The following is a 113,179-nucleotide window of genomic DNA, read 5'->3' on the forward strand; positions in this document are numbered from 1 at the left end:
TAAGATTCTGGGCTTGCAGGTCCTCAATGAACTTGCCCGTGTAGCTGATGAGGGAAAATGGCGTGTCCATGAGATCCTTGTTGCCCAGCAACCCCAGCCGACCGCCGGAGGCCACCTGCCCGCCAGCATAAGGAGCCGTCGGCCCGCCCGCTTTCCCGGTGACCGTGACGGTGTCCAGGACGACCGGTCCGTCATCCTTGCCCGCTTGCGACGCCGGAGGCGCCGCCATGGCGGCAGTGCCCAGCGTCAGCCCGAACAGGACGGCGGGAAGATGTTTCAACGGAAAGGCCGGGGTGGAGCGAGCGGTTTGCTGCGCCGGGCTCATGAAGTGATTGTGATGGCGGTATTTGGGCATGTCAGGAACCTTTTTGTTGGGATAGGCCACGGGTGTCGATCCGCGGTGAAGACCGGCATTCGAGCAAATAACGAATGGGAATCATTTACTTTTTTATTTAAAAAACGGGGTTGCCATTTTCCGAAGGAATCAGCGCCGGTAGCCCTTGATCACATCGTCGATGATGAGCTTCACGGAGTTCACGCTGGCGGCCGTGATGTACCAGGCCTCCGGATCGGCAAAGACGACACGGCCGTTTTTCCAGGCATTGGTTTGACGCAGCAGCGGATTGCCCAGGGTCTCGGCGTTCAAGGCGGGACGGTGTTCCATGACCGCCGTGCGGTCCACGAGATAAATGATGTCGGGGTTGGCCTGCTGGATGAATTCGCTGGAAACCGGCTGGCCATGCAAACCTGTCTCGAGCGTCGGGCTGACCGGTTTCACTCCCAGGGCATCGAAGATGAAACCGTAGCGCGACCGGACACCAAACGAACTGAAGGCACCGTTGTTATGCAGCACGATCAGGGCCTTTTCCGGACGCCCCCGGGTGATGCGCCTGGCCTCTTCGACCTTGGCGTCGAGCTCGGCGATTCTTTGACGGGCGAGCGCTTCTTTGCGGAAAACCCGTCCCAGCGTCATGAGATGATCCTTGATGATCTCGATGTGTTGGGCCCGGCTGTCCCGATAGTCCACGTCGAAGTGAATCGTCGGAGCGATTTCGCTCAGCTCCCGGTAGTGCCGCGCCTGCAGCGAAGTCATCAGGATCAGATCCGGTTTGGCCGCATGCACCCGCTCCAGATTCGGCTGAACAATGGCCCCCATGTCAGTAACCTCCCCGGCATCCCGGTATTTGGCGAGATAGCGCGGCACGAAATCCTTGGGCATGCCTGCGATAGGCACCCCCAGCTGATCAAGAAAATCCACTTCGTTCATGTCGAGGGCAACCACGCGCCGCGGCGGTTTACCGATCTCGGTCACGCCCAGCTTGTGATGCACCGTGATGCGTTGGGAGGCGGCATCCGGCGAGCGGTGGTCGGCGGCCGCTGCCCGTGCCGACTCGCCGGCTTGCAGATCGCATCCTTGCAGCGCGGCCGTCGCGACGATCAGCAGCGCCAGAGCGGCGTGCCGGCGCGGGTGAGTGCGTGTCATGTCATTTCTCCTTGTGGGTTGAAGTAATTGCACAGCCATCCACGTTCGCCGTGGGTGATCTCGAAATCCAGTCCGTACAGCTCACGCAGCCGGCTCTCGGTCACGACCTCCCGTACCGCGCCGGCGCAATGGACGCCACCGCCCTTCATCGCAACGATGTGATCCGAGTAGTGGGAAGCAAAGTTGATGTCGTGCACCACCAGGATCACGGTGCGGCCGAACTCGTCGCACAGGCGGCGCAGCGCGCGCATGATGTGCACCGCGTGCCGGATGTCGAGGTTGTTCAACGGCTCGTCGAGCAGCAGACAGTCCGTCTGCTGGGCGATGGTCATGGCCAAAAACGCCATCTGGCGCTGCCCGCCGCTTAGCTCGTCCAGGTAAGCGTCGCGGAGCGGTTGCAGCGACAGGAAGGCAATGGCTTCGTCGATGGCGAGGCGATCCTCGGCGGTCAGCGCGCCGCGGCTGTAGGGAAAGCGCCCGAAGGCGACCAGCTCGCCGACCGTCAGGCGCAAGTTGAAGCCTGGCGACTGGCGCAAGGTGGCGACACGCCGGGCATAGTCGCCCATGCGGATCTCCGAGACACGGCGGCCGTCGATCAGTATTTCCCCCCCGGAGGGCTCCAGCAGGCGGGCCATCATCATCAGCAGCGTCGACTTGCCCGCGCCGTTCGGACCGATCAGAGAGGTCAGTCGCCGCGCAGGAAACCTTGCGCTGACATTGGAAAGCACGGCTTTGGCGCCGTAGGTTTTGCAGAGGCTGTTGACTGTGATCATGTTGAACCCCGCGTACGCACCATCAGCGCAAGAAACCAGGCGCCGCAGACCAGGTTGACGAGGATGCCGACGGTGGTTCGGTAATTGAAGACGTGCTCGACCGCGAGCTGGGCGAGGAGGAAGAGGCTGATGGCGGTGCCGCAGCCCACGGGCAACGTGATCCGGTGCCGGAAAGTGCCGGCCAGCGCATAAGTGATGTTGGCCACGAAGATACCCATGAAGGCCGTGGGCCCGACAAGGCTGGTCGACACCGCCACCAGCGCGGCGATCAGCGCGAGGTGCCGCCGAACCGTTCGCCGGTAGTCCACGCCCAGGGACATGGCCTGTTCGCGCCCCAGCGAAAGCACGTCGAGCGCTGGCAACGTCCTGAGGCCGGCAAGAACGAGCAGCGCCACGATAATGGCCGAGCCGAGCAACTGCCCGGGCTCCGTTCTGTTGAAGGACGCCTGGCTGAAGCCCTGCAGCACGGAAAACTCTCCCGGACTGATCCTCAACTGCACAAACTGCGTGATGGCGCCGATCACCATCGTCAGGACCAGGCCCAGCAGCAAAAGGAAATACACATTGTTTGCGCCATCGCGGAACACGCCGCGATGGAGGCACGCCGAATAGCCGAGCATCAGCGGCACCGACAGCGCGAAGTGGCCGCCGGCGCCGGGCAGGACCACGCTCTGGGTGCCCATGATCAGGATCAGCAAGGCTTGCAGCAGCAAATAGACCGCCTCGTACCCCATGATCGCCGGTGTCAGTATGCGGTTGCCGGTGAGGGTCTGGAAGACGATCGAGGACCAGGCGATGCAGACGCCGCCGATAAGCATGGCGGTCAGCCTGGCCAGCCGCCCGGGGATGACGTAGTCGACGTCGAAGCCGGAGTTCACCAGCAGGAAGGTCAGAGCCAGCGCTGTCGCCACGATCCATGGGGCATATCCGGGAACGGCGCGTCTCATCGGTTCCCCCTGATAATCAGCAAGAGGAACAGCCCTCCTCCCACGGCGCCCGCCGTCAGGCCGATCGGCACCTCGAACGGGTAGATGAGCAGCCGCCCGAGGATGTCGCAGACCAGCAGCAGGGAGGCGCCCCCCAGGGCCACGATGGGCAAAGTGCGGCTCAGGTTGTCGCCGTAACGCAGCGCGACCAGATTCGGAATGACCAGCCCCACGAAGGGGATCGCTCCGACGGTGATGACCGTGACGGATACGGTGACGGACACCAGCATCAGCCCCAGCGCCACCGTGGCCGGGTAGTTCAACCCGAGGCTCGCGGCCATTCCCTCCCCCATGGCGAGTACCGTAAAGCGATGGGCGTAGAGGTAGGTGAGCGCGACGATCGGCATGATCAGATAAATGACTTCGTAGTTTCCCTCGACGATTCTGGAAAAGTCGCCCAAGAGCCAACCTTGCATGCTCTGCAGAAAATTGTGACGGTAGGCGTAGAACTCGGCGACGGCGCCAAGAACGCCTCCGTACATCAAGCCGACGACAGGCACGATGACCGTATTCCCGAACCGGATGCGGCGGAGGATCCCGACAAGCATCAGGTTGGCGACGAAGCAGAAGAACAGCGCGCACACCATCCGCTCCACCGCGCTGGCGGCGGGAATCAGGGTGAGCGACACCAGGATGCCGAGCCTGGCCGCATCCAGCCCGCCGGAGGTGGCCGGTTCGATGAACTTGTTGCGGACAATGTGCTGAAGGATCGTCCCGCAGACGGACAGGCCCACGCCGGTCAATATCAGCGCCGCCAGCCGCGGCAGCCGGCTGGCGGTCAAGGTCAGCCAAAGATCGCCGGACGGGGAAAATCCCTGCGACCATGTCATTTGCCGCGCACCGACCAGCAACGATGCGCCGCACAGCACGACAAACACACCCAACAGTCCCGCGCGCATCAACCCCGCTCTCCTGTCGAAGCCGCGGGCGCGATGCGCCAGCCTTTGGCGGCGCGGCGCTGGCGGAGGAATTGCGCGTACCTTCCACCGCTGTCGCGCAAGTGCGCGGGCGAGCCCTGTTCCACGATTCGTCCTCCTTCAAGCACCACGATATGGTCGGCCATCGCCACGGTGGAGAGCTGGTGCGCGATCACCAGCAGCGTTCGCTGGTGGCGCAGGCGCGCCAGTGTCTCGGCGATGATGGCCTGGTTCTCGGTGTCCAGCGCCGCCGTGGCTTCGTCCACCAGCAAAATGGGCGCGTCCTTGATCAGTGCGCGGGCGATGGCGATACGCTGCCGCTCGCCACCGGACAGACGCGCCCCGCCCTCTCCGACCCGCGTGGCAAGACCCTCGGGCAAACGTTCGGCGATCCCGGTCACCCCCGCCTGGCGCGCGGCATTCATGATCCGCTCATCGTCCGCCGCCGGGTTGCCGACACGGAGGTTGTCGGCGATGCTGCCCGCGAACAGATAGCTGTCCTGAAAGATCTGGCTGATCAGGCCGGCCAATGGCTCGTCGGCCATGTCGCGCACGTCGACGCCGCCGACGAGCACGCTGCCCCGGTTCACATCGAAGAAACGCGGAATGAGCCGCATCAGCGTCGTCTTGCCCGAACCGGACTCGCCGATCAGGGCGACCATGCTGCCCGGCTCGATGCGCAGGCTCACACCGCTCAATACTTCGGGCTCGCCGGCCGCATAACGAAAATGCACGTCGCGCAGTTCGACGGACGCATCGCGCGGCGCGCGGGGAGCCTCCGGTTGTGGAAGGGGTTTGACGGCGAACAGTTCGCGAATCGCCTCGAGCTGGCCGCGTGCGCCGCGCAGCACCTCGCCATAACCGACGACTTCCAGGAGCGCGTTGACGAAGAGCCCCGCCAGCAGCAGGGAAACGATGGAGGCCATGACGTCGTCGACGGACAAGCTCCCGCTCATCCCGAACGCCACCGCGAACAGCAAGGCCGCAAAGACGGTTTGCACAAACCAGACATTGAGCACGGACGCCCCCGCCGACAGCCAGATCAGCCGCGAACCCGATCGGTGTTGCCGCTCGAAGGTCTGTTCAAGCCAGCGCGTACTGCCGCCCTCGCTGTTAAAGGCGCGCAGCACGGACTGTGCCCGGGCGAACTCCACCACGCGCTGGCTGGACTCGGCGAAGCGCCGCTGGAAGGCTTCGTCGGCACGGCGCGAAAGCCTGGCCGTGAGCGCGAGGATGGCCGTCATCAGCGGCAGGGCGATCAGCGCGACCCATCCCGCGGCTCCATGCAGCACAAACAGCGCGACAACGAGGACCGCCGCCGTCACCGCGCTGGCGATGACCGGAGTGAACACGTGAGCGGGAAGCTGGGCGATGGCCATCATGCCCTGTGTGACCACATGCCCCAGACGAGCCGTGTTCTGCGGCAGGAACCAGCCCACGGGCAGTTGCGCCACATGGTTGCCCAGCCGGTGGCGCGCGCCTTGCAGGATGGCGACGCCCACACGTACGCCGGCGTGCTCCACCCGGCGCCGCCAACCCCAGGAAACAGCGACTCCTGCCAGCAGAGCGGCCAGCCACGGCGCGGCGTTGCCCGTGTCGCCCGCCAGCAGATGGACAAGAGCCGGCGCCAGCGCCGTGACGCTCAGCCCGCAGAGCACGCCGTAGGCCACCGCCATCGCGACATAGCGCCGGAAAATGGGCGCATCCTCGCCCAGCAGTTGAAGAAAGGTCTTCAGCATGACGACGCCTCCGGAACCATGGCCGTTTCGTAACCGCCCCGGGCCCAGAGCCTCGCATAGCGACCCTCCTGCGCCAAGAGCTGCGAATGCGTTCCCTGTTCGGTGATTTCTCCGTTTTCAAGTACGAGGATGCGGTCTGCATGCATCACCGTGTCGAGCCGGTGCGCGATGACCAGCACCGTTCGGCCCCGAGCGAAGTTCGACAGCGCATCCTGGATCGCCGCTTCGTTGCCGGCATCGGCGGCGGCGGTGGCCTCATCGAGCACCAGCACCGGCGGATCAAGAAGCACCGCTCGCGCGATACTGACCCGCTGGCGCTCGCCGCCGGATAATTGCGCATCCTCGCCGACCACTGAGTCGTAGCCGCGCGGCAGGGCCAGAATGCGTTCGTGGATAGCGGCGGCGCGCGCGGCGTCCTCGATCTCGCGCTGGCTGGCCGCAGGCCGGCCCAGCGCAATGTTGTCGCGCACGCTGGCGTGGATCAGCTGCACCTCCTGCAACACGAAACCGATGCTCCGGTAAAGCTGCGAAGTTTCGATGCGCCGCAAGTCCGCGCCCCCGAGCGTGATACGTCCCTGCGCCGGATCGAAAAAGCGCAGCAGCAGCCGAGCCAGCGTCGACTTGCCCGCGCCGGACGGGCCGACAATGGCCGTGACCGTACCGGCTTCCAGAGTGAAGCTGACGTTCACCAATGCCTGGTGACCTTCCCCATAGGTATAAGCGACGTTTTCAAAGCGGACTTCGTGCCCGGCGGGACATTGGCGCTCGCTTGGGCCGACCGGTTCGAGCACGGGGGTCTCGAGCAGCGCCAGCACGCGCTGCGCCGCGCCCGTGGCGTTTCCCAGGTCGTGCAGCAACGTATGCAGCAACAGCAGCGGCGCGCAGATGCCCGGGCCGACCAGGGCGAACGGCAGGATGCCGGCGGGAGCGATCATGTCCAGATGGGCAAACAGAGTGCCAACCATCAGCACCACCCCCAGCACCGTGACAGGGGCGATCATGGCATGGGCATGAGCCATCGAGGCCACCAGTGGACGGGTGAAACCGGCGAATGACTCGGCGAAGGCATCGATGGCCTCCCGGTAACCGCGGTGCATCCGGTCCGCGCCACCAAACGCCTTGACCACCGGAATGCCGTTGACGAACTCGACGGTCGCGCTGTTGATGCGCCCCAGTCCGGCGACGAATTCCCGCATGTTCGCGCCGCTGGCCTTCAGCGCACGGCGCAGGAACAAAAAGAAACCGGTGAACGGCAGCAGTGACACGATGGCCATTCGCCAATCCTGCGCGAACAGGTAGATGACCGAGACCAGTATCGCGCCCACGGCCTGACCCGCGGCCGTAAAGAAGTGCGCGGTCAGGCTGTGCAATGTGGCGATATCGTCCTGCATCGCCTGCTTGACCTCCCCCGATGCCCGGCTGGTGAACCAGCCCAGCGGCACCCGGGCCAGGCGCTGCGCCGCCGCCTGTCGCAGGTGGTGGGTAATGCGGTTGTCGGCCAGGTGGGCGATCAGTCCGCCGGCGCAGGCCAGCGCCATGCCGGCGAACATGCACGTCGCGCTGACGATGACCGTCGGCCAGATTGCGTTCTTTGCCAAGGTTGGCGCATCCGCGCCAGCCCCGGAGCCTTCGAGAACGACCTGCGCAATGTGCGCGATGCCGGCCAACGGCGCCAGTGTGAGCATGGCGCCCGCCGAGGCCAGTATGGCGGCGGCGATCAGGCGTCCGCGTATGGGGCTCAATACCCGGCCGATCGGTCCTGGCGCTTGGGACTCGCCTGCGGCGGCATCATGTAGGCTCATGAAAAACTCCATCAATACAAATACATACCCAGTCATTTCACCGCGCTCGGCGGAGGTGGCGAAGACGACTCCCGACCCATGCTCGCGGCGATCGGCCGCCCGTTTTCCGGAGGATTGCTTCGGCTGGCGCGCAGTTCGCTCACACATGAGCATGAGAATTATTTGCATCACTATAAACCAAATCTCGATTTAGTTGAATCGAATAAACTAAATCTGTCGAAGCCGGTTAAAATGAGGGGAGTCACCGCCAATCAGAAGGAATAGCCATGAAGCCGCCAGAGAGTCCCGCCGTGCGTGGACGCCCGCGCACCATCTCGCGCGAACGGATTGCCGACGCGGGCATCGGAATCGGCCTGCCGAACATCACCTTCATCGGGGTCGCCGCCGCGCTGGGCGTCAGCCATACCGCGCTTTACAAACATGTTCCCGGTCTCGAGGAGCTCAAGTGTCTGGTCGCGGAGGAGATCTTCCACCGCTGGCAGATTCCCCGGGCTCGCCATGACGGACGGGGAGAATTAAAGGACTACCTGATCGGATTTGCCGAATCCGTGCGGGAGTTTGTCAAGGCGCACCCGGGACTGACCCCTTACGTGATTCGCCGGCTGGCCGCCACGGAGTCCATGATCGCCAAGATTGACGAACACCAGCGCCATATTGCCCGGGCTTTCGGAATCACAGAGGAGCAGGCGCGGTGGCTGCTGGCGACCGTGGCATTTCATGGCCTGGCCGTGGCCGACACCGTGTATTCGGTAGCTGGCCGGGAACCTGCCGTGAATGCGGATCACCGCGACGAGGAAAACGAGATGGAATCCGAACTCGCCCGGGGGATGCACGCGCTCATCGTCGGAGCGCTAGTCATGCTCGAAGAAGGCATCCCGCTCGAACAGAATGCGTCAGGGCAGGATGGGCGGCGCCCATGAGCGCTCCGCTTTTGGCCGGTCACAGTGAACGGTTCGCGGCAACCGGGGCCATCCGGCTCTCGACAAAGCCGCGACCCGCTTAGCGCGCCTTGTCCAGGGCGCGCGCCAGCGCCTCGAAAACCCGGTTGTCGGTGGATTGAGCCACATTGAAACGCGCAAAGCTCCCCGCGCTCAGCGATTGACTGAACGCATTGCCCGGCGCCAGCACCACGTCTTCTTTCAGACAGGCCCGCGCGATGGCGGCGGCATCGACGCCATCGGGCAAACGGCACCAGAGAAACATCCCGGCCTGCGGAACCCGCCATGGCGTGATGCCGAGCGGTTCGAGCCGGGCGAGCGTGTTGTCCATTTCCCGGGCCAGCCGCACGCGCACCGCCTCCATGTGACGGCGGTAGCCGCTGTCGGTCAATGCCGCCAGCACCATTTCGGACGCCAAACGCCCGCCGCCGAAGCCCGTGGCGATTTTCAGGTCGATGAGGCTGTCGATCCAGTCGGGCCGGGCCGCAATGTAGCCGCAACGCAGCGAGGCGGAGACGGTTTTGGAAAAGCTGCCGATATGGATGACCCGCGACAGACCGTCGAACGCCGCCAGCCGCGGCGCGGGATGGACCTCGAAGTCGGCGAAGATATCGTCCTCGACGATCACCAGATCCGAACTGTCGGCCAGCGACAGCAGGCGATGCGCCGTGACGGGCGAGAGCACCGCTCCGGTGGGATTGTGGATGGCCGAGTTCGTGATGTAGAGCCGCGGCGAATGCGCCTGCAACGCGGCGCCGAACATCGCCACATCCGGTCCGTTAGGCGTAACGGGCACCCCCACGACCCGCACGCGGTGCGCCTTGAGCAAAGCATGAAAATTGAAGTAGCACGGATCGTCGACGAGGACGGTATCGCCCGGTTCGAGCAAAAACCGGCAAATCAGGTCGATCGCCTGCGTTCCCGATTCGGTGAGCATGATCTGCTCGGGCGATGCCTCGACGCCCGTGGCCAGCAGGCGCCGGGAAAGAAATTGCCGCAATGCCGACAGGCCGGGCGGCGTGGCGTATTCGGTCAGCGCCGCCGTATCGGCCCGCGCCAGCGAGCGCAGGGCGCGTCGCATTCCTTTCTCATACATCCACTCGGAGGGCAACCAGCCGCACCCCGGCCTGAGCACGCCGGCATCCGCTTCCAGCGCCTGCCGCGAAATCCACAACGGATCGACTTCCCGGTCAAGCTTCGGACCGATCTTTGTCAACGCCAGTGGACAAAGGGGACCGCTCACATAAAACCCCGAGCCGCGGCGCGAGGTAATGGCCCCCTCCGCGGCCAACCGTTCATAGGCTTCCAGAACCGTCGACACCGAAAGCCGCATGGCCCGGGCCTGGGCGCGCACGGAGGGCAGGCGCATCCCCGGCAGGTAACGGCGGGAGGTGATCGCCGACCGGATTTCCGCCATGACGGCACTGATCCGGGTACCGTTTTTCATTCTTTCCCCCTGATCCGTTGTAGGTTTTTATACATAACAGTTCTTTTTAATTGTATTGGACTGTCGCTGGCGCGGCCAGCCGTGCCGTTATCTACTGAGAGCCGTCAACAAAGGAGGGGTCGTATGGATAAAACACGCCGCGGCTGGATCAACGGGTTCATCGGCGTCGCCATCTTTGCCGGATCGTTGCCGGCGACACGGATCGCCGTGGCGGACTTCAGCCCGACGTTTCTGACCGGCGCGCGCGCCAGCATCGCGGCCACGCTGGGGCTGGCCCTGCTGCATCTCTTGCGGCAACCCCGACCGACCCTCGCCGATGTGCCGTCGTTGGCCATCACCGCCGCCGGCGTGGTGGTGGGATTTCCTTTGCTGACCGCCCTGGCACTGCAACACGTGACGTCCGCGCATTCGATCGTGTTTCTCGGATTGCTGCCGCTTAGCACGGCGCTCTTCGCCGTACTGCGTGCCGGAGAACGACCGAGGCCCGCCTTCTGGTTGTTCTCGGGGCTTGGCAGCGCCTTCGTCGCAGGCTATGCGGCGCAAGGAGGCATCGAGGCATCGCTGCGGGGTGATGCCCTGATGCTGGCCGCCATCCTCGCGTGCGGACTGGGTTACGCGGAAGGTGCGCGGCTGTCCCGCACCCTGGGCGGCTGGCAGGTCATCAGTTGGGCGTTAACGCTGTCGCTGCCCGTCATGCTGTCGCTCGCACTTTTGACCATGCCGGCCTCCTTTGACCATGTCCGCGGCCCAGCGTGGCTCGGCCTGGCGTATGTGTCGTTGTTCAGCATGCTGATCGGATTCATGTTCTGGTACCGCGGACTGGCGCAAGGCGGCATCGCCGCGGTCGGGCAGCTTCAGTTGCTCCAGCCCTTCATGGGGCTAGGCCTGGCCGCGCTGCTGCTTCACGAGAACGTGAGCTGGGCAATGCTGATGGTGACATTCGGTGCGGTGATCTGCGTGGCCGGAGCCAAGAAATACGCCAAATAAAAATCCATGGGGACACGATGGCGTCGTCCGGGGCGGGCGGCGCCAGGCGCTTTTTCCATGGGGAACCTTCCCGACACCCATAAAAAAATGTAAGCCTTTGAAAAGATAAACAATAATACATTGATGCTTAAGTTGATTTCCATGGGGGTCCCCCTTCCCCCGGACTCTCCCGGCAACGGCGGCGGTGGGCGCCGCCGTTATCCCAGGTGGAACGAGATTGCCTCCGCGATGGCGACAAGAGAAACGAAAGGAGCCGGGATGAAGGCTGGAACACTTTTCCTGGCAGGGCTGTTCGCCCTGCTCTTTCAGGCCGGCACGCATGCGGCCTGCGACCGGCCCTGGCGCGTGGGTGTCTATGACCATCTGCCCTTCCAGGGCTTCACCGCCCGGGGCGAGCCGACCGGCATCGAGGTCGATCTGGTGAAACTCGCCGCGGCCAGGTCCGGCTGCCAGGTCCGCTTTGAAAGTATTCCCTGGAAGCGGCAGCTCAGTTACGCGGAACGAGGGGCCGTCGATTTCGTCATGGGCGCGGGCAAACGCAAGGACAGGGAAGCGTACCTATATTATTTCGAGCCTTACATCTATGAGCCATCCGTGTTCATTCAACTGGAAAAAGCGGCCCGCCTGCACCCGCTGACGTCCCTGCAAGGTATCACCCGAGAAAAGGAAAGCTTCATGGTTGCTGCCCTGAACGGAGCTTCCTACAGCCAAAGCTACGACGAACTGCTCAAGAATCCGGACTTCGTCCGCCACCTGAGCTACACGCCCAGCAATGAGATCAGCGTCCGGCTTCTTCTGGCCGGGCGGGTGGATATTGCGCTGTTCGCGGATCTGCACGAACCGGACGAGATTTTCCGGCGGTTGGGGATCAGGGAAAAGATCCGTATCTATCCGGTGGACGAAAGCAGCCGGGAGGATGAATACGCGTATTTCGCCTTCAGCAAGAAAGCGCTCGATGACGTCAGGGCCGGCGAGATCAATGCCGCGATCATCGCCATCACCCGCAGCCCGGCGTTCGAAGCCATGCTGCTCAAGTATTTCACCGATAGTGAAATCCGTGTGCTTACCCGCAACGCGGACAAGCGTTAAGCCGCGCCGCGCAAGGCCTTGGGTCCGCCGAACCGGCGCAAGCGCCGAGACATGCCTGGTGTTACGCTCAGTCCGGTTTCACTCATCATGCGCGCCGTTCGCCGGCCAAGGTTTCAGCGGCCTCCCGGACGATCGGCAAACTTCCTTCGGTCACTTCAATACCATTCCCATTTCTGCCAGAAGCCATGCGGACTCTTTGCCGCCAGCATGGGAAGATTGGCGCTGGAGAACGTCAGCAGCGAGCCTGGCATCGACATGTTGCGCCACTGACCCTCGGTTTCCTGCCAGAGCGCGACTGGCTCCGTCGCACCGCCTTCATCCGGACGCCTCAGCGCGAGCCGGGCATCGCCGCCGCCGTGCGTGGACTCACGCACCAGGTAGTGCCCGGTCGCCGTGGCCAGCAGGCCGCCGTCGGAGTGCTCCCACAGTTGCAGGACATTGTCCGGATCGCACGACGCGATATGGACATTCATGTCCATGCTCATCATGTCGAAATATTGGGGCATTGCCGATTTCGAGCGCTTGTCGCGCCTTGGCCGCGCTTCAAGACACATGGTCTTGTCGTGACTGGAAACGATCTGGCGGACCCGGTGCCGGTAGCTCGGGCTCACATCGACGGACAGATGCGCCAGCACCGGCGTGCCCTCGAATGTGAAAAACTCCACATGCAAGGAAAACAGCCCTTTTGACACGCTGTTCGGCAATGCCTCCACCTCCAGCTCGAACACATTGCCCGGCCGCTGGGTCACCATGACGTTCAAACGATTGTTGTCGTCGCGCCGCAACTCATAGGAGCGCACCGTCACATGCGGGGGCAAGGCCAGGCGGACTGTCCGGCGAGCCCCCGGAACGAGATTCAGGATGCGCTTGCTGACGTCGACGGACAGACCGTTGAATCCGAACGGTCGGCAGGCCTCGCGCCGCGAGTTTACCGGGTAAATGCGTCGCACCCCCGCTATGTCGCCCGCCGACAAGGTATCCCGCTCCGTAACGCGCAGCGGTCTTGCGGGATCCCGCGGAGGAAACAAGGACGGTTCGCCATGCGTGACGGAGTCGAAATCGTAGGCGCCGATCGCGAGGGCATGGCGCCGGATCGAATCATTGGGATCCTGGCCGTCATCGTTCACCACTACCTTTACATTGCGGTCGCGGTCCGAACGCTGATGCTCGTGCAAAAATCCCAGCGCATGCATCAGCTCATGCAGGGCGATATGGCCCTCCGAACCTTCATTGAGCTCCAGCATCTGCGGACCGCCGATCATGCCGACGTTGGATGTGCTGGCGACCTTGCCGGGAATGTTAACCACATAAAGATAGTCGGACTCATAGGTTCGCTCGACAAAACACACCCCGGTCGAGTCGGATAGATGCCGCGCCGCCCGCAAAAAAGCGTGCCGTGTACGATGGTCGGTGCTGCCGAGCGCATAAGGGATCGGCATCGGCCAGCGTTTTGCCGTCGTGGACACGACCGCGCGCGGCGAACGCCGCGGCGCGGAAGTCTCGTCCTCCCCGGGCAGGGTCAAGGACAAAGCCGATCCGGGAGCGACCAGAAGCGCGGCAATGGAAGCGGCCGCCACGGGAGGGAAAATACTGCGGGAGTTTCTTGCCATTTCTGTTACTCCTTTTCAGTTATTTGCAATCACCTCCTCCACCAAGTTTTTGTTTAAAATCGTAATGCGCCATATGTTTCGCAGTAAAGAACCGGCGGCGACAACGCGGCGCGGCAGGATCAACGCGCAAGCCGGTCGCTCGGGGTGCCGACTTCGAACTTCATCCATACGCGGCGCAAGGCTCTGGCCGAACCGAAGCCCGCACCATCGGCGGCGCGTTCCACCGACATCCCCTGCGACAGCAGGATTCGCGCGAGCGCGATGCGCAGCCTTTGCTGGTATTCGACAATGCCGATGCCCGCCTCCTCCCGGAAAAGCCGCGTCAGGTGCCGGCCGCTGACATGCGCCGTCCGGGCCAGATCGGACACGGACCAGTGCCGGTCTGGCGCTTTCGCGATGGCATCCTGGGCGCGGTGGACGGCGGGATGCAGATGATTGCGAAAGGCGAGCCAGGGCGAGCGCTGGGGATCATCTCCGGCGCGCCTGACGTAGAGCACCATGCGGCGCGCCACCCGAGCCGCGACGTCCGGACCGGCATGGCGTTCGATCAGGGCCAGGGCAAGATCGATGCCGGTGCTGATACCCGCCGATGTGCATACCGGCCCGTCCTCGACGAAAATCCGGTTTTCCAGGACACGCGCCAGTGGCGCCATGCGCCGCAACTCGTCGACGTGGGCATGGTGCGTCGTGCATGCGCGGCCATCGAGCAAACCCGCCATTCCGGCGAGCAGCGCGCCGGAGCAAACCGTGGCGATGCGCGCCCCGTCACGGGCCAGTCGCGTCATCCACGCCATCGCCGTTTGCGCCGCGCCGGTCCGTAAATCCGCCACCTCAAGGGTTCCGCACACGATCAGCAGGGCGTCCGGCCCCAGATCATCGGGGAGCGGATCAATGCGCGACACCATGCCCAGCGAGTTCGGGCAATCGGGAACGGGACCGGCCATGCGCAAACGGAACGGCGCCCCCTCCTGCGCCGCCATGCGGAATGCTTCGGCGGGTCCGACAAAGTCCAGAGCGATATAATTGGGCAACAACAGAAAACAGACGTTGATCATCGAACCTCGCGATCGGTGAAGCTTGCGAAATGAGGCGATGGGCAATAACCGGTACACTCGCATGAGCGCCGGACCTTTGCGTCGCCATCCCGGTCAGGCTGCCCGAATCGCCCGCGCGGGGCAACAGGACCGCGCCATGTTATGAAAGCCCCTCATGCCCAACGATACCCTCGCGGAGCGCGCGCAACTGGATGCTCTGCCCGGCCCCTTGCTCGTCGAGTTCGGCGCCACCTGGTGCCCGCATTGCCAGGCCGCCGCGCCGCTGATCGAACGCGCCCTGGACACGGTCTCCGGCATCCGCCACATCAAGATCGAGGACGGGCCGGGCCAGCCCCTGGGCCGCTCGTTCAGGGTAAGGCTCTGGCCCACCCTGATTTTTCTGGTGGAAGGCCGGGAGATCGCCCGGCTTGTCCGCCCGGACGACGAACGCGCCATCGCCGATGAACTGGCCAGGCTGGCCGCGTCAATTCCCGGGCGCGAGTGACGCCAGCACTTCGTCGATCGTCGACACCGTCGCAAAGCGCCCCGCCAGAACGGTCTCGGTACGCTCGACCAGATCCGTCGCGGTCAGCACCCGCCCGGTTCCGGGATGCGTCATGTCGAAGGTCAGCGTCGCCTCCGATACGAAATCCACCCGGTAGCCCAGATCGGAAGCGACACGGGCGGTGGTTTCGCAGCACTGCTCGGTGCGGATGCCGGAAACGATCAGATGGTCGATGCCCCGCGTGCGCAGCCAACGGTCAAGACCGGTGTCCGTGAAGGCATTGTGCACATGCTTGACGAACGTCGCGTCCGGGCCGGCCGGCAACCAGTCCATCGGCCGCACCAGACCGGAGCGGGGCGAAAACGCTTCGTCGCCGTCCTCGTGCAGGATATGGACAATCGGCACGCCAAGCGCCCGGCAACCGCCGATCAGCGCAAGCAGCCTGTCGCGCAGAGCCGGCAGCGCCGCTTCGTTCCAGTACGGACGGTGACGGAAAGATTCCTGGACATCGATGACGACAAGAGCGGAAGCGGGCATGAGCCTCTCCTTTTCTGTGGGTTGACTCCCGCTATTCTGACCGGCTCCCCCGACCCGAAACAGACCGTTCCCCGACACTGACAGGACCGATCGCGCCATATCCGGATCAGGACGGGAAGCGCTGTGTCCTCAGCAGGCGCGGCATCAGGGCCAGCGGCGGGAATACCGGCATGGCGGGCGCCGGCTCCAGTCCCAGGGTCGTCAGCGTGGCTTCGCGGATGAACGCTTTCCAGCGCGGGGCATCAGCGCCGTCGGCGAACTGGATCAGTCCGACCTGGCGTCCCAGGCTCACGCAACGGAACAGGTACTCGAACCGGAACACCGCGGCCCGTCGGCCCTCCCACTGCGTCAACACGGTTTCGGCCGCGCCACCCGGGCATGATGAATCGAAGCGGTGCGCGGTTGCTCGCGGGCTTGTGGAAACATCACGGGACGGCCATCGACATGCGCCCGGCACGCATCAACGGGATGACAGGGCGGCTGTTTCTCGACAGAACGACGGGACGCATCGCGATGAGCCTCGCGCTCGGCATCGGTCCCGACGGCCTGATCCACGGACTCTGCGCCATGCGCAATCCGGACAAACTTCCCTCCTCTTCGCCGGCTTGCGTCTGAGCGGCAAAACCGTCCTGCCACCCGGCCAGGATTGCCCCGACTAACCAGTTCCGTCGTACCTCGCCGGCATCGCACCTCCCCGCCTTCGGCATGCGGTCATAGGCCGCACCATTCACGACAATAACATTTTTGCAACACCGCATCCTCACCCGGGTTCCCAACCAGGGAAAGGCGTGATAGTTTAAATGTGCTTTTTACGCAAATTTATTAAAGAAACAGCCAAACAAACAAAGGACATTATCATGCTTGAAGTGACCGCCATCATCATCACCACCTGCTTGCTGACCATGATCGTCAACACACTGCGCGACGCCCGCCAGGTGACCAACAATGGAGTCTGACAAATCTGAAAAATCCGATAAACGTATAACACCTTATAAATCAACAGGCTGAATCAAAACGATTCAGCCTGTTTTCATTCCAGACTTCGCTCTCCTTCTCAGTGTCGTCAGGCGACAGTCCGGCGCGACGCCGGCAAAACGCAAATATAAGAAAATCATTCAATACGCGAAAAAATGTTTTTCAAAACATGGCGTCAATGAAAAACATCATCACCTTTGCAGCCGCGGCCTCCGTCCGTTGTACACCGACCAGCGCCCCAACAGCCCGGGACCGAACACGTTCACCACCAGCCCGCCCAGCAGCAAGCCCGCTCCCGCCCATTGCCAGCCGCTCAGACGCTCACCGAGAAAAACCCACGCGCTAAGCACGCCGAACAGGGGAACGAGAAGGCTGTAGGGCGCCACGATATTGGCCGGATGGCGGCTCAACAACCGCGCCCACTGACCGTACCCGAACAAGGAGGCGACCACCGCCAGATAGCCCACCGCGAACAGGCTCTTGAACTGCAAGAGCGCGGCCAAATGAATCTGCTCGCGCTCGAGTCCCCAGGAAAACAGCCCGAACGGCACAACGAGAAACGGGCTGCACCAGACCACCACACCCAGCATGGCCGGCGTATGACCCCGGCGAATGAAGGCCCGGATCACCACATTGGAAAACGCCCAGGAAGCGGCCGCGCAAAGCGTCAGCCCGAACCCCAGCCAGGAAACCGTCGTGGAGCCGGTGGCATAGGCCAGGCACCACAGGCCGGCAAAACCGATGACCAGCCCCAGCACCTGGAGCGGACTGAACGATTCTTTCAACCAGAGAAAAGCGATGATCAGCGTCAGGAATGCCTGGCTTTGCAGCACGATGGAAGCGATCCCCGCCGGCATGCCCAGCTTGATGGCCAGAAACAGACAGGAAAACTGTCCGAACCCCATCGCCAGGCCGTACAGCGCCAGCCATCCCGCGGGCAGACGCGGTCGCGGCACAATCAGCATGCCGATCAGCGAGACGGCCAGAAAACGCAGGCCCCCGAGCAGAAACGGCGGCACTCCGGCCAATCCCCACTTGATGACCACGAAATTGAATCCCCAGACGGCGACAATCCCCAGAGCGATAAATCGGTCGAACCACGGCATCATGATCTCCTGTTGCGTCAGGACATCATCATTACACGTCGCAAGGAAGGACGATACCTCATCTACTTCGTAGAATTGCAAAGGATATTTATTTGAAATAATTCTTTCAAGAAAAGCCGCTAACATTGCGCCTTGTCCTTAACAATTCGGCACACCCAATCATGCGCCCCACCCCGCTCTCCGCCGGCGATCTGCTGCAGGTCGCTCCGAGCGTCGAACCTGACTGCACCAACCGCGAAGTGCTGGAACTGTTTGGCCGGCACAAGGCGTTGCCCTGCCTGCCAGTGATCGAGAGGGGCATCCCGATCGGCATGATCAACCGCAATCTGTTCGTCAGTCAGATGGCCAAGCCATTTCACCGGGAGGTTTTCGGGCGTAAGAGTTGCATCGCGTTCATGGACAAGAATCCGCTGGTCGTGGATGCGGACACATCGCTGACCGACCTGTCGTATCTGGCCGTCGAGAGCGGAGAGAAAGCGCTCAACGACGGCTTCATCGTCACGCGCGACACGCAATACTGCGGGATCGGCAGCGCCACGGATCTGATGCGCGCCATCACCGACCAGACCACCAGCAAGAACCGCCAGATGATGGAGTCCATCCATTACGCCAGCGTGATCCAGACCTCGTTCCTGCGCCAGTCCGCCCGGGAAATGCGGGCCGCGCTCGACGATCACGTGATGATCTGGGAGCCGCGCGATGTGGTGGGCGGCGATTACTATTACTTCCGGCGCCAGGAAAACGGTTTTTTCGCGGCGGTGATCGATTGCACCGGACATGGCGTGCCCGGCGCCTTCATGACGCTGATCATGGCCTCGGCGCTCGATCAGGTGCTCACCTCGTCAAGGCTGGACGATCCGGCCGCCCTGCTGTCCCGCGTCAACCGGCAAGTCAAGCAATCGCTCGGGCAATACGCGCCGGCCGACCGCTCGGTCATCCGGGGGGCCGGCTCGGACGATGGCATGGACGCGGCGTTCATGCATGTCGACCTGGCCGCCCGGCGGCTGACCTTCGCCGGGGCCAATACCCCGCTTTTCCTGCACCACCCCGGCGACGAGGCGATTCTCACCCTGGCCGGCAACCGCATGGGCGTCGCCTATGTCGATACCCCGGAAGACTACCGCTGGGACAACCACAGCGTGGCTCTCGCCCCGGGCAGCAGCGTGTGGGCCAGCAGCGACGGCATCATCGACCAGATCGGCTCGGAGCGGGGCATCGCCTTCGGCAAACGGCGCATGAAAGAGGTGCTGCTCGACCATATCGACGCCCCGCTGGAAGAACAGGGACGCCAGCTCATGCACAGCCTCTCGCGCTGGCAGGCCGCCGGCAACCAGCGCCGGCGCGACGATGTCAGCTTCATGGGCTTTCGCCTGCCTCGCGCCACCCCACCGGAACACTAGACCATGCTCGACCATTACCGCCGGTTCCGCGAACTGGCCGACAGCCACAAGGTGATTTTCTTTTACACCGGCACCTTTTCCCAGGCGGTGATTTCCGCCATGGCCGAAACACTGCGGACCCGGCTGACCGCCCAGGGACTCGCCGGCGTGAAGCAGCGCCGGCTGTATTCGAGCTTCATCGAAATGGCGCAGAACATCGTCCACTACTCGGCGGACACCATCACCGACGAGCGCGCCGACGATCACGAACTGCGCAATGGGCAGATCCTCATCGGCGAGGAGAACGGCACCCACTTCATCGTCTGCGGCAACCGCATCGCGGAGCGGGACATGCCGCGGCTGGCGCGCAAGCTCGATGTGCTGCGCGCGATGAGCCGCGAGGATATCAAGGCGCTCTACCGGGATACCCTGCGCGCCGACAACGAGGCGGCCAGCAAGGGCGCGGGATTGGGTTTCATCACGCTGGCGCGGGATGCCAGCGAACCGATCGAGTACCACTTCGAACCTTCAGGACAAGAACCGGCTTTCGTGATGTTCTACCTGAAAGCCATCATCTGATACGACGGAACCTCACCATGCAAAACATCCACCTTGCCGCGACGTCGATGACGCCGGCCATCGAATTCGACTTCGCCCGGCACCACCTGTCGCTGCGCGGCGAATCCTATCCCGAGAACGCGCAGGCGTTCTACCAGCCGCTGATCGCGAGCCTTTCCGATTATTGCCAGACATTGCGCAATGCCACCGTCACCGTCGAAGTCGCGCTGGCCTACTTCAACAGCGCCAGCACCAAGTCGCTGTTCACCCTGTTTTCCGTGCTGAATCAGGCGGCGGCGCGCGGCAACCACATCGTGCTCGACTGGCTGCACGACCCCGAGGACGACACGATCCTGGAATTCGGCCAGGAACTGGCAGACGATTTCGTCGCGCTGGAAGTGCGGTGCCTGGAGCGCATCTGATTCAGGCGCTTTTCAGGTCGCTTTGCATGCCGCCTTCGGCGAGGACCTCCTGAGCCCAAACCAGGGCATCGAACCACAGCCGGCAAACTTCCCGGGGCTCGAACCCCAGGTTGCGGGTCAGCGCCAGCGTGCGTTCGCTGGCGGCATGTTCCATTCGTACGGAGAGTTCCAGCCAGGGCGCGTGTACGCCCTTGCCCTCGCACAGCGCCTCTGAGACCTGCGCGGGCAGGTTCAACTGGCCCACCGCCTCGCGCAGCGGCAGGTTAAGCAGCCGGTCCAGCAGGGAAAATATTCCGGTCAGGAACATCTCCTCCCTATCGCGCGGCGACATCTGGACACTGGTGGCCGTTTCCATGAAACGCGCCCGCACCAGGGAGCGTTCGAGCAGGGAGATGTTATAGCCGTCATCCCGGTGCGAGTTGTACAGCAGCATGGATAGCCACTTGAACAGGGGCTCCCGCCCCAGCAACAGCAGCGACTCGCCAACGGTCTGCACTTTGCGCCCCAGTCCGTTGATCGGCGAATTGATGAAGCGCAGCAACTTGAAGAGCAAAATGGTATCCAGCTTGAACTGATGGTCGATTTCCTGGATATCGGCATTGGAGCGCAGGAGGCGCATGATGTGCATCACGCGCGTTTGCCCCGGATCGACCTGCATGGCGTGGGGAGAACGGGGCCGGCCCATGAAGTTGCCGTGAAACAGCATCGGTTTGGCCGACAGTGTCGACGACCGGCAATGGTCGAACATGTCCGGTGTCGCGATGTGCCGCACATACCAGCGGCGTCCGGAGAACTGACGCCCCAGCGACAGCATCATCCCGGACGAAAGATCGGCTCCCGCGGCATTGAGCACCAGCCATTCGGCGCGCGCCAGCACAAGATCGGTCAGAGGGTGTGCCGGCAACTGTTCGAGCCACGTCAAGGGTTCGATGGCGAAGCGGACGCCTTGCCGGCAAAACTCCTCGACGACGCTCTCCGCATCGGGCGCGATGGCTTGCGCGGCGCCCGGCATCAGGTGCAGCACCACTCCCGGACACGCGAGCTCGCCCAGGCAGTCAGCAGACAGCGCCTCGACGGACAGCGGCGCGATCAGCCGGCGATGGGCAAGCAACCGCCCCGCGCCGAGCCCGGCCAGCGCGTGCGCAAGATTGTCGCCGGCAGCCCCGGGCAACATCTCGTAGGCCATGACCCGCTGATGTTGATCGGCCACCGGTTGCCAGGCGAAAGAAAAATCGGGAGATAAGCGAACGTTGCTGTCGTTCATGCGGCGTCCTGTCCTATATCTTTCTTTTCATACTAGACCAGCCGCATGCAACTCACCGAATCCGGCCGGGTATCCTTGGCGTCTCCACCCGCACATCGGCACATTGCGCGCGATGCCGCAAGGCGTGATCCATCAGCACCAGCGCCAGCATCGCTTCCGCGATCGGGGTCGCGCGGATACCGACGCACGGATCGTGCCGCCCATGCGTCTCCATCGTCACTTCATTGCCGGCGGCATCGATGGAGCGCCGGGGAGTGGCGATGCTGGGGGTCGGCTTGATGGCGATCGACACTTCGATCGGCTGTCCCGTGGAGATCCCGCCGGTGACGCCTCCGGCATGGTTGCTCGCGAATCCGGCCAGCGTCAGCTCGTCGCCGTGCACACTGCCGCGCTGCGCGACGGCATCGAAACCCGCGCCGATCTCCACGCCTTTTACCGCGTTGATGCTCATCATGGCGTAAGCGATGTCGGCATCGAGCCGGTCGTACACCGGCTCCCCCCAGCCGACCGGCACATTGTCCGCGACGACGCGGATCCGCGCGCCGACCGAGTCGAGGCTTTTACGGATCGTGTCGACATACGCCTCCAGCTCCGGAACCGCATCCCGGTCCGCCGCGAAAAAGGGATTTTCCGGGACGGCGTCCCAATCGGTGAACGGGATGCGCTTCTCGCCCAACTGGGTCATGTGTCCGCGGATGACGATGCCGTAGCGCTCCTTGAGCCATTTTTTGGCGATGGCGCCGGCCGCCACGCGGACCGCGGTCTCGCGCGCCGAGGCGCGGCCGCCGCCACGCGGGTCGCGCACGCCGTATTTGTGCCAGTAGGCGTAATCGGCATGGCCGGGACGGAACACGTCGGCGATTTTGCTGTAATCACGGGAGCGCTGGTCGGTATTGCGGATCAGCAAAGCGATGGGAGTGCCGGTGGTGCGCCCCTCATAAACGCCGGAAAGGATTTCCACGGCGTCCGGTTCGCGGCGCTGGGTGACAAAGCGGCTGGTGCCGGGTTTCCTGCGATCGAGCTCGGCCTGGATGTCGGCCGCATCAAGAAGCAGCCCGGGCGGACAGCCGTCGACCACGCAGCCGATCGCCGGCCCGTGGCTTTCGCCGAAAGACGTGACGGTAAACAGGAGTCCCAACGTGTTGCCGGCCATGCTGCAATCCCTTTGTCTTTGATAGTCGGATTGATTCTAGCATGGCGGCACACGCCCGCCGCTACCAGGGAAGGGATTCGTTTCGGCGGCGGAACCAGCCCGTCACGGACAGGCGGGGACACCTCGCGGGCAGCACCTCGTGCCAGAAACGGCCGGAAAGGAACAGGGCCAGCGTCCCGGCCTCGGGCTCGATGTCCCGGTAGTCGGTGCAGTCCTCGTCAAGATAGAGGCGCATCTGGCCACCGTTTTCCGGTTGCCACGCCTCGTTCAGATAGAGCACGGCGGTCAGCGTGCGGGCATCGTCGTCGCGGAAGCGGTCAAGATGCTTCTTGTAAAACGTGCCCTCCGGAAACACCGCGAAATGGGCCTCCAGGTCGTGAAGCCCCAGAAACAGCTGCCGGTTCACGGCAACGCGGATCTCGTCCAGAATGGCGAAATACCGGCTCAGCGCGGGGCTGGGGCGGGCTTCGTCCAGCCACAGCACGGAGTCGGAACGGATTTCGGCGCGCCGCCGCTGTCCTTCCGCCCGTCCCGTGGCGGCTTCGTGGAACTTTCCATCGCGCCACTCCGCTTCGCAGGCGACGCGCAGCGCGGCGACGTCTTCGCGCGAGAACAGGGTGGTGTCCACCACCCAGCCCCGCTCGAGCAGCGCATCGGTCAGATGCGCCGTCATGGCGCGCTCCGGCCGGCGCCGAAACGTTCGACCCTGAGTTCGGGATGCGCGCCGGATGCCGGATCGACGCTCTCCTGCTTCATCAACCGAAGCTGGCCGCCGCCGAACACTTCGGCCACGATCTGATAACTGCCGCCGGGTTTCGCCGCGGCCTTGTCGTACACCAGGGAAAAGGCCACAGGCGCCGATTTAGGATGCTCGATGATCGACTCGGCCAATAGCGATGCCGGCGCGTCGGCACGGCTGACATCGAGCAGACGCACGTGGACGCTGCCCACTCCGGCCACCTCGGCGCCCGCGGGCAGGACAACGCTGCCATCGAGCGCCGCCGGTTCCCAGGCGTGGCAGACGATCGGCAAGAGCCATCCGCCGATCAGGGCGAACGCGCCCCGCCTCATGCGGCGGGCTCCAGCCGGGCGCCGTCAAGCTTCACGCGGCGGCCGCCGGACGGAACCCACTCGCCCTGTCGACGCCAGGTCTTGGCGGGATCCTCGAGCAGCACGTACCAGTGGCGGGCCGGATGGGTGATCGGAGCCAGCACGCCCTGGTAGACATTGCCGTCGACGCGCGTCAGCACGCTGATGATGTCGTAATCGTCCTGGGTCGGATGCACCAGGGACAGCGACAGGGTATCCGGCAAGGGTTTCTCCGCGGAGACTTCCACCCGGACAGAGCGCATGTCGGCGGAGAACTCCGCGTGACCGGCGATTTTCAGGCTGTCGGCCATATGGTCGCGCTTGAGCTCCATATTGATTTCCTTGCCGCGCTTATAGTAGTCGTCCACCACCAGGCCATCGTCGGTCACGATGGCGGCGCGCAAAAACGCCGCGCCGACGGCGATCGAGGCCAAGGGGCCGATCATCAGCAGCCAGGGCCAGCGATGCCGGTACCACGGCTTGATCGTCTGCTGCTCTTGCATCACTTATTCTCCAATGAAGCTGGATTTTTCTTCCAGTCGCAAGGATGGATTATCCACGGATTCGATCACGAAATGAATCTCGTGGCTACCCTTGGTCGCATATTGCGGATCGGCCTGAACCCGCACGCCCACCGTTTCGTTGGCGGTCGGTTTGACCTCGACCACCTTCTGATCCATGGTCAGGCGGATATCCGGCATTCCCTTGACACTGATGCGGAAGCGCTGCGTGCCTTCGGACACGTTCATGATCTTCAGGCTGTAGCTGTTCTCCAGCCAGCCATCGTCGGTCTCGCGCACCAGCGACGCCCGGTCGCGCAGCACATCGACCTTGAACGGCTTTTTCAGGATCAGGCCGGTGACCGCCGCCGCGAACACGATGCCGACCACAAGACAGTACAGCACCACGCGCGGGCGCTTCAGGCGGGAGACGATCTGGCTTTCCGGGTACTTGCCCTCCAGCGCGTTTTCCGTGGTGTAGCGAATCAGGCCGCGCGGAGAGCCGACCTTGTCCATGACTTCGTCGCAGGCGTCGATACAGGCGGCACAGCCGATGCACTCGTACTGCAGGCCATTGCGGATGTCGATGCCCACCGGGCATACCTGCACGCAGATGCTGCAGTTGACGCAATCGCCGAGATTGGCGTTCTCGGCGCCCTTCTTGCGGGCACCGCGCGGTTCGCCGCGTTTTTCGTCATAGGAGATGATCAGGGTATCGGCATCGAACATCACGCTCTGGAAACGGGCGTACGGACACATGTACTTGCACACCTGCTCGCGCATGAATCCGGCGAAGAGGTAAGTGAAGCCCGAATAGAAGAACATCCAGAAGATTTCCCAGGTGCCGTAGCTGAACGTCGGCGCGGCCTCCACCAGACTGCGGATCGGCGTGAAGTAGCCGACCAGGGTAAAGCCCGTCAGCAGGGAAAACGCGATCATCAACGCATGCTTGGTGAACTTCAGGCGGAATTTGCGCAGACTCATCGGCGACTTGTCGAGTTTCATGCGCTTGGCGCGGTCGCCTTCCACCCAGTGCTCGATCCACAACATGATTTCGGTGTAGACCGTCTGCGGGCAGGAGTAGCCGCACCACAGGCGTCCGGCGATGGTCGTCCAGGCGAACAGGCCGAACGCGCAGCACATCAGGAGCGCGGACAGAAAAATGAAATCCTGCGGCCAGAAGGTCATGCCGAACAGGAAGAACTTGCGCTCGACCATATCGAAGAGCACGGCCTGGCGTCCGTTCCAGCTCAGCCAGGGCAGACCGAGATACACCAGTTGCGTCGCCAGCACGACAAAAACACGCCAGTTGTTGAAGACTCCCCGAACACTGCGCGGGTAGATTTTCTTGGCGGCCTCGTAAAGCGAGATTTCGGTGGCGTCGCCCTCCGGGGGCACGTGTTCTACCTTGACGGGAATATCCTTGAGCGAATCAGACATGAGGCTTTTCCTGAAAGAGGATTTCGCAAAGTTCACTCCATGAACTTTACGCAATCCACTGGGTTTGCGCTGTTACTTTACAAAAACATATAACAAAACGGGGATACAACACTGCCCGCTTTCGCGGGCAGTGTCACTGGCCGGATTACTTGGCCGCTTGCGGATTGTTGGAGAGACTCCAGACATACGCCGCGAGCACATGCACCTTGCCCTCGCCCAGGAAGTCCTTCCAGGCCGGCATCTGGTTGTTGCGACCGTTGGTGATGGTCTCGATGATGGTCTTTTCCGTACCGCCGTACAGCCAGTTGCCGCTCGGGTGCGTCAGGTTCGGCGCGCCAAGGGCCTGATTGCCCTTGCCGTCGACGCCGTGACACGTGAAGCAGATGGCCTTGAAGGTTTCCGAACCGCGCGCCGCGCGCTCGGCGTCATGCTTCTTGTTGGACAGCGACAATACGTAGTTGGCGACGTCCTTCACCTTCTCTTCGCCGAACTGCGCACCGAACGCCGGCATCTGGCCATGGCGACCGCCCATGATGGTGGTCTTGATGGTTTCCGGCGCGCCGCCGTACAGCCAGTCATGATTCACCAGGTTCGGGAAGCCCTTCGCGCCGCGCGCATCGGAGCCGTGGCACTGCACGCAGTAGGTCTGGAACAGGCGCTTGCCCATCTCCTGCGCCTTCGGATCGGCGGCGACAGCCTTCAGATCCTGCTTCAGGTACTGGTCGTACAGGGGTTTGTACTTGGCTTCCGCCTGGGCACGCTCCTCCTTGTACTGACCGACCGACGTCCAGTGGCGCAGACCGGGGAACGCGCCAAGGCCGGGGTACAGGGCCAGGTAGACCACGCCGAAGGCCAGGGTGATGTAGAACATCAGCATCCACCACAGCGGCAGCGGGTTGTTGTACTCCTCCAGGTCGCCGTCCCAGACGTGACCGAGCGTTTGAACCTGCTCACCCGGCTTGACCGTAGTCTTGGACTGGGTGAACAGAAGTACGGTGAGACCCACGAAACCGCCAACGACGATGGCGATAATCCAGATCCCCCAGAAGTCACTCACGAAATCACTCATTGCTTTACTCCGTTTGTGGGCTCCTCGCCCTTGCTGCCCTCGGGACGGTCGTCGTCCTCGATCACCATAGCGGCCACTTCGTCGTAACGTTTCCTCGACGATTTGCTATAAGCGATCCAGACGACGAGCGCGAAGGTCCCGACGCACAGCAGGGTGAAGAGCTCGCGCCCGAGATTGGTCAGGTCCATGGCTTAGCGCACGTTCTTCAGCGCAAGGCCCAGGCTCTGCAGATACGCGATCACTGCGTCGAGCTCGGACTTGCCTTCGACTTCCGCCTTGCCTTCCGCGATTTCCTTGTCGGTATACGGCACACCGACAATACGCAGCGCTTTCATCTTGGCGGCGACGCCATCGGCGTCGGCCAGATTCTTCGCCAGCCACGGGAACGCGGGCATGTTGGACTCGGGAACCACGTCGCGCGGGTTGGTCAGGTGCACGCGGTGCCATTCATCCGAATAGCGGCCGCCGACACGGGCCAGGTCCGGACCGGTACGCTTGGAGCCCCACTGGAACGGATGGTCGTACACCGACTCGCCCGCCACGGAGTAGTGGCCATAGCGCTCGGTCTCGGCGCGGAACGGACGGATCATCTGCGAGTGGCAGGTGTAGCAGCCTTCGCGGATGAAGATGTCGCGGCCGGTCAGTTGCAGCGCGGTATACGGCTTCACGCCGGCAACCGGTTCGGTCGTCGACTTCTGGAAGGCCAGCGGAACGATTTCCGCGAGGCCGGCAATGCTGATGACGATCAGCGTGAACACGATCAGAAAACCGACGTGCTCTTCAACAAGTTTCTGAATCTTATCCATTTGCTTCACCTTTCCCGGATCAAGCGTGACCGTGCGCGGCGGCGATAGCCGGAATCTTGCCGTCAACGGCCTTGCCCACACTGATGGTGCGGAAGACGTTGTAAGCCATCATCACCATGCCGACCAGGTAGAGCAAGCCACCCAGGACACGTACGGTATGGTACGGGTAGGTCGCCTTGACCGCTTCGATGAAGGCGTAGGTCAGCGTGCCGTCCGGGTTCAGGGCGCGCCACATCAGACCCTGGGTCACACCGGCGATCCACATCGAGGCGATGTAGAGCACCACGCCCACGGTCGCCACCCAGAAGTGGGCCTCGATCAGCTTGATGCTGTACATCTGCTCACGGCCCCACAGACGCGGGATCAGGTAGTAGATCGAACCGATGGTGATGAAGCCGACCCAGCCCAGAGCGCCGGAGTGCACGTGGCCGATACCCCAGTCGGTGTAGTGGGACAGCGCATTGACGGTCTTGATCGACATCATCGGACCTTCGAAGGTCGACATGCCGTAGAAGGACAGCGATACGATCAGGAACTTCAGGATCGGATCGGTGCGCAGTTTGTGCCAGGCGCCCGACAGGGTCATGATGCCGTTGATCATGCCGCCCCAGCTAGGCGCCAGCAGGATCAGGGAGAACACCATGCCGACGGACTGGGTCCAGTCAGGCAGGGCGGTGTAGTGCAGGTGGTGCGGACCGGCCCACATATAGGTGAAGATCAGCGCCCAGAAGTGCACCACGGACAGGCGGTACGAGTAGATCGGACGGCCGGCCTGCTTGGGCACGAAGTAATACATCATGCCAAGGAACGCGGCGGTCAGGAAGAAGCCCACGGCGTTGTGGCCGTACCACCATTGCACCATGGCGTCGACGGCGCCGGAGTAGACCGCGTAGGACTTGGTCAGGCTCACCGGGATGAAGGCGCTGTTGACGACGTGCAGCAGGGCAACGGCCAGGATGAAGGCGCCGTAGAACCAGTTCGCGACATAGATGTGCTTGACCTTGCGGATCGCGATGGTCCCGAAGAACACAATGGCATACACAACCCAGATGATGGTGATCAGTACCTTGATCGGCCATTCAAGCTCGGCGTACTCCTTGCCGAACGTGTACCCCAGCGGGAACGTGACGGCGGCGAGCACGATGACCAGTTGCCATCCCCAGAAGGTGAAGGCGGCCAGTTTGTCGGAGATGAGTCGGACGTTACAGGTCCGTTGCACCACATAGTACGACGTGGCGAACAGACCGCAACCGCCAAAGGCGAAGATCACTGCGTTCGTGTGCAGCGGGCGCAAGCGGCCAAAGTGGAACCAGGGCCCGAAATTGAGCTCGGGCCACACCAGCTGGGCCGCAATAATGACGCCCACCAGCATGCCGACGATGCCCCAAACCACGGTCATCACGGCAAACTGGCGCACCACCTTATAGTTATAAGTGGATTGCGTTTCCATTTAAGGTTTTCTCCAAGGTTGCAAACTCAGAACGATAAAACCGAGCAGCTTGAAAACCGCCTTTTTCACCCCATTTGCACGGAAAGGAAAGAGGAGGCAGCCACCAGCATTACGAACTTGAGATAAATCAAGCGTTTGAGCCCTGAACACGTCGCATGGCGATCTTGTGTCGCCTTGGCCGTGCTCCCGACGTCGCGCTATTACCCCGTATATTCAACGCCGTATTCTAAATCAATTACCCAGTGCAGGCCACTGCATAAGCGGTCTTGCGGGCTGTCGGCTAAAGCGTCCGGAGCGAATCAGAGCGGATGCCGTCGAAATAAACGACCGCACCACCTGTGTGGATTATATTGTCATGTCCGACCCGACCCTTGACGTGGATCAACTCGCCATATCTCTCTACCGTCATTCACAACAGATGCTAGAATCATAGCTTTTATGCGCAATCAGGTAAGCCCGACATGAATGTTCCTGTTCATTATCGTATCCACCCGGTGTCGCCCGAAGCCCACCTGTACGAAATTACCCTAACGGTCAGGGAACCGGCCAAAAAGGGCCAGGTGTTTCAGCTTCCCGCGTGGATTCCCGGCAGCTACATGATTCGCGAGTTCTCGCGCCATATCGTGAAACTGGCCGCGCGTTCCGGCGGCAAACCCGTCGCGCTGGAAAAACTCGACAAGCACACCTGGCAAGCGGCGCCGGTGAAGGGCCCCCTGGTGCTGACCTACCAGGTCTACGCCTTCGATCTGTCCGTGCGCGGCGCCTGGCTTGACGCGCAACGCGGCTTTTTCAACGGCACCAGCGTCTTCCTGATGGCAGAGGGCTACGAGAACAGCCCCTGCGAGGTCGAGATTCAACCGCCCGAGGGCGAGGACTACGCCGACTGGCGCGTGGCGACCGCTCTGCCCGCCGTCGACGTCAAAAAGAAAACCGCCTTCGGCCGCTACCGCGCCGCCAACTATGACGAGCTGATCGACCATCCGGTGGAAATGGGTCTTTTCGAACGCGTCACCTTCAAGGCCTGCGGCGTTCCGCACGAGTTCGTCGTGTCCGGCCGCTTCTCGGCCGACCTCAAGCGGCTGGCGCGCGATGTCAAGAAAATCTGTGAATGGCAGATCCGTTTCTTCGGCGAACCGGCCCCCTTCGACCGTTACGTATTCATGCTGTTCGCCGGCAAGGATCTCTATGGCGGACTGGAGCACCGGGCCTCGACGGCGCTGTTCGCGCACCGCGACGACCTGCCGGCGCACGGCGCGAAAGACATCTCCGACGGCTACCTGAAACTGCTCGGCCTGATCAGCCACGAGTATTTCCACAGCTGGAACGTCAAGCGCATGAAGCCGGCGGCGTTCGTGCCCTACGACCTGACACGCGAAGCCCACACCACCCTGCTGTGGGCCTTCGAGGGCATCACCTCCTACTACGACGACCTCGCGCTGGTGCGCGCCGGCCTGATCGACGAGAAACGCTATCTGGGCCTGTTGGCCCGCACCATCACCGGGGTGCGGCGCGGCGCCGGACGTCTGAAGCAGACGCTCGCCGATTCGAGCTTCGACGCCTGGACCAAGTACTACCGCCAGGACGAGAACAGCCCCAACAGCATCGTCAGTTATTACACCAAGGGCTCCCTCGCCGCGCTGGCGCTGGATCTGACCCTGCGCCGCGAAACACGGGACGCGCGCAGCCTCGACGACGTGATGAAGGCACTGTGGGCCAAGTGGCTCGCCGACGGCAAGGGCCTCGCCGAAGGCGAATGGGAAGCCGTCGCCTCGGAGGTCGCCGGATTCGATCTCGCGCCGTTCTTCGATGCGGCGCTGCGCTCGACGCGCGAGCTGCCGCTCGAGGAACTTCTCGCCAGCCAGGGCGTCACCCTGCACTGGGATCATGCCGGGTCGGCATCGGACACCGGATCGGTGGAGGACCGCTTCGCCGCGACCCCCGCGAGCCTGACGCTCGGCGTGAAAACCGCCGCGGACCCCGCCGGCGTGAAGCTGACTCACGTGCTCGACGGCGGCGCGGCCCAGGAAGCGGGTCTTTCCGGCGGCGATGTGCTCGTCGCGCTTGACGGACTGAAGGTCACGGATCTTGAGAAGGCGCTGCAGCGCCTCGCACCGAATAAAAAAATACGGGCCCACGCATTCCGCCGCGACGAACTGATCGCGGTGCATGTCGTTCCGAAAGCGGCGGACGCCGACACCTGCCGGCTGGTTCCCGGCGACAACGGCGCGCGCTGGCTGAAAACGGGCTCGACCCCCCTCCACCCCACAAAGGTTGAAAGGTAGTAGAGAAACATGGCACAACAACCCGAAGTCAAATATCGCAAGGACTACGCCGCCCCCGCGTTCCTGGTCGACAAAATCGACCTGCGATTCGAGATCGAGGACACCGAGACCCGGGTTCACTCGCGTCTGGTGATCAATCGCAACGATAAAACGCCGGCCGCCTCGACCCTGCTGCTGGACGGCAGCGCCCGACTGCTGTCCGTGGCCGTCGACGGCCAGAAACTCGCCGAGGAGCGCTACCGGCTCGAAGACGGCGTCCTTGCCGTCCTCGACGTGCCGGAAAGCTTTATTCTCGAGGTCGAAACCTCGCTCGATCCGGCTTCCAACACCAGCCTGATGGGGCTTTACGCCTCCAACGGCAATCTCTTCACCCAGTGCGAGCCGGAGGGATTCCGCAAGATCACCTATTACCCGGACCGCCCGGACGTGATGGCGAAATTCTCCACGACCATCGTCGCCGACAAGCAGAAATACCCGGTCCTGCTGTCCAACGGCAACAAGGTCGGCGAAGGCATGCTCGACAAGAAGCGCCACTGGGTCAAATGGGTCGACCCCTACCGCAAGCCGGCCTATCTGTTCGCCATGGTGGCGGGCCGCCTGACCGCGCTGAAGGACACCTTCACGACACAAAGCGGCCGCGAGGTCGCGCTGGAAATCTGGACGGAACCGGCCGACCAGGACAAGGTCCAGCACGCGATGGACTCGGTCAAGCGCTCGATGAAGTGGGACGAGACGCGCTTCGGCCTGGAGTACGACCTCGACATCTACATGATCGTGGCGGTCGGCGACTTCAATATGGGCGCCATGGAAAACAAGGGCCTGAACATCTTCAACACCAAGTATGTGCTCGCCCGCCAGGAAACCGCCACCGACGACGACTTCGAAGGCATCGAGCGCGTCATCGGCCACGAGTATTTCCATAACTGGACCGGCAACCGCGTCACCTGCCGCGACTGGTTCCAGCTCTCGCTCAAGGAAGGCCTGACGGTGTTCCGCGACCAGGAATTCTCGGCGGACATGACCAGCCGCGCGGTCAAGCGCATTTCCGACGTGATCGGACTGCGCGCCAGCCAGTTCCCCGAGGATGCCGGCCCGACCGCCCACCCGGTTCGTCCCGACTCCTACATCGAGATGAACAACTTCTACACCATGACGATCTACGAAAAAGGTGCGGAAGTGGTACGCATGTACCATACCCTGCTGGGCGAAGAAGGCTTCCGCAAGGGCATGGATCTGTACTTCCGCCGCCATGACGGACAGGCCGTCACCTGTGACGATTTCCGCGCGGCGATGGCCGACGCCAACGGCGCCGACTTCGGGCAGTTCGCCCTGTGGTACAGCCAGGCCGGCACGCCGGTGCTCGATGCCGAAGGCCGCTATGATCCGGTGGCCCGCACCTTCACCCTGACGGTTGCCCAAAGCTGCCCGGCCACCCCGGGCCAGGAAAACAAACAACCTTTCCATATTCCGCTGGCCATGGGCCTTGTCGGCGAGGACGGGCAGGACCTGCCGCTCAAGCTGGCCGGCTCGGACACGGCGCCGACCACCCGCGTGCTCGAACTGCGCGAAGAGCGCGAAACCTTCGTCTTCGAAGACGTTCCGTCCCGTCCGGTTCCGTCGCTGCTGCGCGGCTTCTCCGCGCCGGTACGCCTGAACTACGACTGGAGCGACAACGATCTGGCCTTCCTGATGGCCAACGACTCCGACCCGTTCAGCCGCTGGGAAGCCGGCCAGACCTACGCCGAACGCCTGCTCCGCGCCGAGATCGCCGCGCGCGCGGACGGCCGAGGCGTCACGGTGCCCGCGGCCTTCGTCGACGCCTTCCGTGCCGTCCTGAAGGATCACGCCGCCGATCCGGCATTCAAGGCGCTGATGCTGCAGCTGCCGTCCGTGGCGGAAATCATCGAACTGCTCGACTCGGCGGACCCGGCCCTCATCCACGAGGTGCGCGAGACGGTGCTCACGGCCCTGGCCGCCGAGCTGCGCAACGAATGGCGCGAGGCCTACGAGCTGAACACGACCCGCGAATACCGTCCTCAGGATGCCGGCAAGCGCGCCCTGAAGAACCGCGCGCTGTCCATGCTCTGCCGCCTGGGCGACGCCCGCGCCCTGGAGTCGGCGCGCGACCAGTTCATCAAGGCCGACAACATGACCGACCAGATGGGCGCGCTGATCGCGTTGCGCGACACCGGCTCGGCCGAACGCGACGAATCGCTCGCCGAATTCGCGCGCCGCTGGGAAAAGGACGCGCTCGTCATGGACAAGTACTTCACTCTTGTCGCCTCGAGCCTGGGCGCGGGCACGCTTGACGAAGTCAAGCGCGCCATGTCCCACCCGGCCTTCTCCATCAAGAACCCGAACAAGGCGCGCTCGCTGCTGATGACCTTCGGCCGCAACATGCGTCACTTCCATGCCGCCGACGGCAGTGGCTACCGCTTCATCGCCGATCAGGTGCTGGCGCTCGACGCGCTCAACCCGCAGGTGGCGAGCCGTCTTGTGTCGGTGTTCAACCGCAGAAAGAAGATCGAGCCGGCCCGGGCCGCGCTGATGAAAGCGGAACTCGAGCGCCTGATGGCCGCGCAACTGTCCAAGGACGTCTACGAAATCGTGTCGAAGAACCTCGGCTGAGCCGTCGCCTTCGGCCGCAAAAAACCCCCGCGAGGCGCAAGCCCCGCGGGGGTTTTTCTTGGCGGCGGATTACTTGGCGCCGCTGGCGTCTTTCACGCATTTTTTCACGAAGCTCGCCTTGGCGGCGCCCTTGAGCTTCTTCTCGGCGGCACGGGCTTCACAGCCGGCCTGGGCCGAAACAACGGGCGCGCTGGCCGGCATCTTGGCCATCGCGTCTTTCTCGCATTTCTTCATGAAACTGGTCTTGGCGGCGCCGGAGAGTTTTTTCTCCGCGGCGCGCGCCGCGCAATCGCCGTCGGCGGCGAACGCCAGATTGGCGGTCATCAGGGCGACCAGGGAGCACAGGACGAGTTTTTTCATGTCGCATTCCTTCCGTTCGGTTTGGGGAGGTACTTCGCCGGACGATAGCACAACTCGGCGAAATTCCGCGAGAGGCACGCCCCCTTGACGATGACATGGGAATCATCAATGATTCAAGCAAACGCTTGATCCACCCACCACCCACAGAGATTTCCGTGCAGAAAACCCAGGAAGACCTTTTCGTGCCGGTCGGCCAGAACGACCGTCTGCACCTGCGGCGCATCCGCTGCCACCCCGGAGGCGAAGCCGTGCTGATGGTGCACGGCGTGATGGCCAATGGCCGCATTTTCTACTCCGAATCGGGCAAGGGACTCGCCCATTATCTTGCCGAGGCGGGCTACGACGTGTTCGTGGCCGACCTGCGGGGCCGCGGGCAAAGCCAGCCGCCCATCGGCCGCGCGAGCCGTCACGGCCAAACGGAAACCATCGTGGAGGATCTGCCGGCGCTGCAGCGCGAAATACGGCGGTTGACGGGAGGGCAACCCGTGCACTGGATCGCCCACTCCTGGGGCGGGGTGCACATGACCAGTTCGCTGGTGCGCCACCCGGAGATAATCGGCGAAGTCAAAAGCCTGGTGTACTTCGGCTCCAAGCGCAGCGTCCGGGTGAGCAATCTGAACAAGCTGATCGAAGTCGATTTCATGTGGAATATCGCCTCGCGCTGGCTGGTCCGCGCCGTCGGCTACCTGCCGGCGCGCGCGATCCGGTTGGGCGCCGACAACGAATCGGACAAGAGCCATCTGCAAAGCAAGCTGTGGGCGTTGCCCGCCCCCTGGATCGACAGCGACGACGGTTTCGACTACGGCGCGGCGGCCTGTCGCGTGACGCTGCCGCCGGCGCTCTACTTCGCGGCCAGCAACGATCCATGCCGCGGCCATCCCGAGGACGTGAAGCGCTTCCGGGACGAATCGGGACCGCACCTGTCGCGCGTTCATCTCTTGGGACGGGCCACGGGTCATCGGCACGATTACAACCACGTATCCTTGCTCACCCACCCCGACGCGGTGCGGGATCATTTTCCCCTGGCGCTGGCCTGGATGCGCGGGGATACCAGGGCCGTCCCGGAAAACTACTGACGCCCGGGCAAAACCCGGCGGCGCTCACCACTTGTCGGACGCGCCGCCGCCTCCGTAATCGCCGCCGCCGCGGCCCCAACCTCCGCCACCGTTCCCGCCGCCGCCACGGCCCCCGCCGCCTCCCCAGCCGCCAAAGCCGGGAAGATTGATACCCAATAGCGAGAACAGGAAGCCGCCCCCGCCGATCAGCAGGGCCATGAAGAAGCCGGCGCCGAACGCGAAGGCGACACCGCCGATCAGCGAACCGGTGATGACGCTGCCGGCCACGTGGCCGAACAACGAGCGCAGCACACCGCCGGCGAAGAGCAGTATCAGCGCCGCCCACGACCAGTCAGCGTCGGTCCCGCCCGCGCTCTGCTTCGCGCGAGGGGGCGGAGCCGGCAACCCTTCCTTGAGCGTCGCCGATTCGATGGCCTTGACGGCGTCCATCAGTCCCTGCCCGCGCTGCCCGGCGGCCAGCCGCGGCGACAGGATATCGTGCAGGATGCGCTTGGCGACAACGTCGGGAATCGTTCCCTCCAGTCCGCGTCCCACGAAAATCTGGCTGGTGCGCTCATTGACGACCACCAGAAGCAGCACGCCGTCGTCGACGCCCTTGCGGCCGGGTTTCCAGTTTTCCATCACCCGCACGCCATAGTCGAACGCGGTTTCCGGCGCGACCGAAGGCACGATGAGCACGGCGATCTGGCTGCCCTGCCGGTCACGGAAGGCCAGAAGTTCATTCGCCAGCGACTGCCGGTCGCTATCGGCGAGAAAGCCGGCCGTGTCGATGACCGGAGACACCGGTTCGGGCACCGGCACTTCGGCGTGCGCGAAGACCGCGAACACCCAGGCGGCGATCAGAAAAACCAGGCGGATCGCCATCATTGCGCGGCCGAGGCTCCGCCGGTGCCGAAGTTCACGGTCGGCGCCGTCGAAATGGCTTTTTCGTTGTCGACGGTGAAGCTTGGGCGGGTTTTCAGGTTGAACGCCATCGCGGTCAGATTGTTCGGGAAGGAGCGCACATCGGTGTTATAGATCTGCACGGCGTTGATGTAGCGCTTGCGGGCCAGGGCGATGCGGTTTTCCGTGCCTTCGAGCTGCGCCTGCAGATCGCGAAAACCGCTGTCCGCCTTCAATTGCGGATAGTTCTCCGAGACCACCATCAGACGCGACAGCGCCGATCCCATGCTTTGCTGGGCGGCGGCGAACTCCTTGAGTTTCTGCTCATCCGACGCGGTGGACGCATCCAGCCTCAGGCTGCCGACGCGGGAGCGCGCTTCGGTCACCTGAACCAGCACATCCTTCTCGTGCACGGCATAGCCCTTCACCGTGTTGACAAGATTGGGCACCAGATCGGCGCGGCGCTGATACTGGTTGATGACTTCGGCCCAGGCGGCATTGACCGCTTCGTCCTCGGCCTGAAGGGCGTTGTAGCCGCAGCCGCTGAGCGTTGCGGACAGGACGAGAGCGGCCAGCAGGGATGACTTCATGTAATGCACTCCTGAAAAAGTTTTGCGTGACGACACGTTGCCGATGTTAGTCGAAACGGCTTGGCAGGCCAAGAAGCCGATGACGGCGTTATCGCCAGGTCGCTCGCTCCCCGCTTTGTGTGATTTTGACACGGTTCACGAATTGACAAACAGAATAACAAAAACGAGCAACCGAAACGGTTCCGGCGCTGGCCGGGCAAGGTATCGAAAGGCAGCGGTACACTATCGTTATTAATGACGATGTTCTAATATTGACATTGCCATTCGCATACGAAAAAAATCGCTTTTCCGAACGGTCGTTTCATCGTTATTATCACCTGTTTCCCCGGCTAGCCCGGGCGAGCATAACAATAAGCCTGACAAAAACCGGAACAGGCCATCCATTCGTTTGCACAAGGAAGTTCAATATGACAAATAAATCACATCCCAAGGGGCTCTATTTGCTCTTTGTAACCGAGATGTGGGAACGCTTCAGTTACTACGGCATGCGCGCCATTTTCGTCCTCTTCATGGTCAAGGCCCTGATGATGGACAAGGTCGCCGCTTCGGAGATTTACGGGACATACACGGGACTGGTCTACTTCGCTCCGCTGATCGGCGGCTATATCGCCGACCGCTATTGGGGCAACCGCCGCTCTATCATGCTCGGTGGCCTCCTGATGGCCATCGGCCAATTCATGCTGTTCTTTTCCGGCTCGCTTCACGGCAGCAATGTCCAGCTCGCCACCGTCCTGATGTACGGCGGCCTCACCGGACTGATCGTCGGCAACGGCATGTTCAAGCCGAACATTTCCTCGATGGTCGGGCAGCTCTATCCGGCCGGCGACAAGCGCGTCGACTCCGCTTTCACCATGTTCTACATGGGTATCAACGCAGGCTCGCTGCTCGCTCCGCTGATCTGCGGCACGCTCGGCGACACCGGCAACCCGGCCGACTTCAAGTGGGGCTTCATGGCCGCCGGCCTCGGCATGCTGTTCAGCCTGAGCGTCTTCACGCTGCTCAAGGACAAATACCTCCTCAGCCCGGAAGGCAAGCCGGTCGGACTGCCGCCGGTCAAGCACACCGAGTCGGGCCATGCCGTCAAGCATGAGCCGCTGACCCGCGTGGAAATGGAACGGCTCGCCGTCATCCTGATCGTCTCGGCGTTCGTGATTTTCTTCTGGTCCGCCTTCGAGCAGGCCGGCGCTTCGCTGACCTTCTTCGCCGACGAGCAGACCAACCGCAACGTGATGGGCACCACCATCCCCGCGTCGTTCTTCCAGTCGATCAACCCGATCGCCATCGTGCTGTTCGCCCCGGTCTTCGCCTGGTTGTGGACCAAGCTCGGCGGCCGCGGCATGGAACCCTCCTCGCCGACCAAGATGGCGCTCGGCCTGCTGTTCCTCGCCATCGGCTATCTGGTCATCGCCTTCGGCGTGGACGGCATTCCGCCCGGAGCCAAGGTCAGCATGATGTGGCTGGTCAGCCTGTACATGCTGCACTCCTTCGGCGAGCTGTGCCTTTCCCCGATCGGTCTGTCGCTGGTGGTCAAGCTCTCCCCGGCCCGCTTCACCGGCCTGATGATGGGGATCTGGTTCCTGTCCAACGCGATCTCCAACAAGTTCGCGGGCATGCTCTCCGAGCTGTATCCGGAACCGGGCAAGGCCGCCCCGCATTTCTTCGGCTATGCGATCAACAATCTGCATGATTTCTTCATGCTGTTCGTGGTCATGGCCGGCGTGGCGTCGCTGATCCTGTTCCTGCTGTCCTCGCGTCTGCAGAAGATGATGCACGGTCTGCAGTAATCTTATCGATATTGCGCGGCCACATGTGCCGCGATTGCAAGGCGCCGGCGCGATCCGGCGCCTTTTTTTCTTTGTCCGAGACATCCTCTGATAGAATGAGCCATCCGCCGGCCCCTTCCGCGCCGGCCGCAGCCCGGAACGACAACTACGCACCGCAAATGAATCAGACATCCCGACCATACTGGCAGCGCCAGGGCATGGCCGTGCTCGGCGCGCTCCTCATCGCGCGCCTGGCTGCCATGATCCTGATTCCATTGACGGACACCACCGAGGCGCGCTACGCGGAAATCGCCCGCAAGATGCTGGAAACCGGCAACTGGATCACGCTGTGGCACGATTACGGCGTGCCCTTCTGGGCCAAGCCCCCGCTGTCCACCTGGTTCTCCGCCCTGTCGATGGGGCTATTCGGCGTCAACGAACTGGCGGCGCGATTGCCGTCGCTGCTGCTGTCGGCGGGGACGGTCGCCCTGGTCGCCCGCCTGCTGCGCAAGCGCTACGGCGGCGATGCGGGCTGGGCATCGGCCCTGCTGCTGGCGGGGGGTATCCTGTTCCTGCTCGGATCCGGCACGGTGATGACCGACCCCGCCCTGATCTTCGCCACCACGCTCATTCATGTCGCCTTCTGGGAGGCGCTGGATACCGGCAAGCGCGCGTGGGGCTACCTGTTCTTCGCCGGGATCGGCCTCGGACTCCTCGCCAAGGGGCCGATCGCCATCGTGCTCACGGCCATGCCCATCGGACTGTGGGTGATCCTCAATCACCGCTGGGCCGCGATCCGGCAACACCTTCCCTGGCTGACCGGCACGCTGCTGGCTCTGGCCATCGCCGTTCCCTGGTACTGGCTGGCCGAGCGCCGCACGCCGGGATTTCTCGATTATTTCATCGTCGGCGAGCACATCAGCCGCTTTCTCGACCCAGGCTGGAAAGGCGACCGCTACGGCTACGCCCATGCCACGCCGCACGGTATGATCTGGCTGTACGCCGCGGCGGGCCTCCTGCCCTGGTCGGTCTGCGCTCCGGTGTGGCTCGTCCGCTTCGGCCGCCGGCTGGTGCCGGACCGCCGCGACGGTTTCCTGAGCTATTGCGTGCTATGGACAACGATGCCGCTGGTTTTCTTTACCGTCTCGGGCAACATCATCATGCCGTACGCCCTGACCATGGTGCCGGGCTTCGCCGCGCTGGCCGCGTCGCTATGGGCCCGCCACGACGCGCCGGAGCGAGGGCGCTGGCTGCCCTGGCTCGCGGCGCTGCCGCTTGTCGCGCTGATCGCGGCAACCCTGGCGTTCCGCCTCGCTCCCGAACCGCTCGCCCGCACCCAGAAGGCCATGGTCGGCGCCTGGTTCGCCGAGCGGCCCGCCGCGAACTCGCGGCTGGTGCTGTGGGACAGCCGTCGGGAGTTTTCCGCGGAGTTCTATGCCGGCGGCCGCTTGATCACCACCTTCAACCCGCAGACCGTGCGGAAGGCGCTCGCCACGCCCGGCAACGATTACCTGGCCTGCCGCGACAGCGAGTGCGCGTCGCTGCCGGCCGAACTGCGCGCCGCTTTTGTGGAAGCGGGGCGTTTCCCCAACCCCGGCGAAGCCATGCGTCTCCTGAAAAAACGCGCGCCCGCCACTCCCCTTCCCCTGACAGGACCCGGCAATGACCGCTGATTTTGTCCCGGACTACCTTCTTGATCTGCGCGCCGCCCAGCGGCCGGCCATGCCGCGCGTGAGCTGCATCGTTCCCGCCTACAACGAAGCGGACAATATCGCGCTGTTGCTGACCACTCTCAACGCCCTGCTCGCCAAGGACGGCTACGAGCACGAGCTGATCGTGGTCGACGACGGCAGCCGCGACGCGACCGTCGAAGAAGTGCTCAAACTCCAGGCCACACTGCCGGTGACACTGATCCAGCTGTCACGCAACTTCGGCAAGGAAATCGCGCTCACAGCGGGCATCGACCACTGCGACGGCGATGTGGCCGTGCTGATCGACGGCGACTTTCAGCATCCCCCCGAAGTAATCCCGGATTTTCTGGCGCACTGGCGGCGCGGTTACGACATGGTGTACAGCGTTCGCGCCAGCCGGGACGGCGAGTCGCTCGCCAAGCGCTGGTTCACCCGGACCTTCTACACCCTGCTCAACCTCGGTTCCGCGCTGAAAATCCCGGAAAACACCCAGGACTTCCGGGTGCTGGACCGCTGCATCATCGAAGCGCTCAAGGCCATGCCCGAACGAAACCGCTTCATGAAAGGCCTGTACAACTGGGTCGGCTTCACCCGCCTTGCCGTCACCACGCATACCAACGATCGCATGGGCGGCGTGAGCAGCTTCAACCTGTGGCGCCTCCTGCAGCTTGGCCTGACCGGCCTGACGTCGTTTTCCAACGTGCCCTTGCGGGTCTGGACCTTCATGGGCAGCGTGATTTCGCTCTCGTCGATCTGCTACGCGCTTCACGTGATGATCAGCACCCTGCTGTGGGGCACGGATCTGAAAGGCTGGCCGACCCTGATCGTCGCCACCTCCTTCCTCGGCGGCGTGCAGCTCTTGTCCATCGGCGTGCTCGGTGAATACATCGGCCGGATTTTCACCGAGGTGAAGCTCCGGCCGCACTATTTCGTGAGCCGGCTGCACAAGGCCGGATCGAAGGAAGATCCCGTTGATCAATCGTGAGCTGTTCTGGTTCGGCGTCGTCGGCGTCACGGCCATGGCGGTGCACTACCTTCTGGTGACGCGGCTGTTCGTGCCGGCCGGTCTGACGCCGCTGCTGGCCAACGTGGCGGGATTCCTGCTCGCCTTCGTCGTCAGCTACCATGGGCACCGCCATCAAACCTTCCGGGCGCGCCACGTGCCGCACCGGCGGGCCCTGCCGCGGTTCTTCGCGGTCGCGTGCGCCAGTTTCGCCGTCAACGAAGCCATGTACGCCGCGCTGCTCGCGCACACGGCGCTCGACTACCGCGCCGCCTTGCTGATCGTGCTCGTCACCGTCGCCGCGCTGACGTTCCTGCTCGGCAAACTGTGGGCCTTCGCCGGAGTCCGTCCATCATGAAACGCCTAGTGCTGTGCGCCGACGACTTTGCCCAGTCGCGCGCCATTTCGCGCGGCATCCTTGACCTTGCCGAGGCGGGCCGCATCACCGCCACCAGCGTGTTCTCCCTGTCGGAACACTGGATGGAAGGCGCCCGGCAGCTCAAGCCGCTAAGCCCGCGGGTGGAAGCCGGGCTGCATCTGACGCTCACCGAGCCGTTCGACGACACGGCCCGCCCGCTGGGACGCTGGTTGCTGATGAGTCAGGCCGGCTGCGTGCCGCGCCAGGCGGTGCGCCGGTCGTTCGAGGCGCAATTGATGCGCTTTTGCGAGGAGTGGGGGGAATTGCCGGCCTATCTTGACGGACACCAGCATGTCCATGCGCTGCCAGGCATCCGCGACGAAGTGTTCGCCCTGATAGAACGGCACTGGACCGGCGCCAGCCGGCCCTGGATCCGTCTGCCCGACCGGCTTGGCCACCCGGGCCAGAGCCGCTTCAAGGCTTCGGTGCTGACTTTCTGCTGCCGCGGCTTCGCGCGCCAAGCGGCGCAACGCGGCCTGACTTCGCACGCGTGGTTCGGCGGACTCTATTCGCTGTCGGGCGACGCGGCCTATCGGGCGCTGATGCGCGAATGGCTCGCCGCCTGTCCGGACGGCGCGCTGATGATGTGTCACCCCGGCATGCCGGCGACAAACCCCGCCGACCCGATCGCACGGGCGCGCGTCAACGAATACCGCTACCTGGCGAGTCCGGCCTTCGCGGAAGACCTGCGAAGCGCCGGGGTGGAGCTGGTCACCGGCTCCCGAACCGCCGGTTAAGGCGAAGGGAAACGCAACGGGTCATTCCTCTCCACCTGGGATGGAGCAGGCCCGCTCCGGATACCGAGGTGGAATTACCCCATCAGGATGAAACGCGCGGGATTGGCCGGACGGCGCCCGTCGGCGAACATCCGCCGAGCTTCGCGGCGATGCCGAACCTGACGGTATGGCGCGGAACCTCGGGCGCGGCAGGCGTCAGGATCAGGCTGGCGGTGGAAACGTGCGGGGTCATGATGGGTGCTCGCAGAAGAAAGCCAGCTTCGCTTGCAAAAAACGCTCATTCCTCCCGGGCTCGTCCTCACACCGTGGGCCAGGGCAGCCGCCGGGGATTCAGCGCCTCATCGGCAAGCAAGGTCCGGCAGGACTCGTGGGTGAACCATCGCCCCTCTTCGGGCGCCGCGCGAAAATGGAATGCCTCGCCATCCAGTTCGAAACGCAGTTGCCAGGCATGCAGGTAGGCCCGGTCTGGCTCGCCGCCGGGATAATCGGCCGGATGGTAGAGCGGATCGCCAAGAATCGGCGCGCCAAGGCTTTTGAGAGCGACGCGTAACTGATGGGTACGGCCGGTGCGCGGACGCAGCACGAAAAGACGCAGGCCGGGCAGCATCGACCACGAGAAAAACTGGGTGACCGCGGGGTTGTCCCGCGATGGCGTCAGCCGCCACGCGCCGCCGCGGCCCTTTTCCATGTCGCCACTGACAAGACCCTGCTTTTTCGAGGGTTTGCGGTCCGACAACGCGACATAGTATTTCTCCACCCGGGAGCCGGCGAAGGCGTCGCCCAGTTCCCTCGCGGTCCGTTCATCGCGGGCGATCAGCAGCAGTCCGGAGGTGACCCGGTCCAGGCGGTGCACCGGCCAGAGCGGCTCGCCGCCCAGCGCTTCGCGCACGGTTTCGAACAGGCCGGGCTCGTCGCCCTGGCGATGAAAACTGGTACCCTGGCGTTTGTCGATGACGTGGAAACGGGGGTCGGAAGCGATGAGACGAAACATGGGACGCAAGGATACGCGATCGCGTCACGCCGGTGAAGCGCCGCACTCTTCGCTCATGCGCAGCTCCGCTTCCTTGCGCATTTTCTTGCGGATCTCGGCTTCACGGAATCGCTTCTTGTGGACGTCGTTGTCGAGCGACAGCGGAGGAACCGCCACCGCCTTGCCATCCTGGTAGGCAACCATGGTGAAGTAGCAACTATTGGTGTGCCGGACACTGCGGTCCTGGATGTTCTCAGCGACCACCTTGATGCCGACCTCCATCGACGTGCGCCCCACATGATTGACGCTCGCGAAAAATGTCACCAGCTCGCCGACATGGATCGGCTGCTTGAACAGCACCTGGTCCACGGACAGTGTGACCACATAACAGCCTGCATACCGGCTGGCGCAGGCGTACGCCACCTGGTCGAGCAATTTGAGCAGCACCCCGCCGTGCACGTTCCCGGAGAAATTCGCCATGTCCGGCGTCATCAGCACCGACATGGTCAGTTCGCGTTGGTTGGTGTTTTCCACGAATCCGTTCCTTCTTTTGTTATCGTTTGATGATAACCCGAGCGGGAAGGATAGGGCCAGAATCGAAAGGCGGCAAAAACCCTCTGTCCAAACAGTCACTTATCGGTTAAATTCAGTATATGGGCACGATTTTGTGCCTAAACCGTTTCGCGAATCATGCAGATCCAGTCGCTGAGCAACTCCTGGAGCGCGTATGCGCCGCCCCCTGCCCCGGTGCCGATGGCCCACGGCAGCGGATGCCCCTGCGCGCAATGCCAGTCAATGGCCAGCGACGACACGAAAATCAGCGCCGACAGCACTCAGAACACGTCGGCGGTCACCCCGTTCAATCGCGACAACGACACCGCCGCCGGCGAGGGCAACGCCCGCGATGCCGGCACCCCGCTCAATGCCCAGGGCAAGCCACTGACCGACGCCCAGCAGGAGCAGCTCGCCAAACTCAAGGCCCGGGACGCGGAGGTCCGCCAGCACGAAGCGGCGCACATGGCGGCCAGCGGCGGCCTGGCGGGCAGTCCGAGCTACACCTACCAGCGCGGACCGGATGGCGGACAGTACGCCATCGGCGGCGAAGTCTCGATTTCGATGAGTCCGGGAAGCACGCCGGCGGAGACCATCAGCCGCGCGCGCAAGATACGCGCCTCCGCGCTCGCGCCGGCCGAGCCGTCCGGGCAGGACCGCTCGGTGGCGGCGGCGGCCAACGCCATGGAGGCGCAGGCCCGCGCCGAACAGGCAAAGCAAAGCGCCGGTTACGGCAAGGACGGCAGACAGCAAGGCGGCGCACAGGGGGGATCCGGCACCCGGATCGACACCTACGCCTGAACACGCTTTGCCTGCCGTCAAGCCGCGGATCCCGTTTGGCGGGTTATAGTGGAAAGCATCAACCACAGCAACAGGATCCGTTTCATGACTACCGTCACCATCCGACGCGCCACACTGGCCGATCTTCCCGCCGTCGCCCGGCTTTTCAACGGCTACCGCCAGTTCTATCTTCAGGGCTCAGACCTTGCCCTGTGCGAACGTTTCATCGGGGAACGGATGCGCAACGGGGAGTCGGTGATTCTGCTCGCCGAGGACGCCGGTGGCGAAGCGGTCGGTTTCACTCAGCTGTATCCGACGTTCTGTTCGGTCGCGGCACAGCCGATTTTCGTACTGTACGACCTGTTCGTGACGCCGCATGCGCGCAAGACCGGCGCGGGACGCGCCCTGATGAACGCCGCGCGCGATCATGCGAAAGCCAGCGGAGCGGCGCGCGTGGATTTGTCGACCGCCCGCGACAACTTCATCGGTCAGTCACTGTACGAATCGCTCGGCTACGAGCGGGACAACGTCTATTACGTGTACAACCTGACGCTCTGACCGTCAGGCCAGCGAGGTTCCGTCATCTTGCCGGACGGCGGAATCCACGGCACGGCGCCGCAGCTCGGCGCCGATAACGCCGAAAGCCGCCCCGGCGATCGCGGCCAGCGCGATCGCTGTTCCAAAACCGACCGCCAGGTTGGCGCCTTCCGCTATCCGGACCACCGCACGCAAAACCGCGAACATTGCCGTCACAAGCAGGACGAGAGGCAGATTCTCGAAAAACGGGGGAAAACGGACAGGATCGATACGGCGCGCCATGACAAAGGCGATGGCACCGCACCCTGCCAGGACGCTCGCGCGGACGAGAAAATCCCCGTCGATCCCATGGGCCAGGCATGAAGCGAGCAATACAGCGGAAAGGCAGAACAGAACCAGCGCGGCGATGATCCGGTAGACGGTCATGCGAGCAACGGTTTCCTCCATTTCATCCAGGAACATGGCGATCATTCTATGCAAAATTGATATGCAAATATCACATCAACACTTATAAAGAGTCAAGAAAAGTTCGTTCACCAAGACCCCGGACGCCTTCTCGCTCATTGCCGTTCAACGGCCCGATCCCCTATGATTTCGCTGTGCCGATTGTCATTCCATCCGCCGCCCTTGCGCCCTGCCTCTCTTCCGCCCCGCGCTCTGAGCCCTGCAAAGACGCGCATTCGGGAAATGTGCTCGACGCCCGGCTCGCGCGCATCTACATCATCGACACCATCGTGCTTGCCGTCATGAACCTCACTTGGCACCACTCTGCTCGATGGAGGTGGCGCCGATACGGCGAAAGCCCGAGCTTGCCGGGCCATAGCGCGTCAGTCGGTCATGGTCGGTTCGCCTAGCGCCCTTCCGGTACCGTCATCAGGTTTTTTTGGGGTCGCGCCCCGCTTGCAAATGAAAAATCCGCCTCTTATCTTGCCGCAATATATCCGTTCCATCTTCGGGCGTGAATCGTGGGCGACGGGAGTCGGTATATCCGCACTTCCCGCGCCGCCCCCCAAAAACGATACGGCAACGATGAAATTCATCATGATCAACCCTTATTTTGAAATGCAAAAAATATCGTGGCGATTTTCAATCAATCACCAAGGATCGGATCATGCGTTGCCGCAGGCGGGCCGACAACTCGCCGGCTGGACAGTCGACATCTCGGCACGTCCCAACGTAAAGAACACATCAAACGGCTCTCGGCGCGCTATCCATGAGTAAATGCCAAGGGATGCCCGGCATGAAATCGGCGAACACCATGGATGGGCCGCTGCCCGCGACACACATCGCGCGGCACCGGGGGCTCCCGCTTACCATCAAGTGTGCACTCCGCAGGAAACGCGCCGTTCGCTCCTCATAGGAAAATAGCTCCGCCATTCTGTCGCGGTGGATACCGACCCTCATCCCGCTGGCCGGCAACACACCGTCAGGGCTGCGCAGGCGCCTGGCCGGAGACCATCTTCGCGCGCCCCAGACGCAGGCCGTTGCCGATCACGATCAGGCTCGCCCCCACATCGGCGAACACGGCCATCCACAAGGTGGCGTACCCGGTCAGCGCCAACCCGAAAAACACCACCTTGATCAGGATAGCGATGACCAGATTGGCCGACAGCACCCGTTTGGTGCGGCGCGCCATCTTCAGCAGCCACGGCAGCTTGTCCAGCCGGTCGTCCATCAGCACCACACCGGCGGTTTCCAGCGCGGCATCGGAACCGGCCGCTCCCATGGCGATGCCAAGATCGGCCCGGGCCAGCGCGGGCGCGTCGTTCACGCCGTCGCCGACCATGGCGACCGGTCCTTCCTCGCGGGACAGACGGCCGATGCGCGCAAGCTTGTCGTCGGGCAACAATCCGCCCTCCGCCCGGGCAAGCCCGATTTCGTTCGCCACCGTGGCCGCCACGCGCGGCTGGTCGCCGGAGAGCATGATGCCGCCGATACCGAGCCGTTCAAGTTCGCCCAGCACGGCCGCCGCCTCCGGTCTTGGCGCGTCGGCGAGCGTGATCATTCCGAGCGGGCGGCCTTCCTCGAGCAGGAACAGCATGCCGCGCCCCTCGTCGGCGGCTCTGGCCGCCGCGTCGGCAAGACCCGGGGCGAGATCGCTCCCCGCCACCAGGCGCTGGCTGCCCAGCGACAGGCCTTTGCCCTCCAGACGGCCGTGCACGCCGAATCCCGCCTGTTCTTCGATGCCGGAAACCTCCGGCAGCACCAGCTTCGCCTCGGCCGCCGCCGCGACAACGGCCCGTGCCAGAGGATGGGTGGAATGCGCGTCCAGCGCCGCAGCGCGCGCCAGCACCGAGTCGGCGGTTTCGCTCCCGGTCGCCGTCACCGCGATCACGCGCGGCTGGCCTTGCGTCAGGGTACCGGTCTTGTCGAAGGCGATGGTCCGGATGCGCGCCGCCATTTCCAGCGGCTCGCCGCCCTTGACCAGAATGCCGTTTCTGGCGAGCGACGCCAGCGCGCTGACCAGGGTGACGGGCGTGGCGATCACCATGGCGCACGGGCAGGCGATCACCAGCATCACCAGCGAGGTATACAGGGCCTGGTGCCAGGTACGCAGACCGAGGAGCGGCAATGCGATCGCCGCCGCCAGCGCCAGCAGTACCACGACCGGGGTGTATACCGCCGCGAAACGGTCGACAAAACGCTGGATCGGCGCCCGGGTGGCCTGCGCGTCGCGCACCCGGTGAATGATCCGGGCCAGCAGCGTGTCGTCGGCCAATGCCTGAACGCGCGCCTCGATCACGCGATCGCCATTGATGCTGCCCGCCCAGACCGTGGCGCCCGGCCCTTTTTCCACGGGCAGCGACTCACCGGTGATCGCCGATTCGTTAAAGCGGCTCTCGCCGGACTCGATCACGGCATCGAGCGGCACCCGTTCGCCCGGCCGGATCAACAGCCGCTCGCCCAGCGCCACGCGCGCGGCCGGCACATCCCGCCAGTTGCCCTCCGCATCGGCCACCCGCGCGGTATCCGGCGCGAGGGACATCAGCGCGCGTACCGCCTCTCCGGCACGCGACAGCGCGCCGGCTTCGAGTTTTTCGGCGAGGGCGAACAGCACCAGCACCATCGCGCCCTCCGACGATTCACCGATGATCAGCGCGCCGATCACCGCCAGCGTCATCAGAAAATGAATATTGAGCGTGAAGTGCTTCAGGGCGATCCAGCCCTTGTAGAGAATGCCTCGCACCAGAACCATGGCGAGCAGGGACAGGGGCAACACCAAGGGATCCAGATCCCCGCGCGCCGACAGCGACAGGGCCTCTGCGGCGAACGCGGCCGCCGAGGCCGCCACGAGACCGCCATGCGCGCGCCAGAACGAGGGAGGCGGCGAAGCCGCGGTGGACGAACCGTCGTCATCGATCGGCACGGCCTGCATGCCGATGCGTCCGATCGCCTCGACCACGGGCGCCGTTTCGGCCAGATCATGGTGAACGATCAACGTGCGTTCGATGAAATGAAACTCGAGGCGCGCCACGCCGGCGACTTTTTCCATGGCTTTTTCGATCAGCTTCGCCTCGGTCGGGCAATCCATCGCCTCGATGCGGAAACGCGACGTCCGTTCGCCTTTTCCATCGCTCACCGGACGTGTCAGCGGGACGATTGATGGGGCGCAGCAGGACGATGCGCCATGATCATGGGCCTCCTGGTCATGGTCATGCTCGTGATCGTGATCATGGTGGTGGCGATGGGCATCATGCTCGTTGTGTTCATGACGGCCGCCACAGCATGCGGACGCTTCCACGGCCTCATGGCCTCCCCTCTCCCGATCCTGGCAAAGGGTCTCTTCGTGCGGATGATGTGCATGACGGGACATCGTTCGTCTCCTGACTCGGGTTCTTGTCGCTTATTTCAAACCTTGGAGCTACTATAAGGTCAAGCGTTAATCGCAGGGAGAATCATTATGCTGATCGGAGAGCTCGCCAAAGAGACAGGATGCGACACCGAAACCATCCGGTTTTACGAAAAGGAGGGACTGATCGACGCCCCCGGGCGTAGCGCCTCGGGCTACCGGCGCTACCGGCCGGAGCACGCCGGACAGCTGAATTTCGTGCTGCACTGCCGCTCGCTGGGCATCTCGCTGGCGGAAATCCGCACCCTGTCGGCCTTCCGCCGCGATCCCACGCTGGCCTGCGAAGACATCAACAACCTGATCGACGGGCATATCGCGCAGGTGCACCAGCAGATCGAAACGCTCAAACGTCTCGAGCACCAGTTACAGGCGCTGCGCCAGCGCTGCGCCGAAGCGAGCGATGCCGGTCATTGCGGCATTTTGCAGACGCTGGTGCAGGCGGCACAGGGCGAAGGATGCGTATGCCATCAGGAGGCGGAACGCCACCCGTGAGCGCGCCTTCCGGGCACGCCCCTCGGCCCGGCAGACAAAAAAATAGGCCGGCATTCGCATGCCGGCCTCAAACAACGCTCGTTATGGGAGAGTTACGAGGAGATGAAGCAATGCGCCGCTCCCATGCGACACACAAGGAAAACACGTTTGCCGGTCAGACGAACCAACCGATCAGCGGCGCGGCGAACACCGTGGCCACACCGCCCAGCATCATGACAAGACTGGACACCACACCTTCTTCGGCGCCGATCTGCTGCGCCTTGGCGGTACCCGCGCCGTGCGCGGCGGCCCCGAACAACGCGCCGCGGGCCAGCCGCGAGCGCACCGGCAACCAGGCCAGCATCGCTTCGCCCATCAGCATGCCGCACACACCGGTGATCACCACGAAGACCGCCGTCAGGTCGCTCGATGCGCCGATCGAATCGGCCGTGGCGATCGCGAACGGCGTGCTGATCGAACGCGGAGCCAGGCTTTTTTGCAGCGCTTCGGGCAGATCCAGCCAGCGAGCCAGCCACACGGAGCTGATCACCGCGGCCGGCATGCCGACCGCCACGCCGCAGCACAGGGACAGCCAGTGACGGCGGATCAGCGCGCGGTGCTCGTAAATCGGCACGGCGAAGGCCACCGTGGCCGGCCCCAGCAGCCAGGACAGCCACCGCGTGTCCTGGAAATACGTCGGGTAGGGAATGCCTACCAGCAGCACCGCCGCGATGAGCAGCAGCGGAACCGCGAAAATCGGCGTGCACCACCATTTTCGGTTGCGCAGGTAAATGCGTTTGACGCCCCAATAGCAAGCGACCGTGGCGACAAAACAGGCCAGCGACATCAGGTCAAGCATGGGTCAGCCCCCTGCGGATGCGACGCTTGAGCCGTAATTCGATGCGATAGCACCGGTCCACCACCAGCGAGGTCACGGTCATGACGATCGCGGTCGAGGCCACGATCACCAGCAGGATTTTCCAGCCCTCGCTCAGCACCAGATCCGGGAAGCGGACCACCGCCACCACCGCCGGGATGAAAAACAGCAGCATCTCGGCCAGCAGCCAGCGCGCGCCATCGCGGCACCATTGTACCGGCAGCCATCCTGTCCAGAGTGCCGCCAGCACCAGGAGCATGCCCAGTACTCCGGCGGGCACCGCTGGAAGGAAAAGCCGGCTCAACAGGCTTGCCGCCATCCAGACCGCCGACAACAGCGCCACCTGAACGATGGTTCTGGCACGCGGCGTCAAACGGAACTTCAAAGCGGTAAACATAGTCGAGTCACACAACACAACACAGAATGTCGTTAGTATAACCAGCTCCAATTCATTCTAAAAATGAATTAATATTATTAAAATAATTCCAAAAAGGAATGAAAATGGATATCCGGGGTTTGCGGTATTTTGTCGAGGCCGTCAGAGCGAAAAGCTTCACCCGCGCAGCGGAAAACCTCTATGTCACGCAGCCGACCATCAGCAAAATGATGAAGCAGCTGGAAGAGGATCTGGGCGTGCCGCTGTTCATCCGCGAAGGCAAGCAGTTCCGCCTGACCGACGCCGGTCAGCTGGTCTACCGGCGCAGCGAGGATGTGCTGCTGGCGATGGCGCGCCTCAAAAGCGAGCTTGCCGATCTGGCCGAACTGGAACACGGGGAACTGGTGGTCGGCCTGCCGCCGATGATCGGCGGCGCCTTCTACGCACCGGTGGTGCGGGCATTTCGCGAACGCTATCCGGGGATCGAACTGAAACTGGTGGAAGACGGGGCGCTCGCCATCGAAAGCAGCATCCGCGACGGCAGTCTGGAAGTGGGTGTGGCGGTGCTGCCCGTCGACCGGGACACCTTCGATCACATCGGCTTCGTCAAGGATACGCTGCGGCTGATCGTTCCTGCGGGTTCGCGCTGGGCCGGACGCGCGCGTGTCAAACTCGCCGATATCGCCGATGAACCAATGGTATGCTATCCAAAGGACTTCACGCTTTCGTCCCGGATCGAGGACGGATTCCGGCGCCTTGGCAAAACCGTGAACGTGGCGGGGCGCAGCGCCCACTGGGACTTCATCGTCGCCATGGTGGAAGCGCGCCTCGGCATCGCCCTCTTGCCCTCGACCATCGCCGCCCGGATCGCCGGCCGGCCGCTGGAAGCCATCGAACTGGACGAAGCGCAGATCGTCTGGCACCTGGGCCTCATCTGGAAAAAAGACAGTTACCTGTCCCACGCGGCGCGCGCCTGGATCGCGCTGAGCCGCACCATGCTAGGAACCGCACCGTGAAACATTACTGGCCCGTCGCCGCGCTGTGCCTGAGCCTTGCCGCCTGCGACACCTACCGCTGGCAGAAACCGACCTTCACCGTCCTCGACATCCGGCCGGTGCGCGCGTCGCTCGCCGAACCGGAACTCGACCTGACACTCGACATCGGCAATCCCAACGATCGCGTCATCACCGCCACCGGCCTCGCCTTCGACCTGAAAATAGACGGCCGCCCGGTCGCCAGCAGTGTCCCTTCGCCGGCGCTGACCCTCGCGCCGGGCGCCGCCACGCGCGTCACGCTCCGGGTCAAAGGGCGCCTCGAGGAGCTCTTGCCGCTTCTTGCCCGTTACCGGGAAATCCGCCGCGACGGGGTGGCCTACGAGCTGGACGGACGTGTCGAGGATATCAATGGCAAAGGACCGATGCCGTTCAAAAAACAAGGGGTCTGGAAATCCAGACCCCCTGCCGACCGCTGACCGGCGGATTTACAGCTTGAAGCGGCCAAAGGCCGACTGCATGCTGCGCGCCAGTTCGTTGAGGGTAACGAGCGTCTCGCGCGCCACCTGCAGCGAGGCATCCGAGTCCATGATCTGATTGTTGATGGATTCGGTGCTTTGCGCCATCGCGGTGGTCGCGTTGTGCTGCTCGCTGGTGGAATGGGCGATCGCGCTGATATTTTCCACAACCTGGTTCATGGTGCCGCTGATCTTGTCCAGATGCTCGCGCGCCGACTGGGTCAGCGCCACCCCGACGCCCACCGTTTCCACCGTCTGGTCCATATTGTCGACCGCGCGGCCGATTTCGTTGAGGATGGTCTCGATCATGCCGGTGATTTCCACCGTCGCCTTGCCGGTGCGCTCGGCGAGCTTGCGCACCTCGTCGGCCACCACGGCGAATCCCCTGCCCTGCTCGCCGGCGCGCGCCGCCTCGATCGCGGCATTGAGTGCCAGAAGGTTGGTCTGATCGGCGATGTCGCTGATCACGCTGGCGATCTGGCTGATTTCCTGACTGCGTTTTTCCAGGGACCCCAGCAGTCCGGAGAGCTCGCCCACCGAATCGGACGTGCGGCTCATCTCGTCGTTGATGCGCATCATGTCCCGCGCGCTGCCCTGCGAGGCTTCGCCGGTCTCGCGGGCCAACTCGTCGGTGGAGCGCGCCGCGTCGGCGATGTAGGAGATGCTCACCGTCACCTCTTCGATGGCGGCGGCATTGGAGCTGGAGATGTCCGCCAGGCGGTTGGAGTCCGCCGCGAGACGATCCACGGCTCCGCCCACTTCGATCACGCCCTCGGCCAACTGCACCGCTTCACCGCGCAGCTCGCGGAACATGCCGTTCAGTCGCTCGACGAAGCTGTTGAACGCGGCGGCGGTTTCCGCCACCTCGTCCTGGCCCGCCACCTGGATGCGGCGGGTCAGATCGCCCTCTCCCTGGGAAATTTCCTTCATGGCGTCGCGCACCCGCAGCAGACCTTGCAGAAGACGGCGCAGATAAGCCGTGCTCAGAAGGGTCAGCACCACCAGCACGCCGGCCACGGCGCCGGTGATCACCCACAACATGCGGTAAAGCGGCGCATCGACTTCGGACTTGTCGACCGCCACACCCAACAGCCAGTCGGTGCCCTCAACGGTCGACAGTTCGACCAGGAAATCCTCGCCGTCGATCGTCATCTGCGTCGGCGCGTGCGACTGGGACTGAGCCTTGATCTTGTCGGCATCAAGCGCTGGAATCAGCTCGGTGATCGGCTTGAGTTCGTTGCCAGGCTTGGGATAGGCAATGATCTTGCCCTCCCGGGTCATCAGAAAGGCGTGACCCTTGCCCGGCAATTTCACGCTGAGCACGGATTGGGCGAGGTGGCCGATCTGGATATCGCCGCCCAGTACCTTGTTCTTGCCGTCGACCTTGTGCGCCAGCGTGATCACCAGGTCCTTGATATCGGCGCTGGCGGCCTTGTAAGGCTCGGTCACGATGGTTCCGCCGGTTTCGGAGGCTTTCTTGAACCAGCCGCGGACATTCGGATCGTAATCGGGCGAGGGTTTTTGCTTGCCCGGAATCGAATACACCATGCCTTTGGTATCGCCATCGCCGACGAACAACTGGGTAAATCCGCCCCCTTTGGCGAGCTGTTCGAGGTAATAGGTGGTGGCCTCCTCATTGGCATGCGTCAATCCCGCTTCGATCATGCTTTTGCGAGTCTTGATCCAGTCCGAGATGAAGGCGGACTGGCTGCTGACCACCAGTTCGGTCTGCCGGTCGGCTTCTTCATACGCCTGATTACGAAAATTGAGGCCCGCGATGAGCGCCACGCTGAAGCTGGCCAGTGTCACGGCGACACCGAGCAGCACGGTTAGCTTGCTGGTAATGGATTTCATGGTGCGTTCTGATCCCGTCTTGTGTATGCGGTGATGTTATTGGTGTTATTTTGGCGGCATTATAAGCATACGATTGCCTATTTATCTGTTGTGAATAGTGGCATTACCTGTGAATTTGCGTAAATGCAACGATTTAAATCGCCCCTCTCTATTTGTCATACAACATTTGAATTTAAAGCTCAAAAAAAAACGCCAGTCCCGAAGGACTGGCGTCGTCTGGCCGAGCCGTTGCGGCGATCAGGCCATGCCTTTGCTCTTGAGCAATTCGAGCATGGTGGTCCCGAGTTCGGCCGGACTTCGGGTGTAGGCGATACCGGCCTTTTCGAAGGCCAGGAATTTCTCTTCGGCCGTACCCTTGCCGCCGGAGATGATCGCGCCTGCGTGGCCCATGCGCTTGCCCTTCGGCGCGGTGACACCGGCGATGTAGCCGACCACCGGCTTGGTCACGTTCGACTTGATGTACTCGGCCGCCTCTTCTTCTGCGGTGCCGCCGATCTCGCCGATCATGATGATCGCTTCGGTTTCCGGATCGTTCTGGAACAGTGCCAGCGCATCGATGTGGTTGGTTCCGGCGATGGGGTCGCCGCCGATGCCGATGCAAGTGGACTGGCCAAGGCCGAGCTTGGTGGTTTGCGCCACGGCTTCATAGGTCAGGGTGCCGGAGCGCGAAACGATGCCGATACGGCCGCGACGGTGGATATGTCCCGGCATGATGCCGATCTTGCACTCGCCCGGGGTGATCACGCCTGGGCAGTTCGGCCCGATCAGGCGCACGCCGCCGGTGGTTTCGATGTAGCGCTTGGCCTTGAGCATGTCCAGGGTCGGCACGCCTTCGGTGATGCACACGATCAGCTCGACGCCGGAATCCACGGCTTCGACGATGGAGTCCAGCACGAACGGAGCCGGTACGAAGATGACCGACGCGTTGGCGCCGGTTTCCTTCACGGCTTCTTTCATGGTGTTGAATACCGGCTTGCCCAGGTGCTGGGCGCCGCCCTTGCCCGGGGTCACGCCGCCGACGATCTGGGTGCCGTAGGCGAGGCACTGTTCGGCATGGAACGTGCCATTCTTGCCGGTGAAGCCCTGAACCAGCACTTTGGTGTCTTTATTGACTAGAACGCTCATTGATTTGACTCCTTATGCGCAGGTTAGGCCTTGACGGCTTCCACGATTTTCTGGGCGGCGTCGGCCAGGCCTTCGGCCGGAATCAGCGCAAGACCCGATTCGGACAAGAGCTTGGCGCCAAGCTCGGCATTGTTGCCTTCCAGGCGAACCACGACCGGAACGGTCACATTCACTTCCTTGACGGCGGCGATGATCGCTTCGGCGATCATGTCGCAACGGACGATCCCCCCGAAAATGTTGATCAGCACGCCCTTGACCGACGGGTCGGCCAGGATCAGCTTGAACGCTTCGATGACGCGTTCCTTGGTCGCGCCGCCGCCCACGTCGAGGAAGTTGGCCGGCTGGCCGCCGTAGAGCTTGATGATGTCCATCGTGGCCATCGCCAGGCCCGCGCCGTTCACCATGCAGCCGATGTTGCCTTCCAGCGCGACGTAGTTCAGTTCGAACTCGGACGCCTTGAGCTCGCGCTCGTTTTCCTGGGAGGTGTCGCGCTGCGCCAGCAGATCCTTGTGGCGGTACAGGGCGTTGGAGTCGAGGTTGATCTTGGCGTCGACGCACGCGAGGGCGCCGTTTTCCCGTACCGCCAGCGGGTTCACTTCGAACAGAGCGAAGTCATTTTCGACGAAAGCTTGGTACGCGCCCAGCATCAGCTTGGTGAAAGCGGCGATCTGCTCGGCCTTGAGGTTCAGCGCGAAGGCCACTTCGCGCGCCTGGCAAGGCTGCATGCCGACGGTCGGGTCGACGGTGACCTTGAGGATCTTCTCCGGGGTTTCCTCGGCGACCTTCTCGATCTCGACACCGCCTTCGGTGGAGGCCATGAAGGTCACGCGGCGGCTGGAGCGGTCGATCACCGCGCCCAGGTACAGTTCGCGCTCGACAGGGTACATGTCTTCGCACACCAGCACCGAATTGACCGGCTGGCCGGCGGCATCGGTCTGATAGGTCACAAGGTGGGTGCCGATCAGCGCCTTGGCGACCTCGGCGGCTTCTTCGCGGCTCTTGACCACTTTCACGCCACCGGCCTTGCCGCGTCCGCCGGCATGGACCTGGGCCTTGACGACGGCAAACTTGCCACCGAGCTTGTCGTAAGCGGCAGCGGCTTCTTCCGGCGTCGAAGCCAGAATGCCCATTTGCACCGGCAGGCCGTATTTGGCCAGAAGCTCTTTCGCTTGGTATTCGTGCAGGTTCATCTATGGTTTCCTTTCGGTGGAGACGGGAAGGCGGCAGCAACGCCTTCCCCTTTATCCCTTCTTAATCATCCGTAGCGGGACTGGCCGGCATGATAATCCCATGTCAGGGCCGGCGAAAGTCCCGCGGCGCGTCAGCCGTGCAGCGCGCGCTTGTCGGCGGCCAGCGCCGCCTCGTGCACCACTTCGCTCAGCGACGGATGGGCATGGACGATGCGGCCGATGTCTTCGCTGGACGCCTTGAACTCCATGGCGACCACGCCCTCGGTGACGAGTTCGGAAGCCATCGGGCCGATCACGTGCATGCCGAGGATGCGGTCGGTCTTGGCGTCGGCGAGGATCTTCACCGATCCCTTGGCCTGGCCGAGGCCCAGCGCGCGGCCGTTGGCCATGAAGCCGGACGAGCCCTTCTTGTACTCCACGCCTTCGGCCTTGAGCTGCTCTTCGGTCTTGCCGACCCAGGCGATTTCCGGCGAGGTGTAGATCACCCATGGAATGGTGTTGAAGTCGATGTGCGGCTTCTGTCCGGCGATGCGCTCGGCGACCGCCACGCCCTCCTCGGACGCCTTGTGCGCCAGCATCGGGCCGCGCACCACGTCACCCACCGCCCAGACATTGGGCAGGTTGGTGTGGCAGTGCTCGTCGACCACGATGAAACCGCGCTCGTCGGTCTGCAGGCCCACGCCAGCGGCGTTGAGGCCGTCGGTGTTGGGCACACGGCCGATCGACACGATCAGCTTGTCGAAGGTCAGCGATTCGGCCTTGCCGTCCGCTTCGAAAGCGACGCTGACGGTCTTGCCGACCTTCACATCGCCGATCTTCACGCCCATGCGGATATCGAGGCCGGTATCCTTGGTCAGGGTCTTGAACGCCTCCTTGGCGATCTGCTGGTCGGCGGCGGCGAGGAACACCGGCGCCGCTTCGAGGATGGTCACCTCGGCGCCCAGGCGCTTCCACACCGAGCCCATTTCCAGACCGATCACGCCGGCGCCGATCACGCCAAGGCGCTTGGGCACCGCGGACAGATTCAGCGCGCCCTCGTTGTCCAGCACGGTCACGTTGTCGACCGGCGCCTGCGGCAGCTGGCGCGGACGGGAACCGGTGGCGACGATCACGTGGGACGCCTCGATGGTTTCCACCTTGTCGCCGTCGGCGACTTCGATCCGCCACTTCTCGCCTTCGCGGCCGGCGAGGCGTCCGAGGCCGTGCAGACTCGTCACCTTGTTCTTCTTGAACAGCATGCCGATGCCGCCGGTCAATTTGCTGACGATGCCGTCCTTGCGCTCGATCATTTTCGCGGTGTCGAAGCTCGCGCCCTTCACCGAAATGCCGTGATCGGCGAAATCGTGCGACAAGGCATGGAAGTGTTCGGACGACTGCAGCAGCGCCTTGGACGGGATGCAGCCGACGTTCAGGCAGGTGCCGCCCAGGGCCGGCTTGCCGTCCTTGCCCTTGAAGGCGTCCACGCAGGCGGTCTTCAGGCCCAGCTGGGCGGCGCGGATGGCCGCCACGTATCCGCCGGGGCCGGCGCCGATTACCACTACATCAAATTGGCTCATCGATGGTCTCTCTCGCTTACAGGTCCAGGATCAGGCGTGCCGGGTCTTCCAGCATGTCCTTGATGGTCACCAGGCTCAACACGGCTTCGCGGCCGTCGATGATGCGGTGGTCGTACGACAGCGCCAGATACATCATCGGGCGCACCACGACCTGGCCGTTTTCCACCACGGCGCGTTCCTTGGTCGCGTGCATGCCGAGGATCGCGGATTGCGGCGGGTTGATGATCGGGGTCGACATCATCGAGCCGAAGGTGCCGCCGTTGGTGACCGAGAACGTGCCGCCGGACAGGTCTTCGAGCGACAGCTTGCCGTCGCGGGCCTTCACGGCGAAATCGGCGATCTGCTTCTCGATCTCGGCAATCGACATCTGGTCGGCATTGCGCAGGATCGGCACCACCAGACCGCGCGGGCTGCCCACGGCGATACCGATATCGTAATAGCCGTGGTAGATGACGTCATTGCCATCCACCGACGCGTTCACCACAGGGAATTTCTTCAGCGCCGCGACGGCGGCCTTGACGAAGAAGGACATGAAGCCCAGCTTCACGCCGTGTTCTTTCTCGAACTTGTCCTTGTACTTGGCGCGCAGGTCCATCACCGGCTTCATGTTCACTTCATTGAAGGTGGTGAGAATCGCGTTGGTCTGCTGCGACATCAGCAGGCGCTCGGCCACACGCTGGCGCAGGCGGGACATCGGCACGCGCTGCTCCGGACGCTCGCCTTGCAGGCCGGCCACATTGACGGCGGCCGGGGTCGACGCGAGCGCGGTGCCCGCCGGCGCGGCGGCCGGGGTCAGCACCGGGCCGGACTGGGCCGGAGCCGGACGGGCGGCGGCCACGTCCTCCTTGAGGATGCGGCCGTCGCGGCCGGAACCGGCGACACCGGCCAGATCCACGCCGGTTTCGGCGGCGAGCTTGGCGGCGGCGGGCATGGCGATGCCGGCGGCGGCGGTCGAAGCCGGAGCCGGAGCCGCAGCGGCGGGAGCCGGCGCGGCGGCGGCAGGGGCGGTCGCGCCGGCGGTGGCGGCGGTGTCGATCCGGGCGATCAGTTGACCGGAGGTGACGGTCGCGCCGTCCGCGCCGATGATTTCAACGAGCACGCCGGCCTGCGGAGCGGGCAACTCCAGCACCACCTTGTCGGTTTCCAGATCGATCAGGTTTTCGTCGCGATTGACGAACTCGCCGGCCTTCTTGTGCCAGGACATCAGGGTGGCTTCGGATACGGATTCCGGCAGCTGCGGGACTTTGACTTCAATCAACATGTTCTTCTCCGTTGCGGGCGGCATGACGCCGCCCCGTGTCTTCTCGGTGGATGCTTATTTGGCCAGTGTCATGGCTTCTTCGAGGAAGGCCTTCAGCTGGGCGACGTGCTTGCTCATGTAGCCGACCGCCGGCGACGCCGAGGACGGACGTCCGGCGAACGACAGCGACTGCTTGTTGCCGAGCAGGCCTTCGAGGCGATGGCGGATCTGGTACCAGGCGCCCTGATTGCGCGGCTCTTCCTGAACCCACATCACGTCCTTCACGCCGGCGAAGCGCGCCAGCTCCGCGGCCAGCTGCTCGGTCGGGAACGGATAGAGCTGCTCGATGCGCACGATGGCGATCTCCTGCTCCAGACCACGCTCCTTGCGGGCGTTGAACAGATCGTAGTAGACCTGTCCCGCGCACAACACCACGCGGCGGACCTTCTTCGGATCCGCGACGGTCGTGTCGCCGATCACCGGACGGAAACCGCCGGTGGTCAGGCTGTCGATCGGGCTCATCGAGTCCTTGTAGCGCAGCAGGCGCTTGGACATGAAGATGATCAGCGGCTTGCGGTACGGACGCAGCATCTGGCGGCGCAGCACATGGAACATCTGCGCGGCTTCGGATGGCATGATGATCTGGATGTTGTGCTCGGCGCACAGCTGCAGCCAGCGCTCAAGACGGGCCGAGGAGTGCTCCGGGCCCTGGCCGTCATAGCCGTGCGGCAGGATCAGGGACAGACCGGACAGGCGGCCCCACTTGGTCTCGCCCGAGGAGATGAACTGGTCGATCGCCACCTGGGCGCCGTTGGCGAAGTCGCCGAACTGGGCCTCCCAGATCACCAGCTGGTCGGGCGCCGAGCAGGCATAGCCGTATTCGTAGGCCAGCACCGCCTCTTCGTTGAGGATCGAGTCGATGACTTCGAAGCGGCCCTGGTTGTCGGCGATGTTCGCCAGCGGAACGAACACGCCCTGGTCCCAGCGCTCGCGGTTCTGATCGTGCAGCACCGAGTGGCGGTGCGAGAAAGTGCCTCGCCCGGAGTCTTCGCCGGAGATGCGCACGCTGTAACCGCTTGACACCAGCGATGCGTAGGCCAGCGTCTCGGCCATGCCCCAGTCGACGTTCTGCTCGCCTTCGGCCATCGCGCGGCGCGCCTTGAGCACCTTGTCGACCGTCGGGTGCAGCTTGAAGCCTTCCGGCACGCTGGTGGTCTTTTCCGTCAGCCGCTGGATATCCGCGAGCTGCAGCGTGGTGTCGGTCGGATGCGCCCAGTGGGTGCCGGCGTACTGGCTCCAGTCGAGCGCGTGTTCGCGGCGGTAGTTCGACAGCACGGTCTGCTCGACATGCTCGCCCTTGTCCAGCGCGTCGCGGTAGGCGCGAATCAGGCCTTCGGCCTCGTCGGCCGCCAGCACCCCCTCGGTCACCAGACGCTCGGCGTACATGGCGCGCACGCCGGCATGCTTGGCGATCTTCTTGTACATCATCGGCTGGGTCAGGAACGGATCGTCGCCCTCGTTGTGGCCGAGCTTGCGGTAGCACACGAGGTCGATCACCACGTCCTTCTTGAAGGCCATCCGGTAGTCGAGCGCGGCCTGCATCACGTAGCAAACGGCTTCCGGATCATCGCCGTTCACATGGAAGATCGGCGCCTCGATCATCTTCGCGACATCGGTACAGTACAGCGTGGAGCGCATGTCGCGGGTATCGGACGTGGTGAAGCCGACCTGGTTGTTGATCACGATGTGCAGGGTGCCGCCCGTGCCGTAGCCTCGGGTCTGCGACAGGTTGAAGGTGCCCTGATTGACGCCGAGGCCGGAAAAGGCCGAGTCGCCGTGGATCAGCACCGGCACCACCTGGGTGCGCTCGGTGTCGCCGCGGCGTTCCTGGCGGGCGCGCACGGAGCCTTCCACCACCGGGTTGACGATCTCCAGATGCGACGGGTTGAACGCCAGCGACACGTGCATCGGACCGTGCTGGGTCGGAATGTCGCTGGAGAAACCCATGTGGTACTTCACGTCGCCGGAGGCCAGCTCCATGGTCGGCTTGCCCTCGAACTCGGCAAACAGGTCGCGCGGCAGCTTGCCCAGGGTGTTGACGAGCACGTTCAGGCGGCCGCGGTGGGCCATGCCGATGATCAGTTCCTTGACGCCGTGGGCGGTGCCGTTCTGGATCAGATGATCAAGCGCGGCGATCGTGCTCTCCCCGCCTTCCAGCGAGAAGCGCTTCTGGCCGACGTACTTGGTATGCAGGTAGCGTTCGAGGGTTTCGGCGGCGGTGATCTGCTTGAGGATGCGTTTTTTGGTGGCGGCATCGTAACGCGGTGTCGACAGGTCGCCCTCGAAACGCTGCTGCAGCCACTTTTGCTCGTCGGAGTTCGAGACGTGCATGTACTCCAGGCCGATATTGCCGCAGTAGGTCTGCTTCAGACGCGACAGGATTTCCGACAGCGGCAGCTTTTGCGGGCCGACCAGCGAACCCACGTTGAACTGCACCGCCATGTCGGCGTCGGTCAGGCCGTGGCTCGCCGGATCCAGTTCGCCCAGGGTCTTCTGATCCATGCGCAGCAGCGGATCGAGATTGGCCTGGCGCGAGCCGAGGCCACGGTAGGCGGCGATCAGCTTGAGCACGCCGACCTGCTTTTGCATCGACTCCCACTCGGCGACCGGCGAAACGCGCTGACCCGCGGCCGGCTTTTTCGCCAGCTGCACGAAGGACTCCTGGATCGGCAAGTGCGGCACGTCGCGTTCGGCGGCGCCGGGCGCCTGCGCGAGCTTGTCGAAGTAGTTGCGCCATTCGGCCGGAACGGCGTTCGGATCCGCGAGGTACTGCTCGTACAGTTCCTCGATGAACGGAGCATTCCCGCCGAACAGGTAGGAATGACTGTACATGGCTTGCATCATGAGTTTGACCCTTGGTTATCTGCTTGCGGCGTCATCTGAAAGTGTCCGGGACAGCCGGCCCGCTGCCGTCTGGCCCCGACACTCTGCCGTGCGCCTGTCTTGTGTTCGCTGCACGGGACACCGCGCGGGCGGTGCCCCGTTCGTCACGCGCGCCTCAGCGCTTGTCGACCGGTACGTAATCGCGTCGCGGCGCGCCGGTGTACAGCTGGCGCGGGCGACCGATCTTCTGCTGCGGATCGGAGATCATTTCGTTCCAGTGGCTGATCCAGCCGACCGTGCGGGCCAGCGCGAAGATCACGGTGAACATCGATACCGGGATATTCAGGGCGGACAGCACGATGCCCGAGTAGAAGTCGACGTTCGGGTAAAGCTTGCGCTCGACGAAGTACGGGTCTTCCAGGGCGATCTTTTCCAGTTTCATGGCCAGCTTGAACTTCGGATCGTTCTCAAGGCCGAGTTCGGTGAGCACGTCGTAGCAGGTGCGGCGCATGATGCTCGCGCGCGGGTCCATGTTCTTGTAGACGCGGTGGCCGAAGCCCATCAGGCGGTAACGCTTGTCCTTCACGCCCTGGATGAATTCTTCGATGTTGTCCTCCGAGCCGATCTCGTCGAGCATCTTCAGCACCGCCTCGTTGGCGCCGCCGTGAGCCGGGCCCCACAGGCAGGCGATACCCGCGGCGATACACGCGAACGGGTTGGCGCCCGACGAACCGGCGAGGCGAACGGTCGAGGTCGAGGCGTTCTGCTCGTGGTCGGCGTGCAGGATCAGGATGCGGTCAAGCGCCTGCACCAGCACCGGGTTCGGCTCGTACTTCTCGCACGGGGTGGCGAACATCATGTGCAGGAAGTTGGCGCTGTAGGACAGATCGTTGCGCGGGTACATGAACGGCGCGCCGATCGAGTAGCGGAAACACATGGCCGCGATCGTCGGGATCTTGGAGATCAGACGGAAAATGGCGACCTTGCGGTGCTCGGGGTTGGCGATGTCCAGGCTGTCCTGGTAGAAGGCGGACAGGGCGCCGACCACACCGACCATCATGGCCATCGGGTGGGAGTCGCGGCGGAAACCCTTGAAGAAACTGGTCAGCTGCTCGTGCACCATGGTGTGATGCATGATGGTGTGCTGGAAGTTCTTTTTCTCTTCGGCGCTGGGCAGCTCGCCGTAGATCAGCAGGTAGCAGGTTTCCAGATAGTCGGAATCCTCGGCCAGTTGCTCGATCGGGTAGCCGCGGTAGTAGAGCTGACCCAGATCGCCGTCGATGAAGGTGATCTTGGATTCGCAGCTCGCCGTCGCCAGAAAACCCGGGTCGAAGGTGAACATGCCGGTCTTGGAGAAGGAGCGGATGTCGACGACATCCGGGCCCAGCGTGCCTTCCAGCACGGGCAGGTCGATCGTTTCTTTGCCCTCATTGTGGGTGAGGGTGACTTTGCGGTTGGTTTCCACAGCAATACTCCCAGTCAGGTTGTGCTCGTTGTAATGGAGTGCAGTCGAATCTTGTTATCAGGTTGTTCTCAGGATGCCGACGATTTCCATCAAAGCCGGATCATCGGGATCGGCCTTGCCGTTCACGATGTCCAGAAAATCGTTGTCCGGGAGCTCGAGGAGCTCCCGGTAGGCGGCCAGCTGCGGCCCGCTGAGCGAATCGAAGCGCCGGGCGAGAAACCGCTCCAGCACCAGATCCAGCTCCAGAAGGCCGCGGCGCGACCGCCAGCGGATCCGTTTCAGTTCGATCGGATCGATATCGGTCATACGGCACGCTTGACCATGAGATCCTTGATCTTGCCGATCGCCCGGGTCGGATTCAGCCCCTTCGGACACACATCCACGCAGTTCATGATAGTGTGGCAGCGGAACAGGCGGTACGGATCCTCGAGGTTGTCCAGACGCTCGCTGGTCGCCTCGTCGCGGGTATCCGCGATGAAGCGGTAGGCGGCCAGCAGGCCGGCCGGACCGACGAACTTGTCCGGATTCCACCAGAACGACGGACACGAGGTCGAGCAGCAGGCGCACAGAATGCACTCGTACAGACCGTCGAGTTCCTTGCGGTCCTCGGGCGACTGCAGACGCTCGCGCTCGGGCGGCGGTGTGTCGTTGATCACATACGGCTTGATCGAGTGGTACTGCTTGAAGAACTGGGTCATGTCCACGATCAGGTCGCGGATCACCGGCAGGCCGGGCAGCGGACGCAGGGTCACCGGCTGGGCGAGGTCGGCGATGTTGGTGATGCACGCCAGACCGTTCTTGCCGTTGATGTTCATCGCGTCCGAGCCGCAGATGCCCTCGCGGCAGGAGCGGCGGAACGACAGGGTGTCATCCTGCGCCTTGAGCTTGGTGATCACGTCGAGCAGCTTGACGTCGTTCGGACCCACCTCGATCGTGTAATCCTGCATGTACGGCTTGGCGTCCGTATCCGGGTCATAGCGATAGATGGAAAAACGCATTGTTGCCATGTTTGGTCTCCGTCCCCGTCAGAAGGTCCGCTCTTTGGGCGGAATGTAGTCCACCGACAGAGGCTTGGTGTGCACGGCCTTGTAGGTCAGGCTGCGGTCTTCGCCGTGATACAGGGTGTGCTTCATCCAGTTGTCGTCGTCGCGGTTCGGGAAGTCGTCGTGGGCGTGCGCGCCGCGCGACTCCTTGCGGGCCTCGGCGGAGATCAGCGTGGCCACGGCGATTTCGATGAGGTTTTCCAGTTCCAGGGCCTCGACGCGGGCGGTGTTGAACACGCGCGACTTGTCCTTGATCTGGGTGCGCTTGACGCGCTCGGCCACCTGCTGGATTTCCTGAACGCCCAGCTGGAGGTTCGCGGAATTGCGGAACACGCCGGCGCGGGCCTGCACGGTGCGCTGCATGGCAAGACGCACATCGGCGACTTCCTCGCCGCCGGTCTGGTTGTCCAGACGCGCGACGCGGGCGAGCGAACGCTCGGCGGCGTCGGCCGGCAGGTCCTTCCAGGTCGGCATCTCTTCCTTGATGTACTTGATCATGCTGTCGCCGGCGGACTTGCCGAACACCACAAGGTCGAGCAGGGAGTTGGTACCGAGTCGGTTGGCGCCGTGCACCGAGGCGCACGCGCATTCGCCGGCCGCGAAGAAGCCGTTCACGCGGGTTTCGTCGTTGCCGTTCTTCGGCGCGACGACCTCGCCGCGGTAGTTGGTCGGAATGCCGCCCATCATGTAATGACAGGTCGGGATGACCGGGATCGGCTCCTTGATCGGATCCACGCCGGCGAACTTGATGGCGATTTCACGGATACCCGGCAGGCGCTGGTTGATGATGTCCGGCCCCAGGTGGTCGAGCTTGAGCAGCACGTGGTCCTTGTGCGGACCGCAGCCGCGTCCTTCGAGCACTTCCAGTTCCATCGAGCGGGACACGAAGTCGCGCGGCGCGAGGTCCTTGAGGTTTGGCGCGTAGCGTTCCATGAAACGCTCGCCGTTGGCGTTCAGCAAAATGCCGCCCTCGCCGCGCACGCCCTCGGTGATCAGCACGCCGGCGCCGGCCACGCCGGTCGGGTGGAATTGCCAGAACTCCATGTCTTCGAGCGGGATGCCCGCGCGCACGCACATGCCCAGGCCGTCGCCGGTGTTGATGAAGGCGTTGGTCGAGGCCGCGTAGATGCGTCCCGCGCCGCCGGTGGCGAACAGCACCGCCTTGGCGTGCAGCACGGAGATCTCGCCGGTCTCCATTTCCAGCGCGGTGACGCCGACCACGTCGCCCTCGCTGTCACGGATCAGGTCGAGCGCCATCCATTCGACGAAGAACTGGGTATTGGCGCGCACATTGCGCTGGTACAGCGTATGCAGCATGGCGTGACCGGTACGGTCGGCCGCGGCACAGGCGCGCTGCACCGGAGTCTGGCCATTGTTCTGCGTGTGGCCGCCGAACGGGCGCTGGTAGATCTTGCCGTTCTCCAGACGGTCGAACGGCATGCCGAAGTGCTCGAGCTCGATGACGGCTTCGGGCGCCTTGCGGCACATGAATTCGATGGCATCCTGGTCACCCAGCCAGTCCGACCCCTTCACGGTGTCGTACATATGCCATTCCCAGCGGTCTTCCTGGACATTGCCGAGCGAGGCGGAAATGCCGCCCTGGGCCGCCACGGTGTGGGAACGGGTGGGAAAAACCTTGGACAGGACGGCGGTCTTCAGACCCGCCTCGGACAATTGCAGGGCAGCGCGCAGACCGGCGCCACCGCCGCCCACGATCACTGCATCAAAACGACGAACAGGTACGCCCATTACAGCCCCCAGACTACCTTGACGGAATAGATGAAACAGGACACCAGCCAAACGATGGTGAAAGTGTGCAGCGCAAGGCGCAGACCCACCGGTTTGATGTAGTCCATCCACAGATCACGGATGCCGATCCACGCGTGCAGGAAGAGCGCGATCAGCGTCACTTCGGTCAGCACCTGGACCCACACCTGGCCGAACAGCGCCCTCCAGCCCTCGTAGCTGTTCGGCGCGACGATCAGGAACAGCGCCAGAAGCGCGGTATAGATCAGCATGATCACGGCGGTCACGCGCTGCATGATCCAGTCGCGCAGGCCGTAGTGCGCGCCCACGACGATACGGTTTACCATACGATCACCCCCAGAATCACGGTCAGGGCAAGACTCACGGCCAGCACGGCCTTGGCCGTGGCGCGGGCGGTCTGAAGCTCGAGACCCTTATGAATATCCAGCATCAGAAAACGGATGCCGGCACAGGCGTGGTGCAGGAAAGCCCACAGAAGGCCCAGCAGGACGAGCTTGACCAGGGGATTGCCCACCACGGCGCGGTAGGAGTCGAAGGTGTCCGCCGAACTGAGCGAGCCCTTGAGGAGATAGATCAACAGGGGGAGAAAAAAGAAGAGCGCCACACCGCTAATCCGGTGCAAGATCGAGACGATGCCCGGCACGGGCAGTCTGATCTTGGCCAGATCCAGGTGCTTGGGTCGTTGCTTCTGCATATGGCTTCCTTGGATGTTCACTAACCAGGAGGTTACACACCGGCTCCTGCCGGAGCCGCCCGAGCGGTTCGCCTTCTTGCGACGGGCGATTGCCGCTCTTTACGTCACACCGCCGCCATACCGGACGGCAATATGAAAGATGAATTCTACCACTTCTCGCGCCGGGTCCACGACCAGAACCGGCTGCGGCAATAACGCTGGCGCCATTCCACGGGCGCGCCGTCCATGCCGGCGGACAGTCTGAGCACCGCCAGAGCGGGTTCTTCGGGGTCCAGCCCCAGCAGCAGGGACTCTTCGCGCGGCGGCACGACCGCCCGCACCTGCTCGCCCACGCACCGCGCGCGCACGCCGAAACGCTGCTGCAGCGCCGCGTGAACACCGCCGCCGGCTTGCCGGATCCAGCGCGCATCCAGTCCTTCGAAGCTCTCCGCGGGCAGATAGGCGTCATCGAGCGCCACCACCACGCCGCCAAGCCGCCACAGCTGGCGCACCCTGACAAGAGGGGCCGAGCGGCGCACCTGCAAGGCGTCGGCCATTTCATCGCTGGCGTGGCTGCGCGACACGCCGATCAGTTCCTGCACCAGCGGATCGGGGCGTTCGTTGAACAGCCCCGGCGTCAGCATCGCGCCCTCGCCCCAATCCCCGGGCGTTTCGGACACGAAAGTGCCGAGTCCCTGGCGACGGTACAGCAGTCCGTCGGACACCAGCGCCGTGAGCGCCTTGCGCACGGTTCCCTGGCTGACGCCAAGCTCGGCGGCCAGATCCCACTCGCTGGGCAAACAGTCATTGACCAGCCATTCGCCGTCGCCTATACGACGTATCAGGACGGTTTTGATCTGTTCGTACAGAGGCTCACGCCTGAGCGCTTTTTTTGTCATTTCCCTTTTTAACACCAAACAAATCAAGCGTAAAGGTTAGTCTTATATAAGATATAACTCAAAAACACCGTTTCCGGCATGCAAATCGGTTGGCATTGACCACAAGCGCCGGCACGCGTGATACACTCGCTGCACCGATTCCGCAGAGCACAAAACCCCTCTGCGTTCAACAGAGCCATACGGATAAACATCAAAGGAGAGTCCGAACATGAAAGCTCCCGTTCGCGTCGCCGTCACCGGCGCAGCCGGCCAGATCGGCTACAGCCTGCTGTTCCGCATTGCCAGCGGTGAAATGCTGGGCAAGGATCAACCCGTCATCCTGCAGCTTCTCGACCTGCCGCAGGCACAGGCCGCCCTCAAGGGCGTGATGATGGAGCTGGAAGACTGCGCGTTCCCGCTGTTGGCCGGCATGCTCGCCACCGACGACCCGAACGTGGCCTTCAAGGACGTCAAGGTCGCCCTGCTGGTCGGCGCCCGTCCGCGCAGCAAGGGCATGGAACGCAAGGACCTGCTGGAAGCCAACGGCGCGATCTTCACCGTGCAAGGCAAAGCGTTGAACGACCACGCGGCCCGCGATGTCAAGGTTCTGGTCGTCGGCAACCCGGCCAACACCAACGCCTACATCGCGATGAAGAGCGCCCCGGATCTGAATCCGAAAAATTTCACCGCCATGTTGCGCCTTGACCACAATCGCGCGCTGTCGCAGATCGCCGCCAAGACCGGCAAGGCCGTCTCCTCGATCCGCAAGCTGGCCGTCTGGGGCAACCACTCCCCGACGATGTACGCCGACTACCGCTTCGCCACCATCGACGGCGCCGGCGTCAAGGACATGATCAACGACCATGAATGGAACCGCGACGTGTTCCTGCCGACCGTCGGCAAGCGCGGCGCCGCGATCATCGAAGCGCGCGGCCTGTCGTCCGCCGCCTCGGCCGCCAACGCCGCCATCGATCACATCCGCGACTGGTGGATGGGCACGAACGGCGAATGGGTCACCATGGGCATCCCGTCCGACGGTTCCTACGGCATTCCCGAAGGCGTGATGTTCGGCTTCCCGGTGGTCTGCGCGAACGGTGAATACACCATCGTTCAGGGCCTCGAGATCGACGAATTCAGCCGCGAGCGCATCAACCTGACGCTCGCCGAACTGGAAGAGGAACGCGCCGGCGTCGCCCATCTGCTCGGCTGAACACGCGTTCAAAGCAAAAAGCGCACCTCGCGGTGCGCTTTTTTGTCTTGGATCAACGAAAATTCTGTATATTCTGTATATTAGTAATTATCAATACTTGGAGTGTAAAGACATGATGGAAGCCGAAGTACTGAACCAGATTTCCGCCACGATGGACGATCTGGCATCCCGGATAACCGACATCCGGGGGTATCTTTGACTACGACGGCAAACGTGACCGTCTCGAAGAAGTTGTCCGGCTGACCGAAGACCCGGACGTCTGGAACGACCCCAAGCGCGCCCAGGACCTGGGCCGCGAACGCAAGCAGCTCGAGGACGTGGTCCTGGTGATCGAACGCCTCGACCGCACCGTGACCGATTGCCGCGAACTGTTCGACATGGCGCGCGGCGATGACGATGAGGAAACCGTCGGCGCCGTGCGCGAGGATCTGGACGCCGTCGAGACCGAACTCGCCCAGCTCGAATTCCGCCGCATGTTCAGCGATCCGATGGATCCGAACGCCTGCTTCCTGGACATCCAGTCCGGCGCGGGCGGCACCGAGGCCCAGGACTGGGCCGGCATGCTGCTGCGCATGTACACCCGCTACGCGGAGCGCAAGGGATTCAAGGTCGAGATCCTCGAGGAATCCGAGGGCGAAGTGGCGGGCATCACCAGCGCCACGATCAAGATCAGCGGCGACTATGCCTATGGGCAGCTGCGCACCGAAACCGGCGTTCACCGTCTTGTCCGGGTCTCGCCATTCGATTCGAATGCCAGACGACATACTTCATTCTGCTCAGTATTCGTGTATCCTGAAGTGGATGATTCGATCGAAATCGAAATCAACCCGGCCGATCTGCGGGTCGATACCTACCGCGCCTCCGGCGCCGGCGGGCAGCACATCAACAAGACCGATTCGGCCGTGCGCATCACGCACAACCCGACCGGCATCGTCGTGCAGTGCCAGAACGACCGCTCGCAGCACCGCAACCGTGATGAAGCCATGCAGATGCTGCGCGCCAAGCTGTACGAGCTGGAACTGAAAAAGCGCAGCGCGGCCAAGCAGGCGCTCGAAGACTCCAAGACCGACGTGGGTTGGGGTCACCAGATCCGGTCGTACGTTTTCGATCAGTCGCGGATCAAGGATTTGCGGACCTCCCACGAGGTCGGTAACATCAAATCAGTCATGGATGGCGATCTGGACGGCTTTATCCAGGCCAGTCTGAAACAGGGGGTGTAATTTTCCCTGGGCATTCATGACCCACCTTGGGCGGGGACACCCCCTGCCCTCAGCAAACTGTAGTTATTGGAGTGATCATGGCGGAACACGAACAAACATCCCCGAATCAGGACGAGAACCAGATCATTGCGGAACGCCGGCTGAAACTCAAAGCGATCCGCGAGAAAGGTGTGGCTTTCCCGAACGACTTCAAACGCAGCCACTTCGCCAAAGACCTGCAGGACAAATACGCGGGTACCGAAGGCCTGGAAGCGAAAAAAGTCGAGGTCGCCGTCGTGGGTCGGATGATGTTGAAACGTGTCATGGGCAAGGCCAGCTTTGCGACCTTGCAGGACAGTTCCGGCCGCATCCAGGTCTATCTGTCCGATAGCGACATCGGCTCCGAATCCCACGATGAATTCAAGCGCTGGGACATGGGCGACATCGTTGCTGCGCGCGGCACGCTCTTCATCACCAAAACCGGTGAACTGACCGTTCATGCGACGGAAGTTCGCCTGATCGTCAAGAGCCTGCGGCCGCTGCCGGAGAAATTCAAGGGACTGACCGACCAGGAGCAGAAGTACCGCCAGCGCTACCTCGACCTGATCATGAACGAGGATTCGCGCGAGATGTTCAAGAAGCGCTCCCTGATCATGCAGTCGGTGCGCGAACAGATGATCGGCGAAGGGTATCTGGAAGTCGAGACCCCGATGATGCAGCCGATTCCCGGCGGCGCCTCGGCCAAGCCGTTCGTTACCCACCACAATGCCCTGGATCTGCCGATGTACATGCGCATTTCCCCGGAACTGTACCTGAAAAGGCTGGTGGTCGGCGGCTTCGAACGCGTCTTCGAGATCAACCGCAACTTCCGCAATGAAGGGATGAGTACCCGTCACAATCCTGAATTCACCATGATGGAGTTCTACGAAGCGTATGCTGACTACCATCGGATGATGGAAATGACGGAACAGATCATCCAGAAGGCGGCCATGAAAGTCTGTGGCGGTCTGGAAATCGACTATCAGGGCAAACCCGTCGATCTGCGCACCTTCGACCGTCTGACCATGGTTCAGGCGATCAAGAAGTACAACCCGCAGTACACCGACGCGCAACTGAACGACGAAGCCTGGGTCAAGGCGGAAATCACCCGTCTGGGCGGCAAGCTGCCGATGGCCACCGGCCTGGGCAGCCTGCACCTCGCGCTGTTCGAAGAGTGCGCGGAAGGCCAGCTGTGGAACCCGACCTTCATCATCGACTACCCGGTGGAAGTCTCCCCGCTGGCTCGTCTGTCCGACACCAAGCCGGGCATCACCGAGCGCTTCGAGCTGTTCGTGGTGGGCCGCGAACTGGCCAACGGTTATTCCGAGTTGAACGACCCGGAAGATCAGGCCGAGCGTTTCCTCGCGCAGGTCAAGCAGATGGAAGCGGGCGACGACGAGGCCATGTTCTATGACGCGGACTACGTCCGTGCTCTGGAATACGGCATGACGCCGACCGGCGGCTGCGGTATCGGCATGGACCGTCTGGTGATGCTGCTGGGCAACGCGCCGTCGATCCGCGACGTCATCCTGTTCCCGCAGATGCGTCCCGAATAAGTCCGGCGCCACCGGATCGCACCCGCAACCGCGCGTCCTTCGGGCCGCGCGGTTTTTTCATGCTCACAGGGGTATTGTGAGCATTCAGAGGAAAAAACCATGCCCGTTTCAGGAAGACTCGGGCTTTCAGGACGGGAGTTTTTTACACAAGGAATAGGGTTCTCAGCCATGTTTGCATGAGCGGGCGGCGTACACGATCAGCGTTCCGCCCCACGGCTGCTCAGCAATGCGGCCGGTAGTACATCAATCATCCAGCCGGGCAGATTCCGGGAAATATGACGCGACTGGTTGTGGGCCCGCGTCAGCAGTAAACGGCGTCGCTCGCCACTATTATCAAAGAGGAAGGCGCGATCGGCAATCGCCAGTGCCTCGGGTAAATTGCGCTGGCAGCGTTCGAAGCGGCGAATCACATCCGCCGGAGGAATGTCATGTCCACCAGCCGCCACCCGTTCTGCGACACGCAATATCGAAGCACGTGCATTACGCAGGCAGACAAATACCAGGTTGACCTTGTAGCCGACAGTCTTCGCCTCACGCATCAGCGTGAGTTCACGGTGACCGGATAATGTCGTTTCCCACGCAAAACTCTCACGTGCTGCCAAGTGCAGTCGTTGAAACCGGATCGCAATCTTGCCGGCCTGGATGACGCCTATACCGGGTTGTTCACGGAGAATGTTGTCTGGATTGACTACCGGCATTCGTCCCATCAGGTAACGGTCGGTCAACGTGCTCTTGCCGGCACCGTTCGGGCCTGCCACCACCCAAAGCGGCGGTCTCACCGCGGACGAATCACAGAGACACGGCCATCCCCGTCGACGGCAACCAGTTCGCGGCGACCATCAGGCCACTTGCGAATGAAATCGTCGGGGTAACGATCATCGCAATAGTCAATAGGCCGCCCGGCCGACAGATGCATCTTGGCAGCCTGGCCGTCATCGTTAGCTAACGTGCTCTCGAAAACTTTCCAGAAGCGCTGCTCTTCGGCAGGGGTCATAGTGCCCAACTGTTCAATTGGCAGTACCGTCACGTTGTCAACTCCCCACGATGTTCACGCTAAGCGTAGTACACGCGATCCTGAAGAGCTGCCTGCAATACAGCGCCCAGCGAAGGAGCGCGAACCTCACGCGTGTTGTCATGCATGCCGGACATGACACATCGTCCCCTTTTCTTACTCTTCGTCGCCCTGAAACACCGCGCCGGCATCGGCCCGGATCAGATCGATGAAGCGCCTGAGCCTCGCCGGATAATGGCTGGCGTAGGGGTAGACCAGGCTCACCGGCAGGGGGTCCGCCTCCCAGTCCGGCGCGAGCCTCACCAGTTCTCCACTGCGCAGCGCTTCGGTCATCACCCAGCGGGATCCCACGCCCACCCCGACGCCCTGTATCGCCGCGCTGCGCAGGGCATAGAGACTGTCGGTGCTGAAGCGGGGCCGGATGGCGATCCGTTTGCGCCGTCCGCTGGGCCTATGGGTCAGCACGATATCGTTGCGGTAATAAGTGCGCAGGGCCAGCCAGGGCAGCTCGGCCAGATCGGCGGCATCCCGCGGGGCGGCACGACCGGCGAGCAGCGCCGGGGAAGCGACCGCGATGCGCGGCACCTTGGCCAGGGGAATCGCCACCAGTCCCGGATCGGTCACCTCGCCGACCTGGATGGCGCAGTCGACGCCGGCGGCGATGTAGTCCTGAATGGCGCGATCGTCATGCAGCAACCACTCCACCGCCATTGAGCGATGGCGCGAGAGGTAGGCCGCCAACGGAGCGATGAGCCGCTCCTGTCCGAAGGCGTGCGGCACGATGACGCGCAATACGCCGTCCGGCTCCTCCCGTGCGCCCAACAGCTCCGATTCGAACGCGGCCCAGCTCGCCAGAAGGGCCTTGGCGCGCTCGTAACAGCGCTCGCCGTCCAGGGTCAGCCGCATGGTGTGGGTCGAGCGCTGAATCAGGCGCAAGCCGAGCGAGCGCTCCAGCGTCTGCAGGCGGCGGCTGACGGTCGGCTGCGTCATGCCCAGTTGCGCGGCGGCGGCGGAAAGACTGCCGGCCTCCACGATCCGCAAAAAGGTCTGCATCAAGGCGATGCGGTCGCCGCTTATCGGAGCCGGATCCGCTCCCCTGGCGGTCACCGGGGGCCTGGCCCCTCTGTTCGATGAGTCGTGTTCGCTATTCATGCGTCAAACGTATAACAGATCTGTTTTTTTCGCCACTACCAATGCGTCTTGTTTATAGCGATGATGCGGTGGTATTCACTCACACAGCGAGACGAACCATGACCACCGCACGAATTTCACCGGCCACGCCCCCTCTGCCGGCAACGGAAACCCAAGCGACGGCGCCGATCCTGTCGCCGCGGCGCATACTGCTGCTGGCGTCCGGCACGGGGTTTTCCGTGGCGTGCCTGTATTACAGCCAGCCCATGCTCGGCGTGCTGGGCCCGGACATCGGCGCCTCCGGCCGGGCCGTCGGCCTGGTGCCGACGCTCACGCAACTGGGTTATGCGCTCGGAATCCTTCTGCTGGCCCCCCTGGGCGACCGCCACGACCGCCGACGCATCATTTCGCTCAAGGCCGCCTTGCTTTCGGCGGCGCTGATCCTGGCCGCGCTGTCGCCCTCGCTGGCGGTGCTGCTGCCGGCCAGCCTGCTGATCGGTCTGACCGCCACGCTGGCGCAGGACATCGTGCCCGCGGCCGCCGCCCTGGCGCCGGATAGTCAGCGCGGCAAGGTGGTCGGCACCGTGATGACCGGTCTGTTGTCGGGCATACTGCTGTCACGGGTCGTCAGCGGATTCGTCGCGGAACAGTTCGGCTGGCGGACGATGTTCTTCGCGGCGGCGGCCAGCATCGCGCTGATCGGCGTTGTCCTGAACCGCAGCCTGCCCGCACTCGCCCCCACCACCAACCTCTCCTATGCCGCCCTGCTGGGTTCGCTGCGCACGCTGTGGCGTCAGCACGGAGAACTGCGCCGCGCCGCGCTCGCGCAAGGCTGCCTGTCGGTCGGGTTCAGCGCCTTCTGGTCCACTCTCGCCCTCATGCTGCATGGCGCGCCGTTTCACCTGGGCAGCACGGCGGCGGGCGCCTTCGGACTGGCTGGCGCCGCCGGCGCACTCGCCGCGCCGCTGGCCGGGCACGCCGCCGACCGCAAGGGACCGGAATCGGTCGCCCGCTTCGGCGCGCTGCTCGCGCTCCTGGCCTTCGTCGCGCTCGCGCTGTCGACCGCCTTGCCGGCGCACGGGCAACTGGCCGCGCTCGCCCTAGGCGCGGTGGTCTTCGATCTTGGCGTGCAGGCCAGTCTGATCGCGCATCAGGCGGTGATCTACCGGATCGATCCGGCCGCGCGCAGCCGTTTCAACGCGGTGCTGTTCGTTTGCGTGTTCATCGGCATGGCCGCGGGGTCCGTTGCCGCCAGCGTGCTGCTGGCGGCCTGGGGATGGGCGGCGGTGATGGGACTCGCCAGCCTGGCATCGCTGGCCGCGCTGCTGCTGCGAGGCGGGAAACGGCGCACCGGGCGTAGGTAGAGCGTTTTATTTGCTTGGCAACCCAACAAATCCTGTTGTCATTTCATGAAAAGGTCATGACAATGCCCGCTCCGCCTGACTTCATGGATGTGCAAGAAGCATGAAACTGATGTTTACCGGCCTGACCACGATCGGAACACTGCTGCTGGGCACGGGGGCGGCGCTGTGGCTGGGCGGTCCGTCCACGCCGGCGGTCATGACGGGATTCACCCGGGCGTTCCGGCAGGTCGACTACAGCGGGGTGCCGCCGTTGTCGCGCTACACGGCCCGCGACGGCGCCCGCCTGGCCTACCGCCTCTATGCGCCGCAAGACACCCCGCGCGGCTCCGTGGTGCTCGTGCACGGTTCGTCGGCCACCAGCCGCAGCATGCACGTCATCGCCCAGGCCCTGGCGGCGGCTGGTTATTCGGCCTATGCGCTCGATATCCGCGGACACGGCGACAGCGGTGTCAAAGGCCATCTGGATCATATCGGACAACTCGAGGAGGATCTGGAGGATTTCGCGAGCCAGGCCAACCCCGTCCAGCCGGCCACCCTGGCGGGGTTTTCTTCGGGAGGCGGCTTCGTGCTGCGCATCGCCGCCGAAGCGCAAGCCCGTCTGTTCCAGAGCTTTCTGCTACTGTCGCCCTATCTGCGCTACGACGCGCCGACCCAGCGCGCCAACAGCGGCGGTTGGTCCAGCGTGGGCATCCCGCGCCTAGTCGCGCTGGGCCTGCTTAACCGCGCCGGCTTCACGAAGCTCAATGACCTGCCCGTGATCCGCTTCGGCATCGATCCGGCCAACCGGGATCTTTTGACCGAGAGCTACGACTTCAACCTGGCGGCGAACTTCGGCCCGCCACGCGATTACGAGGCCGCCATCCGCGCCGCGAACCGTCCGGTGATGGTGCTGGCCGGCGAGCGGGACGAAGCGTTTCACACCGAGCGCTTCCCGCAGGTTTTCGCCGCGTGCCCCGGGCTCGCCGGCGTGCGCCTGATTCCCGGCACGACCCATCCGGGGCTGATTCTTGATGCCGCCCCCGTGCGCGAAGCCGTGCTCGCGGTACAGGCGCTGCAGGCCAAGGCAGCCCGCCCATAAAGGCGCCATCCCGCCAACGAGGGGGCCGCCTCCCGGCCCCCCCCCTCTCATTTCCCGGACGTTGCGGGATGCGTGCCGTGCCGCTACTCCGCCCTTGCCTTGTAAAAAAAAATAGGCAAAATAGAAGAAATTCAAAAAAATCTTCGACCCGGCACAAAAAAATGACGACAATTCGGCATGGCAGCTTGATCGGCTATGGGTTTCTTCGGGAATCACTGCGTCTTCCCTTGCCACCGCTTTTGCACGTGGCGCGCCGGGAATCTGTCGCCGCCATCGAACACACACCCGAGGGCCTGCGGGTCCCTCCTTCCGTGGCGCCGAAGGGCGACGACATTCTGTCGCATGTTCAATTTGCCTTGAAGCACGAAGGCACCGACCTTGCCGTATTGAAGCTGGCTCTCCCCCATCTGGATACTCGGTCCTTTCTCGCCGAACTGCGCGCCGCACCGGGCAGCGGCTATCTACGCCTGACCGGCTACCTGTACGAGGCCTTCACAGGCGAAACACTCGACGACTTGCCCGGAGTTCGCGGTTCTTACGTCGATCTTTTTGACTCAAACCGGTATTACACCTGCGCCGGAGACAAAAATAGCCGGTGGAGGGTCAGATTCAACGGGTTGGGCTCCCTGAGGTATTGCCCCATGGTCCGAAAGACCGAACGTATCGGTGCATTGGCGGCAATGGATATCCTGGGACAAGCCAATGCCTTTTACGCCAGTACCGATCCCGGCATTCTGGATCGCGCACTGTCATGGGCCTATCTTTCGGAAACGGAAGGCAGCTTCGCGCTGGAGCGGGAATCCCCGCAATCCGACAAAAAAGACCGCTTCGTCGCCTTGCTTCGGCAAGCCCACGATCCGCGCCCCATGTCAGAGGATTATCTTGTCGAATTGCAAAACAGCACGGTCAGCAACCCTTTCGATCAGGCGGTGCAATACCGGACCGAACAAAACTGGCTGCGTACCAAGGGTCTGCGCGGCCCGGCGGGTGTCAGCTATGTCCCTCCGGCACCGGACGATGCGGCAGCCATGATGAGCGACCTTCTGGAGTTGTTGAATCGCAAGCCGTCAGATATCGATCCGATCATGCTCGGCGCGCTGATTTCATTCGGATTCGTGTTCATTCATCCGTTCATGGATGGAAACGGGCGCCTGAGCCGTTTCCTGATGCATTACGCTCTGAGCCAGTCCGGCAGACTCGCAGAAGGGCTCATGCTGCCGATTTCCGTTGCGATGAAACGGGACGAACGCGACTATCTTGCCGCTTTGCAAAGCTTCTCGCGTCCAACACGGGCGCTGTGGCACGTCAGAATGATCGATGAAGTCCGCTTTGCCTGCGAAAGCACGGCGGGCGATGCGATGTACCGCTATTGGGATGCCACGCGTTGCGTCGAATTCATCTACGAAATGGCGCTTAATGCGCTAAAAACAGACCTCGTCGACGAAACGCGCTACTTGCAGGCTTTCGATCAGGCGTATCGGCTCGTCAACGAACACCACGACATCCGCGACCACGACTTGAACAATCTGATCATGTGGTGCGCGCAGAATGGCGGCCACGTCTCCAAAAAACGCCGGGAACAACTCGGCCACCGTTATCGCGCCGACGTGTTCGATGCGGTGGAAACCGCGGTACGGCAAGCCTGGGCAGACCTTCCCGGCGCGCGCGACTAGCGGTTTCCTCTCCGTTTCCTCACACCGGCAGCAGCGTCGGCGCCCGGTTGTTCAGAATGTCCTCCAGCCGGACCTTGACGCCGGCGCGGCTGTGCGGATGCGTGAGGATGTAGAACTCGCCTCGGCCGACCGCCTCGAACGCCATGCGCGCCACGTCCTCGGCGCTCAGGCCGTTTTCCACCGCCTGCATCACCGCCATCGCGGTTTCCAGGGTTTTCGGATCCAGGGCCTCGGGGCGGCTGCGCTCGTCGGGCGGACGATGCCGCTCGGCCTGGGCGATGCGGGTTTTCACCCAGCCCGGGCACAGCACCGACACACCGATGCGCGCCCCGCGCAGGGTCAGGTCGTGCATCAGCCCTTCGCTGAGCGTCACCACGCCGAATTTGCTCGCGTTGTAGGCGGCAAGGCCGGGTTGCGAGATCAGCCCCGCCACCGAGGCGGTATTGACGATATGCCCCTCCTCGCCCGATTCGAGCATGCGCGGCACAAAACTGCGCACGCCATTGGCCACGCCGTAGAAGTTGACGCCCATCACCCAGCGCCAATCCTCGTTGCTCGTCTCCCAGGCGGTCTTGGCCAGGGCGACGCCGGCATTATTGATGAGCAGATGCACCTTCCCGTGCAGGCGGTAGGCTTCCCGGGCCAATTCTTCCACCGAGGCGGCGTCCGACACGTCAACGACAACCGGCACGGCATCCGCGCCTGCGGCGGTCAGGGTATCCACCGCTTCCTGCAAGCGCGCCTCGTGCCGGTCGGCGAGCACCAGCTTCATGCCAAGACCCGCCGCGCGGCGCGCGAGCGCGAGTCCGATACCCTCGGCCGCGCCGGTGATCACCGCCACTCGTCCTTCGAATGTGTTCATCGTTTCCTCACGCAATCAGATAACCGCCGTCCACGTTCAGGCAGACACCGGTGGTGTAGCTCGCGGCGTCCGACACCAGGTACAGCACCGCGCCGGCCATCTCTTCCGGCTGCGCCACCCGCCCCATGGGAATGTGCGCCAGCGCCTTGTCGAGAATCGCCGGATTCTCCAGCAAGGCGGCGGCGAAACGGGTGTCCGTCGCGCCGGGCAGCAAGGCGTTGACCCGCACGCCGTCGGCGGCGCACTCCTTGGCGAACGCCTGCGTCATGGAAATGACCGCGGCCTTGGTGATCGAATAAATCCCCTGCCCCGCGCCGGGCACCACGCCGTTGACGGACGCGACATTGACGATGGCGCCCCCGCCCTGGGCGGCCATGCGCCGCGCCGCTTCGCAGGACATGAAGAAATAACCGCGGATGTTCACATCGACGGTTTTCTGGAAGGCGGCCGGATCGGTCTTGGCGATGTGTCCGAAATACGGATTGGTGGCGGCGTTGTTGACGAGAATGTCGAGCCGGCCGTGGCGGCTGTCGAGGCTGGCGAACGCCGCGGCGATCTGCTCCGGTTCGCCGATATGGCAGGCGAGCGTCTCGGCCGACCCGCCCTCGGCGATGATCGCGGCGGCGACGCGCTCGCACGCTTCGCTCTTGCGGCTGGAGACGATCACATGGGCGCCGTGACGCGCCAGGAGGCGGGCCACCGCCTCGCCGATACCGCGGCTCGCGCCGGTCACGAGGGCGATCTTGCCCGACAGGGAAAACGTGGAAGTCATGGGAATCCTTAACGGTAACTGACGAGCGAAGGCTCGTGATCCAGGTGGGAAATCACATTCAGCGACACCGGCTCCAGCGCGTCGCCGCGCCGGGCGCAGTGCGTGATGCCGGCATTGGCGAGCCGCCAGTTCAAGGTCATGGCGGCCCGGTCGGACAGGCTCATCCAGTGCTTGCACAGCGCGGCGATCACGCCACCGGAGGTCACCACCCATACGCAGTCGGCGCCCCGGCTCGCGGCGAGAGTGTGCTCGAGCGCGCCGAGAATGCGCCGCTGGAAAGCGGGCCAGGACTCGCGGTACTCGTCATCGAGGTAGCCGGTCATCCAGCGCTCCATCGCCGACGCGAACACCGACTGGAAGGCCTTGCGCGGCTCGGGCTCGGAGGCCAACCAGCCAAGAATGGCGCTCTGGCTCGACAGCCCGGGACGCGCGCGCGCGAGCACATCCAGATAATCGAATTCGTCGAATCCATCGTGGATGACGGGCGACACCGCGCCTCCCGCGGCGTCGGCCGCAAGCCTTGCCGTGTCGCGCTGCCTTGCCATGCGGCCGCAAAACACCGCGTCGGGCGCCGCCCTCCGGCCGGCCAGCCAGGCGCCGGCCAGAACGGACTGACGCTCTCCGAGCGGGCTGAGCGCGTCGTACTCCTCGCGGTCGAAGCCGGCCTGTCCGTGGCGAATGAAATACACGCCGGGCACGCTCAGTTCTCCTTGATGACGCGACGGCAGCGGTCGAGCAGATAATTGACCAGCGCGCCGAATTGGGCGAATTGCGGGTTGCGTGTCTCTCCCTGGTAATAACGCCGCCAGATCTGCTGCACGATGACCGCCAACCGGAAAATCCCGAACACGTCGTAGAACACGAAATCCGACATGTCGCGCCCGGTTTTCGCGCCGTAATACTCGATCACTTCGCGCCGCGACAGCATGCCGGGAAGGTGGGTCGGCTGGCGGCGCACCGCCCGGAAGGTCGCGTCGTCGCCGGCTTCCACCCAATAGGCGAGCGCATTGCCCAGATCCATCAGGGGGTCGCCCAGTGTCGCCATTTCCCAATCGAGCACCCCGATAATGCGCGACGGATCGTTCCGGTCCAGCACCAGATTGTCGAAACGCCAGTCATTGTGAATCAGGCAGGTTGCCGCGTCCCTGGCCGGCGCGTGTCCGGACAGCCAGCGGATCACATCGTCGCACGCCGCCACATCCGGGGTGCGCGCCTTGTCGAAACGGTCCCTCCAGCCTTCCAGCTGGCGTGCGACATAGCCTTCGCCCCGACCCAGTTCGCGCAGGCCGGCCACCTGCCAGTCGACCTCGTGCAGGTCGATCAGCGCATCGAGCATGGCCCGGCACAGCGCCCTCGCCCGCTCCGCGTCGAGCGTCATGCCCTCGGGTAAATCCCGGCGCAAAATCACTCCGTCGATGCGCTCCATCACGAAGAAATCGCAGCCGATCACGCCGGGATCCTCGCACACCGCCACCACCCCCGGCACCCGCGGATAGACGTCGCGCAGCGCCGTCATGATGCGCGCCTCGCGGATCATGTCGTGGGCGCTCCTGGCCTTGTGTCCGAACGGAGGACGGCGCAGGATCAGCGAACGCCCGGGAAAATCCAGCTGATAGGTGAGATTGGACGCCCCCCCGGAAAACTGGGTGACGGCAGGCAAGCCACCGAACACCGCGCCGTTCGCCGCGAGAAACCGCGCGATGGCCTGGCTATCCAGTTCTTCGCCGGAGCGCACCGGCCCGGCCTTGTCGATCGTCGCTGTCATCGCATCGCCTCCATGTCGAGCCCCAGGCGCCGGGCCTGGGCTTTGAGTTCGCGTTTGGCCACCAGCATGCGGTGCACCTCGTCCGGACCGTCGGCGATGCGCAGGGCCCGCGCGTACCCGAACAGGCCCGCCAGCGGGAAGTCCTCGCACAGCCCGGCGCCGCCGTGCATCTGGATGGCGGCGTCCACCACCGTCTGGGCGACATTGGGCGCCACCACCTTGATCATCGAAATTTCGCTGATGGCTCCCTTGATGCCCACGGTATCCATCATCCACGCCGCTTTGAGCGTCAGCAGGCGCGCTTGCTCGATCGCCATGCGGGCATTGGCGATGATGTCGACGTTGCCGCCCAGCTGCGCCAGCGGCTTGCCGAACGCGCGCCGCTCGAGCGAGCGCCGGCACATCGCGTCCATGGCCCGCTCCGCCGCGCCGATGGCGCGCATGCAATGATGGATCCGCCCGGGCCCGAGCCGGCCCTGGGCAATCTCGAAACCCCGCCCCGGGCCGAGAATGACGTGGTCGAGCGGCACGCGCACGTCGGTAAAGCTCACCTCGCCATGTCCGTACGGTTCGTCCAGTTCCCCGAACACCCGCAGCATGCGCTCGATTTTCACGCCGGGAGCGTCAATCGGCACGATGACCATCGAGTGGCGGGCGTGCTTGGCCGCCTGCGGATCCGACAACCCCATGAAAATCACGAACCGGCAATCGGGATGGCCGATGCCCGTGCTCCACCACTTGCGACCATTGAGCACGACCCGATCCCCTTCCACACGCACCGTGGCCGCCATATTGGTCGCATCCGACGAGGCCACCTCCGGCTCGGTCATGCAAAAAGCGGAACGTATCCGTCCCTCCAGCAGCGGCATGAGCCAGCGCTCTTGCTGCATGGGCGAGCCGTAATGCGCCAGCACTTCCATATTGCCGGTATCCGGCGCGTTGCAGTTGAACACTTCCGCCGCGATCGGCGAACGTCCCATCATCTCGGCCAGGGGCGCGTATTCGGCGTTGCTCAGACCGGCGCCGAAACGCTCTCCCGGAAGAAACAGGTTCCACAGTCCGGCCTCGCGCGCCTTGCGCTTGAGCGCTTCCATCACCGGCGGCACGTTCCAGGGTCGTTCTCCCCGTGAGAGCGTGGCATAGTACTCGGCTTCCGCCGGGTACACCTCGTCATCCATGAAACGCGTCAATCGTTCCAGATACTCCCGGCCTCTGGCCGTATTCGCAAAATCCATCGCCACCCTCCGGCGTTGCACGGGTAATGCGAAAAGAATATCCTTCGAATGAAAAATCCATCAAATGAATAGTTCGAATGGAGGTTCATTCATTTCATGCATCTTAGCCGCATCGATCTGAACCTGTTTGTGGTGTTCGACGCCATCTATGGCGCGGGGGGCCTGACGCCGGCGGCCCGCCAGCTCAGTCTGACCCAGCCGGCGCTGAGTCACGCGCTGGCAAGATTGCGCGATGTATTCGGCGACCCCCTGTTCGTGCGTCAGGGCAGCGCGATGGTGCCGACGCCGCTGGCGCGCAGCCTGATCGGTCCGGTCAGGCAGGCCTTGCAAGGACTTGATGCGAGCGTGAACCATAACCGGAGCTTCGATCCGGAAACCGCCCGCCGGACCTTCACGATCGGACTGAGGGATGTGCTGGAAGCGACGGTGCTTCCGCCACTGATGGGGGTACTGCGGGCACGGGCGCCGGATATCGACATCGCCGCGGTCAGGGCGGACAGACGGGAGCTGGAGCGCGACCTGGCATCCGGCGCGCTGGATCTGGCCGTCGATATCGCGCTTCCGCTGGCGGACCGCATACGGCGCCGGCGCATCGGCAGCGACCGGCTGGTCGTTGTGGCGCGCGGGGGAAACATCGACGGGTTATTGACGCTGGAGCGTTATCTCGCCGCGTCCCACGTCCTGGTTTCGTCACGCAGCAAAGGCCCCGGCGTGGAGGACATGGAGCTGAACCGCCATGGACACAGAAGACGGATAGGCTTGCGCTGCCAGCATTATTTCGCGGCCTGCCGGGTGGTGAATGAGACGAATCTGCTACTGACAATGCCGGAGCAATATGCCGCCATTGCCAATCGCAATCTCGACAACGCCATTCATGCGTTTCCGCTTTCCATGCCCGAGCTGGACGTTTACTTGTACTGGCATGAAACCGTCGAACACGACGCGGCGAACGCCTGGCTCAGGGAGATGCTGCTGGACGGTTATCCGCGCTAGGAAGTGCGAGCGCCATTCACACGGCGGTCAGCGCAGCTGCCGCGAAACGCTCCTTGCCGACGGCAGTTCCGGCATGCGCGGCGCCGTGCCGCGCCAGTCTTTCGAGTCCGGCGCGCAGCGGCGCTTGAAGCTCGGCGGGCAGCCGGTCATGGGAAAAGAGTCCGATGCGCTTGACCGCCAGATCAAGACGGGGACGGAATTCGCCGCTCAACTCGCACAGGCGGGTCTCTACCGCGCTTCCCTCGCCGGCCAGTGTTCCGAGCACCGACACGCGCAGACCCAATTGTTCGTGAAACTGTCTGGCAAGGCTGTCGCGCGCGTCTTCGCCGTCCTTGAGGTTCCCGCCCGGCAGAACCCACTGATCCTGGTCGTTGAGCATCAGCAACAGGTCGCCCTCCGGGGACACCAGCACTCCATTGATCGATTGCGGATTCATGGGCAGCTCCAGAACTTGAGAAAATCGGTGCACAACCATGTCAGCGCGTGTCGCTCGGGATATTTTCACGAAACTGTCATTAACATGGCATTCGCGAAGGATTATCCGGGGAAGCCCGGCATTTTCCAATGTCCATATTCCCATTCCGGGCGCCCCATCCGGATAGGCTGGCACACACCGGTCAGCGGCGGCGGGCGGTTTTCCAGTAGGCGAATTCCTCCTCGTAGACCTCCGCGTCAAGATCCATGACCCGCTGCTGCAACCTGGCCTGGACGTCGCGCACGGCGCGGTTGTAGACGCACGGGGCGATCTCCCGGAGAAAAAACTCCAGCAACGCGCCGGCCTGAAGATTGCCGACCGGCTCGTCCATGTTTGCCTCGAAAAACCGGACGATAGACTGAATCGCCCCTTCCCGGTCCGCCTGGTCCAGTTCAATGCTCATTCCCGCCCCCTTCTTTTCGCGCATCGAATAGGTGCGCTCGCGGGTCAGTCTAACTCACGGTTTCACGGGCCGCACCATGCAGGAGAAGGACAGTTCGGGCAACGGCCGATCCAGGGGCAGGCGTTGGCCATCGATGAAAAAATCCTTGAAAGACGGGTCAAGCCGGGTGAAACGGCCGGACAGCAAAGCCTGCTTGAGCCAGGCAAGGCAGGTGGGAGGAACCGGAAGCGTACCGGCGACGGTCCATCCGCCATCCGGTTTTTCGGCGAGAAGGACAGGAGGCCGCGCTTGCGCGAACAGCGCGATCTGGGCAAGAGGACGGGCCGGGAGAGTCACGAACACCGCGTCGCACGTCTGCCCGGCACGCGTCAGACAGGCGGGAAGCAACCACGGGAAATGCCGCCTATCGCGCCAGTTTTCCCTCAACAGCCCCGGGGGTAGCGCCATGCCGTCGTTGAGCATGCGAAGATTGGCGCGCAAATCCGGCATGGTCGCCTCCGCGGGGCCGTCGTTAGTGGCCGGCGCGAACTCCAGAGCACGCTTCGCGCCCCGCCGGATCGTTTCCGACTCCGGGCCTTCCCGCTGGCTGGCCAGCCTTCGCAGCGCCTCCAGGCCGAACCGTCCGCCATCCGAGCGCAAAAAGGCGAAGTCGAAGCGGTCGGCCGGCACCTTCCGGGCGGCAAGGCGTTCGACCTGATTGACAACCGACAACCGTACCGGATCGGCGAACGGGGTCAGCGCGGCCAGGGACAGCGTCAGGAACACGCCCGCGGCGAAAAGATTCACCCGGCCAAGACGCGACGCCTCGGGCAGCGACCAAAGATAACCCGCGGCATACACGAGCATCAGCGCGCAAAGCTGTGCGGCAATGACGCGGCCGGGCGTCCAGCCGTAATCGGCGACGCGCAGTGCCAGCGCATACATGGCGATCGTCGTTAACGGCATGAGCATGGTGCTCGCAATGCGCATCGCCCAAAGCAACGGTCGCGGCAGCCCGGCAAGATAACAGCCGTCCTGATAGACGACATTGATCAGCACGACCAGCGCCCCCGCCGCGCCAAGCACGATCACCGCGCCATGACGTGTTTCCCAAAGCGGAGCCAGGCCGGTGAACGCGATGGCGAGGAGAAATCCCCCGATCAGCAGAACCGCCACCGGAAGCAACCAGGAGAGCAAGAGCAGCGCCAGCTGGCGGATGCCGCTGACAATGCCGAACCGCGTGTCGGTCAGATGCCAGGCCAGCGACAGGGCCATCGTGGAAACCGGTATGGCGAACCAGGCGCTGCGCAGTGTGTCAAGCAGCCACGGCAGATTCAGCAGCCGGAACAGAACACCGCCAAGATGGAGCACGAGCCACATCGAACCCACGAAAAACACGGCGAACAGCGACTGTACCGCGAGCTTCCAGGAAATGGCGAAATAACCGTGGTAGCTGGCGATGCGGCGCTTCTCGCGCCCCGCTGCCAGCACGAGCGAGAGGGAAACGAACACCAGGGGAAGAAGGACAAGAACCAAAAAGAGCGCCGGCCGCAGATAACTGTCGGCATTGGCGGGCAAGCCCAGGCTCCAGATACGGTACTGGGATACCGCGACCAGAAGCACCGCCGACGCGGACAGCCAGGTCACTTGCCCGGACAACGACAGAACGCCTTGGGACGCCGTCAGGATCAAGGGCAGAAACAATCCCGCCATCAGCATGGGCACGAACAGGAGCGGAGCGGTCGCCGGCCACCGCTCCATCTCCGATAACCGGTACAGCGCGAAAAGCGCCGCACCCTGAACGAGGCCGATGGCCAGACGCACCATGGCGACGGCTCGCGGGCGGTCGCGGCCGCCCGGCGGGTCGACCGGCACCGATTTCAATTCCATCATGAACCGTCCCCCTTTCGCGGACACCAGTCACCCGATCAGGGACTGCCCGAGATCCGCAAGAGTTTCGCGACCGGAGGGTTTCGGTATGTTCCTACACGCGGCCAAGCCGGCCCGGACACTCAGAGCAGGCCGAGCGCCGACATGGCCTCATCAATGCGCGCCCGCGCCTGCTCGGTCACCGACGTCATGGGCAAGCGCAGTTCATCGCGGCACAGGCCAAGACGCGACAACGCATATTTGGCGCCTCCGGGACTCGGTTCGATGAACAGCGCGGAATGCAGCTCGCACAGCGTTGCATTGAGTTCGCGGGCCGTGGCGAAATCGCCTTCCAGCGCCGCTTGGGCGAATCGCGCATACGCTTTGGGCGCGACATTGGCCGTGACCGAGATGCTGCCGACACCGCCATGGGCGAAATACCCCAGCGCCGTCATGTCGTCGCCCGACAGGAAAGCGAACGGCTTGCGCACACGCCGCATCTCCAGCGAGACGCGACCAACCTGCCCGGTGGAGTCCTTGATGCCCCGTACCCTGTCGAGCTCCGACAGGATCGCCACGGTATCGATCGTTAATTCGATGCCGGTGCGGGACGGAATGTTGTAGAGCAGGATCGGCAGTTCGCAGGCCTGGTCCAGTACACGGAAATGATTGATGATCTGGGCCTGCGTTGGCTTGTTGTAGTAGCCCGTGGCATGCAGTACGGCATCCGCGCCGGCCTGGCGCGCCAGCCCCGCCAGATCGACGGCTTCGCGGGTGCAGTTGGTGCCGATACCGGCGATGACCGGCAGGCGTCCGCGCGCCGAGGCGGCGGCGGCGGCGAGCACGTCGTAACGCTCCTGGCGCGACAGCGTGGGACTCTCGCCGGTCGTCGCGCATACCGCCAGCGCCGAGGTGCCCTCCGAGACATGCCATTCAACGAGATCCGCCAGTGCCTTGTAATCAACTTCGCCCTGGACAAACGGGGTGACCAGCGCGGCGATGGATCCTGTCAGATTCACGGTACTCTCCAGCAAGATTGGGATGGCGCAAGCTTAGGGATATCCCCGAACCGGCACAATCGATATGAACTCACGCCAGCCATCAAAAAAAATCACGGCTAGAATCTTTTACAAAATGCATTTGACATCTGGCTCGCACGCGAGAACGATATTACTATGTCATTTTTTGTAACCGGAAAAACGTGATCATGATGAACAAAAAGAATACCGCGCTGCTGTTTCTGGGTTCCCTTTTCCTGGCCTCCTGCGGAGGCGGAGGTGGCGGCGGAAGTGGTGGCGGGTCATCGAGTGGCAGCAGTTCGGCGGTCACCACGCCCAGCAAACCGGAAGGCGCCTATATCGGCAACACTTCCGACGGCAACGATACCTGGACGCTGGTGCTGGATAATGACCAGCTATTCTCGATTTACGGCCGCACCGTGAACAGTCAGTTCCAGGTCAGCGGTTTCGTCACCGGTAAAGGAGTGGCGAGCAACGGCAGCTATCCGGTCACGGAAACGGTCGATTTCAACTACACCGATGTCCTGCGCGGCTCCGCGACCTTTACCTACGTCGCCGGCAAGAGTCTGGCAGGAAGCTTCAGCGAGGCGGGGCGAACCGTCAGTTTCACGTCCCAGGCCACGAAAACCTCGGTGTACGACTATGCCCAGCCCGCCCGCCTCGCCACGGTCGGCGGAACATGGACGCTCGCCGACCTGACCGGCACCTGGCACACGCTGACCATCGGCGGGGACAGCACGCTGCGAGGAAGCACCCCGTCCGGATGTGTTTATACCGGCACCATCGCGCCGCGCGGCAACAAAAACGTCTTCGACGTCGCGCTGACCTTCGGAGCCGCGCCATGCCGCTATCCCGGCCTCAAGCAAACCGGGGTCGCCGTCAGCTATACCCTGCCGAATGGAATGAGCCAGATGATGCTGGCCGCGACCGACGCCGCCCAGGCGAACGGCACGCTGCTGATCGGCTCACGCTGAACCCGCTCCGCTCCCGGGCGGACGGGTTTACAATGAACACTTCGCCGCGCCCGCGCCCGCCGCGCGGGCGCTTTGTTTTTCCGTGCAAGTGAAGGATGGATTGCCGTGGTACTCATCAAGACAGCCGACGAAATCGCCAAAATGGTCACGGCCGGGAGCCTCACCGCCAGAGTGCTGGAGGCGGTGGAACACATCATCGAACCGGGCGTCACCACCGCGGCGATCGACGCCTTTTGCGAGAACTACATCGTCAATACGCTCGGCGCGGAGCCGGGCAGCAAGGGGCAGTACGGTTTTCCCTACTCGGTCAATACCTCGGTCAATCACGTGGTCTGCCACGGCTGGCCGTCCGACACCCAGGCGCTCAAGGCCGGCGACATCGTCAATGTCGACGTGACCGTGCGCAAGGACGGCTATTACGGCGACAGCAGCAAGACCTTTTGTGTCGGCGAGGTGAACAGCTACGCCAAACGCCTGGTCGATGTGACGCAGGAATGCCTGTACCGCGCCATCCGGCTGGTCCGTCCCGGCGCCACCCTTGGCGATATCGGCCATGCCATCCAGTCGCACGCCGAAGCGAACGGCTATTCGGTGGTCAGGGAATATTGCGGGCACGGCATCGGCGCCGCCATGCACGAGGATCCCCAGGTCATGCATGTGGGCAGACCGGGCGCCGGGCTGCGCCTTGAGCCGGGGATGACATTCACCATCGAACCGATGATCAATCAGGGCAGGAAAGACGTGAAACTGCAGCGCGACGGCTGGACCGTCACCACCCGCGACAGGAGCCTGTCGGCGCAATGGGAGCACACGGTGCTGGTGACGGATTCGGGTGCGCGCGTGCTGACATTGCGCGACGAGGAGGCCGGTTTCGCGGCGAGTCTCGCCGGACAGGGCTGAGGCCCCGCCGGGGTTCAGAGCGCGTCCGGAGGCAGCAGGATCCCGCGCGCCAGCAGCGCCGTGAACTCTTCGGCCGGCAGCGGTTTGGCCAGCAGATAGCCCTGCACCAGGTCACAGCCTTCGGCGGCGAGAAAATTCCATTGCTCGACCGTCTCGACGCCCTCGGCGACGACTTTCATGTTCAGGTTCTGGGCCATGTTGATAATGGCGCGGGCGATCGCGGTGTCGTCCAGATCGCTTGGAATATCCTGCACGAACGAGCGGTCGATCTTCAGTTTGTCGGCCTTGAAACGCTTCAGGTAGGACAGACTCGAATACCCGGTGCCGAAGTCGTCGATCGACAGCTGGGCGCCCATGGCCTTCATGCGCTCGATGGTGTCGACGGTCGCCTCGGCGTCCTCCATGACCACGCTTTCCGTCACTTCGATATCCAGCGAGTCGCCCGACAGCCCGTTGCGGGACAGCGCCTCCTCCAGATTCGCGGTCAGATCCTTCTGACGGAACTGCAGAGCGGACAGGTTGATCGCGAGGCCGATCTGCGGCAGTCCCAGCGATTTCCAGCGCGCGATCTGCGCGCAGGCCTCGGCGATGACCCAGTTGCCGATCTGCACGATGAAACCGCGCTCCTCGGCCACTTCGATGAACCTTGCCGGCCCGAGCATCCCGAGCGTCGGGTGATTCCAGCGGATCAGCGCTTCGGCGCCGACAATCCGCCCGGACGCCATTTCCACCTGCGGCTGGTAATGCAGCAGGAATTCGTTGCGGTCGAGCGCGAAACGCAACTGGCTCTCGATGGCCAGGATTTCGCGGGCGCGCGCGTTAAGATCCGAGGTATAGAACTTGAAGCTGTTGCGGCCGGAGGATTTGGCGTGGTACATCGCCGCGTCGGCGTTGCGAACCAGCGTTTCGAAATCGCGTCCGTCGTCCGGGTAAACGCTGATGCCGATCGACGGTGTGATGGTAATGACATGATTGTGCAGCTCGACCGAGGGCACGAACGCTTCGCGGATCTTTTCGGCGATGGCCGCGGCCTCGCCCGGATCGGCGATCACCGGCAACAGCACGATGAACTCGTCCCCGCCCTGGCGCGCCACCATCTCGCCCGCGCCGAGCACGGACTTGATACGGTCCGCCGCGACCTGCAGCAGGGTGTCCCCCGCCGTGTGGCCCAGAGACTCGTTGATGGTCTTGAAGCGGTCGAGGTCAAGCAGCAGCACGGCCAGATGCTGGTTGTCGCGCGAGGCATTGTGAATGGCCAGTTCGGCGCGGTCCTGCATGTGAACGCGGTTGGGCAGGCTGGTCAGGACATCGAAATGGGCAAGGAACTGGATGCGGTCGTCGGCGGCCTTGCGCTCGGTCTGATCGCTGAAGATCGCCACATAGTGCGTCACTTCGTCCAGCGCGCTGCGCACGGTATTGATGGTCAGCCACTCGGGGAACACTTCGCCATTGCGGCGCCGGTTCCACAATTCGCCCTGCCACGAGCCGTGTTCGTTAAGCGAGCGCCACATCTGCTCGTAAAAAGCCTTGTCGTGACGGCCCGACGACAGGATGCTCGGACGCTGTCCGAGCACATCCTGCTGGGTATAACCGGTGATCTCGGTGAATGCGCGGTTCACGCTGCGGATATAAAGCTCGCTGTCGGTGATCATGATGCCTTCCGCGGTGTTCTCGAACACCTTGGCGGCCAATTGCATGCGCTCCTCCGCCGAACGGCGCTCGGAGATGTCGCGCACCATGCGCCACACGGCGTTGATGCGCCCAAAGGCATCGCGCATCGCCACGGTCTTGACGCTCACCGGCACGGGATTGCCGAAACGGTTGATGTAAGTCGCCTCGAACTCGTCGCAATAGCCGAAACGCAGGACCTTGTTGTCCAGGTTGAAACGCTCGAGGGATTCGCTCTCCTGCCCCACCAGCGACCAGAAATTCTGCTGTTTGAGCTGATCGAGGCTGAAGCACATCAGGTTGAGGAACGCGGGGTTGGCGTCGATGATCTGGCCGTCGAGCGAACTGATGATGATGCCATCCAGATTCGACCAGAACAGTTCGCGGTATTTGTTTTCCGAGCGGCGCAGCGCATCCTCCACTTCGCGGCGTCGCGAAATGTCCGCTTCCAGCGCCAGGGTCTTGGAGCGCAGCTCGTCGATCAGGCGTTTGAGCTCCGAACGCGTCCACTCCAGATGATTGCCCAGAATGCCGATCTCGTCCTTGCGGTCCCAGAAGAACGGCGTATCGAGCTTGAGCTCGGCAAGTTGCGTGGCCTGGCCCGTCAAAAGACGGATGGGCTTGAAGAAACGGGAGTGCAGGATGCCGACGATCAGCAGAATCGATAACGCGAGCTGGCCGAACAGGATGAGGAACAGGTTCTTGAGCTGATTTCTCAGCGCGATGGACAGGTGTTCGGTGTCGAACTCGATCGTCACCAGGCCGATTTCCTCGCCGCGGTAAATAACCGGTTTTTGCATGAAGGCGACGCTGCCGATGCGCCGCTCGCCCCGGGCTGACGACAGGAAAAGAGTATTTGTTTGAGTGTCTGTCACACGAATGGAGATGACACGCCGGTCTTCCATCACCGATGCCATCAGCGGACTGCCCGCCTGCCGGCTCAGGTTCCACAACGGCTCCTGCATGCCGAGCGTGACGATGTCGAGGAGTCGCTTCTGGTCGGTCTCCAGCTGCACTGTCATGTTTTCCCGCTGGAGGTTGTAGCCTACCGTACTGATCAGCGAGGCGGGGATAAGCAAGCCAAGCACGATAGCGATCAGGAAGACCATCCGCAGCGACAACATCGAGGTAACGTGCTTTTCGGCCGATTCGTTTATCAATGCCATATTCGAGTTCTTGTCCGCTAACGTTGCCGACCGGGCGTGCCGGGCGGCAGGAAAACACGGGGGCCCTGCCGGGGCCATTTTACGCATATATGGCTAGGAAACGCCGAGGAGATAATACCTCAGCATCCAGGCAAGCGTTGCCGCGCGCCGCCGCTCGAACGCGCAAGGCGGCCAGCGTCACATGCAAGAATACCGATAACCAGTCGTGATAATACCGCATGATGCTCAACAAACAACACGACAATTGCCATGGTAAGCAAGAGCCGCCTACAATCCAAGCCAACTCACACCGCATAGTCAAAGGCTTGGAACATGGTCCAGAACAAATACGACACAATTATTAACGCCCGTTGGATCATCACCGTCGAGGCGGACAACGAGGTTCTGGAAAACCATGCGATCGCCATCCGGGATGGCAAGATCGAGGCGATTGTGCCGGCAAGCCAGGCGGCGGGCCTCGAAGCGCGCGAAGTGCTGCGCCTGGACCGCCATGTGGTGATGCCGGGCCTGATCAATCTGCATGGCCACTCCGCGATGACCCTGCTGCGCGGTCTTGCCGACGACAAGGCGCTGATGGACTGGCTGACGCAGTACATCTGGCCCGCCGAAGGACGCCATGTGCGCGACGACTTCGTTTTCGACGGCGCGTGCCTGGCCATGGCGGAAATGCTGCGCGGCGGAACGACGCTGATCAACGACATGTACTTCTTCCACGGCGCGATGGCGCGCGCGGGTCTTGCCTCGGGCATGCGCACCTTCGTTGGCTGCTCGATTCTCGAATTCCCCACCAACTACGGCGCGAACGCGGACGACTACATCACCCGCGCGCTCGACGAGCGGCGCGAATTCCTCGGCGAGGAACGCATCACCTTCACACTCGCGCCCCATGCCCCGTACACCGTCTCCGACGACACCTTCCGCAAGGTGGTCACCCTGGCCGAGCAGGAAGACATGCTGATCCACTGCCATATCCATGAAACGGCCCATGAAGTGGAAACAGGCCTCAAGGAGACCGGTGTGCGCCCGCTCGCCCGCCTCAAGGAATTGGGTCTGCTCTCCCCGCGCCTGATCGCGGCCCACATGGTGCACCTGAACGAAGCGGAAATCGCGCTGGCCGCCCGCCACGGCCTGTCCATCGCCCATAACCCGACCTCGAACATGAAGCTCGCCTCGGGGATCGCGCCGGTCAAGGCCCTGCTCGAGGCCGGGGTCAATGTCGGTGTCGGCACCGATGGCGCCGCCTCCAACAACAAACTCGACATGCTCGCCGAAACCCGCATGGGCGCGCTTCTGGCCAAGGTCGGCACCCTCGACCCGACTGCGGTGCCCGCTTACACGGCCATCCGCATGGCGACGATCAACGGCGCGCGGGCACTGGGCATCGACGACAAAGTGGGCAGCGTCGCCCAAGGCAAAATGGCCGACCTCATCGCCATCGATTTGTCGTCCCCGGAAACCGCGCCGGCCTTTGACCCGGTCTCCCATGTGGTTTACGCTGCTGGACGCGAGCAGGTTTCCCACGTCTGGGTCCAGGGCGAAGCGCTGTTGCGCGACCGGACACTGACCCGCCTGGACGAGGAGGCCCTCCTGGCGCGCGCCGAAGACTGGCGCCATCGCATCCTGGCACGAGGTGAGTAAACAATGACGGTCAACGTCGACGAACTGGAACTGGACAAGTTCAGTCAACTGGCCCACAAATGGTGGGACATGAACAGTGAATTCAAGCCGCTGCACGAGATCAATCCCCTGCGGCTGGACTTCATCGACAGCCACGCGGGCCTGGACGGCAAGCGCGTTCTGGATATCGGCTGCGGCGGGGGCATCCTCGCCGAGAGCATGGCGCGAAGGAACGCGCGGGTGACCGGCATCGATCTTGCGAAGAAATCCCTGAAAGTCGCCGAACTGCACAGTCTGGAATCGGGCGTCGAGGTCGAGTACCGCTGCATCAGCGCCGAAGCGATGGCCGACGAGGCGGCGGAACAGTTCGATGTGGTCACCTGCATGGAAATGCTCGAACACGTTCCGGATCCGGCGAGCGTGATCGCCAGCTGCGCGCGCCTTGTCAAACCCGGCGGCCGGGTGTTCTTCTCGACGCTAAACCGCAATGCCAAGGCCTACCTGATGGCGATCATCGGCGCCGAATACGTGCTGGGCATGCTGCCGCGCGGCACGCACGAGTACGCCCGCTTCATCAAGCCATCGGAGCTGGCGCGCATGGCCCGCGAAGCGGATCTGACGGTGGAAACGATCAGCGGCATGACCTACAACCCGGTGACCCGTGTCTACAGCCTGTCCACCGATACGGACGTCAACTACCTGCTGGCGGCTCGCCGCAACCCGGCATAAGCCCGGCGCCAATGAAAAAGGCCGATCCTCGCGGACCGGCCTTTTTTCTTTTTTTGTGTACAACCGAAGCCTTTGCCGACGTTTAGCCCCGTCGCCTCGTTACCGGCCCCATTAAACAAGCGTTTGATCCAATCATAAAATATAGATCATGCCGTAGGCAATATTTTTAACCACGTCAGTATCATATTTACCACGATTCATCACCTACCTGTTTATCATCTACTCAAGTTGTAACATATCGCGATACACTACAATCTATTGATTGATTGCCTGACAAAAAACAACGGCATGGGGCTGGACCACAATGGCAGACGCCAGGAGTACTCAATGACATTCAAGGCCAACGACTCCCTCACGGAGCAAATCGCCCAATACCTGGAAAAACGCATCATCCTCGGCGAGATGAAACCGAACGAGCGGATCCAGGAACTGCGCATCGCCTCGGAGCTGGAAGTCAGCCGCGGATCGGTGCGTGAAGCGCTGCTGATCCTGCAGCGCCGCCATCTGGTGGAGATTTTTCCGCGCCGGGGCGCGATCGTGGCCAGCATTTCCCCGCAGGATGTGCGCGACTTTTTCGATCTTTGGCTGATGCTGCTGGACAAGGTGGTCAGTCATCTTGCCCACAGCTGGAAAAACGACGACCTCGCGCAGTTTTTCGAACTGATGACTCAACTGGGGGAAAGTCAGCGCAACGACGATCTTGAGGCGTTCTATGAACAGGGCATGACCTTCCTGCACACGCTTTACCAGTACTCCGGCAATCAGTATCTGACGCAGATGCTGGTCGACCTTTTGCCGCTGACGCGGCGCTGCCTGTTCGCCATCCTGAGGGCCGGGCGCAGTCAGATCGACCGCACCCAGCTGTTCCTGGAAGACCTGCTCAAGGCGATCATCGCGCGCGACGCTTCCGCGGCGCGGCGCATGACACAGGAATTCGGCCAGGGCTACAGCCAGCTGGCTCAGGCCTCGGCCGACGCGCTTGAGGGGCGCGGCTGATAGTCGACGAACGCGTAGGGCAGTCCCGCCGCGCTGACATGCGTCTCGCGCGACGTTTCCTGCCAGAGGCAGGGGTCGATCTCGGGAAAGAACGCGTCGCCGTCGAACCCCGCGTCGATCAGTGTCAAGGCCAGCCGGTCGGCAAGACCGATGGCCTGGCGGTACAACTCGGCGCCGCCGATCAAGCACACCTCGTCCGCATCGCCGGCCAGAGCCAGCGCCGCCTCCAGGCTTGGCGCCGCCTCGACGCCATCGCGGCGCCACTCGGCCTGGCGGGTCACCACGATGTTGCGCCGGCCGGGCAATGGCCGGCCGATCGAGTCGTAGGTCTTGCGACCCATGATCACCGGCTTGCCGAGCGTCGTCGCCTTGAAATGCTTCAGGTCTTCCGGCAAATGCCAGGGCAGCGTGTTGTTCACGCCAATCACCCGGCCGCGCGCCATCGCGGCGACCAGGGTCAAACGGGGTCGGTTCATCGCGCTCTCCTCACACCGCCATCGGCGCGGTCAGCGGCGGGTGGTGCCGGTAGCCTTCCAGCGTGAAGTCGGACGGTTCCACCTTTTCCAGCCACTCCGGTTCGTAGCGGCCGGTTTTCGCGTAATCCGGAATGCGGTCGGACAGCACGAGACGCGGCGCCGGGAACGGCTCACGCTTGAGCTGCTCCTCGAGCATCGGCAGATGGTTCTCGTAGATGTGCGCATCGGCGATGAAATAGGTGAACCAGCGCGGCGTATAGCCGGTCAGGCGGCCCACCAGGGTCAGGAGCGCCGCGCCCTCGGTCAGATTGAAACCGGTGCCAAGGCCCAGATCGTTGGATCGCAGGTACAGGCACAGGGAAATCTCGCGCTTTTCCACATTGGGCAGGAACTGGTACAAGAGGTGACAAGGCGGCAGCGCCATTTCGTCCAGCTGCGCATGGTTCCAGCCATGGAACAGGATGCGGCGGTCGGTCGGGTTCTCGATGATGGTGTCCAGACACTGGCGCAACTGGTCGACCGCCTTGTACAGCAGCACACAGCGCACGCCCGACTCGTTCGTCAGCTCGCCCACGCGCGCATAGCCGCGCTGCTGCGCATCCTCGATGATGCGGCTGTCGGCGGCCGGCACCAGCTTGTAGGCCGGCCATGCGCGCCACTGGACGCCGTACACCGAACCGAGGTCGTCCTCGCCGAGCCGGTAGGGATTGGCGAGCCACTGGACGTTTTCGTTGGCGTTCTGATCCCAGACCTTGCAGCCCAGTTCACGAAAACCCGCGGCGCTGCGGCAGCCGCGCAAGAACCCCACCATCTCGCCGATCGCCGACTTGAAAGCCAGCTTGCGCGTGGTGACCGCCGGAAAACCGTCGTTCAGAAGATCGAAGCGCAACATGGCGCCAGGCATGCTCAGCGTGCGCACGCCGGTACGGTTGGATTGCCAGGAGCCCTGCTCCATCACCATGCGCACCAGGTCGAGATATTGTTTCATTGCGAATCCCGCAAAATTCCGGATAGACCGCATTGTACCCGAGCCGGGCGATGCTAAACACTGGAGGCGAAGGCCGCAGATACGTTACTATCGCGAAAGCATTTCCGAGGATTGAGGACACCGGCCGATCATGGCAGAAGATTCAGACGACCGCACAGAAGCGGCGACGGGCAAACGCTTATCCAAAGCCCGGGAACAGGGTAATGTTCCGCGCTCCAAGGAATTGGCGACCTTCGCGATCGTCATGACCAGTGTCGCCCTGCTCATGGCGCAAGGCAGCAAGATCGCGTCTTATCTGCTGTCGGTCATGAAGTCCCTGATGGTGTTCGATCATCAATCGCTCGTCAACACGGATCAGGCGCTGCTGCGTTTTCGCGAGGCGCTGTTCGGCGCGGTGTGGAGCCTGCTGCCGCTGTTCGGCGCGCTGATTCTCGTCGCCGTGCTGATACCCATGATCATCGGCGGCTGGAACCTGACCTTCACGCCGGTCACGCCCAACTTCGGCAAGCTCAACCCGCTGGCCGGCCTCAAGCGCCTCGTATCGCTGCAATCGGCGACCAACGCGCTCCTGGCCATTCTCAAGAGCCTGCTCATCGGCGGCGTCGCGGTATGGATCATCTGGAAGGAGCGCGACGAAATCATCGGACTTGTCAGCCTGCCGCTGGAAACCGGCATGGTGAGAATGTTCGACCTGGCCTTTCACACCTTCCTGATCGTCGCCAGCGCCATGATCCTGCTCGTGGCCGTCGATGTTCCGTACACCCTGTGGAGCTACCACAAGGCACTGCGCATGACCAAACAGGAAGTCAAGCAGGAAGCCAAGGAAGCCGATACCTCCCCCGAAGTGAAGGGCCGTATCCGCCAGATGCAGCGCGAAGCGGCGCGGCGCCGGATGATGCAGGCGGTGCCCGAAGCGAATGTGATTGTGACAAACCCGACGCACTACGCTGTCGCATTGAAGTACACTGAGGAAATGCGCGCGCCTCAGGTCATCGCCAAAGGGTCCCTCAAACTGGCCGAGCGGATCATCGAAGTCGGCCGCGAGCACAAGGTCGCCGTGATGCGCCTGCCGCCCTTCGCGCGCGCCCTGTACTTCAACGCAGAGCCGGGCGACGAAATCCCGACCCGGCTGTATTCGGCCGCGGCGCAAGTACTGGCCTACGTCTACCAGCTCAAGGCCTATCAGAACAACGGAGGTCTCGCGCCGGTTTTTCCGGATTCGCTGGAGGTTCCCGAAGACCTTGACCCCGCCAGCAAACACAAGCAACATGCGGCGCCAAGCGAGCTGCCCCGACAATAAGACGGCATGAATCCGATTCTCGAAACGTTCAAGAACATCAAACTCACCAGCCTGGCCGGCCCGGTACTGATCATCCTCATTCTGACGATGATGGTCTTGCCGTTGCCCCCGGTGCTGCTGGACATTTTCTTTACCTTCAACATCGCCGTCTCGATCATCGTTCTCCTGGTCGGCATCAACGTGCGCCAGCCGCTCGATTTCTCGGCGTTCCCCGCCGTGCTCTTGGTCACCACCCTGTTGCGCCTGTCGCTGAACGTCGCGTCCGCGCGGGTGATCCTGCTCGAAGGCCATGCCGGCCCGGATGCGGCGGGCAAGGTGATCGAGGCCTTCGCCCACTTCCTGGTCGGCGGCAACGTGGCGGTCGGTATCGTGGTGTTCATCATCCTGACCGTGATCAACTTCGTGGTGATCACCAAGGGCGCGGGCCGTATCGCCGAAGTGAGCGCGCGCTTCACTCTGGACGCCATGCCCGGCAAGCAGATGGCGATCGACGCCGACCTGAACGCCGGTCTGATCGGCGAGGAAGAGGCGCGCAAGCGGCGCAGCGTGATCGCCGAGGAAGCCAATTTCTTCGGCGCCATGGACGGTGCGTCGAAATTCGTGCGCGGCGACGCCATGGCCGGCGTCCTGATCATCGTCATCAATATCGTCGGCGGTCTGATCGTCGGCATGGTGCAGCACGACCTCGCGGCCGCCAAGGCCGCGGAAACCTACACGCTGCTGACCATCGGCGACGGTCTGGTCGCGCAGATTCCCTCGCTCATCATCTCCACCGCCGCGGGTATCGTGGTGTCCCGCGTCGGCACGGAAAAGGACATGTCCGAGATGCTGCTCGGACAGTTGTTCACGCAGCCGTCGGTGCTTTACATCACCTCGGGCGTCATCGGCCTGATCGGCCTCATTCCCAACATGCCGCACATCGCGTTCCTGGGCATCGCCGCCGGCCTGGGTTTTCTCGGACGGACGATGGAAAAACGCCGCCGCGCGGAGGCCGAAGCCAAGATCGAAAAGGCCGCCCTCGCCGCGACGCCGATGGACACACCGACCGTCGAGGTCGGCTGGCACGATGTGCAGCACGTCGATCAGTTGGGACTGGAAGTCGGCTACCGGCTGATTCCGCTGGTGGACCGGACCCAGGACGGCGAACTGTTGCGCCGCATCCGCGGGATCCGCAAAAAGATCGCCCAGGAACTGGGCTTCCTGGTTCCACCGGTCCATATCCGCGACAACCTCGAAATCAAGCCCAATGCCTACCGCATCCTGCTCAAGGGCGTGGAACTGGGCAAAGGCGAGGCTTACATCGGCCAGTTCCTGGCCATCAACCCGGGCCGGGTGGTCGGCAGCGTACAGGGCATCGAGACCACCGACCCGGCGTTCGGGCTGCCGGCGGTCTGGATCGACGCTGGCAAGCGCGAAGAAGCCCAGACCCTCGGCTACACGGTGGTCGACACCAGCACCGTGGTCGCCACGCACATCTCCAACCTGCTGCAGACGCACGCGGCGGAACTGCTCGGCCGCGAAGAGGTTCAGGCGCTGATCGATCACCTGGCCAAGGAATCGCCGAAACTCATCGAGGACCTGGTGCCCAAGGTCATCCCCATCGGCATCATGCAAAAGGTGCTGCAGCAGTTGCTCAATGAAGGCATTCATATCCGCGACTTTCGCACCATCATCGAAACGCTGGCCGATCATATCGGCACCACCCAGGATGTCGACGAGCTGACCTCGGCGGTGCGTACCGCGCTGTCGCGCATCATTGTCCAGCAGCTCTTCCCCGGAGAGGCCGAATTGCCCTTGCTTACACTGGACCCCGCATTGGAAAATGTCCTGATGCAGGCGGTGCAATCCAAGACCGGAGGGGGCCTGGAGCCCGGGCTCGCGGAGAATCTCCTGGCCAGCGCGGCGACCGAAGCGGAAAAAGTGGAAATCCAGGGTTACAACCCGGTGTTGCTGACGCCACCCGGACTACGTCCCCTGCTCTCGCGCTTCTTGCGGCGCCCCCTGCCGCAAATGCGGGTTATTTCACATAATGAGATACCGGATAATAAAACCATTCGTATAATTGCTGTAATCGGGGCCAGCAAGGGCTAATAACATATGGTGGTGAAAAAGTTTTTCGGCAAAACCACACGTGATGCACTCAGACAAGTTCGCGAAGAACTGGGGGCCGATGCCCTCATCTTGTCCAACCGTCCGACCATGGGCGGCGGAGTGGAAATCATGGCGGTCGCCGATGCGGACGTGGCGAACCTCGCTTCGACCTTGACCTCGCCGTCGCCCAGCCGCCATCCGCCCCGCAATGCGCCGGCCGCGAGCCGGCTCTCCACGCCGACCGGCGGCGGCACGCCGGTGAACCGCGCCCTGGCGCGCACCTATGCGATGCCCGTCGAACCGATGGAAACGCCGGCGCCGCGCATCGATACCCGCATCGACGACCAGGAGGAACGCGCGCCATGGCCGGAGCCGGCACCGTCCGCTGCCCGCGAAACGCGCCCGGGCACGGCCGCGCCGCGCCGCGAGGCGCCCGTGCCACCAGCGCCCCCCTCCTTGCAGGAAGACTCCGAAGAGATGGCCAACGAGCTCAAGGAGATCGGTGAGGAAATCAAGCTGCTGCGCAGCCTGCTGCAAAGCCAGCTGGCCAGCTTCGCCTGGTCGGACCTTGACGCGCGCACCCCCAACCGGCTGGAACTCTTCAAGCATCTGCTGGCCATGGGCCTGAGCGCCAACCTGATCCGTCAGTTGATCGACAAGATGCCCGCCCAGTACGAAGGCGATATCGCGCTCAAATGGGCTCGCTCGGCGCTGATGCACAATCTCAAGGTCGCGGACGCCGACCACGACATTCTCGCGCGCGGCGGCATTTATGCGCTGGTCGGCCCCACCGGGGTCGGCAAGACCACCACGGTGGCCAAGCTCGCGGCGCGGGCCACCATGAAGTTCGGCCCGAATCATGTCGCGCTGATCACCACCGACAGCTACCGGATCGGCGCCCAGGACCAGCTGCGCATTTACGGCAAGATCCTCGGCGTGCCGGTGTTCTCCATTCAGAACCAGGCCGACCTGCAACTGACGCTCGCCGATCTGGGCAACCGCCACATCGTGTTCATCGATACGGTCGGCATGGGCCAGCGCGACGCGCGCCTCGCCACCCAGACCGACATGTTCGGCAACGCCGGAACGCGTCCGGTGGAACGCATCCTCGTGATGGCCGCCAACGCCGACGGCCACACCCAGGAAGACGTGGTGCGCCACTACCGCGGCAAGGGACTGGCCGGCTGCATCCTCTCGAAAGTCGACGAATCGGTGTCGATGGGGCCGAGTCTGGACGTGGTGATCCGCAACCGCATGAAAGTTTTTTACATTACCAACGGCCAGCGGGTGCCCGAAGACATCCACCTGGCCAACGGCAGCTTCCTGATCGAGCGGGCGCTCAAGGCGCCCTCGCTGAATTCGCCGTTCGCCCTGCAGCCTGACGAGTTGCCGATCATGAACGCCGCCCAGGCGGGATGGCTATGATCCGGGATCAGGATCAGGCCGCCAGCTTGCGCAGGATGGCCGCGGGCTCCCTGCGCGCGCCAAGCTTCGCCTTCATCGGCAGCCCGGGCTGCGGCGTCACCACCATCGTTGCCGAGTTGTCCACGTCGCTGGCCCTCAATGGCGCCCGTCCGATGGCGATCGACGGCTGCGCCGGCCAGCACCTCGCGCGCTGTCTTGGCGTGCCGGCCACCGCCACGCTGGAATCCCAGGTGGTGAGTCTTGCCGGCCTCGACGAGATGATGACCCGCTCCCGGCACGACGTCACCCTGGTCAATCTTTATGCGCGCCCGGAAGAACGCGCGCTGTTTTCGGCCCAGCTGTGGCTGAGGCTGGGCGGCGCGTTCGCGGCGCTGGAACGCGACGCTTCCGTCTTGCTCGTCGATGCGCCCGATCCGGCCTTCGACCCGATTCCCGCATCGGTCGCCGACAACCTCGTCCTCATTCTGTCTCCCGCCCCCGAATCCCTGACCGGGGCCTACGCCGCGATCAAGCGCCTGTCCACCCAGTTCGGGCGCCAGTGCTTCAACGTGCTGATCAACCGCGCGCGTCACCTGGAAGAGGCGCGTGAATTGTTTGCCCGTCTGTCATCTGTCGCGGCGGAGTTTTTGGCAGTATCCTTGCGCTGGGTAGGGTTTGTCCCCGAAGATAACGCCATCCGCCGCAGCCAGACCTTGCACCGTCCGCTGATGGAAGCCTTCGTGCAGAGCGAGGCGGCGGCCGCCTTCGGACAACTCGGACTGGTGCTGCCGCAGTGGCACACCCCGGAAACCGGGCGCATCAGTACAGGATTCATGGACATGTTGATTGCCGCATCACGCGACTGGGCCGAGCAAGGGGTCAGGGAATGGCCGTAAAGCGCGCGCTCCACAAGGAGTTGTCATACCTTCCGTCGACGCAAGCGGACGGCGAGACCGAAATCGATATCCAGCACTACGCGCCACTGGTCAAGAAGATCGCCGGTGTGCTGATGGCGCGCCTTCCCCCTTCGGTGGAAATGGATGATCTGGTTCAGGTCGGCATCATCGGCCTGCTGGAAGCGGCCCGGCAGTTCGATCCCGCCCAGGGCGTGCTGTTCGAAACCTTCGCCAGCCAGCGCATCCGCGGCGCCATGCTCGACGAATTGCGCCGCATCGACTGGATGCCTCGGCAGGCCCGGCGCAACTCGCGCCAGATCGAAGAGGCGATCGTCGCGCTCGAGCAGCGTTTCGGACACGCGCCGCGCGAATCGGATATCGCCGACGAACTGGGACTGAGCCTCGCCGACTACCAGAGCATGCTGGGCGATTGCCGGGGACTCTCCCTGGTGCATTACGAAGATTTCTCCGGGGAGGACGGCGAAGCGCTGGAAAATCCCCTGGCCAACATCGCCGACCCGTCCGCCCCGGACCCGCTGGGCGTTCTGGCCGACGAAGGGTTTCGGGAAGCGCTGATCGCCGCCATCAAGGGATTGCCGGAGCGCGACCAAATCGTCATGTCGTTGTACTATGAACAGGAATTGAACCTGAAGGAAATCGGGGCGGTGCTGGGGGTGTCCGAATCGAGGGTCTGCCAGCTGCACAGCCAGGCGGTGACGCGACTGCGGGCGAAGCTGGCAGAATGGATCTGATCCCCCGTCGAAAACCAAACCGGACATGGTGTCCGGACAAGTGAGAATACTGGAAACAGGTCGTGGATAAAATCAGCATCATTGCAATCATCGGGGGGGTTTCGGCCATCGTGGCCGGACAGGCGCTCGAAGGCGGGAATGTCGCATCGCTTCTGCAACTGACCGCATTCATGATTGTCATTGGCGGAACGCTCAGCGCGGTGATGCTGCAAAGCACTCCACGCCAGTTCCTGACCGGACTGAAGATGCTGCGCTGGATTTTCGTGCCGCCGCCCAACGATGCGGAAAAGCAGATCCGCGACATCATCGGCTGGAGCCAGGGCGCGCGCCGCGGCGGCCTGCTGTCGCTGGAGCCGCAGGTGGGCGTGCAGACCGACCCCTTCACCCGCAAGGCTCTGCAGATGCTTGTCGACGGCGGCGAGCCGGATACCATCCGCGCGGTCATGGATGTCGAACTGTCGATGTTCGAGCACGCCCGCAAACAGTCCGCGAAAATCTGGGACGCCGCGGGCGGTTACGCGCCCACCATGGGGATTCTCGGCGCGGTGCTCGGCCTGATCCACGTGATGGAAAACCTCAGCGATCCGTCAAAGCTCGGCGCGGGGATCGCCGTGGCCTTCGTGGCCACCGTCTACGGGGTCGGCTCGGCCAACCTGCTGTTCCTGCCGATCGGCGCCAAACTCAAGAACATCATCGCCTCGGAAGTGGCGATGAAGGACCTGATCGTCGAGGGCATCGTCGCCATCGCCAATGGCGAAAACCCCCGAATCATCGAAAGCCGGCTGCGCGGCTTCCTCGCCCTGCACAACTGACCCGGTCACTCCTCGAGAAGCCGCAGCGCCGTATTGGCCTGCGGCTTTTTCATCCAGGCGGTGAACAGCTTGTAAATATCCCGATCAAACATCGGCACGCCCTCGAGCGAGTCCCCCCCTTTGACGCGCGAGCCGAGGTAGCACCAGCGGTCGAACACATGCTCAACCATCTCGCCGGTCACTTCGTCGGACTCCTCGATGACCACCGCGCCCGGGTAGGGCCAACTCTTCACCTTGAGGCGCGCCAGCGCCGACATCAACCGGGCATTGTGCTGCATCGCCGGCTCCTTGCCGATGCAGGCCCCCCGGCATTTGCCGACGGCATGGGCCGAACAGGGGCGGCCCTTGCGGCTGGTCACGGTCTCCACCCCCAGCCGGGCCTGGCACAGTTTGTGCGCCTCGGCCAGATCCTTCAGCACCCGCCGGGCTTCGCGCGCATTGCCGAACAGGCCGTACAACGCATCCACCCGCGAGAAATCCACATCCTCGGCATACACCATGCGCGGCACCACAAAGCCGTCCTCGCCCTCGGCCAGTTGCAGCGAGCACAAATCCTTGTTGGCCCGTCCGCGGACATTCACCAGCGGCTCCAGGCTGCGCACCAGCCGCAGCTCCATCAGGTGCGAGCCGAATTCACCGAGGGTTTCGCGCCATTCGACACGGCGGATCGTCCGGGGAATGCGGGCATGCCTCTCCTTGCCCTTCCCTTCCGAGAAATGCGCCAGCACCCGGCTGCGGATATTGTCGGCGGATCCGACATACAGCGGCATGTCGTCATCCCCGAAAAAGAGGTAAACGCCCGGCATGTCCGGCAAACGATCCATCACCTCCGGATCCAGCCCGGGAGGCGCGACAGGACGGGCCGCGAGACGCGCGACCTCCCGCGCGACGGTCTCGTCGCCCAACTCCCGCGCGGCGTGGCCGAGAAACAGATACACCGCTTCGGCATCCGCCATGGCCCGGTGGCGGCTCGGCAGGCTCAGGCCGTGCCGTTCGATCAGGCTGTCAAGGCTGTGCTTGAAAAACGCCGGGTACAAGCGCCGCGACAATTTGACCGTGCACAGCAGGTCGCTCTGGAACGTCAGCCCCGCACGCCGGAATTCATTTTTCAGGAAACCGTAGTCGAAACGCACATTGTGGGCGATGAGCAAACGGCCCTGCAGACGCTCCCACAGCTCTTCGGCCAGCGAGGCGAACTCCGGAGCCTGCCCCACCATGTCATCCGAGATGCCTGTCATGCGCTCGATGAACGGCGGAATGGGCTTGCCCGGATTGACCAGGGATTCGAAACGCTCGACACACTCCCCGTCGATGAACAGGATGCCGATTTCGGTGATGCGGTCGCGGGTGATGTGTCCCCCGGTGGTTTCCAGGTCGACAATGGCGCAGGGGCGATCAAACAGCATGGAAGGTAGGTCTCAGTAGCGAAAGGCGCACAACATAATGCCTCAATTTTACGGCTTCGGCAGGAAATTTCCTAATACGTATTGACAGCCTGCCGGAGGGTCTATAAAATCCGCCTTCTCTTGAACGACGAAAGTCGTACAAGAAACAGCGCACCCGTAGCTCAGTTGGATAGAGTATCTGGCTACGAACCAGAGGGTCGGGCGTTCGAATCGCTCCGGGTGCGCCAGCTGTCCCCATAGTTTAGCGGTTAGAACACTGCCCTTTCACGGCGGCGGCCGGGGTTCGATTCCCCGTGGGGACGCCAAGTCATGCACCCGTAGCTCAGTTGGATAGAGTATCTGGCTACGAACCAGAGGGTCGGGCGTTCGAATCGCTCCGGGTGCGCCAGTTGTCCCCATAGTTTAGCGGTTAGAACACTGCCCTTTCACGGCGGCGGCCGGGGTTCGATTCCCCGTGGGGACGCCAGGATTCGGAAATAAAGCCACTCGCTCGAGTGGCTTTTTTCATTTCTCCGCCCTTCCCCACTCGCCAGGCGATGACAAAGGCATCATGGCAACTTGCCAGCGATGCCTGTTCTGCCGACAATGGTCTCCGTGTTTCATTTTTTTTCGGAGTTTTCCGTCATGTCCGTCAATCCCCGCCTGGAACGTTTACGCGCCGCCATGCAATCGGCCGGTGTCGATGCCTGTCTTGTCCCGACCTCCGACCCCCATCTGTCCGAATACCTCCCCTCGCGCTGGCAGGCGCGGGAATGGCTGTCGGGATTCACCGGGTCGACGGCGACACTGGTGGTCACCCGCGCCTTCGCCGGCTTGTGGGCGGACAGCCGCTATTGGTTGCAGGCCGAAACCGAACTGGCGGGCAGCGGCATCGAACTGATGAAGATCCAGACGCTCGCGAGTCCAGGCGGGCATCTTGACTGGCTCGCCGCCAATCTGGCCCCCGGACAGACACTCGCCGTGGATGGCGATGTGCTGGGACTTGCCCAGGCGCGCGCGCTGGAAGCCGCCGTGAAAAAAGCCGGCGCCGCCCTCAACAGCGCGCTCGATCTGCCCGGCGCCGTCTGGGATGGCCGTCCCGGCCTGCCCGACGCGCCGATCCATGAGCATCTGCCGCCCTTCGCCACCGTTTCCCGGGCCGAACACCTCAAGGCCGTGCGCGCGGCGATGCAAGAAGCCGGCGCGACCTGGCATTTTCTGTCGACGGTGGACGATGTCGCCTGGCTCTTCAATCTGCGCGGCTCGGACGTCAGCTACAATCCGGTATTCCTCGCCCATGCGCTGATCGGCCCGGAAGATATCCGGCTGTTCGTGGAACCGGGCAAGATCGACGCGGCGCTGGCGGCACGCCTCGCCGAAGACGGCGTGACCGTGCGTCCTTACAGCGAGGCAAAAACCGCGCTGGGTCGGCTCAAGGAGGGCGACACCCTGCTGATCGACCCCAAGCGCATCACGCTTGGCCTGCGCGGCGCGGTGGGCGCCGGTGCCAGAATCATCGAAGCGATCAATCCGTCGACCCTGATGAAATCGCGCAAAACCGCCGCCGAAGCGGCCAATGTGCGCAATGCGATGGAAGAGGACGGCGCCGCGCTGTGCGAATTCTTCGCGTGGTTCGAATCGGCGGTCAACCGCGAAACGATCACGGAACTGACCATCGACGAACACCTCACCGCCGCGCGCGCGCGGCGCCCGGGCTTCGTGTCGCTCAGTTTCGGCACCATCGCCGGCTTCAACGCCAACGGCGCCTTGCCGCACTACCACGCCACCGAAGCGAGCCATAGCGAAATCCGCGGCCAGGGGTTGCTGCTGATCGACTCGGGCGGCCAATACCTTGGCGGCACCACCGACATCACTCGCGTGGTGGCCGTCGGCGCGCCGACCGAAGCGCAAAAGCGCGACTTCACCCTGGTGCTCAAAGGCGTGATCCAGCTCTCCACGGCACGCTTTCCGCGCGGCACGCTCTCGCCGATGCTCGATGCGCTGGCGCGCGCGCCACTGTGGCGCGAGCTGCGCGATTTCGGCCATGGCACCGGCCACGGAGTCGGCTATTTCATGAATGTCCACGAGGGGCCGCAAAGCATTTCGCGCGCGATTCCCGATGCCTCGATGGCCATGGAGGCCGGCATGATCACGTCGGTCGAACCGGGCATCTATCGCACCGGACACTGGGGTGTACGACTGGAAAACCTGGTGCTGAACGTGGACGCCGGGCTGAGCGAATTCGGGGATTTTCTTGGTTTCGAAACCCTGACGCTCTGCCCGTTCGACACCCGCTGCATCGACACCGGCCTGCTCGAGCCTTCCGAGAAAGCCTGGCTCAACGCGTATCACGCCACTGTGCGTGAGCGGTTGTCGCCCAAGGTCACGGGCGCCGCGCTGGCATGGCTGCAGAACGCGACGCGGGAAATCTGACCCCGCGCGGCGCGGCGCTCCACGCCAGCCGCGCCGCGAAAAACAGAGCCAGACACGACAGCCACAACGCGCCGTCCAGGCCGCCCAGCGCCCGCACCGACACGGCGGCGGCGACCGGACCGGCCAGTTGGCCCGCCGCATAGCCCGAGGTGAGCAGGGCCGGCACCCTGCCGGCCTCTTCGGGCGCCGACGCCCGTCCCGCCTCGATCGCCAGCGCCACCACGCCCATGAATCCGCCGCCGGTGAGCAGGGCTTCCAGCACCAGGCCGGAAATCCCGGAAAAGAGGCAACTGGACGCCACGCCCGCCCCTTGCAGCAACAGCAGCACGGACAAACGGTGTGCAGCCGACCCGAGACGGACCGACAAGGCGCAAAGACCGAGACCCAGCGTCGCCGCGATGCCGAACACCGGCCAGACGAGACTGGCGGCGATACCGTGAGGCAGTCGTTCGGCCGCCATGTGCGACAGGAACGTGGCGGGAATGATGTAGCCGAATCCGGCCAGGGAATACGCAGCGAGAATCCGCCGGAAGGCGCTTTCGCGCGGCATGGAGGCCGGGCGGGGCGGAGCGCCGCTCTCCCGGCGCGCTGGCAGCGCGGACCACGCGCCACCGACCAACAGCGCGGCCAGCGAGGCGTAAGCGCACCACCCCGCCGCCGCCGACACGCCGGCGGTTTTCAGGGCGAGTCCGGCCAGCCCGCTGATCGCGATGCCGATCCCGGTGCCGGCGAACACGGCAAGGCTCAGCACCGGCCGGCCGGCCTTCGCAAGTTCTGCCGCGGTCCAGGCCGACACCATCACCAGCACCCAGGCGCTGGCGATGCCCAGGACGAAACGCAAGGCCGCGTGCCAGAGCCAGCCGCCATCGATGGCCGACAAGGCGGTCAGCGCCACCGTGGCGATGAGGCCGGTCTTCAGCTTTACGGCGCCCCCCCTCCGTGTCGCCAACGCGTCGAGCGCGCCGACAAGGTAGCCGAGGTAGTTGGCGGCGGCGATCCACGCCGCATCCTGCAGTGTCACCCGGCCTTCGGCCAGCATCACCGGCAACTGGGGCGTCAGGGCGAAACGTCCGATTCCCATGGCCACGATCAGGGAAACGGTGCCGCACAGCGCGACACGGAGAACGGAGGACATGGCGGGGCCTTTCTTGCGCGATCAGTCGGACCCCATGATAATCGGCGCATGTCGACTTCAATAGTGAATAATTTTAAGTAAGTCATTCACGAAACGAGAATATGGACCTCACTCAACTGCGCATGTTCTGTGCCGTGGCCGATTGCGGCTCCGTCACCCTGGCCGCACGGGAACTGCACCGGGTGCCGTCGAACCTGACAACGCGCCTCAAACAGCTGGAAAACGAACTGGGCGTCGCCCTGTTCATCCGCGAACACCCGCGACTAACACTCTCACAACACGGTCATCATCTTCTTGTCTATGCCAGACGCATTCTTGCCTTGAGCGACGAGGCGCGCGTCGCCCTGACCTGCCAGGGGCCGGCGGGTCCGTTGCGTCTGGGATCGATGGAATGCACGGCGGCCGTCTTGCTGCCGGGACTTCTCGCGCGTTATCACCGCGATTACCCGGCGGTGGCGCTGTCGCTCAAGACCGGCTCGACGAGGGAATTGCGCCATGCGCTGGCAACGGGGGAAATTTCAGCGGCGTTCGTCGACGGCCCCGTGCCCGCCGGCGATCTGGAGGCGCGCGCCGTCATGGACGATGAACTGGTTCTGGTAACGGACAGGGAACGGGCGACGGTGCGAACGGCCCGCGATCTGGGAGACGACGTGGTGTTCACCTTCCGGCCCGGCTGCTCCTACCGGGACAGGATGGAAGCCTGGTACGCGGCGGATGGCGCGCGACCGGGGGGAATTCAGGAGATCCACTCCTACCACGCCATGCTGGGTTGCGTGGCCTCGGGCGCCGGCGTGGCGATGATGCCGGCCTCGGTCGTGGCCACCCTGCCCGGCCATGACGCGGTGGCATGCCACCGGCTCGCGCCGGAACATGCCCGCGTCACCACCTGGCTCATTTGGCCGCGCCAGGGCGGCAGCCCGGCGATCGACGCGTTAAGCCGCCTGGCCGCGCCGGCTCAAAGGTGATAACTGCTGCCGGTCATGATTTTCGCGGTCAGCTTCATCGCGCCGCGCACCGGCAGCGGCAGACGCGCGGCGCCCAGATCCCGCGCCATGTCGGCATGACGCATTTCATCGTCGCGCATCTGGGCGACGATCGCCCGGCTCTTGGCGTCCTGTTCCGGGAGTTTGTCCAAGTGGCTGTTCAGGTGCGCTTCGACCTGGTGCTCGGTTTCCTCCAGGAACCCCAGATTCCACTTGTCGCCGAGAAGGCCGGCGGCCACGCCCAACGCCAGCGAGCCGGTGTACCAGACGGGATTGAGCAGGCTCACGCGCCCGCCCAGCTCCCGGATGCGGCGCTCTGTCCAGGCCAGGTGCTCGACCTCTTCGAATGCCGCCTCGCGCAGCGCTTCGCGCGCCGCGGGATCGCGGGCCGTCAGGGCCTGCCCCTGATAAAGGGCCTGGGCGCACACTTCGCCGCAATGATTGACGCGCATCAGGCCCAGCGCATGGCGTTTCTCCGCCTCGCTCAACGGCGCATCCCCGATGGCTTCGTCCGGGTGCGGGCGTTGGCTGGCCGCCGGCGCGCACAGCGTGCGCAGGCCCTTGTCGAATTCGATGATGAATTTATCCAGCATGAGAAAACCGGGTCCTCTGTCTGAAGAAGCGTTGGTGGCGATTATACCTTCCAGCGCAGAATCCCGCATCGCGGCGCGCGGCCATCAGGTATAATCGACCCGATCATATTGACTCAACATGCCTAATAGAAAGGGATTGTCGCGATGAACCTCGACCGTATCGCTCCCGGCAAGGACATGCCGAACGATTTCAACGTCGTAATCGAAATTTCCGCCAACAGCGCACCGATCAAATACGAATTCGACAAGGACTCCGGCGCGATCTTCGTTGACCGCTTCATGGGCACTTCCATGTTCTACCCGGCCAACTACGGTTTCGTTCCGCAAACCCTGGCCGGCGACGGCGACCCGGTCGACGTGCTGGTGGTCACTCCGTTCCCGCTGCCTCCCGGCGTCGTGGTCCGCTGCCGCGCCCTTGGCATGATCAAGATGGAAGACGAGTCCGGCATCGACGCCAAACTCGTCGCCGTGCCGGTCGAAAAGCTGTGTCCGATGTACAAGGCCATCCAGAAGCTGGAAGACCTGCCGGAACTCTTGCGCGCCCAGATGGTGCACTTCTTCGAGCACTACAAGGATCTGGAAAAGGGCAAGTGGGTCAAGGTACAAGGCTGGGGCACGCTGGAAGACGCCACCCGCGAGCTGGTTGAAGGCATCGAAAGCCACAAGAAGCAGGGCTGACATCCCCGACATCCCGTCCCGAGGCCGGCATCGCCGGCCTTTTTTGTTTTTCCCCTCTCCGTCTGCAACGTTATCTTTTGTGGTTTGCAAGCCGCGGACAAACCTTCTACTTTGATTTTAGATATTTGATCAAATTCTCAATCGGGAGCGCCGTAATGAAGAACTGGACGGTACGCGGGAAACTGCTGGCGGGTTTCGGACTCGTGATCCTCGTGCTCATCGCCAGCGTGGGAACGGCCGCCATGAAAATGGCCGCCATGCAGGATCATATGGCGTCGATCACCGAAGACCGCTATCCCAAGCTGAAGCTGGCCAACCGGATTATTCAACTGACTCTGGACAACGGCAGGCAGGTGCGTAACGCCATTCTCACCAATGACACCAAGGAAACCGAAACCTTCATCGGCAAGGCCGAAGCCAATCGGGCGGAGCTGACCAAAACCTATGCGGAAATGGACGGCATGCTGTCGAACGAGGAAGGCAAGCGTCTGTTCGGCGAGGTCAAAACGGCCGGCGCGGGGCTCGATGCGCATTTCACTGAAATGTACCGGCTGGCGCGCCTCAACTCCCCGGAAGGACAGGAAAAGGCCAGACAATTCCTCAACAGCACCTTTGCGCCAGCCAATAACGCCTTCATCAAAGCGGCCGAAGCACTGGCCAAGTACCAGGATGACCGGATGGTCGAAGCGCGTGACATGGCCGCCGCCGCCTACCACTCGGCGCGGATCATGCTGGGCGTCCTTCTTGCCGTCGCGATCGCGCTGTCGGTGGCCATCGCGGTTTTCATCGCCAGGCTGGTCGGCAAACCACTCGGAGAAGCGATGGCGATCGCCAAGGAGATCCGCGAGGGCAATCTGTCCGGATCGGAACCGCCGCCCGCTCCTTCATCGGACGAGAGCCTGACCGTGCAGCGCGATCTGATTCTGATGCGCGACAGCCTGCGCGATCTGGTGCGCACCATCCACGACAACGCCACAAGCGTCTCGGATTCCGCCCATGAACTATCGGGCATGGCCCAGCATGTCGCTGTCAGCGCGCAGCGCCAATCGGAAACCACCACCACCGCGGCGGCCACGCTCGAACAACTGACCGTCAGCATCAACCATGTCGCCGACAACGCCGACGATGCCTCGAGAAAAGCCCACGACTCCGGCGAAATCGCCGCCCGGGGTGGACGCGAGGTGTTGCAATCGGCCGACCAGATCCGCCGCGTGTCGGATCAGGTGGGTGAGACCGCCTCGAAAGTCGAGGATCTCACCGGACAGGTACAGGAAATCGGCCAGATCGTCACGGTGATCCGCGATGTCGCCGATCAGACCAATCTGCTGGCCCTCAATGCGGCCATCGAAGCGGCGCGGGCGGGCGAGATGGGACGGGGCTTCGCGGTGGTCGCCGACGAAGTGCGCAAACTGGCCGAACGCACCACCGTCTCGGCCCAGGAAATCACCCGCAAGATCGCCGCCATCCAGCGCGGGTCGGAAACC

General features: G+C 63.4%; 108 protein-coding genes and 4 tRNA genes (2 of these 112 cut by a window edge). 48 read left to right on the top strand and 64 right to left on the bottom strand.

The window, feature by feature from the left end; translation table 11 throughout:
* From JNO50_RS14930 to JNO50_RS14960, 7 genes are all read right to left on the bottom strand, one after another.
* Window positions 1-355: the beginning of a TonB-dependent receptor gene (locus JNO50_RS14930; RefSeq protein ID WP_215796396.1), read on the bottom strand. The gene continues 1,862 nt to the left of window position 1, outside the view; 355 of the gene's 2,217 nt are visible here — the first part of the coding sequence; its start codon is at window positions 353-355; its stop codon lies beyond the left edge, outside the window.
* Window positions 356-484: 129 nt separating this feature from the next.
* Entirely contained in the window at window positions 485-1,483 is a 999-nt protein-coding gene (locus tag JNO50_RS14935; RefSeq protein ID WP_189530279.1) for a siderophore ABC transporter substrate-binding protein, read from the bottom strand.
* Entirely contained in the window at window positions 1,480-2,256 is a 777-nt protein-coding gene (locus JNO50_RS14940) for an iron ABC transporter ATP-binding protein (RefSeq protein WP_189530277.1), read from the bottom strand. Before JNO50_RS14940 ends, JNO50_RS14935 begins: the two co-directional genes overlap by 4 nt.
* On the bottom strand, window positions 2,253-3,203 hold the full coding sequence (locus tag JNO50_RS14945) for an iron chelate uptake ABC transporter family permease subunit (RefSeq protein WP_189530269.1): 951 nt from the start codon (window positions 3,201-3,203) through the stop codon (window positions 2,253-2,255). Before JNO50_RS14945 ends, JNO50_RS14940 begins: the two co-directional genes overlap by 4 nt.
* A complete protein-coding gene (locus tag JNO50_RS14950) occupies window positions 3,200-4,141 on the bottom strand; it encodes an ABC transporter permease (RefSeq protein ID WP_189530267.1) in 942 nt (313 codons plus the stop codon). Before JNO50_RS14950 ends, JNO50_RS14945 begins: the two co-directional genes overlap by 4 nt.
* Entirely contained in the window at window positions 4,141-5,898 is a 1,758-nt protein-coding gene (locus JNO50_RS14955) for an ABC transporter ATP-binding protein (protein ID WP_189530265.1), read from the bottom strand. Before JNO50_RS14955 ends, JNO50_RS14950 begins: the two co-directional genes overlap by 1 nt.
* On the bottom strand, window positions 5,892-7,700 hold the full coding sequence (locus tag JNO50_RS14960) for an ABC transporter ATP-binding protein (RefSeq protein ID WP_189530262.1): 1,809 nt from the start codon (window positions 7,698-7,700) through the stop codon (window positions 5,892-5,894). The genes JNO50_RS14955 and JNO50_RS14960 overlap by 7 nt, the downstream gene beginning before the upstream one ends.
* A gap of 266 nt (window positions 7,701-7,966) precedes the next feature.
* Here JNO50_RS14960 and JNO50_RS14965 point away from each other — a divergent pair, with 266 nt between their 5' ends.
* Window positions 7,967-8,620: a TetR/AcrR family transcriptional regulator gene (locus JNO50_RS14965; protein ID WP_189530260.1), complete on the top strand. Its 654-nt coding sequence runs from the start codon at window positions 7,967-7,969 to the stop codon at window positions 8,618-8,620.
* Between the two features lie 79 nt (window positions 8,621-8,699).
* Here JNO50_RS14965 and JNO50_RS14970 read toward each other — a convergent pair whose 3' ends face one another.
* The gene (locus JNO50_RS14970) at window positions 8,700-10,085 is read right to left on the bottom strand and encodes an aminotransferase-like domain-containing protein (RefSeq protein WP_189530258.1); all 1,386 of its coding nucleotides are present in this window, start codon (window positions 10,083-10,085) and stop codon (window positions 8,700-8,702) included.
* Between the two features lie 123 nt (window positions 10,086-10,208).
* Between JNO50_RS14970 and JNO50_RS14975 the strand changes: the two genes are divergently transcribed.
* Together JNO50_RS14975 and JNO50_RS14980 are read left to right on the top strand one after the other, a co-directional pair.
* Window positions 10,209-11,072: a DMT family transporter gene (locus JNO50_RS14975; protein WP_189530256.1), complete on the top strand. Its 864-nt coding sequence runs from the start codon at window positions 10,209-10,211 to the stop codon at window positions 11,070-11,072.
* 258 nt (window positions 11,073-11,330) lie between these two features.
* On the top strand, window positions 11,331-12,161 hold the full coding sequence (locus tag JNO50_RS14980) for a substrate-binding periplasmic protein (protein WP_189530254.1): 831 nt from the start codon (window positions 11,331-11,333) through the stop codon (window positions 12,159-12,161).
* 155 nt (window positions 12,162-12,316) lie between these two features.
* Here the strand turns inward: JNO50_RS14980 and JNO50_RS14985 are convergent, their stop codons facing one another.
* Together JNO50_RS14985 and JNO50_RS14990 are read right to left on the bottom strand one after the other, a co-directional pair.
* Window positions 12,317-13,771 carry a M12 family metallopeptidase gene (locus JNO50_RS14985; protein ID WP_189530252.1) on the bottom strand — a complete coding sequence of 485 codons (1,455 nt, stop codon included), beginning with the start codon at window positions 13,769-13,771 and terminating at the stop codon, window positions 12,317-12,319.
* 119 nt (window positions 13,772-13,890) lie between these two features.
* On the bottom strand, window positions 13,891-14,826 hold the full coding sequence (locus JNO50_RS14990) for a GlxA family transcriptional regulator (RefSeq protein WP_189530250.1): 936 nt from the start codon (window positions 14,824-14,826) through the stop codon (window positions 13,891-13,893).
* Between the two features lie 154 nt (window positions 14,827-14,980).
* Between JNO50_RS14990 and JNO50_RS14995 the strand changes: the two genes are divergently transcribed.
* Entirely contained in the window at window positions 14,981-15,310 is a 330-nt protein-coding gene (locus tag JNO50_RS14995; RefSeq protein ID WP_189530248.1) for a thioredoxin family protein, read from the top strand.
* On the opposite strand, the gene JNO50_RS15000 is transcribed toward JNO50_RS14995, so the two are convergent.
* Together JNO50_RS15000 and JNO50_RS15005 are read right to left on the bottom strand one after the other, a co-directional pair.
* Window positions 15,290-15,847 (bottom strand): isochorismatase family protein, encoded by a 558-nt coding sequence (locus JNO50_RS15000; protein ID WP_189530246.1) that lies wholly within the window; start codon window positions 15,845-15,847, stop codon window positions 15,290-15,292. The genes JNO50_RS14995 and JNO50_RS15000 overlap by 21 nt on opposite strands.
* 106 nt (window positions 15,848-15,953) lie before the next feature.
* Window positions 15,954-16,199, bottom strand: coding sequence for a hypothetical protein (locus JNO50_RS15005; protein WP_189530244.1), 246 nt, complete (start codon window positions 16,197-16,199; stop codon window positions 15,954-15,956).
* A gap of 26 nt (window positions 16,200-16,225) precedes the next feature.
* On the opposite strand from JNO50_RS15005, the gene JNO50_RS15010 reads away from it, so the two are divergent.
* Entirely contained in the window at window positions 16,226-16,462 is a 237-nt protein-coding gene (locus JNO50_RS15010) for a sigma-70 family RNA polymerase sigma factor family protein (protein ID WP_189530242.1), read from the top strand.
* Window positions 16,463-17,013: 551 nt separating this feature from the next.
* Here the strand turns inward: JNO50_RS15010 and JNO50_RS15015 are convergent.
* Complete coding sequence (locus JNO50_RS15015; protein ID WP_229804410.1) at window positions 17,014-17,931, bottom strand: EamA family transporter; 918 nt, start codon at window positions 17,929-17,931, stop codon at window positions 17,014-17,016.
* Window positions 17,932-18,089: 158 nt separating this feature from the next.
* On the opposite strand from JNO50_RS15015, the gene JNO50_RS15020 reads away from it, so the two are divergent.
* From JNO50_RS15020 to JNO50_RS15030, 3 genes are read left to right on the top strand one after another with little or no spacing between them, the layout of a single operon-like run.
* Window positions 18,090-19,328, top strand: coding sequence for a SpoIIE family protein phosphatase (locus tag JNO50_RS15020; protein WP_189530240.1), 1,239 nt, complete (start codon window positions 18,090-18,092; stop codon window positions 19,326-19,328).
* 3 nt (window positions 19,329-19,331) lie between these two features.
* Window positions 19,332-19,886 carry a SiaB family protein kinase gene (locus JNO50_RS15025; RefSeq protein ID WP_189530238.1) on the top strand — a complete coding sequence of 185 codons (555 nt, stop codon included), beginning with the start codon at window positions 19,332-19,334 and terminating at the stop codon, window positions 19,884-19,886.
* Between the two features lie 17 nt (window positions 19,887-19,903).
* Window positions 19,904-20,287 (top strand): DUF1987 domain-containing protein, encoded by a 384-nt coding sequence (locus JNO50_RS15030; RefSeq protein ID WP_189530236.1) that lies wholly within the window; start codon window positions 19,904-19,906, stop codon window positions 20,285-20,287.
* 1 nt (window position 20,288) lies between these two features.
* On the opposite strand, the gene JNO50_RS15035 is transcribed toward JNO50_RS15030, so the two are convergent.
* From JNO50_RS15035 to ccoN, 10 genes are all read right to left on the bottom strand, one after another.
* Window positions 20,289-21,551, bottom strand: a complete 1,263-nt coding sequence (locus tag JNO50_RS15035) for an EAL and HDOD domain-containing protein (RefSeq protein WP_189530234.1) — start codon at window positions 21,549-21,551, stop codon at window positions 20,289-20,291.
* Window positions 21,552-21,603: 52 nt separating this feature from the next.
* Complete coding sequence (gene aroC, locus JNO50_RS15040; protein WP_189530232.1) at window positions 21,604-22,704, bottom strand: chorismate synthase; 1,101 nt, start codon at window positions 22,702-22,704, stop codon at window positions 21,604-21,606.
* Window positions 22,705-22,765: 61 nt separating this feature from the next.
* Entirely contained in the window at window positions 22,766-23,377 is a 612-nt protein-coding gene (locus JNO50_RS15045) for a 2OG-Fe(II) oxygenase (RefSeq protein ID WP_189530228.1), read from the bottom strand.
* Window positions 23,374-23,775, bottom strand: a complete 402-nt coding sequence (locus JNO50_RS15050) for a YbaY family lipoprotein (protein WP_189530227.1) — start codon at window positions 23,773-23,775, stop codon at window positions 23,374-23,376. Before JNO50_RS15050 ends, JNO50_RS15045 begins: the two co-directional genes overlap by 4 nt.
* Window positions 23,772-24,296, bottom strand: a complete 525-nt coding sequence (locus tag JNO50_RS15055; protein ID WP_189530225.1) for a FixH family protein — start codon at window positions 24,294-24,296, stop codon at window positions 23,772-23,774. Before JNO50_RS15055 ends, JNO50_RS15050 begins: the two co-directional genes overlap by 4 nt.
* A 3-nt stretch (window positions 24,297-24,299) precedes the next feature.
* Window positions 24,300-25,733, bottom strand: a complete 1,434-nt coding sequence (ccoG, locus tag JNO50_RS15060; protein ID WP_189530223.1) for a cytochrome c oxidase accessory protein CcoG — start codon at window positions 25,731-25,733, stop codon at window positions 24,300-24,302.
* A 145-nt stretch (window positions 25,734-25,878) separates the two neighbouring features.
* A complete protein-coding gene (ccoP, locus tag JNO50_RS15065; RefSeq protein WP_189530220.1) occupies window positions 25,879-26,802 on the bottom strand; it encodes a cytochrome-c oxidase, cbb3-type subunit III in 924 nt (307 codons plus the stop codon).
* Window positions 26,799-26,990 (bottom strand): cbb3-type cytochrome oxidase subunit 3, encoded by a 192-nt coding sequence (locus JNO50_RS15070; protein WP_189530218.1) that lies wholly within the window; start codon window positions 26,988-26,990, stop codon window positions 26,799-26,801. The genes ccoP and JNO50_RS15070 overlap by 4 nt, the downstream gene beginning before the upstream one ends.
* A gap of 3 nt (window positions 26,991-26,993) precedes the next feature.
* Window positions 26,994-27,608, bottom strand: coding sequence for a cytochrome-c oxidase, cbb3-type subunit II (gene ccoO, locus JNO50_RS15075; RefSeq protein WP_189530216.1), 615 nt, complete (start codon window positions 27,606-27,608; stop codon window positions 26,994-26,996).
* 19 nt (window positions 27,609-27,627) lie between these two features.
* The gene (gene ccoN / locus JNO50_RS15080) at window positions 27,628-29,058 is read right to left on the bottom strand and encodes a cytochrome-c oxidase, cbb3-type subunit I (RefSeq protein ID WP_189530214.1); all 1,431 of its coding nucleotides are present in this window, start codon (window positions 29,056-29,058) and stop codon (window positions 27,628-27,630) included.
* A gap of 461 nt (window positions 29,059-29,519) precedes the next feature.
* On the opposite strand from ccoN, the gene JNO50_RS15085 reads away from it, so the two are divergent.
* Together JNO50_RS15085 and pepN are read left to right on the top strand one after the other, a co-directional pair.
* Window positions 29,520-31,340 (top strand): M61 family metallopeptidase, encoded by a 1,821-nt coding sequence (locus JNO50_RS15085; RefSeq protein ID WP_189530211.1) that lies wholly within the window; start codon window positions 29,520-29,522, stop codon window positions 31,338-31,340.
* A gap of 9 nt (window positions 31,341-31,349) precedes the next feature.
* Window positions 31,350-33,968, top strand: a complete 2,619-nt coding sequence (gene pepN, locus JNO50_RS15090; protein ID WP_189530209.1) for an aminopeptidase N — start codon at window positions 31,350-31,352, stop codon at window positions 33,966-33,968.
* Window positions 33,969-34,037: 69 nt separating this feature from the next.
* Here the strand turns inward: pepN and JNO50_RS15095 are convergent, their stop codons facing one another.
* On the bottom strand, window positions 34,038-34,328 hold the full coding sequence (locus JNO50_RS15095) for a PsiF family protein (RefSeq protein ID WP_189530207.1): 291 nt from the start codon (window positions 34,326-34,328) through the stop codon (window positions 34,038-34,040).
* A 155-nt stretch (window positions 34,329-34,483) separates the two neighbouring features.
* On the opposite strand from JNO50_RS15095, the gene JNO50_RS15100 reads away from it, so the two are divergent.
* The gene (locus JNO50_RS15100; protein WP_189530205.1) at window positions 34,484-35,404 is read left to right on the top strand and encodes an alpha/beta fold hydrolase; all 921 of its coding nucleotides are present in this window, start codon (window positions 34,484-34,486) and stop codon (window positions 35,402-35,404) included.
* A 24-nt stretch (window positions 35,405-35,428) separates the two neighbouring features.
* On the opposite strand, the gene JNO50_RS19170 is transcribed toward JNO50_RS15100, so the two are convergent.
* Together JNO50_RS19170 and JNO50_RS15110 are read right to left on the bottom strand one after the other, a co-directional pair.
* On the bottom strand, window positions 35,429-36,271 hold the full coding sequence (locus JNO50_RS19170; RefSeq protein WP_268248131.1) for a TPM domain-containing protein: 843 nt from the start codon (window positions 36,269-36,271) through the stop codon (window positions 35,429-35,431).
* Window positions 36,268-36,876, bottom strand: a complete 609-nt coding sequence (locus JNO50_RS15110; RefSeq protein ID WP_189530202.1) for a LemA family protein — start codon at window positions 36,874-36,876, stop codon at window positions 36,268-36,270. The genes JNO50_RS19170 and JNO50_RS15110 overlap by 4 nt, the downstream gene beginning before the upstream one ends.
* 407 nt (window positions 36,877-37,283) lie before the next feature.
* Between JNO50_RS15110 and JNO50_RS15115 the strand changes: the two genes are divergently transcribed.
* From JNO50_RS15115 to JNO50_RS15135, 5 genes are all read left to right on the top strand, one after another.
* Entirely contained in the window at window positions 37,284-38,660 is a 1,377-nt protein-coding gene (locus tag JNO50_RS15115) for a peptide MFS transporter (protein WP_189530201.1), read from the top strand.
* Window positions 38,661-38,818: 158 nt separating this feature from the next.
* Entirely contained in the window at window positions 38,819-40,312 is a 1,494-nt protein-coding gene (locus JNO50_RS15120) for an ArnT family glycosyltransferase (protein ID WP_189530199.1), read from the top strand.
* Window positions 40,302-41,315 carry a glycosyltransferase family 2 protein gene (locus JNO50_RS15125; protein WP_189530197.1) on the top strand — a complete coding sequence of 338 codons (1,014 nt, stop codon included), beginning with the start codon at window positions 40,302-40,304 and terminating at the stop codon, window positions 41,313-41,315. The genes JNO50_RS15120 and JNO50_RS15125 overlap by 11 nt, the downstream gene beginning before the upstream one ends.
* Window positions 41,302-41,691, top strand: coding sequence for a GtrA family protein (locus tag JNO50_RS15130; protein WP_229804405.1), 390 nt, complete (start codon window positions 41,302-41,304; stop codon window positions 41,689-41,691). The genes JNO50_RS15125 and JNO50_RS15130 overlap by 14 nt, the downstream gene beginning before the upstream one ends.
* Complete coding sequence (locus JNO50_RS15135; RefSeq protein ID WP_229804403.1) at window positions 41,688-42,488, top strand: ChbG/HpnK family deacetylase; 801 nt, start codon at window positions 41,688-41,690, stop codon at window positions 42,486-42,488. Before JNO50_RS15130 ends, JNO50_RS15135 begins: the two co-directional genes overlap by 4 nt.
* 82 nt (window positions 42,489-42,570) lie before the next feature.
* Here the strand turns inward: JNO50_RS15135 and JNO50_RS15140 are convergent, their stop codons facing one another.
* The 3 genes from JNO50_RS15140 to JNO50_RS15150 form a co-directional block, all read right to left on the bottom strand.
* Window positions 42,571-42,720, bottom strand: coding sequence for a hypothetical protein (locus JNO50_RS15140; protein ID WP_215796397.1), 150 nt, complete (start codon window positions 42,718-42,720; stop codon window positions 42,571-42,573).
* A gap of 66 nt (window positions 42,721-42,786) precedes the next feature.
* Window positions 42,787-43,479 carry a TIGR01621 family pseudouridine synthase gene (locus tag JNO50_RS15145; RefSeq protein WP_189530195.1) on the bottom strand — a complete coding sequence of 231 codons (693 nt, stop codon included), beginning with the start codon at window positions 43,477-43,479 and terminating at the stop codon, window positions 42,787-42,789.
* Window positions 43,480-43,503: 24 nt separating this feature from the next.
* Complete coding sequence (locus JNO50_RS15150) at window positions 43,504-43,962, bottom strand: acyl-CoA thioesterase (RefSeq protein ID WP_189530847.1); 459 nt, start codon at window positions 43,960-43,962, stop codon at window positions 43,504-43,506.
* Between the two features lie 186 nt (window positions 43,963-44,148).
* Here JNO50_RS15150 and JNO50_RS15155 point away from each other — a divergent pair, with 186 nt between their 5' ends.
* Window positions 44,149-44,811, top strand: a complete 663-nt coding sequence (locus JNO50_RS15155; RefSeq protein ID WP_229804401.1) for a putative metalloprotease CJM1_0395 family protein — start codon at window positions 44,149-44,151, stop codon at window positions 44,809-44,811.
* An 84-nt stretch (window positions 44,812-44,895) separates the two neighbouring features.
* Window positions 44,896-45,348 carry a GNAT family N-acetyltransferase gene (locus JNO50_RS15160; RefSeq protein ID WP_189530193.1) on the top strand — a complete coding sequence of 151 codons (453 nt, stop codon included), beginning with the start codon at window positions 44,896-44,898 and terminating at the stop codon, window positions 45,346-45,348.
* Between the two features lie 3 nt (window positions 45,349-45,351).
* Here the strand turns inward: JNO50_RS15160 and JNO50_RS15165 are convergent, their stop codons facing one another.
* Window positions 45,352-45,789 carry a hypothetical protein gene (locus tag JNO50_RS15165; protein WP_189530191.1) on the bottom strand — a complete coding sequence of 146 codons (438 nt, stop codon included), beginning with the start codon at window positions 45,787-45,789 and terminating at the stop codon, window positions 45,352-45,354.
* 444 nt (window positions 45,790-46,233) lie between these two features.
* Between JNO50_RS15165 and JNO50_RS15170 the strand changes: the two genes are divergently transcribed.
* Window positions 46,234-46,548 carry a hypothetical protein gene (locus JNO50_RS15170; protein ID WP_215796398.1) on the top strand — a complete coding sequence of 105 codons (315 nt, stop codon included), beginning with the start codon at window positions 46,234-46,236 and terminating at the stop codon, window positions 46,546-46,548.
* A gap of 205 nt (window positions 46,549-46,753) precedes the next feature.
* Here JNO50_RS15170 and JNO50_RS15175 read toward each other — a convergent pair whose 3' ends face one another.
* On the bottom strand, window positions 46,754-49,141 hold the full coding sequence (locus JNO50_RS15175) for a heavy metal translocating P-type ATPase (RefSeq protein ID WP_189530189.1): 2,388 nt from the start codon (window positions 49,139-49,141) through the stop codon (window positions 46,754-46,756).
* Between the two features lie 87 nt (window positions 49,142-49,228).
* On the opposite strand from JNO50_RS15175, the gene cadR reads away from it, so the two are divergent.
* Window positions 49,229-49,669 (top strand): Cd(II)/Pb(II)-responsive transcriptional regulator, encoded by a 441-nt coding sequence (gene cadR / locus JNO50_RS15180; RefSeq protein ID WP_189530187.1) that lies wholly within the window; start codon window positions 49,229-49,231, stop codon window positions 49,667-49,669.
* A 154-nt stretch (window positions 49,670-49,823) separates the two neighbouring features.
* Here the strand turns inward: cadR and JNO50_RS15185 are convergent, their stop codons facing one another.
* Both JNO50_RS15185 and JNO50_RS15190 read right to left on the bottom strand, forming a co-directional pair.
* A complete protein-coding gene (locus JNO50_RS15185) occupies window positions 49,824-50,507 on the bottom strand; it encodes an LrgB family protein (protein WP_189530185.1) in 684 nt (227 codons plus the stop codon).
* A complete protein-coding gene (locus JNO50_RS15190; protein ID WP_189530183.1) occupies window positions 50,500-50,922 on the bottom strand; it encodes a CidA/LrgA family protein in 423 nt (140 codons plus the stop codon). Before JNO50_RS15190 ends, JNO50_RS15185 begins: the two co-directional genes overlap by 8 nt.
* 104 nt (window positions 50,923-51,026) lie before the next feature.
* Here JNO50_RS15190 and JNO50_RS15195 point away from each other — a divergent pair, with 104 nt between their 5' ends.
* Both JNO50_RS15195 and JNO50_RS15200 read left to right on the top strand, forming a co-directional pair.
* On the top strand, window positions 51,027-51,917 hold the full coding sequence (locus JNO50_RS15195; RefSeq protein ID WP_189530180.1) for a LysR family transcriptional regulator: 891 nt from the start codon (window positions 51,027-51,029) through the stop codon (window positions 51,915-51,917).
* On the top strand, window positions 51,914-52,372 hold the full coding sequence (locus tag JNO50_RS15200) for an LEA/WHy family protein (protein WP_189530179.1): 459 nt from the start codon (window positions 51,914-51,916) through the stop codon (window positions 52,370-52,372). The genes JNO50_RS15195 and JNO50_RS15200 overlap by 4 nt, the downstream gene beginning before the upstream one ends.
* Window positions 52,373-52,381: 9 nt before the next feature.
* On the opposite strand, the gene JNO50_RS15205 is transcribed toward JNO50_RS15200, so the two are convergent.
* The 13 genes from JNO50_RS15205 to JNO50_RS15265 form a co-directional block, all read right to left on the bottom strand.
* A complete protein-coding gene (locus JNO50_RS15205; RefSeq protein WP_189530177.1) occupies window positions 52,382-54,265 on the bottom strand; it encodes a methyl-accepting chemotaxis protein in 1,884 nt (627 codons plus the stop codon).
* Between the two features lie 237 nt (window positions 54,266-54,502).
* Window positions 54,503-55,390: a succinate--CoA ligase subunit alpha gene (gene sucD / locus JNO50_RS15210; protein ID WP_189530175.1), complete on the bottom strand. Its 888-nt coding sequence runs from the start codon at window positions 55,388-55,390 to the stop codon at window positions 54,503-54,505.
* 23 nt (window positions 55,391-55,413) lie between these two features.
* Window positions 55,414-56,580: an ADP-forming succinate--CoA ligase subunit beta gene (sucC, locus tag JNO50_RS15215; RefSeq protein WP_189530173.1), complete on the bottom strand. Its 1,167-nt coding sequence runs from the start codon at window positions 56,578-56,580 to the stop codon at window positions 55,414-55,416.
* Window positions 56,581-56,711: 131 nt separating this feature from the next.
* Window positions 56,712-58,136, bottom strand: coding sequence for a dihydrolipoyl dehydrogenase (gene lpdA / locus JNO50_RS15220; protein ID WP_189530171.1), 1,425 nt, complete (start codon window positions 58,134-58,136; stop codon window positions 56,712-56,714).
* Window positions 58,137-58,152: 16 nt separating this feature from the next.
* Complete coding sequence (gene odhB, locus JNO50_RS15225; RefSeq protein ID WP_189530169.1) at window positions 58,153-59,397, bottom strand: 2-oxoglutarate dehydrogenase complex dihydrolipoyllysine-residue succinyltransferase; 1,245 nt, start codon at window positions 59,395-59,397, stop codon at window positions 58,153-58,155.
* A 54-nt stretch (window positions 59,398-59,451) separates the two neighbouring features.
* Complete coding sequence (locus JNO50_RS15230; RefSeq protein WP_189530167.1) at window positions 59,452-62,280, bottom strand: 2-oxoglutarate dehydrogenase E1 component; 2,829 nt, start codon at window positions 62,278-62,280, stop codon at window positions 59,452-59,454.
* A gap of 154 nt (window positions 62,281-62,434) precedes the next feature.
* Window positions 62,435-63,724, bottom strand: coding sequence for a citrate synthase (gene gltA, locus JNO50_RS15235; RefSeq protein WP_189530165.1), 1,290 nt, complete (start codon window positions 63,722-63,724; stop codon window positions 62,435-62,437).
* A 57-nt stretch (window positions 63,725-63,781) separates the two neighbouring features.
* Window positions 63,782-64,030 (bottom strand): FAD assembly factor SdhE, encoded by a 249-nt coding sequence (locus tag JNO50_RS15240; RefSeq protein ID WP_189530163.1) that lies wholly within the window; start codon window positions 64,028-64,030, stop codon window positions 63,782-63,784.
* Window positions 64,027-64,731, bottom strand: coding sequence for a succinate dehydrogenase iron-sulfur subunit (locus JNO50_RS15245; protein WP_215796399.1), 705 nt, complete (start codon window positions 64,729-64,731; stop codon window positions 64,027-64,029). Before JNO50_RS15245 ends, JNO50_RS15240 begins: the two co-directional genes overlap by 4 nt.
* A gap of 18 nt (window positions 64,732-64,749) precedes the next feature.
* The gene (sdhA, locus tag JNO50_RS15250; RefSeq protein ID WP_189530159.1) at window positions 64,750-66,516 is read right to left on the bottom strand and encodes a succinate dehydrogenase flavoprotein subunit; all 1,767 of its coding nucleotides are present in this window, start codon (window positions 66,514-66,516) and stop codon (window positions 64,750-64,752) included.
* Entirely contained in the window at window positions 66,516-66,860 is a 345-nt protein-coding gene (gene sdhD / locus JNO50_RS15255; RefSeq protein ID WP_189530157.1) for a succinate dehydrogenase, hydrophobic membrane anchor protein, read from the bottom strand. Before sdhD ends, sdhA begins: the two co-directional genes overlap by 1 nt.
* Entirely contained in the window at window positions 66,854-67,228 is a 375-nt protein-coding gene (gene sdhC / locus JNO50_RS15260; protein ID WP_189530155.1) for a succinate dehydrogenase, cytochrome b556 subunit, read from the bottom strand. The genes sdhD and sdhC overlap by 7 nt, the downstream gene beginning before the upstream one ends.
* A gap of 146 nt (window positions 67,229-67,374) precedes the next feature.
* The gene (locus JNO50_RS15265) at window positions 67,375-68,106 is read right to left on the bottom strand and encodes a GntR family transcriptional regulator (RefSeq protein WP_189530153.1); all 732 of its coding nucleotides are present in this window, start codon (window positions 68,104-68,106) and stop codon (window positions 67,375-67,377) included.
* A gap of 208 nt (window positions 68,107-68,314) precedes the next feature.
* On the opposite strand from JNO50_RS15265, the gene JNO50_RS15270 reads away from it, so the two are divergent.
* The 3 genes from JNO50_RS15270 to lysS all read left to right on the top strand — a co-directional run bounded on the left by JNO50_RS15270 (window position 68,315) and on the right by lysS (window position 72,089).
* A complete protein-coding gene (locus tag JNO50_RS15270) occupies window positions 68,315-69,295 on the top strand; it encodes a malate dehydrogenase (RefSeq protein WP_189530151.1) in 981 nt (326 codons plus the stop codon).
* A gap of 115 nt (window positions 69,296-69,410) precedes the next feature.
* Window positions 69,411-70,515, top strand: a protein-coding gene (gene prfB, locus JNO50_RS15275) for a peptide chain release factor 2 (RefSeq protein WP_189530843.1) whose coding sequence is annotated in 2 segments (ribosomal slippage) — window positions 69,411-69,491 and window positions 69,493-70,515 — 1,104 coding nt in all. Because the reading frame shifts where the segments join, the coding sequence is not laid out codon by codon here.
* Window positions 70,516-70,592: 77 nt separating this feature from the next.
* A complete protein-coding gene (gene lysS, locus JNO50_RS15280; protein ID WP_189530149.1) occupies window positions 70,593-72,089 on the top strand; it encodes a lysine--tRNA ligase in 1,497 nt (498 codons plus the stop codon).
* Between the two features lie 197 nt (window positions 72,090-72,286).
* Here lysS and JNO50_RS15285 read toward each other — a convergent pair whose 3' ends face one another.
* The 3 genes from JNO50_RS15285 to JNO50_RS15295 all read right to left on the bottom strand — a co-directional run bounded on the left by JNO50_RS15285 (window position 72,287) and on the right by JNO50_RS15295 (window position 74,154).
* On the bottom strand, window positions 72,287-72,814 hold the full coding sequence (locus JNO50_RS15285) for an ATPase (protein WP_229804399.1): 528 nt from the start codon (window positions 72,812-72,814) through the stop codon (window positions 72,287-72,289).
* 50 nt (window positions 72,815-72,864) lie between these two features.
* Window positions 72,865-73,116 carry a hypothetical protein gene (locus JNO50_RS15290; protein WP_215796400.1) on the bottom strand — a complete coding sequence of 84 codons (252 nt, stop codon included), beginning with the start codon at window positions 73,114-73,116 and terminating at the stop codon, window positions 72,865-72,867.
* Window positions 73,117-73,257: 141 nt separating this feature from the next.
* Window positions 73,258-74,154 carry a LysR family transcriptional regulator gene (locus JNO50_RS15295; protein WP_215796401.1) on the bottom strand — a complete coding sequence of 299 codons (897 nt, stop codon included), beginning with the start codon at window positions 74,152-74,154 and terminating at the stop codon, window positions 73,258-73,260.
* 197 nt (window positions 74,155-74,351) lie between these two features.
* Between JNO50_RS15295 and JNO50_RS15300 the strand changes: the two genes are divergently transcribed.
* The 3 genes from JNO50_RS15300 to JNO50_RS15310 all read left to right on the top strand — a co-directional run bounded on the left by JNO50_RS15300 (window position 74,352) and on the right by JNO50_RS15310 (window position 78,347).
* A complete protein-coding gene (locus tag JNO50_RS15300; protein ID WP_189530144.1) occupies window positions 74,352-75,596 on the top strand; it encodes an MFS transporter in 1,245 nt (414 codons plus the stop codon).
* A 100-nt stretch (window positions 75,597-75,696) separates the two neighbouring features.
* Window positions 75,697-76,674 (top strand): alpha/beta hydrolase, encoded by a 978-nt coding sequence (locus JNO50_RS15305; protein WP_189530141.1) that lies wholly within the window; start codon window positions 75,697-75,699, stop codon window positions 76,672-76,674.
* Between the two features lie 68 nt (window positions 76,675-76,742).
* On the top strand, window positions 76,743-78,347 hold the full coding sequence (locus JNO50_RS15310; RefSeq protein ID WP_215796402.1) for a Fic family protein: 1,605 nt from the start codon (window positions 76,743-76,745) through the stop codon (window positions 78,345-78,347).
* A gap of 19 nt (window positions 78,348-78,366) precedes the next feature.
* Here JNO50_RS15310 and JNO50_RS15315 read toward each other — a convergent pair whose 3' ends face one another.
* From JNO50_RS15315 to JNO50_RS15335, 5 genes are read right to left on the bottom strand one after another with little or no spacing between them, the layout of a single operon-like run.
* Entirely contained in the window at window positions 78,367-79,209 is an 843-nt protein-coding gene (locus JNO50_RS15315) for an SDR family NAD(P)-dependent oxidoreductase (protein WP_189530139.1), read from the bottom strand.
* Between the two features lie 7 nt (window positions 79,210-79,216).
* Window positions 79,217-79,981, bottom strand: coding sequence for an SDR family oxidoreductase (locus JNO50_RS15320; RefSeq protein ID WP_189530137.1), 765 nt, complete (start codon window positions 79,979-79,981; stop codon window positions 79,217-79,219).
* Between the two features lie 8 nt (window positions 79,982-79,989).
* The gene (locus JNO50_RS15325) at window positions 79,990-80,679 is read right to left on the bottom strand and encodes a histidine phosphatase family protein (RefSeq protein WP_189530136.1); all 690 of its coding nucleotides are present in this window, start codon (window positions 80,677-80,679) and stop codon (window positions 79,990-79,992) included.
* Between the two features lie 2 nt (window positions 80,680-80,681).
* A complete protein-coding gene (locus JNO50_RS15330; protein WP_189530134.1) occupies window positions 80,682-81,746 on the bottom strand; it encodes a phosphotransferase family protein in 1,065 nt (354 codons plus the stop codon).
* On the bottom strand, window positions 81,743-82,981 hold the full coding sequence (locus tag JNO50_RS15335) for an acyl-CoA dehydrogenase family protein (RefSeq protein ID WP_189530132.1): 1,239 nt from the start codon (window positions 82,979-82,981) through the stop codon (window positions 81,743-81,745). Before JNO50_RS15335 ends, JNO50_RS15330 begins: the two co-directional genes overlap by 4 nt.
* A 96-nt stretch (window positions 82,982-83,077) precedes the next feature.
* On the opposite strand from JNO50_RS15335, the gene JNO50_RS15340 reads away from it, so the two are divergent.
* Window positions 83,078-83,974 (top strand): LysR family transcriptional regulator, encoded by an 897-nt coding sequence (locus JNO50_RS15340; protein WP_189530130.1) that lies wholly within the window; start codon window positions 83,078-83,080, stop codon window positions 83,972-83,974.
* Window positions 83,975-83,990: 16 nt separating this feature from the next.
* Here JNO50_RS15340 and JNO50_RS15345 read toward each other — a convergent pair whose 3' ends face one another.
* From JNO50_RS15345 to dapA, 4 genes are all read right to left on the bottom strand, one after another.
* Window positions 83,991-84,410 carry an NUDIX domain-containing protein gene (locus JNO50_RS15345; RefSeq protein WP_189530128.1) on the bottom strand — a complete coding sequence of 140 codons (420 nt, stop codon included), beginning with the start codon at window positions 84,408-84,410 and terminating at the stop codon, window positions 83,991-83,993.
* A gap of 181 nt (window positions 84,411-84,591) precedes the next feature.
* The gene (locus tag JNO50_RS15350) at window positions 84,592-84,852 is read right to left on the bottom strand and encodes a DUF2164 domain-containing protein (RefSeq protein WP_189530126.1); all 261 of its coding nucleotides are present in this window, start codon (window positions 84,850-84,852) and stop codon (window positions 84,592-84,594) included.
* 54 nt (window positions 84,853-84,906) lie between these two features.
* The gene (locus tag JNO50_RS15355) at window positions 84,907-86,724 is read right to left on the bottom strand and encodes a DUF4153 domain-containing protein (RefSeq protein ID WP_189530124.1); all 1,818 of its coding nucleotides are present in this window, start codon (window positions 86,722-86,724) and stop codon (window positions 84,907-84,909) included.
* Between the two features lie 119 nt (window positions 86,725-86,843).
* Window positions 86,844-87,719 (bottom strand): 4-hydroxy-tetrahydrodipicolinate synthase, encoded by an 876-nt coding sequence (gene dapA, locus JNO50_RS15360; RefSeq protein WP_215796403.1) that lies wholly within the window; start codon window positions 87,717-87,719, stop codon window positions 86,844-86,846.
* A gap of 188 nt (window positions 87,720-87,907) precedes the next feature.
* On the opposite strand from dapA, the gene JNO50_RS15365 reads away from it, so the two are divergent.
* Window positions 87,908-88,693: a hypothetical protein gene (locus JNO50_RS15365; protein ID WP_189530122.1), complete on the top strand. Its 786-nt coding sequence runs from the start codon at window positions 87,908-87,910 to the stop codon at window positions 88,691-88,693.
* Between the two features lie 99 nt (window positions 88,694-88,792).
* Complete coding sequence (map, locus tag JNO50_RS15370; RefSeq protein ID WP_189530835.1) at window positions 88,793-89,593, top strand: type I methionyl aminopeptidase; 801 nt, start codon at window positions 88,793-88,795, stop codon at window positions 89,591-89,593.
* A gap of 14 nt (window positions 89,594-89,607) precedes the next feature.
* On the opposite strand, the gene JNO50_RS15375 is transcribed toward map, so the two are convergent.
* Window positions 89,608-92,427 carry an EAL domain-containing protein gene (locus JNO50_RS15375; RefSeq protein ID WP_189530120.1) on the bottom strand — a complete coding sequence of 940 codons (2,820 nt, stop codon included), beginning with the start codon at window positions 92,425-92,427 and terminating at the stop codon, window positions 89,608-89,610.
* Between the two features lie 312 nt (window positions 92,428-92,739).
* On the opposite strand from JNO50_RS15375, the gene JNO50_RS15380 reads away from it, so the two are divergent.
* From JNO50_RS15380 to JNO50_RS15390, 3 genes are all read left to right on the top strand, one after another.
* Window positions 92,740-94,065: a TRZ/ATZ family hydrolase gene (locus JNO50_RS15380; RefSeq protein ID WP_189530118.1), complete on the top strand. Its 1,326-nt coding sequence runs from the start codon at window positions 92,740-92,742 to the stop codon at window positions 94,063-94,065.
* Between the two features lie 3 nt (window positions 94,066-94,068).
* Entirely contained in the window at window positions 94,069-94,773 is a 705-nt protein-coding gene (gene ubiG, locus JNO50_RS15385; protein ID WP_189530116.1) for a bifunctional 2-polyprenyl-6-hydroxyphenol methylase/3-demethylubiquinol 3-O-methyltransferase UbiG, read from the top strand.
* A gap of 327 nt (window positions 94,774-95,100) precedes the next feature.
* On the top strand, window positions 95,101-95,769 hold the full coding sequence (locus JNO50_RS15390; RefSeq protein ID WP_189530114.1) for a GntR family transcriptional regulator: 669 nt from the start codon (window positions 95,101-95,103) through the stop codon (window positions 95,767-95,769).
* Here JNO50_RS15390 and JNO50_RS15395 read toward each other — a convergent pair.
* Window positions 95,733-96,245, bottom strand: a complete 513-nt coding sequence (locus tag JNO50_RS15395; protein ID WP_189530112.1) for a dihydrofolate reductase — start codon at window positions 96,243-96,245, stop codon at window positions 95,733-95,735. The two genes, JNO50_RS15390 and JNO50_RS15395, sit on opposite strands and share 37 nt — an antisense overlap.
* Window positions 96,246-96,255: 10 nt before the next feature.
* Entirely contained in the window at window positions 96,256-97,233 is a 978-nt protein-coding gene (locus tag JNO50_RS15400; protein ID WP_189530110.1) for a thymidylate synthase, read from the bottom strand.
* A 130-nt stretch (window positions 97,234-97,363) separates the two neighbouring features.
* Here JNO50_RS15400 and flhB point away from each other — a divergent pair, with 130 nt between their 5' ends.
* From flhB to JNO50_RS15430, 6 genes are all read left to right on the top strand, one after another.
* Window positions 97,364-98,533 (top strand): flagellar biosynthesis protein FlhB, encoded by a 1,170-nt coding sequence (flhB, locus tag JNO50_RS15405; protein WP_189530108.1) that lies wholly within the window; start codon window positions 97,364-97,366, stop codon window positions 98,531-98,533.
* Between the two features lie 6 nt (window positions 98,534-98,539).
* Entirely contained in the window at window positions 98,540-100,624 is a 2,085-nt protein-coding gene (gene flhA / locus JNO50_RS15410) for a flagellar biosynthesis protein FlhA (RefSeq protein ID WP_189530106.1), read from the top strand.
* A gap of 6 nt (window positions 100,625-100,630) precedes the next feature.
* Window positions 100,631-102,049, top strand: coding sequence for a flagellar biosynthesis GTPase FlhF (gene flhF / locus JNO50_RS15415; protein ID WP_189530103.1), 1,419 nt, complete (start codon window positions 100,631-100,633; stop codon window positions 102,047-102,049).
* Entirely contained in the window at window positions 102,046-102,924 is an 879-nt protein-coding gene (locus JNO50_RS15420; protein WP_229804397.1) for a MinD/ParA family ATP-binding protein, read from the top strand. The genes flhF and JNO50_RS15420 overlap by 4 nt, the downstream gene beginning before the upstream one ends.
* Window positions 102,915-103,676: an RNA polymerase sigma factor FliA gene (locus JNO50_RS15425; RefSeq protein ID WP_189530099.1), complete on the top strand. Its 762-nt coding sequence runs from the start codon at window positions 102,915-102,917 to the stop codon at window positions 103,674-103,676. Before JNO50_RS15420 ends, JNO50_RS15425 begins: the two co-directional genes overlap by 10 nt.
* 62 nt (window positions 103,677-103,738) lie before the next feature.
* Complete coding sequence (locus tag JNO50_RS15430; RefSeq protein WP_189530097.1) at window positions 103,739-104,488, top strand: flagellar motor protein; 750 nt, start codon at window positions 103,739-103,741, stop codon at window positions 104,486-104,488.
* A gap of 5 nt (window positions 104,489-104,493) precedes the next feature.
* Here JNO50_RS15430 and JNO50_RS15435 read toward each other — a convergent pair whose 3' ends face one another.
* Window positions 104,494-105,894, bottom strand: coding sequence for a 3'-5' exonuclease family protein (locus tag JNO50_RS15435; RefSeq protein WP_189530095.1), 1,401 nt, complete (start codon window positions 105,892-105,894; stop codon window positions 104,494-104,496).
* A gap of 150 nt (window positions 105,895-106,044) precedes the next feature.
* On the opposite strand from JNO50_RS15435, the gene JNO50_RS15440 reads away from it, so the two are divergent.
* From JNO50_RS15440 to JNO50_RS15460, 5 genes are all read left to right on the top strand, one after another.
* Window positions 106,045-106,121: transfer RNA gene (locus tag JNO50_RS15440), tRNA-Arg, on the top strand.
* Window positions 106,122-106,124: 3 nt separating this feature from the next.
* A tRNA-Glu gene (locus tag JNO50_RS15445) sits at window positions 106,125-106,199 on the top strand.
* 6 nt (window positions 106,200-106,205) lie between these two features.
* Window positions 106,206-106,282 (top strand) — tRNA-Arg (locus JNO50_RS15450).
* A gap of 3 nt (window positions 106,283-106,285) precedes the next feature.
* Window positions 106,286-106,360 (top strand) — tRNA-Glu (locus JNO50_RS15455).
* A gap of 158 nt (window positions 106,361-106,518) precedes the next feature.
* Window positions 106,519-108,306, top strand: coding sequence for an aminopeptidase P family protein (locus JNO50_RS15460; RefSeq protein WP_189530093.1), 1,788 nt, complete (start codon window positions 106,519-106,521; stop codon window positions 108,304-108,306).
* Here JNO50_RS15460 and JNO50_RS15465 read toward each other — a convergent pair.
* Window positions 108,257-109,441: a YbfB/YjiJ family MFS transporter gene (locus tag JNO50_RS15465; protein ID WP_189530091.1), complete on the bottom strand. Its 1,185-nt coding sequence runs from the start codon at window positions 109,439-109,441 to the stop codon at window positions 108,257-108,259. The two genes, JNO50_RS15460 and JNO50_RS15465, sit on opposite strands and share 50 nt — an antisense overlap.
* Window positions 109,442-109,542: 101 nt before the next feature.
* Between JNO50_RS15465 and JNO50_RS15470 the strand changes: the two genes are divergently transcribed.
* Window positions 109,543-110,406 carry a LysR family transcriptional regulator gene (locus tag JNO50_RS15470; protein ID WP_189530089.1) on the top strand — a complete coding sequence of 288 codons (864 nt, stop codon included), beginning with the start codon at window positions 109,543-109,545 and terminating at the stop codon, window positions 110,404-110,406.
* Here the strand turns inward: JNO50_RS15470 and coq7 are convergent.
* Window positions 110,397-111,017: a 2-polyprenyl-3-methyl-6-methoxy-1,4-benzoquinone monooxygenase gene (coq7, locus tag JNO50_RS15475; RefSeq protein WP_189530087.1), complete on the bottom strand. Its 621-nt coding sequence runs from the start codon at window positions 111,015-111,017 to the stop codon at window positions 110,397-110,399. The genes JNO50_RS15470 and coq7 overlap by 10 nt on opposite strands.
* A 144-nt stretch (window positions 111,018-111,161) precedes the next feature.
* Here coq7 and ppa point away from each other — a divergent pair, with 144 nt between their 5' ends.
* Both ppa and JNO50_RS15485 read left to right on the top strand, forming a co-directional pair.
* A complete protein-coding gene (ppa, locus tag JNO50_RS15480) occupies window positions 111,162-111,695 on the top strand; it encodes an inorganic diphosphatase (RefSeq protein WP_189530085.1) in 534 nt (177 codons plus the stop codon).
* A gap of 155 nt (window positions 111,696-111,850) precedes the next feature.
* A protein-coding gene (locus tag JNO50_RS15485) for a methyl-accepting chemotaxis protein (protein ID WP_189530083.1) crosses the window boundary here: on the top strand, window positions 111,851-113,179 show its 5' portion. It continues 306 nt past the right edge of the window; only the first 1,329 of its 1,635 coding nucleotides appear in the window; the start codon lies at window positions 111,851-111,853; its stop codon lies off the right edge, out of view.

This window comes from Paludibacterium paludis, assembly GCF_018802605.1.
Taxonomy (GTDB): domain Bacteria; phylum Pseudomonadota; class Gammaproteobacteria; order Burkholderiales; family Chromobacteriaceae; genus Paludibacterium; species Paludibacterium paludis.

Coding starts and splice junctions, on each gene's coding strand:
- JNO50_RS14935 (WP_189530279.1), bottom strand. CDS start 1,483: ATGACACGCACTCACCCGCGCCGGCACGCCGCTCTGGCGCTGCTGATC.
- JNO50_RS14940 (WP_189530277.1), bottom strand. CDS start 2,256: ATGATCACAGTCAACAGCCTCTGCAAAACCTACGGCGCCAAAGCCGTG.
- JNO50_RS14945 (WP_189530269.1), bottom strand. CDS start 3,203: ATGAGACGCGCCGTTCCCGGATATGCCCCATGGATCGTGGCGACAGCG.
- JNO50_RS14950 (WP_189530267.1), bottom strand. CDS start 4,141: ATGCGCGCGGGACTGTTGGGTGTGTTTGTCGTGCTGTGCGGCGCATCG.
- JNO50_RS14955 (WP_189530265.1), bottom strand. CDS start 5,898: ATGCTGAAGACCTTTCTTCAACTGCTGGGCGAGGATGCGCCCATTTTC.
- JNO50_RS14960 (WP_189530262.1), bottom strand. CDS start 7,700: ATGAGCCTACATGATGCCGCCGCAGGCGAGTCCCAAGCGCCAGGACCG.
- JNO50_RS14965 (WP_189530260.1), top strand. CDS start 7,967: ATGAAGCCGCCAGAGAGTCCCGCCGTGCGTGGACGCCCGCGCACCATC.
- JNO50_RS14970 (WP_189530258.1), bottom strand. CDS start 10,085: ATGAAAAACGGTACCCGGATCAGTGCCGTCATGGCGGAAATCCGGTCG.
- JNO50_RS14975 (WP_189530256.1), top strand. CDS start 10,209: ATGGATAAAACACGCCGCGGCTGGATCAACGGGTTCATCGGCGTCGCC.
- JNO50_RS14980 (WP_189530254.1), top strand. CDS start 11,331: ATGAAGGCTGGAACACTTTTCCTGGCAGGGCTGTTCGCCCTGCTCTTT.
- JNO50_RS14985 (WP_189530252.1), bottom strand. CDS start 13,771: ATGGCAAGAAACTCCCGCAGTATTTTCCCTCCCGTGGCGGCCGCTTCC.
- JNO50_RS14990 (WP_189530250.1), bottom strand. CDS start 14,826: ATGATCAACGTCTGTTTTCTGTTGTTGCCCAATTATATCGCTCTGGAC.
- JNO50_RS14995 (WP_189530248.1), top strand. CDS start 14,981: ATGCCCAACGATACCCTCGCGGAGCGCGCGCAACTGGATGCTCTGCCC.
- JNO50_RS15000 (WP_189530246.1), bottom strand. CDS start 15,847: ATGCCCGCTTCCGCTCTTGTCGTCATCGATGTCCAGGAATCTTTCCGT.
- JNO50_RS15010 (WP_189530242.1), top strand. CDS start 16,226: ATGATGAATCGAAGCGGTGCGCGGTTGCTCGCGGGCTTGTGGAAACAT.
- JNO50_RS15015 (WP_229804410.1), bottom strand. CDS start 17,931: ATGATGCCGTGGTTCGACCGATTTATCGCTCTGGGGATTGTCGCCGTC.
- JNO50_RS15020 (WP_189530240.1), top strand. CDS start 18,090: ATGCGCCCCACCCCGCTCTCCGCCGGCGATCTGCTGCAGGTCGCTCCG.
- JNO50_RS15025 (WP_189530238.1), top strand. CDS start 19,332: ATGCTCGACCATTACCGCCGGTTCCGCGAACTGGCCGACAGCCACAAG.
- JNO50_RS15030 (WP_189530236.1), top strand. CDS start 19,904: ATGCAAAACATCCACCTTGCCGCGACGTCGATGACGCCGGCCATCGAA.
- JNO50_RS15035 (WP_189530234.1), bottom strand. CDS start 21,551: ATGAACGACAGCAACGTTCGCTTATCTCCCGATTTTTCTTTCGCCTGG.
- aroC (WP_189530232.1), bottom strand. CDS start 22,704: ATGGCCGGCAACACGTTGGGACTCCTGTTTACCGTCACGTCTTTCGGC.
- JNO50_RS15045 (WP_189530228.1), bottom strand. CDS start 23,377: ATGACGGCGCATCTGACCGATGCGCTGCTCGAGCGGGGCTGGGTGGTG.
- JNO50_RS15050 (WP_189530227.1), bottom strand. CDS start 23,775: ATGAGGCGGGGCGCGTTCGCCCTGATCGGCGGATGGCTCTTGCCGATC.
- JNO50_RS15055 (WP_189530225.1), bottom strand. CDS start 24,296: ATGCAAGAGCAGCAGACGATCAAGCCGTGGTACCGGCATCGCTGGCCC.
- ccoG (WP_189530223.1), bottom strand. CDS start 25,733: ATGTCTGATTCGCTCAAGGATATTCCCGTCAAGGTAGAACACGTGCCC.
- ccoP (WP_189530220.1), bottom strand. CDS start 26,802: ATGAGTGATTTCGTGAGTGACTTCTGGGGGATCTGGATTATCGCCATC.
- JNO50_RS15070 (WP_189530218.1), bottom strand. CDS start 26,990: ATGGACCTGACCAATCTCGGGCGCGAGCTCTTCACCCTGCTGTGCGTC.
- ccoO (WP_189530216.1), bottom strand. CDS start 27,608: ATGGATAAGATTCAGAAACTTGTTGAAGAGCACGTCGGTTTTCTGATC.
- ccoN (WP_189530214.1), bottom strand. CDS start 29,058: ATGGAAACGCAATCCACTTATAACTATAAGGTGGTGCGCCAGTTTGCC.
- JNO50_RS15085 (WP_189530211.1), top strand. CDS start 29,520: ATGAATGTTCCTGTTCATTATCGTATCCACCCGGTGTCGCCCGAAGCC.
- pepN (WP_189530209.1), top strand. CDS start 31,350: ATGGCACAACAACCCGAAGTCAAATATCGCAAGGACTACGCCGCCCCC.
- JNO50_RS15095 (WP_189530207.1), bottom strand. CDS start 34,328: ATGAAAAAACTCGTCCTGTGCTCCCTGGTCGCCCTGATGACCGCCAAT.
- JNO50_RS19170 (WP_268248131.1), bottom strand. CDS start 36,271: ATGATGGCGATCCGCCTGGTTTTTCTGATCGCCGCCTGGGTGTTCGCG.
- JNO50_RS15110 (WP_189530202.1), bottom strand. CDS start 36,876: ATGAAGTCATCCCTGCTGGCCGCTCTCGTCCTGTCCGCAACGCTCAGC.
- JNO50_RS15115 (WP_189530201.1), top strand. CDS start 37,284: ATGACAAATAAATCACATCCCAAGGGGCTCTATTTGCTCTTTGTAACC.
- JNO50_RS15120 (WP_189530199.1), top strand. CDS start 38,819: ATGAATCAGACATCCCGACCATACTGGCAGCGCCAGGGCATGGCCGTG.
- JNO50_RS15125 (WP_189530197.1), top strand. CDS start 40,302: ATGACCGCTGATTTTGTCCCGGACTACCTTCTTGATCTGCGCGCCGCC.
- JNO50_RS15135 (WP_229804403.1), top strand. CDS start 41,688: ATGAAACGCCTAGTGCTGTGCGCCGACGACTTTGCCCAGTCGCGCGCC.
- JNO50_RS15140 (WP_215796397.1), bottom strand. CDS start 42,720: ATGACCCCGCACGTTTCCACCGCCAGCCTGATCCTGACGCCTGCCGCG.
- JNO50_RS15145 (WP_189530195.1), bottom strand. CDS start 43,479: ATGTTTCGTCTCATCGCTTCCGACCCCCGTTTCCACGTCATCGACAAA.
- JNO50_RS15150 (WP_189530847.1), bottom strand. CDS start 43,962: ATGTCGGTGCTGATGACGCCGGACATGGCGAATTTCTCCGGGAACGTG.
- JNO50_RS15155 (WP_229804401.1), top strand. CDS start 44,149: ATGCAGATCCAGTCGCTGAGCAACTCCTGGAGCGCGTATGCGCCGCCC.
- JNO50_RS15160 (WP_189530193.1), top strand. CDS start 44,896: ATGACTACCGTCACCATCCGACGCGCCACACTGGCCGATCTTCCCGCC.
- JNO50_RS15165 (WP_189530191.1), bottom strand. CDS start 45,789: ATGTTCCTGGATGAAATGGAGGAAACCGTTGCTCGCATGACCGTCTAC.
- JNO50_RS15170 (WP_215796398.1), top strand. CDS start 46,234: ATGAAAAATCCGCCTCTTATCTTGCCGCAATATATCCGTTCCATCTTC.
- JNO50_RS15175 (WP_189530189.1), bottom strand. CDS start 49,141: ATGTCCCGTCATGCACATCATCCGCACGAAGAGACCCTTTGCCAGGAT.
- cadR (WP_189530187.1), top strand. CDS start 49,229: ATGCTGATCGGAGAGCTCGCCAAAGAGACAGGATGCGACACCGAAACC.
- JNO50_RS15185 (WP_189530185.1), bottom strand. CDS start 50,507: ATGCTTGACCTGATGTCGCTGGCCTGTTTTGTCGCCACGGTCGCTTGC.
- JNO50_RS15190 (WP_189530183.1), bottom strand. CDS start 50,922: ATGTTTACCGCTTTGAAGTTCCGTTTGACGCCGCGTGCCAGAACCATC.
- JNO50_RS15195 (WP_189530180.1), top strand. CDS start 51,027: ATGGATATCCGGGGTTTGCGGTATTTTGTCGAGGCCGTCAGAGCGAAA.
- JNO50_RS15205 (WP_189530177.1), bottom strand. CDS start 54,265: ATGAAATCCATTACCAGCAAGCTAACCGTGCTGCTCGGTGTCGCCGTG.
- sucD (WP_189530175.1), bottom strand. CDS start 55,390: ATGAGCGTTCTAGTCAATAAAGACACCAAAGTGCTGGTTCAGGGCTTC.
- sucC (WP_189530173.1), bottom strand. CDS start 56,580: ATGAACCTGCACGAATACCAAGCGAAAGAGCTTCTGGCCAAATACGGC.
- lpdA (WP_189530171.1), bottom strand. CDS start 58,136: ATGAGCCAATTTGATGTAGTGGTAATCGGCGCCGGCCCCGGCGGATAC.
- odhB (WP_189530169.1), bottom strand. CDS start 59,397: ATGTTGATTGAAGTCAAAGTCCCGCAGCTGCCGGAATCCGTATCCGAA.
- JNO50_RS15230 (WP_189530167.1), bottom strand. CDS start 62,280: ATGATGCAAGCCATGTACAGTCATTCCTACCTGTTCGGCGGGAATGCT.
- JNO50_RS15240 (WP_189530163.1), bottom strand. CDS start 64,030: ATGACCGATATCGATCCGATCGAACTGAAACGGATCCGCTGGCGGTCG.
- JNO50_RS15245 (WP_215796399.1), bottom strand. CDS start 64,731: ATGGCAACAATGCGTTTTTCCATCTATCGCTATGACCCGGATACGGAC.
- sdhA (WP_189530159.1), bottom strand. CDS start 66,516: ATGGGCGTACCTGTTCGTCGTTTTGATGCAGTGATCGTGGGCGGCGGT.
- sdhD (WP_189530157.1), bottom strand. CDS start 66,860: ATGGTAAACCGTATCGTCGTGGGCGCGCACTACGGCCTGCGCGACTGG.
- sdhC (WP_189530155.1), bottom strand. CDS start 67,228: ATGCAGAAGCAACGACCCAAGCACCTGGATCTGGCCAAGATCAGACTG.
- JNO50_RS15265 (WP_189530153.1), bottom strand. CDS start 68,106: ATGACAAAAAAAGCGCTCAGGCGTGAGCCTCTGTACGAACAGATCAAA.
- JNO50_RS15270 (WP_189530151.1), top strand. CDS start 68,315: ATGAAAGCTCCCGTTCGCGTCGCCGTCACCGGCGCAGCCGGCCAGATC.
- lysS (WP_189530149.1), top strand. CDS start 70,593: ATGGCGGAACACGAACAAACATCCCCGAATCAGGACGAGAACCAGATC.
- JNO50_RS15295 (WP_215796401.1), bottom strand. CDS start 74,154: ATGCAGACCTTTTTGCGGATCGTGGAGGCCGGCAGTCTTTCCGCCGCC.
- JNO50_RS15300 (WP_189530144.1), top strand. CDS start 74,352: ATGACCACCGCACGAATTTCACCGGCCACGCCCCCTCTGCCGGCAACG.
- JNO50_RS15305 (WP_189530141.1), top strand. CDS start 75,697: ATGAAACTGATGTTTACCGGCCTGACCACGATCGGAACACTGCTGCTG.
- JNO50_RS15310 (WP_215796402.1), top strand. CDS start 76,743: ATGCGTGCCGTGCCGCTACTCCGCCCTTGCCTTGTAAAAAAAAATAGG.
- JNO50_RS15315 (WP_189530139.1), bottom strand. CDS start 79,209: ATGAACACATTCGAAGGACGAGTGGCGGTGATCACCGGCGCGGCCGAG.
- JNO50_RS15320 (WP_189530137.1), bottom strand. CDS start 79,981: ATGACTTCCACGTTTTCCCTGTCGGGCAAGATCGCCCTCGTGACCGGC.
- JNO50_RS15330 (WP_189530134.1), bottom strand. CDS start 81,746: ATGACAGCGACGATCGACAAGGCCGGGCCGGTGCGCTCCGGCGAAGAA.
- JNO50_RS15335 (WP_189530132.1), bottom strand. CDS start 82,981: ATGGATTTTGCGAATACGGCCAGAGGCCGGGAGTATCTGGAACGATTG.
- JNO50_RS15340 (WP_189530130.1), top strand. CDS start 83,078: ATGCATCTTAGCCGCATCGATCTGAACCTGTTTGTGGTGTTCGACGCC.
- JNO50_RS15345 (WP_189530128.1), bottom strand. CDS start 84,410: ATGAATCCGCAATCGATCAATGGAGTGCTGGTGTCCCCGGAGGGCGAC.
- JNO50_RS15350 (WP_189530126.1), bottom strand. CDS start 84,852: ATGAGCATTGAACTGGACCAGGCGGACCGGGAAGGGGCGATTCAGTCT.
- JNO50_RS15355 (WP_189530124.1), bottom strand. CDS start 86,724: ATGATGGAATTGAAATCGGTGCCGGTCGACCCGCCGGGCGGCCGCGAC.
- JNO50_RS15365 (WP_189530122.1), top strand. CDS start 87,908: ATGATGAACAAAAAGAATACCGCGCTGCTGTTTCTGGGTTCCCTTTTC.
- JNO50_RS15375 (WP_189530120.1), bottom strand. CDS start 92,427: ATGGCATTGATAAACGAATCGGCCGAAAAGCACGTTACCTCGATGTTG.
- JNO50_RS15380 (WP_189530118.1), top strand. CDS start 92,740: ATGGTCCAGAACAAATACGACACAATTATTAACGCCCGTTGGATCATC.
- ubiG (WP_189530116.1), top strand. CDS start 94,069: ATGACGGTCAACGTCGACGAACTGGAACTGGACAAGTTCAGTCAACTG.
- JNO50_RS15390 (WP_189530114.1), top strand. CDS start 95,101: ATGACATTCAAGGCCAACGACTCCCTCACGGAGCAAATCGCCCAATAC.
- JNO50_RS15395 (WP_189530112.1), bottom strand. CDS start 96,245: ATGAACCGACCCCGTTTGACCCTGGTCGCCGCGATGGCGCGCGGCCGG.
- JNO50_RS15400 (WP_189530110.1), bottom strand. CDS start 97,233: ATGAAACAATATCTCGACCTGGTGCGCATGGTGATGGAGCAGGGCTCC.
- flhB (WP_189530108.1), top strand. CDS start 97,364: ATGGCAGAAGATTCAGACGACCGCACAGAAGCGGCGACGGGCAAACGC.
- flhA (WP_189530106.1), top strand. CDS start 98,540: ATGAATCCGATTCTCGAAACGTTCAAGAACATCAAACTCACCAGCCTG.
- flhF (WP_189530103.1), top strand. CDS start 100,631: ATGGTGGTGAAAAAGTTTTTCGGCAAAACCACACGTGATGCACTCAGA.
- JNO50_RS15420 (WP_229804397.1), top strand. CDS start 102,046: ATGATCCGGGATCAGGATCAGGCCGCCAGCTTGCGCAGGATGGCCGCG.
- JNO50_RS15425 (WP_189530099.1), top strand. CDS start 102,915: ATGGCCGTAAAGCGCGCGCTCCACAAGGAGTTGTCATACCTTCCGTCG.
- JNO50_RS15435 (WP_189530095.1), bottom strand. CDS start 105,894: ATGCTGTTTGATCGCCCCTGCGCCATTGTCGACCTGGAAACCACCGGG.
- JNO50_RS15460 (WP_189530093.1), top strand. CDS start 106,519: ATGTCCGTCAATCCCCGCCTGGAACGTTTACGCGCCGCCATGCAATCG.
- JNO50_RS15465 (WP_189530091.1), bottom strand. CDS start 109,441: ATGTCCTCCGTTCTCCGTGTCGCGCTGTGCGGCACCGTTTCCCTGATC.
- JNO50_RS15470 (WP_189530089.1), top strand. CDS start 109,543: ATGGACCTCACTCAACTGCGCATGTTCTGTGCCGTGGCCGATTGCGGC.
- coq7 (WP_189530087.1), bottom strand. CDS start 111,017: ATGCTGGATAAATTCATCATCGAATTCGACAAGGGCCTGCGCACGCTG.
- ppa (WP_189530085.1), top strand. CDS start 111,162: ATGAACCTCGACCGTATCGCTCCCGGCAAGGACATGCCGAACGATTTC.